General features: G+C 34.5%; 91 protein-coding genes and 1 tRNA gene (2 of these 92 running past the window's edge). 50 read left to right on the forward strand and 42 right to left on the reverse strand.

Features of this window, described 5'->3' with window-relative positions; all coding sequences use genetic code 11:
- The 4 genes from ABEB18_RS05350 to ABEB18_RS05365 all read left to right on the forward strand — a co-directional run.
- A protein-coding gene (locus ABEB18_RS05350; protein ID WP_348798110.1) for a ribulokinase crosses the window boundary here: on the forward strand, positions 1-761 show its 3' portion. Its footprint begins 928 nt before the window's first position; 761 of the gene's 1,689 nt are visible here — the last part of the coding sequence; the start codon falls outside the window, past its left edge; its stop codon occupies positions 759-761.
- Complete coding sequence (locus tag ABEB18_RS05355) at positions 748-1,446, forward strand: L-ribulose-5-phosphate 4-epimerase (RefSeq protein WP_348798111.1); 699 nt, start codon at positions 748-750, stop codon at positions 1,444-1,446. Before ABEB18_RS05350 ends, ABEB18_RS05355 begins: the two co-directional genes overlap by 14 nt.
- A gap of 93 nt (positions 1,447-1,539) precedes the next feature.
- Positions 1,540-3,048, forward strand: a complete 1,509-nt coding sequence (gene araA / locus ABEB18_RS05360) for an L-arabinose isomerase (protein WP_348798112.1) — start codon at positions 1,540-1,542, stop codon at positions 3,046-3,048.
- 300 nt (positions 3,049-3,348) lie between these two features.
- The gene (locus ABEB18_RS05365) at positions 3,349-4,536 is read left to right on the forward strand and encodes an aldose epimerase family protein (RefSeq protein ID WP_348798113.1); all 1,188 of its coding nucleotides are present in this window, start codon (positions 3,349-3,351) and stop codon (positions 4,534-4,536) included.
- 196 nt (positions 4,537-4,732) lie between these two features.
- Here the strand turns inward: ABEB18_RS05365 and ABEB18_RS05370 are convergent.
- A tRNA-Leu gene (locus ABEB18_RS05370) sits at positions 4,733-4,812 on the reverse strand.
- Positions 4,813-5,028: 216 nt separating this feature from the next.
- Between ABEB18_RS05370 and ABEB18_RS05375 the strand changes: the two genes are divergently transcribed.
- The 3 genes from ABEB18_RS05375 to pth all read left to right on the forward strand — a co-directional run bounded on the left by ABEB18_RS05375 (position 5,029) and on the right by pth (position 7,600).
- Positions 5,029-5,970: a ribose-phosphate pyrophosphokinase gene (locus tag ABEB18_RS05375; protein ID WP_348798114.1), complete on the forward strand. Its 942-nt coding sequence runs from the start codon at positions 5,029-5,031 to the stop codon at positions 5,968-5,970.
- A 97-nt stretch (positions 5,971-6,067) separates the two neighbouring features.
- Entirely contained in the window at positions 6,068-6,673 is a 606-nt protein-coding gene (locus tag ABEB18_RS05380) for a 50S ribosomal protein L25/general stress protein Ctc (RefSeq protein WP_348798116.1), read from the forward strand.
- Between the two features lie 300 nt (positions 6,674-6,973).
- A complete protein-coding gene (gene pth, locus ABEB18_RS05385) occupies positions 6,974-7,600 on the forward strand; it encodes an aminoacyl-tRNA hydrolase (protein ID WP_348798117.1) in 627 nt (208 codons plus the stop codon).
- A gap of 65 nt (positions 7,601-7,665) precedes the next feature.
- Here pth and ABEB18_RS05390 read toward each other — a convergent pair whose 3' ends face one another.
- Complete coding sequence (locus tag ABEB18_RS05390; RefSeq protein WP_348798118.1) at positions 7,666-10,359, reverse strand: reprolysin-like metallopeptidase; 2,694 nt, start codon at positions 10,357-10,359, stop codon at positions 7,666-7,668.
- Between the two features lie 265 nt (positions 10,360-10,624).
- Between ABEB18_RS05390 and ABEB18_RS05395 the strand changes: the two genes are divergently transcribed.
- The 3 genes from ABEB18_RS05395 to bioB all read left to right on the forward strand — a co-directional run bounded on the left by ABEB18_RS05395 (position 10,625) and on the right by bioB (position 13,537).
- On the forward strand, positions 10,625-11,569 hold the full coding sequence (locus ABEB18_RS05395; protein ID WP_348798119.1) for a bifunctional riboflavin kinase/FAD synthetase: 945 nt from the start codon (positions 10,625-10,627) through the stop codon (positions 11,567-11,569).
- A gap of 344 nt (positions 11,570-11,913) precedes the next feature.
- Complete coding sequence (locus ABEB18_RS05400) at positions 11,914-12,351, forward strand: hypothetical protein (protein ID WP_348798120.1); 438 nt, start codon at positions 11,914-11,916, stop codon at positions 12,349-12,351.
- Positions 12,352-12,451: 100 nt separating this feature from the next.
- Complete coding sequence (bioB, locus tag ABEB18_RS05405) at positions 12,452-13,537, forward strand: biotin synthase BioB (RefSeq protein WP_348798121.1); 1,086 nt, start codon at positions 12,452-12,454, stop codon at positions 13,535-13,537.
- 96 nt (positions 13,538-13,633) lie between these two features.
- On the opposite strand, the gene ABEB18_RS05410 is transcribed toward bioB, so the two are convergent.
- From ABEB18_RS05410 to ABEB18_RS05420, 3 genes are all read right to left on the reverse strand, one after another.
- Entirely contained in the window at positions 13,634-19,759 is a 6,126-nt protein-coding gene (locus tag ABEB18_RS05410) for a RemA C-terminal-like gliding motility protein (protein ID WP_348798122.1), read from the reverse strand.
- 787 nt (positions 19,760-20,546) lie between these two features.
- The gene (locus ABEB18_RS05415) at positions 20,547-23,756 is read right to left on the reverse strand and encodes a RemA C-terminal-like gliding motility protein (protein ID WP_348798123.1); all 3,210 of its coding nucleotides are present in this window, start codon (positions 23,754-23,756) and stop codon (positions 20,547-20,549) included.
- 233 nt (positions 23,757-23,989) lie between these two features.
- The gene (locus ABEB18_RS05420; protein ID WP_348798125.1) at positions 23,990-27,880 is read right to left on the reverse strand and encodes a RemA C-terminal-like gliding motility protein; all 3,891 of its coding nucleotides are present in this window, start codon (positions 27,878-27,880) and stop codon (positions 23,990-23,992) included.
- 285 nt (positions 27,881-28,165) lie between these two features.
- On the opposite strand from ABEB18_RS05420, the gene ABEB18_RS05425 reads away from it, so the two are divergent.
- The gene (locus ABEB18_RS05425; RefSeq protein WP_348798126.1) at positions 28,166-28,645 is read left to right on the forward strand and encodes a regulatory protein RecX; all 480 of its coding nucleotides are present in this window, start codon (positions 28,166-28,168) and stop codon (positions 28,643-28,645) included.
- Positions 28,646-28,722: 77 nt separating this feature from the next.
- On the opposite strand, the gene ABEB18_RS05430 is transcribed toward ABEB18_RS05425, so the two are convergent.
- The 13 genes from ABEB18_RS05430 to ABEB18_RS05490 form a co-directional block, all read right to left on the reverse strand.
- Entirely contained in the window at positions 28,723-29,877 is a 1,155-nt protein-coding gene (locus tag ABEB18_RS05430; protein WP_348798127.1) for a beta-ketoacyl synthase N-terminal-like domain-containing protein, read from the reverse strand.
- Positions 29,878-30,023: 146 nt separating this feature from the next.
- Positions 30,024-31,325 carry an adenosylmethionine--8-amino-7-oxononanoate transaminase gene (bioA, locus tag ABEB18_RS05435; RefSeq protein WP_348798128.1) on the reverse strand — a complete coding sequence of 434 codons (1,302 nt, stop codon included), beginning with the start codon at positions 31,323-31,325 and terminating at the stop codon, positions 30,024-30,026.
- A 2-nt stretch (positions 31,326-31,327) separates the two neighbouring features.
- Positions 31,328-31,945: a dethiobiotin synthase gene (bioD, locus tag ABEB18_RS05440; RefSeq protein ID WP_348798129.1), complete on the reverse strand. Its 618-nt coding sequence runs from the start codon at positions 31,943-31,945 to the stop codon at positions 31,328-31,330.
- A 105-nt stretch (positions 31,946-32,050) separates the two neighbouring features.
- Positions 32,051-33,190 (reverse strand): aminotransferase class I/II-fold pyridoxal phosphate-dependent enzyme, encoded by a 1,140-nt coding sequence (locus tag ABEB18_RS05445; protein ID WP_348798130.1) that lies wholly within the window; start codon positions 33,188-33,190, stop codon positions 32,051-32,053.
- An 82-nt stretch (positions 33,191-33,272) separates the two neighbouring features.
- On the reverse strand, positions 33,273-34,013 hold the full coding sequence (locus tag ABEB18_RS05450) for a porin family protein (RefSeq protein WP_348798131.1): 741 nt from the start codon (positions 34,011-34,013) through the stop codon (positions 33,273-33,275).
- Positions 34,014-34,041: 28 nt separating this feature from the next.
- Entirely contained in the window at positions 34,042-35,166 is a 1,125-nt protein-coding gene (locus ABEB18_RS05455; protein WP_348798132.1) for a hypothetical protein, read from the reverse strand.
- Between the two features lie 161 nt (positions 35,167-35,327).
- Positions 35,328-35,609, reverse strand: coding sequence for a F0F1 ATP synthase subunit delta/epsilon (locus ABEB18_RS05460; RefSeq protein WP_348798133.1), 282 nt, complete (start codon positions 35,607-35,609; stop codon positions 35,328-35,330).
- Positions 35,610-35,683: 74 nt separating this feature from the next.
- Positions 35,684-37,195, reverse strand: coding sequence for a F0F1 ATP synthase subunit beta (gene atpD, locus ABEB18_RS05465; protein ID WP_348798134.1), 1,512 nt, complete (start codon positions 37,193-37,195; stop codon positions 35,684-35,686).
- Between the two features lie 263 nt (positions 37,196-37,458).
- The gene (locus tag ABEB18_RS05470; RefSeq protein WP_348798135.1) at positions 37,459-38,949 is read right to left on the reverse strand and encodes an SGNH/GDSL hydrolase family protein; all 1,491 of its coding nucleotides are present in this window, start codon (positions 38,947-38,949) and stop codon (positions 37,459-37,461) included.
- 32 nt (positions 38,950-38,981) lie between these two features.
- A complete protein-coding gene (locus ABEB18_RS05475; RefSeq protein WP_348798136.1) occupies positions 38,982-41,819 on the reverse strand; it encodes a carboxypeptidase-like regulatory domain-containing protein in 2,838 nt (945 codons plus the stop codon).
- Positions 41,820-42,126: 307 nt separating this feature from the next.
- Entirely contained in the window at positions 42,127-43,974 is a 1,848-nt protein-coding gene (gene glmS, locus ABEB18_RS05480; protein WP_348798137.1) for a glutamine--fructose-6-phosphate transaminase (isomerizing), read from the reverse strand.
- Positions 43,975-43,994: 20 nt separating this feature from the next.
- Positions 43,995-45,617, reverse strand: coding sequence for a BamH family beta-barrel-assembly machinery protein (gene bamH, locus ABEB18_RS05485; RefSeq protein WP_348798138.1), 1,623 nt, complete (start codon positions 45,615-45,617; stop codon positions 43,995-43,997).
- Between the two features lie 22 nt (positions 45,618-45,639).
- On the reverse strand, positions 45,640-46,446 hold the full coding sequence (locus ABEB18_RS05490; RefSeq protein WP_348798139.1) for a glycogen/starch synthase: 807 nt from the start codon (positions 46,444-46,446) through the stop codon (positions 45,640-45,642).
- 107 nt (positions 46,447-46,553) lie between these two features.
- Between ABEB18_RS05490 and panC the strand changes: the two genes are divergently transcribed.
- The 5 genes from panC (at position 46,554) to ABEB18_RS05515 (ending at position 52,488) form a co-directional block, all read left to right on the forward strand.
- Positions 46,554-47,402 carry a pantoate--beta-alanine ligase gene (gene panC, locus ABEB18_RS05495; protein WP_348798140.1) on the forward strand — a complete coding sequence of 283 codons (849 nt, stop codon included), beginning with the start codon at positions 46,554-46,556 and terminating at the stop codon, positions 47,400-47,402.
- Positions 47,403-47,407: 5 nt separating this feature from the next.
- Positions 47,408-47,758 carry an aspartate 1-decarboxylase gene (gene panD / locus ABEB18_RS05500; RefSeq protein WP_348798141.1) on the forward strand — a complete coding sequence of 117 codons (351 nt, stop codon included), beginning with the start codon at positions 47,408-47,410 and terminating at the stop codon, positions 47,756-47,758.
- Positions 47,759-47,846: 88 nt separating this feature from the next.
- On the forward strand, positions 47,847-49,112 hold the full coding sequence (locus ABEB18_RS05505) for an alpha/beta hydrolase (protein WP_348798142.1): 1,266 nt from the start codon (positions 47,847-47,849) through the stop codon (positions 49,110-49,112).
- 2 nt (positions 49,113-49,114) lie between these two features.
- Positions 49,115-50,479 carry a DNA repair protein RadA gene (gene radA, locus ABEB18_RS05510; RefSeq protein ID WP_348798143.1) on the forward strand — a complete coding sequence of 455 codons (1,365 nt, stop codon included), beginning with the start codon at positions 49,115-49,117 and terminating at the stop codon, positions 50,477-50,479.
- 38 nt (positions 50,480-50,517) lie between these two features.
- Complete coding sequence (locus tag ABEB18_RS05515; protein WP_348798144.1) at positions 50,518-52,488, forward strand: transglycosylase domain-containing protein; 1,971 nt, start codon at positions 50,518-50,520, stop codon at positions 52,486-52,488.
- 113 nt (positions 52,489-52,601) lie between these two features.
- Here the strand turns inward: ABEB18_RS05515 and ABEB18_RS05520 are convergent, their stop codons facing one another.
- Positions 52,602-53,639 carry an NADP(H)-dependent aldo-keto reductase gene (locus tag ABEB18_RS05520; protein ID WP_348798146.1) on the reverse strand — a complete coding sequence of 346 codons (1,038 nt, stop codon included), beginning with the start codon at positions 53,637-53,639 and terminating at the stop codon, positions 52,602-52,604.
- A gap of 250 nt (positions 53,640-53,889) precedes the next feature.
- Between ABEB18_RS05520 and ABEB18_RS05525 the strand changes: the two genes are divergently transcribed.
- The gene (locus tag ABEB18_RS05525; RefSeq protein ID WP_348798148.1) at positions 53,890-54,366 is read left to right on the forward strand and encodes a VOC family protein; all 477 of its coding nucleotides are present in this window, start codon (positions 53,890-53,892) and stop codon (positions 54,364-54,366) included.
- A 269-nt stretch (positions 54,367-54,635) separates the two neighbouring features.
- On the opposite strand, the gene ABEB18_RS05530 is transcribed toward ABEB18_RS05525, so the two are convergent.
- Both ABEB18_RS05530 and ABEB18_RS05535 read right to left on the reverse strand, forming a co-directional pair.
- Positions 54,636-55,574, reverse strand: a complete 939-nt coding sequence (locus ABEB18_RS05530) for an OmpA/MotB family protein (protein WP_348798149.1) — start codon at positions 55,572-55,574, stop codon at positions 54,636-54,638.
- A 99-nt stretch (positions 55,575-55,673) separates the two neighbouring features.
- The gene (locus ABEB18_RS05535) at positions 55,674-56,435 is read right to left on the reverse strand and encodes an exodeoxyribonuclease III (protein ID WP_348798151.1); all 762 of its coding nucleotides are present in this window, start codon (positions 56,433-56,435) and stop codon (positions 55,674-55,676) included.
- Between the two features lie 196 nt (positions 56,436-56,631).
- Here ABEB18_RS05535 and ABEB18_RS05540 point away from each other — a divergent pair, with 196 nt between their 5' ends.
- Positions 56,632-58,434: a GNAT family N-acyltransferase gene (locus tag ABEB18_RS05540; protein WP_348798153.1), complete on the forward strand. Its 1,803-nt coding sequence runs from the start codon at positions 56,632-56,634 to the stop codon at positions 58,432-58,434.
- A 194-nt stretch (positions 58,435-58,628) separates the two neighbouring features.
- Here ABEB18_RS05540 and ABEB18_RS05545 read toward each other — a convergent pair whose 3' ends face one another.
- The 6 genes from ABEB18_RS05545 to ABEB18_RS05570 all read right to left on the reverse strand — a co-directional run bounded on the left by ABEB18_RS05545 (position 58,629) and on the right by ABEB18_RS05570 (position 62,109).
- Entirely contained in the window at positions 58,629-59,432 is an 804-nt protein-coding gene (locus ABEB18_RS05545) for a M48 family metallopeptidase (protein ID WP_348798155.1), read from the reverse strand.
- Positions 59,416-59,865 (reverse strand): hypothetical protein, encoded by a 450-nt coding sequence (locus ABEB18_RS05550; RefSeq protein WP_348798157.1) that lies wholly within the window; start codon positions 59,863-59,865, stop codon positions 59,416-59,418. Before ABEB18_RS05550 ends, ABEB18_RS05545 begins: the two co-directional genes overlap by 17 nt.
- A complete protein-coding gene (locus tag ABEB18_RS05555) occupies positions 59,862-60,272 on the reverse strand; it encodes a DUF2752 domain-containing protein (protein WP_348798159.1) in 411 nt (136 codons plus the stop codon). Before ABEB18_RS05555 ends, ABEB18_RS05550 begins: the two co-directional genes overlap by 4 nt.
- A 3-nt stretch (positions 60,273-60,275) precedes the next feature.
- Entirely contained in the window at positions 60,276-60,614 is a 339-nt protein-coding gene (locus tag ABEB18_RS05560; protein ID WP_348798161.1) for a TM2 domain-containing protein, read from the reverse strand.
- A 173-nt stretch (positions 60,615-60,787) separates the two neighbouring features.
- Positions 60,788-61,066 carry a TM2 domain-containing protein gene (locus tag ABEB18_RS05565; RefSeq protein WP_348798163.1) on the reverse strand — a complete coding sequence of 93 codons (279 nt, stop codon included), beginning with the start codon at positions 61,064-61,066 and terminating at the stop codon, positions 60,788-60,790.
- A 92-nt stretch (positions 61,067-61,158) separates the two neighbouring features.
- A complete protein-coding gene (locus tag ABEB18_RS05570) occupies positions 61,159-62,109 on the reverse strand; it encodes a 2-hydroxyacid dehydrogenase (protein ID WP_348798165.1) in 951 nt (316 codons plus the stop codon).
- Between the two features lie 122 nt (positions 62,110-62,231).
- Between ABEB18_RS05570 and nhaA the strand changes: the two genes are divergently transcribed.
- A complete protein-coding gene (nhaA, locus tag ABEB18_RS05575; RefSeq protein ID WP_348798167.1) occupies positions 62,232-63,389 on the forward strand; it encodes a Na+/H+ antiporter NhaA in 1,158 nt (385 codons plus the stop codon).
- A gap of 201 nt (positions 63,390-63,590) precedes the next feature.
- Positions 63,591-64,106 (forward strand): hypothetical protein, encoded by a 516-nt coding sequence (locus tag ABEB18_RS05580; RefSeq protein ID WP_348798169.1) that lies wholly within the window; start codon positions 63,591-63,593, stop codon positions 64,104-64,106.
- 55 nt (positions 64,107-64,161) lie between these two features.
- Here the strand turns inward: ABEB18_RS05580 and ABEB18_RS05585 are convergent, their stop codons facing one another.
- The 3 genes from ABEB18_RS05585 to ABEB18_RS05595 all read right to left on the reverse strand — a co-directional run bounded on the left by ABEB18_RS05585 (position 64,162) and on the right by ABEB18_RS05595 (position 65,259).
- A complete protein-coding gene (locus tag ABEB18_RS05585; protein ID WP_348798170.1) occupies positions 64,162-64,707 on the reverse strand; it encodes a DMP19 family protein in 546 nt (181 codons plus the stop codon).
- Positions 64,708-64,718: 11 nt separating this feature from the next.
- Positions 64,719-64,886: a hypothetical protein gene (locus ABEB18_RS05590; RefSeq protein WP_348798172.1), complete on the reverse strand. Its 168-nt coding sequence runs from the start codon at positions 64,884-64,886 to the stop codon at positions 64,719-64,721.
- A gap of 145 nt (positions 64,887-65,031) precedes the next feature.
- Entirely contained in the window at positions 65,032-65,259 is a 228-nt protein-coding gene (locus ABEB18_RS05595; protein WP_348798173.1) for a CDGSH iron-sulfur domain-containing protein, read from the reverse strand.
- Positions 65,260-65,529: 270 nt separating this feature from the next.
- Here ABEB18_RS05595 and ABEB18_RS05600 point away from each other — a divergent pair, with 270 nt between their 5' ends.
- The 8 genes from ABEB18_RS05600 (at position 65,530) to ABEB18_RS05635 (ending at position 73,314) form a co-directional block, all read left to right on the forward strand.
- Complete coding sequence (locus ABEB18_RS05600; RefSeq protein WP_348798174.1) at positions 65,530-67,131, forward strand: fumarate hydratase; 1,602 nt, start codon at positions 65,530-65,532, stop codon at positions 67,129-67,131.
- A 194-nt stretch (positions 67,132-67,325) separates the two neighbouring features.
- Complete coding sequence (locus ABEB18_RS05605; protein ID WP_348798175.1) at positions 67,326-68,150, forward strand: NAD-dependent epimerase/dehydratase family protein; 825 nt, start codon at positions 67,326-67,328, stop codon at positions 68,148-68,150.
- Between the two features lies 1 nt (position 68,151).
- Positions 68,152-69,090 (forward strand): DMT family transporter, encoded by a 939-nt coding sequence (locus ABEB18_RS05610; protein WP_348798176.1) that lies wholly within the window; start codon positions 68,152-68,154, stop codon positions 69,088-69,090.
- 369 nt (positions 69,091-69,459) lie between these two features.
- Positions 69,460-70,134, forward strand: a complete 675-nt coding sequence (locus ABEB18_RS05615; protein WP_348798177.1) for an SCO family protein — start codon at positions 69,460-69,462, stop codon at positions 70,132-70,134.
- A 74-nt stretch (positions 70,135-70,208) separates the two neighbouring features.
- On the forward strand, positions 70,209-70,451 hold the full coding sequence (locus ABEB18_RS05620; RefSeq protein ID WP_348798178.1) for a FeoA family protein: 243 nt from the start codon (positions 70,209-70,211) through the stop codon (positions 70,449-70,451).
- A complete protein-coding gene (gene feoB / locus ABEB18_RS05625; RefSeq protein ID WP_348798179.1) occupies positions 70,451-72,550 on the forward strand; it encodes a ferrous iron transport protein B in 2,100 nt (699 codons plus the stop codon). The genes ABEB18_RS05620 and feoB overlap by 1 nt, the downstream gene beginning before the upstream one ends.
- A gap of 6 nt (positions 72,551-72,556) precedes the next feature.
- Positions 72,557-72,679 (forward strand): FeoB-associated Cys-rich membrane protein, encoded by a 123-nt coding sequence (locus ABEB18_RS05630; RefSeq protein WP_348798180.1) that lies wholly within the window; start codon positions 72,557-72,559, stop codon positions 72,677-72,679.
- Positions 72,680-72,831: 152 nt separating this feature from the next.
- Positions 72,832-73,314 (forward strand): YybH family protein, encoded by a 483-nt coding sequence (locus ABEB18_RS05635; RefSeq protein ID WP_348798182.1) that lies wholly within the window; start codon positions 72,832-72,834, stop codon positions 73,312-73,314.
- 346 nt (positions 73,315-73,660) lie between these two features.
- On the opposite strand, the gene ABEB18_RS05640 is transcribed toward ABEB18_RS05635, so the two are convergent.
- The 3 genes from ABEB18_RS05640 to ABEB18_RS05650 all read right to left on the reverse strand — a co-directional run bounded on the left by ABEB18_RS05640 (position 73,661) and on the right by ABEB18_RS05650 (position 77,545).
- Entirely contained in the window at positions 73,661-74,776 is a 1,116-nt protein-coding gene (locus ABEB18_RS05640) for a hypothetical protein (RefSeq protein WP_348798183.1), read from the reverse strand.
- 157 nt (positions 74,777-74,933) lie between these two features.
- The gene (locus ABEB18_RS05645; protein ID WP_348798184.1) at positions 74,934-75,587 is read right to left on the reverse strand and encodes a metal-dependent transcriptional regulator; all 654 of its coding nucleotides are present in this window, start codon (positions 75,585-75,587) and stop codon (positions 74,934-74,936) included.
- An 89-nt stretch (positions 75,588-75,676) separates the two neighbouring features.
- Complete coding sequence (locus tag ABEB18_RS05650) at positions 75,677-77,545, reverse strand: Nramp family divalent metal transporter (protein WP_348798185.1); 1,869 nt, start codon at positions 77,543-77,545, stop codon at positions 75,677-75,679.
- Positions 77,546-77,821: 276 nt separating this feature from the next.
- Between ABEB18_RS05650 and ABEB18_RS05655 the strand changes: the two genes are divergently transcribed.
- The 3 genes from ABEB18_RS05655 to ABEB18_RS05665 all read left to right on the forward strand — a co-directional run bounded on the left by ABEB18_RS05655 (position 77,822) and on the right by ABEB18_RS05665 (position 81,833).
- Positions 77,822-79,903, forward strand: coding sequence for a TonB-dependent receptor plug domain-containing protein (locus ABEB18_RS05655; protein WP_348798186.1), 2,082 nt, complete (start codon positions 77,822-77,824; stop codon positions 79,901-79,903).
- Positions 79,904-80,371, forward strand: a complete 468-nt coding sequence (locus ABEB18_RS05660; RefSeq protein ID WP_348798187.1) for a thioredoxin family protein — start codon at positions 79,904-79,906, stop codon at positions 80,369-80,371.
- Positions 80,372-80,642: 271 nt separating this feature from the next.
- Positions 80,643-81,833, forward strand: a complete 1,191-nt coding sequence (locus ABEB18_RS05665; RefSeq protein WP_348798188.1) for a glycosyltransferase — start codon at positions 80,643-80,645, stop codon at positions 81,831-81,833.
- A gap of 113 nt (positions 81,834-81,946) precedes the next feature.
- On the opposite strand, the gene ABEB18_RS05670 is transcribed toward ABEB18_RS05665, so the two are convergent.
- From ABEB18_RS05670 to ABEB18_RS05680, 3 genes are read right to left on the reverse strand one after another with little or no spacing between them, the layout of a single operon-like run.
- Positions 81,947-83,095 (reverse strand): glycosyltransferase, encoded by a 1,149-nt coding sequence (locus ABEB18_RS05670; protein ID WP_348798189.1) that lies wholly within the window; start codon positions 83,093-83,095, stop codon positions 81,947-81,949.
- A gap of 43 nt (positions 83,096-83,138) precedes the next feature.
- Positions 83,139-84,215: a glycosyltransferase family 4 protein gene (locus ABEB18_RS05675; protein ID WP_348798190.1), complete on the reverse strand. Its 1,077-nt coding sequence runs from the start codon at positions 84,213-84,215 to the stop codon at positions 83,139-83,141.
- A gap of 48 nt (positions 84,216-84,263) precedes the next feature.
- Positions 84,264-85,082 (reverse strand): DUF6492 family protein, encoded by an 819-nt coding sequence (locus ABEB18_RS05680; RefSeq protein WP_348798191.1) that lies wholly within the window; start codon positions 85,080-85,082, stop codon positions 84,264-84,266.
- A 183-nt stretch (positions 85,083-85,265) separates the two neighbouring features.
- On the opposite strand from ABEB18_RS05680, the gene ABEB18_RS05685 reads away from it, so the two are divergent.
- The 7 genes from ABEB18_RS05685 to ABEB18_RS05715 all read left to right on the forward strand — a co-directional run bounded on the left by ABEB18_RS05685 (position 85,266) and on the right by ABEB18_RS05715 (position 90,650).
- A complete protein-coding gene (locus ABEB18_RS05685; protein WP_348798192.1) occupies positions 85,266-85,676 on the forward strand; it encodes a BrxA/BrxB family bacilliredoxin in 411 nt (136 codons plus the stop codon).
- A 247-nt stretch (positions 85,677-85,923) separates the two neighbouring features.
- Complete coding sequence (locus tag ABEB18_RS05690; RefSeq protein ID WP_348798193.1) at positions 85,924-86,343, forward strand: DUF1801 domain-containing protein; 420 nt, start codon at positions 85,924-85,926, stop codon at positions 86,341-86,343.
- Positions 86,344-86,350: 7 nt separating this feature from the next.
- Complete coding sequence (locus ABEB18_RS05695; RefSeq protein ID WP_348798194.1) at positions 86,351-87,454, forward strand: MBL fold metallo-hydrolase; 1,104 nt, start codon at positions 86,351-86,353, stop codon at positions 87,452-87,454.
- An 18-nt stretch (positions 87,455-87,472) separates the two neighbouring features.
- Complete coding sequence (locus ABEB18_RS05700; RefSeq protein ID WP_348798195.1) at positions 87,473-88,597, forward strand: lactonase family protein; 1,125 nt, start codon at positions 87,473-87,475, stop codon at positions 88,595-88,597.
- Positions 88,598-88,604: 7 nt separating this feature from the next.
- A complete protein-coding gene (locus ABEB18_RS05705; protein ID WP_348798197.1) occupies positions 88,605-89,132 on the forward strand; it encodes a GNAT family N-acetyltransferase in 528 nt (175 codons plus the stop codon).
- 2 nt (positions 89,133-89,134) lie between these two features.
- Positions 89,135-89,716, forward strand: a complete 582-nt coding sequence (locus ABEB18_RS05710; protein ID WP_348798198.1) for an LOG family protein — start codon at positions 89,135-89,137, stop codon at positions 89,714-89,716.
- Between the two features lie 130 nt (positions 89,717-89,846).
- The gene (locus ABEB18_RS05715; protein ID WP_348798199.1) at positions 89,847-90,650 is read left to right on the forward strand and encodes a hypothetical protein; all 804 of its coding nucleotides are present in this window, start codon (positions 89,847-89,849) and stop codon (positions 90,648-90,650) included.
- Between the two features lie 62 nt (positions 90,651-90,712).
- Here the strand turns inward: ABEB18_RS05715 and ABEB18_RS05720 are convergent, their stop codons facing one another.
- The 3 genes from ABEB18_RS05720 to ABEB18_RS05730 are packed head-to-tail and all read right to left on the reverse strand — an operon-like array spanning position 90,713 to position 96,404.
- Positions 90,713-92,074, reverse strand: a complete 1,362-nt coding sequence (locus tag ABEB18_RS05720; RefSeq protein WP_348798200.1) for an efflux transporter outer membrane subunit — start codon at positions 92,072-92,074, stop codon at positions 90,713-90,715.
- Positions 92,067-95,237 carry an efflux RND transporter permease subunit gene (locus tag ABEB18_RS05725; protein ID WP_348798201.1) on the reverse strand — a complete coding sequence of 1,057 codons (3,171 nt, stop codon included), beginning with the start codon at positions 95,235-95,237 and terminating at the stop codon, positions 92,067-92,069. The genes ABEB18_RS05720 and ABEB18_RS05725 overlap by 8 nt, the downstream gene beginning before the upstream one ends.
- Positions 95,238-95,249: 12 nt before the next feature.
- Positions 95,250-96,404, reverse strand: a complete 1,155-nt coding sequence (locus ABEB18_RS05730) for an efflux RND transporter periplasmic adaptor subunit (protein ID WP_348798202.1) — start codon at positions 96,402-96,404, stop codon at positions 95,250-95,252.
- Positions 96,405-96,694: 290 nt separating this feature from the next.
- Here ABEB18_RS05730 and ABEB18_RS05735 point away from each other — a divergent pair, with 290 nt between their 5' ends.
- The 10 genes from ABEB18_RS05735 to ABEB18_RS05780 all read left to right on the forward strand — a co-directional run bounded on the left by ABEB18_RS05735 (position 96,695) and on the right by ABEB18_RS05780 (position 110,313).
- On the forward strand, positions 96,695-97,666 hold the full coding sequence (locus ABEB18_RS05735; protein WP_348798203.1) for a polyphosphate kinase 2 family protein: 972 nt from the start codon (positions 96,695-96,697) through the stop codon (positions 97,664-97,666).
- Positions 97,666-99,381, forward strand: coding sequence for a SulP family inorganic anion transporter (locus ABEB18_RS05740; protein WP_348798204.1), 1,716 nt, complete (start codon positions 97,666-97,668; stop codon positions 99,379-99,381). Before ABEB18_RS05735 ends, ABEB18_RS05740 begins: the two co-directional genes overlap by 1 nt.
- 110 nt (positions 99,382-99,491) lie before the next feature.
- Complete coding sequence (locus ABEB18_RS05745) at positions 99,492-101,813, forward strand: HsdM family class I SAM-dependent methyltransferase (RefSeq protein ID WP_348798205.1); 2,322 nt, start codon at positions 99,492-99,494, stop codon at positions 101,811-101,813.
- 3 nt (positions 101,814-101,816) lie between these two features.
- Positions 101,817-102,446, forward strand: a complete 630-nt coding sequence (locus ABEB18_RS05750) for a hypothetical protein (RefSeq protein ID WP_348798206.1) — start codon at positions 101,817-101,819, stop codon at positions 102,444-102,446.
- A 433-nt stretch (positions 102,447-102,879) separates the two neighbouring features.
- The gene (gene trhO / locus ABEB18_RS05755; protein WP_348798207.1) at positions 102,880-104,238 is read left to right on the forward strand and encodes an oxygen-dependent tRNA uridine(34) hydroxylase TrhO; all 1,359 of its coding nucleotides are present in this window, start codon (positions 102,880-102,882) and stop codon (positions 104,236-104,238) included.
- A 175-nt stretch (positions 104,239-104,413) separates the two neighbouring features.
- On the forward strand, positions 104,414-105,655 hold the full coding sequence (locus ABEB18_RS05760) for a peptidase U32 family protein (protein ID WP_348798208.1): 1,242 nt from the start codon (positions 104,414-104,416) through the stop codon (positions 105,653-105,655).
- A complete protein-coding gene (locus ABEB18_RS05765; RefSeq protein WP_348798209.1) occupies positions 105,655-105,885 on the forward strand; it encodes a ferredoxin in 231 nt (76 codons plus the stop codon). Before ABEB18_RS05760 ends, ABEB18_RS05765 begins: the two co-directional genes overlap by 1 nt.
- Positions 105,886-106,128: 243 nt before the next feature.
- Positions 106,129-107,520 carry a PSP1 domain-containing protein gene (locus ABEB18_RS05770; RefSeq protein WP_348798210.1) on the forward strand — a complete coding sequence of 464 codons (1,392 nt, stop codon included), beginning with the start codon at positions 106,129-106,131 and terminating at the stop codon, positions 107,518-107,520.
- The gene (locus tag ABEB18_RS05775) at positions 107,504-107,983 is read left to right on the forward strand and encodes a gliding motility lipoprotein GldH (protein ID WP_348798211.1); all 480 of its coding nucleotides are present in this window, start codon (positions 107,504-107,506) and stop codon (positions 107,981-107,983) included. Before ABEB18_RS05770 ends, ABEB18_RS05775 begins: the two co-directional genes overlap by 17 nt.
- A gap of 11 nt (positions 107,984-107,994) precedes the next feature.
- On the forward strand, positions 107,995-110,313 hold the full coding sequence (locus ABEB18_RS05780; protein WP_348798213.1) for a penicillin-binding protein 1A: 2,319 nt from the start codon (positions 107,995-107,997) through the stop codon (positions 110,311-110,313).
- Between the two features lie 146 nt (positions 110,314-110,459).
- Here ABEB18_RS05780 and ABEB18_RS05785 read toward each other — a convergent pair whose 3' ends face one another.
- The 3 genes from ABEB18_RS05785 to ABEB18_RS05795 all read right to left on the reverse strand — a co-directional run bounded on the left by ABEB18_RS05785 (position 110,460) and on the right by ABEB18_RS05795 (position 112,989).
- A complete protein-coding gene (locus tag ABEB18_RS05785) occupies positions 110,460-111,113 on the reverse strand; it encodes an HD domain-containing protein (RefSeq protein WP_348798215.1) in 654 nt (217 codons plus the stop codon).
- A gap of 140 nt (positions 111,114-111,253) precedes the next feature.
- Positions 111,254-112,240 carry an acyl-ACP desaturase gene (locus ABEB18_RS05790; RefSeq protein ID WP_348798216.1) on the reverse strand — a complete coding sequence of 329 codons (987 nt, stop codon included), beginning with the start codon at positions 112,238-112,240 and terminating at the stop codon, positions 111,254-111,256.
- 14 nt (positions 112,241-112,254) lie between these two features.
- Positions 112,255-112,989 (reverse strand): lysophospholipid acyltransferase family protein, encoded by a 735-nt coding sequence (locus ABEB18_RS05795; protein ID WP_348798217.1) that lies wholly within the window; start codon positions 112,987-112,989, stop codon positions 112,255-112,257.
- A gap of 243 nt (positions 112,990-113,232) precedes the next feature.
- Between ABEB18_RS05795 and rnpA the strand changes: the two genes are divergently transcribed.
- Together rnpA and ABEB18_RS05805 are read left to right on the forward strand one after the other, a co-directional pair.
- On the forward strand, positions 113,233-113,634 hold the full coding sequence (rnpA, locus tag ABEB18_RS05800; RefSeq protein WP_348798218.1) for a ribonuclease P protein component: 402 nt from the start codon (positions 113,233-113,235) through the stop codon (positions 113,632-113,634).
- A gap of 126 nt (positions 113,635-113,760) precedes the next feature.
- Positions 113,761-115,343, forward strand: partial view of a S41 family peptidase gene (locus tag ABEB18_RS05805; RefSeq protein WP_348798219.1) — the 5' portion only. 58 nt of this gene lie beyond the right edge of the window; only the first 1,583 of its 1,641 coding nucleotides appear in the window; its start codon is at positions 113,761-113,763; its stop codon lies beyond the right edge, outside the window.

Below are 115,343 nucleotides of genomic sequence, written 5' to 3' on the forward strand. Positions count from 1 at the left end.
AAACCGTTAAAGGAATTTGCGGACAAGTTGATGGATCTGTAATCCCAGGTTATATTGGTTTAGAAGCAGGACAATCTGCTTTTGGAGATCTTTTGGCTTGGTACAAAGAATTATTGATGTGGCCAACTGAAAATTTACTAACTGCTTCTGCCCTTTTAAACGAAGAACAAAAAGCACAATTGAGAGCAGAAATTAGCGATAATCTTATCAAAGAATTAACTGCTGAAGCTGAGAAAATTCCTTTGAGCGAAAGCATTCCTGTTGCCTTAGACTGGATTAATGGAAGAAGAACTCCAGATGCAAATCAAGAATTGAAAAGCGCTATCTCTAATTTATCATTAGGAACAAAAGCGCCTCACGTATTCAAATCATTGGTAAACGCTATCTGTTTTGGTTCTAAAAAAATCGTTGATCGTTTTGAAGAAGAAGGAGTACGTATCGATACCGTTATCGGAATTGGTGGTGTTGCTCGTAAATCACCATTCATTATGCAAACTTTGGCAAACGTATTGAATAAACCAATCAAAGTGGCTTTATCAGACCAAGCACCAGCTTTGGGAGCTGCCATTTATGCTGCTGTAGCTGCTGGAATTTACCCAAATGTTATCGAGGCGAGCCAAAAAATGGGAAGTCCTTTTGAAAGCGAATATATGCCACAATTGGATAAAGTAGCAGCATACAACAAATTACTTTTAGCATACGACCGATTGAGTGCTTATGCTGATCCATCCATAAAACAACAACAACATGTCGCAATATAAAGATTTAAAACAAGAATGCTACGAGGCAAACATGCAGTTGAACGCATTGAACTTAGTAGTATATACTTTTGGAAATGTAAGTGCCGTTGACCGTGAAAGAGGTGTTTTTGCCATCAAACCAAGCGGTGTTCCTTACGAAGATTTAAAACCTGAAGATATCGTAATTGTAGATTTTGACAACAATGTTGTCGAAGGAAACTTACGTCCATCTTCGGATACCAAAACTCATGCGTATTTATACAAACACTGGCCAAACATTGGTGGTGTAGCCCATACACACGCCACTTATTCAGTAGCATGGGCTCAATCGCAAAGAGATATTCCTATTTTTGGAACCACTCATGCAGATCATTTAACAACAGACATTCCTTGTGCTCCACCAATGGCAGACCACTTGATCGAAGGGAATTACGAGCACAATACTGGAATTCAGATTTTAGATTGTTTCAAAGAAAAAAATCTGAATTACGAAGAAACAGAAATGGTTTTAATTGGAAACCACGGACCATTTGCTTGGGGAAAAAATGCTGCTAAAGCTGTTTACAATTCAAAAGTATTGGAAGTAGTGGCTGAAATGGCGTATTTGACTTTGCAAATAAATCCAAATGCACCGAGATTGAAAGATTCTTTAATCAAAAAGCATTACAATCGTAAACACGGAAAAGATTCGTATTACGGGCAATAAAATTTTGTTAAAGGTTTAAAGTTTCATGTTATCGGAACGTGAAACTTTAAACCTTAAACTTTTAACAAATAAACGATTAAACATATATAAAAAATGATAGATATATCTCAAAAAGAAGTTTGGTTTGTAGTAGGAAGCCAAGAATTATACGGACCAGAAACATTAAAAAAAGTTGCTGAACATGCAGCTATTATGGGAAAAGCTTTTGACGAAGCTTCTCAAATACCCGTAAAAGTAGTTACTAAAGACACTTTGAAATCGCCTAAACAAGTATTGGATTTATGCTTGGAAGCGAATTCAAATAAAAACTGTATTGGTATCATCACTTGGATGCACACTTTTTCGCCAGCAAAAATGTGGATTGGTGGTTTGACTATTTTAAACAAACCATTGTGCCACTTGCATACACAATACAATGCTGAAATTCCATGGGCTTCGATCGATATGGATTTCATGAACTTGAACCAATCCGCTCACGGAGATCGAGAATTTGGATTTATGGTATCTAGATTACGTAAAAAACGTAAAGTAATCGTTGGGCACTGGCAAGAAGAAAGAGTGCTTACAAAATTGGGTAACTGGACAAGAGTTGCTCTTGGATGGAATGAATTGCAAAACTTAAAAGTAGCTCGTATTGGTGACAATATGCGTGAAGTTGCCGTTACTGAAGGTGATAAAGTTGAAGCACAAGTACGTTTCGGAATGTCTGTAAACGGATACGATTCATCCGATGTAACTAAACATATCGAAAAAGTTACTGATAAACAATTGGCTGATTTATTAGCGGTTTATGAGTCTTCTTATAATTTAACTGCTGATTTAAAAGAAGGTGGAGCACAAAGAGATTCTTTAGTTGAAGCGGCAAAAATTGAATTAGGATTAAGAGCTTTCTTAGAAGAAGGAGGTTTTGGAGCATTTACAGATACCTTTGAAAATCTTGGAGCTTGGAAACAACTTCCAGGAATCGCAACACAGCGTTTGATGGCAGACGGTTACGGATTTGGAGGAGAAGGTGACTGGAAAACAGCTGCTATGGTTCGTGCTTTGAAAGTAATGAACATCGGATTGGAAGGTGGAACTTCATTCATGGAAGATTACACTTACCACTTTACTCCTCAAAAATCATACGTATTAGGATCTCATATGTTGGAAATTTGTCCTTCTATTGCTGACGGAAAACCAAATTGCGAAGTACACCCATTAGGAATTGGCGGTAAAGAAGATCCAGCTCGTTTGGTATTCAACTCTCCAGCTGGTGATGCTATCAACGTATCTTTGGTAGATATGGGAACTCGTTTCCGTTTAATCGTTAACGAAGTGACTGCAGTAAAACCAATGGCAGATTTACCAAAATTACCTGTGGCTCGTGTACTTTGGGATTGCAAACCAAACTTAGATATTGCAGCAACAGCATGGATTTTGGCCGGTGGAGCACATCATACTGTTTACAGCCAAGCGGTAACTACCGAATTCATGGAAGATTTCGCAGACATCGCTGGTATCGAATTATTGGTAATTGACCAAAATACAACTATCCGTAATTTCAAAGATACCATCAACGCAAATGAAGCTTATTTTCATTTGTTTCAAACAAGATTGTAATTAAATAATTCATACAACGAGGCTCTCCGAAAAGTCATGTTTTGTCATTCCGAATTTATTTCGGAATCTAAAAAAAACAAATGATAGTCAGACGTCTAAAGAAACTGAACCAAGTTCAGCTTGACAAGATTATGCCTTTTTGAACAGTCCCGTTTTAAGTTTATATTTCCTGCAAGGTCTTTTTTGACCTTGTAGGTTTTGTTTTAAAGGCAGATTATAAAAACGACATAACATTTTTATAAACATAAGTCCTCAAATTAAAGTGCTATCAATTAAAATTAACCCAAAAAATAAATAAATATGAACATAGTAAAACGTTGTATTTTTGGAATTTCCATTTTGAGTTTAGCAAGTATTACAGTCCAGTGTAAAGGAGAAAAAAAAGATAATGCATCCCAAACCACACAAGAGACCACAGTAAATGAACCTGTATCGATTTCAAAATCTGAATATGGTAAAACCGAAAAAGGGATTCAAATTGACCAATATACTTTGAAAAACCAAAATGGTATGGAAGTAAGCATCATTAATTATGGTGGAATTATCACTTCTTTAAAAGTACCTAACAAAGATGGTAAATCTGAGGATGTTGTTATCGGTTTTAACTCATTAGCACAATATGAAAAACCAAATCCATTTTTTGGTGCCTTAATTGGAAGATACGGAAATCGTATTGCAAAAGGGAAATTTACTTTGGATGGAAAAGAATACAAATTAGCCATCAACAACGAACCAAATGCATTACACGGGGGCCCAGAAGGTTTTCACAGAGTAGTTTGGACAACTGAGGAAGCAAAAGGCGGTGATGTAGCTACCCTAAAATTGAAATATGTAGCCAAAGATATGGAAGAAGGTTATCCTGGAAACTTAACAGTTTTTGTAACCTATACTCTAAACAAAGACAATGCATTAGACGTTTCCTATGAAGCTACTACTGATAAGAAAACTGTGGTTAACTTAACACAACATACTTATTTTAACTTATCTGGTGATTTTAGCAAAACCATTTTGGATGACGAAATCACTATCGATGCTGATAAATTAGTTCCTGTAGATGCTACATTAATCCCAACAGGAGAATTAACAGACGTTACCAATACCCCATTCGATTTTAGAAAACCAAAAGTTATCGGAAAAGAAATCAATGCTAGCAATGATCAATTAAAGAAAGGCTTAGGCTACGATCACTGCTGGGCTCTGAACAATCAAAACAAAGGAATGCGTTTTGCAGCTTCAGCCTATAACCCAACAAGCGGAAGATTATTAGAAGTTTATACTGACCAACCTGGAATTCAATTTTACTCTGGAAACTTCTTAGACGGTACATTACCAATGAGAAATGGTGGTACTTATGCACACAGAACAGGACTTTGTCTAGAAACACAACATTATCCTGATTCACCAAATCAAAAGAATTTTCCATCTACAGTTTTAGATAGAAATCAAAAATACTTAACCAAAACTACTTTTAAGTTCTCTGTTAAGTAATAAAAAAACACTAGTTATATATAAAATTTGGTTATTAGTTAGATATCTAGTTTAAAAATCGACCTTGGTTGGTTTTGAATTCCTCGGGAGTACTTCTTCCGAGGTTTTTTTTATCCAAATGACTCATTCGGCAATTTGATACATCTTCTCAAAAAGTTGAGCACAAAAAAAACCTCTTCTTTTCAGAAGAGGTTTGTACCCGGAGCCGGAGTCGAACCGGCACGGTTTCCCACAGGTGTTTGAGACCAGCGCGTCTACCAATTCCGCCATCCGGGCTTAGCAGACATAAAATGACAACAGCCATTTAAACGCAATAAAGAGACAATTTTTATTAACAATTATCTTTTCCTTTAACACGGTGCAAATGTATAAAAAAATTTTAAACATTCTAATAAAAATACTTTATTTTTTTCTTTCAGACTGGAATTTATTTTATAAATTTGCACCTCGTTAAAAACGATACACACAACTAACTACATAACAACAATTTAAATGTCACACCTAGAACCTGAAGCTAAAATTTTTGCTTGTTCAAAAAGTGAATATCTTGCAGAGAAAATTGCAAAAGAATATGGCATACCCTTGGGTAAAGTCACAATGTCAACCTATAGTGATGGTGAATTCCAACCTTCTTACGAAGAGTCTATCAGAGGTTTACGTGTATTCATTGTTTGCTCTACATTCCCAACTGCAGATAATTTGATGGAATTATTGCTAATGATCGATGCGGCAAAAAGAGCTTCTGCAAGACACATTACAGCGGTTATTCCTTACTTTGGCTGGGCAAGACAAGACCGAAAAGACAAACCAAGAGTTCCAATTGGAGCAAAATTGGTAGCCAATTTATTAAATGCAGCTGGAGCAACTAGAGTTATGACAATGGACCTGCATGCAGATCAAATACAAGGATTTTTTGAAAAACCGGTAGATCACCTTTTTGCTTCTACAATCTTTTTACCATACGTAGAAAGTCTAGGTCTAGAAAATTTAATGATTGCTTCACCAGATATGGGAGGATCTAAAAGAGCATATGCTTATTCTAAATTCTTAAATTCTGAGGTAGTAATCTGTTACAAACAAAGAAAAGCAGCCAATGTTATCGAAACAATGGAGCTTATCGGTGAAGTAAAAGGAAAAAATGTAATCCTAGTAGATGACATGATTGATACTGGAGGAACTTTGGCAAAAGCCGCCGATTTAATGATCGAAAAAGGAGCCCTAAGCGTAAGAGCTATTTGTACACATGCCATTTTATCTGGAAACGCATACGAAAGAATAGAGAATTCTAAATTATTGGAACTAATCGTAACCGATTCAATCCCATTAAAAAAGCATTCAGATAAAATAAGAGTAGTGAGTTGCGCTCCTCTCTTTGCAGAAGTAATGCACATGGTGCATCACAACAATTCAATCAGTAGTAAATTCTTAATGTAGAATTTCTTTGTCCAAGCGATGATTAGTCATTAGTGATTAGTCAACATTAAGGACTAAAAAAAAAGAGTTTAATTAATAACTATTATAAATTTTTAAAATGAAATCGATTACAATTAAAGGATCAGAAAGAGAAAGCGTGGGTAAAGTTTCGACTAAAGCCTTACGTAATGCTGGAGCGGTTCCTTGCGTGTTATACGGAGGAAATCAAGCAGTTCATTTCTCAGCAGAAGAAAAAGCATTCAAGAACTTGGTTTACACTCCAAACGCGCACACTGTTGTGATTGAGTTAGGTGGTACATCATACAATGCCATTTTACAAGACATTCAAGTACACCCTGTATCTGACAAAATTTTACACATTGACTTCTTCCAAATTCATGATGACAAAGAAATCACTATGGAAGTGCCTGTAAAAATCGTTGGTAACTCTAAAGGAGTAATGGCAGGTGGAGATTTACGTTTGAACAACCGTAAATTAAAAGTAAAAGCTTTACCAAAAAATCTTCCAGATTTTGTTGAAGCTGATATCACGCCTCTTGACATGGGTAACAAATTATACGTTACTAAAGTGCCAACTCCAAACTTCAAAATCATGCACCCAGACAATACTGTAATTTGTCAAGTGAAGATTTCTCGTGCGGCGATGAAAGCGGCTCAAGAAGCAGCAAAAGCAGCAAAAGCTCCTGCAAAAAAGAAAAAATAATATTTTTTCAATCCATACAAAAAGCATCAGTTACACAACTGGTGCTTTTTTTTTGAATGGAAGCGAAAGATATGGCCTTTCAGTAAACAGGGTTTCCCGTCATCCGTTTCAATCTTGTTTTATGGCCCCGATAGCTATCGGGGTCATGAAACAAGGATTTACACTCCTACCGGGGCTAATTGAGTCACAAATTCTTGTACCAGCTAACAAAGACATTAATGCTTATTGCTATAAGATTCTAGGCTTTACAAAACCTTAAACTTTAAACCTTGAATCTCAAAAAAAAACTATTTTTGCAGCATGATAAAATGGATACAAAAACTGTTTTTATCACCAAAAACAGAACCGAATACACAGGATATGAAAAAATATTTAATCGTAGGACTCGGCAATATCGGAGCCGAATACGTGAACACAAGACACAACATCGGATTCAAAGTCCTAGATTTTATTGCACAAAAAGAAGCAATCTCATTTGAGACAGTTAAATTAGGCGCATTGGCAGAATACAAATTCAAAGGAAGAACCTTTCTGCTCCTAAAGCCCAATACTTACATGAATTTGAGCGGAAAAGCAGTAAAATTCTGGATGGACAAAGAAAACATCCCACAGGAAAACATCCTTATCATCACCGACGATTTGAACCTTCCCTTTGGAGCCATCCGCATCCGAAAAAAAGGAAGTGATGGCGGTCATAACGGACTGAAAAACATAAATCAAATCTTGAACTCACAAGAATATCCTCGTTTTAGATTTGGCATCAGTGACGAGTTCAAAAAAGGACAACAAGTAAATTACGTTCTTGGCGAATGGGACGACACCGAAAAAGCAAAACTCCCAGAAAGACTTGAACTTGCTTCCGAAATTATAAAATCATTTGGCACAGCTGGTCTCGAAAACACGATGACCTCTTTTAACGGAAAATAAAAAAAGGTTCGCAAAACTTTATAATACTTTTGCGAACCTTGTTATTTTACTACTATTACGAATGATTACTGAATGATAATTTTGGCGTTCTCTTTTCGATCACCATCCACAATAGTTACAATATAAGTTCCTGTTGCGGTATTTAACAGCTCTACTACTTCATTAATTTGACCCGTATTTTTCACACTCCTTTGATACACTCTACGCCCAGATAAATCAGTAACATAAATCAACACCTCATTTGCACTCATACTGTTGAATAACACTGTAAATTTACCCTTATTCGGGTTGGGTGACAGCAAAAAACGTGTAGCTTGATTATCCTGAACACTCAAAGTGGTATAAATACTTGAACAAATTTCGATAGAAGCAGCATCAATGGTTCCTGAATCCCCAACCCCGATATCTCGATAACGCAATTTCCAAGTGCCTTGCGGATTTTCGCCATTAAAAGCAGACAAAACAGTCGCTGGTACAACAACTTGTTTGGTCGTTACCCCACAACCCAATGACGTCCCCAAATCATCATAGGTCAAAATCATACTACCACTATTGTTACTACACGAATTATCAAATAACTTGACAGTAGTTCCACTTGGACTAACCACTTCAATTTGAACATCCGAAATATACTCGTGTGTAAAAGTGACATTAAAATTAACATCAGACATCTCAGAAGATGTTGCTGTAGCCGGAATTACGATTGTACTCTCGGCATACGTTAGCGATTCCGGTATTGTATATGGCGTTGAGAATTCATAAGTATTACAATTTGTTTCAACACTATAACCTATAGCAAAATTAGAACTGTTTACAGCATAAAAAACATTAGCTGTAGGTTCTATAAGGATTCTACAATTTTTTGCAGCTGTAAGCGGAGTTGTTACAACTTCTGACCCATCATTAAGAGTATTTGTTGCCAAATAAGTTGGAAAAGTCACACCTCCATCTGTTGACAATCTAATATTGACATAAGAAGCACCAGATAAAGTATTGGTATTATTCACGTTCCAAGTAATGGTTTGCAAAGAACCTAAAATCCAATTTTCGCTAGAGCTATTTTGAGAAGTTACTTCAAAAGGTCCTTTTGAACTATCTACAGTAATAACCATACCATCGGAACTCGTTTGAGCCAATCCTGAAGCAGCATTATCTCTAGCAGTAAACACAAAATTAAGATTTCTGCTTACATTAGAGACCGATTCCCAGCTAGCACTCAATTGTCCAACCAAAACTCGTTCAAGAGCAGGGAAATAACGATTAGTTACGCTATTTGGCATAAAAGATCTAAAAAGTGGGCCATTTGGCTTAGACGCATAAGCAAGACTATTGTCCTGAGTCTGTAAATAAGTAGCCGAATCATTTTGCTCCCAACAATAGGTCATCGTATCACCATTGGGATCATTAGCTGTTCCTTTTAACACAAAAGCTGTTCCTTTTGGAATCGTATAATCGTTACCCGCACTTGCGCTTGGTGTTTGAGAAGTCATTGAAGTACTTACCGGACAACTTTTGGTGGCTAGGTTATCCTGAATCTGCTTGATACTGGCATACGCAAAATAATCATCCGAACTATTCTGAACATTATAATCTGTGATACCCGCATACCCCATAATGGTAGAACCACTCCCAGGCTCCACACTTACACCAGTTCCTTCAACATCGAATGAGAAAGTATGATTAGCTCCTAATTGATGTGCCATTTCGTGTGCCACAAAATCAATATCAAATGCATCGCCTTCGGGTACGTCGTTTGATGGTGATGTAAAAGCACTTCCTTTACCGTTTGGAACTGAAGTCGTAGGATTAACACAAACACAACCTATACAACCTGCATCGCCACCACCTCCAGAAGCACCAAATAAATGCCCGATATCATAATTCCCATTTCCAATTACTGAAGTAAGCGTAGTTTGTAATTCTGAATTCCATGTCCCTCCATACTCATCACCTACACCTTCTTCTGCATCTGAATAAGGATCGGCTGCTGGGTTAGTATAGATAATAGCCGATTGATTGGCAATGAGTATTAATTTCACAGCCAAATCTCTATTAAAAACACCATTAACCCTGGTCATTGTAGCATTCATTCCAGCCAAAGCCAATTCTTTGGTACCTCCAAAATACTGGGCATATTCCCCTGTACAGGACAAAGCCAAACGCAGGGTTTTGAATACAGCATTACTCGCTTTTGTTTGACCCACTTTTTGAGTCAACTCTTTATTTACAGCAAAATCAACAGTTTTACAATTAAGCCCCAACTCTCCTTTCTTTCGAGTCTTGGATCTTGAAACTACATAGATTGATTTATCTACAGACAATGGATCGATAAACTCAGAGCCACTATCACCTCTCAAGACCATCGTTTTCATTCCTTGTGGTGAAGTGCTAAAATGAATCACAGCATTAGCATCGGTAATTCCGACACCACTATATGCTCTAATAGCTGGAAATTGGGCTTGCAATGTTGCATCAAAATTAGAAGATTCTACAACAGTAAATTGCTCAATAATTCCTTGAGTATTCGGAATTTCAATCAAAACAGAATTTGCATTATTAGACTGCAAATTTTGGAGCAACTCGTTAAGTCGCTCAAAATTTAACGAATACAATCGCTCGGATTGAGAATTAGAAGTATCATTTTTGGAATCAGAAAGATTTTTTTGGGTAACCGAAACCTCTTTCCACAGAGAATTCGATTGAGAAAATACAGCAAAGTTTACGACAAAAAAACACAAACAAAAAAACAATTTATTCATATGCAGCAAGTTGTAAATTTGGAATTAGTGAATGTTTTGTTAGCTAACAAAACCTAAACAACAAACAAAATTAATCCATTTGTAACGGAATGCGTTAGTTTTCAGAAAAAATTACTGTTAACAAAGCAAATCAAAAAGCCATAAAACACCATAAGCACATAAAAAAATCCAACCATTTAATGCTCATTATTTATAAAAATAGAAAGTTCAAATACCGCTTTTTAAAATAGATACTCTAAATTTGCAAAAAATTAAAATTCTAGCTTTGAAGATTTTTCATTCCATAAATGATTTCCAGCTAACAACAGGAAAACCAATACAAAAAACAATTCTTACATTAGGAACTTTTGATGGTGTTCATTTTGGACATAAAAAAATTCTGGAAAAAGTAACGCAAAATACACAAAACGGAAAATTTGAAAGTGTTGTACTTACTTTTTTTCCACATCCAAGAATGGTACTGCAAGAAGGATCAGATATCAAAATGCTTAATACAATTGACGAAAAAATAGCATTATTTGATAAAATTGGAATTCAAAACTTAATCATACATCCTTTTGACTCCAATTTTTCGAGATTAACTGCGGAGGAATTTGTAAAAAATATACTTGTCGATCAATTTCACATTCACAAAATAATCATTGGACACGACCATCGTTTTGGTCGTAATCGAACTGCCAACATCGATAATTTAAAAACGTTTGGCCAACAATACGACTTTGAAGTTGAAGAAATTACAGCTCAAGAAATAAAAGAAGTTTCAGTTAGTTCTACAAAAATCCGAAATGCATTAGCAGATGGCAATATAACCTTGGCCAATGAATACTTAGGCTATAATTATTCACTTACCGGTGTTATCGTCAAAGGAAAACAACTAGGCAGAACCATTGGATTCCCGACAGCCAACCTAAAAATAGCTGAAAATTTTAAATTAATTCCTCCAAATGGAGTTTACATTGTAAAGAGCATTATAGAATCGGTTACGGTTTTTGGAATGATGAATATTGGTTTTAACCCTACAGTAGGAGGCACAAACCAAACCATCGAAATCAATTATTTTAATTTTGATGCAGACTTATACGACCAAAAAATTACGGTCGAAATCATGCAAAGAATTAGAGATGAACAAAAATTCGATTCGATAGACCAACTAAAACTGCAATTAGAGAAAGACAGAAATACTGCTCTAACTTATTTTACAAATCGTTAAAAATTATTTTTTTTAAGAAATTGTTTAATAATATTTTTGAATTAAAAATAAACTTCACTTCTTTCGACTCTTTTTTTACAATAAATTGTTGTAAATAAGTTATTTAAATTGAAATGTGTTGTAAAAAAACAAAAATTACGTCTTTCCAAAACCCAAAAATCAACAACTTACCGTTCAAGTCCCGAATCTTCAAGACAAGATTCTTTATTGAGTTTTTTTTATAAAAATTAACTCACAAAACATTAATTTTCAAACGATTGCGTATTATGTTTTATTTTTTTGTAAATTTAGGTTAGCCTACATTGTTATAACTTAAGAATACTAACATTTTAAAATTGTTTGTCATGAAAGTAAAAAAAGAAATTAAAAATGGGTATTTCATTTTTATATCAATAGGGACTTATTTTCTATTGATGGAACTATTAGGTTTATCTCATCTGTTCTATTTGAGACTATTCAATACAGTATTTGTTGTTTATGCTGTTTCCGATACCATACAATCTAGAATTGCCAAAGGAGACATCAATTTTATGACCAATATCAAGGCCGCATTAACTACCTCATTAGTTGGAGTATTCCTGTCTGTAGCAGGTCTAATGGCCTACAGCTATATGAAGGGTGGTGATACCTACATCAATACTTTATCAGAATCATTCTTATTTGGCGGACATCCCTCTATAAATGAATATTGTTTTTCCTTATTCTTTGAAGGTGTAGCCTCATCGGTAGTAGTTACCATGTTCTTAATGTTGTATTACAACAATAAATTTGTGACTGACTAACCTACATCTCAAGCAAGCAATGACATAAGGCATTTTAAGACTAGTTCGTTGCTTGTTTATAACAATTTGTTTACTTTTGACCCATCAAAATATAGGATCAATGAGTATCACAAAACACGACTGGACAAAGGAAGAAATTATTTCTATTTATAATAAACCTCTAATGGATTTGCTTTTCGAAGCAGCCACTATACATAGAGAACATCATGATCCTAACGTAGTTCAGGTATCGACTTTGGTATCAATAAAAACAGGTGGATGTTCAGAAGATTGTGGGTATTGCCCCCAAGCGGCTAGATACAACACAGGTGTTGAAGGAAATGATTTGATGTCTGTAAGCCAAGTAAAAGCGCAAGCGCTTAGAGCTAAATCAGGTGGTTCGTCTCGTGTTTGTATGGGAGCTGCATGGCGAAATGTAAAAGACGGACAAGAATTTGATCAGGTTTTAGAAATGGTCCGTACCATCAATAAAATGGATATGGAAGTTTGTTGTACCCTTGGTATGCTTACCGAAAACCAGGCACAACGTCTTGCCGAAGCAGGTCTATATGCATACAACCACAACTTAGACAGTTCTGAAGATTATTATAAAGAAGTCATTTCTACTCGAGCATTTGAAGATCGTTTGCAAACTATCGAAAACGTTCGTAAAACGAATGTTACAGTTTGTAGTGGTGGTATTATCGGAATGGGAGAAAGTATCGAAGATAGAGCTGGAATGCTTGTTGCTCTTGCTACCTTAAACCCACAACCAGAATCGGTGCCTATCAATGCCCTAGTCGCTGTTGAAGGTACCCCGATGCAAGACGAAAAACCAGTAGAAATTTGGGAAATGATCCGAATGGTAGCTACTACTAGAATCGTAATGCCACACACACAAGTTCGTTTATCTGCCGGAAGAACCAATATGAGCCGTGAAGGTCAAGCTATGTGTTTCTTTGCTGGTGCCAATTCTATTTTTGCAGGAGACAAATTGCTGACAACTCCTAATCCTGATGTAAACGAAGACATGAAAATGTTTGATTTACTGGGTTTAAAACCTCAAAAACCATTTAAAAAAGCACCTCAAAGAGCTAGTGTTGAAGCTGCAGATTCTCAATTTGAATCTTTAGGAGAAAAACCTAAATGGACACGTCCAAATCATACTATCGAAAAAAATATCGAACTTTCAATAAAAGGAAAATAAAAAGTTAAACTTTTATAAATAGTAAAGCCCGTATTCTAAATATGAAACGGGCTTTTTAATTGGGGTTTAAAGGGTATTTATTTTTTTGAAAATTTACTAATGAAAAATTATCTCTTTACTAGACCATTTGCCATTTTCTAATTGTACCATCACAATCATTACTTGGTCTGCAGCATTTAAATGTTCGATGGTGTATTCGTTGGTATCGATTTTATTCTTTTCGTACAACAAACTGCCTTTTAGGTCATACACTTTTACAGCTGTTGCTAATTGATCAAATGAATTAATCTTAATCGTATGGTTTTTTACCGATACAAATAATCCTTTCTCACTTGTTTGGTTGTCATCTGTTCCCAATGAGGTTTTAGAATCGGTGTATTTCAACACAAAACGATCGGTAAAGGTTCCGATGGCTGTGGTAAACGAATACGAACCATTCTTCAAATTATGAGTCGTATTGGTGGTTTTATCTTCTAGATACACATCTTGGTTCTTTAGAGCGCCATCCACTTCATCGATACTGATTTGAAAAGTTCCCTCGATAGTGGTTTTGTAACCCAATGGTACAATATCTTCTGTATTAAACGGTAAACCACGACCCTGAACCGTATAATTCTTAGCATTGCCAATACTATAAAAATCAACATAGGTATTTCCGTTAAGCGTAACTCCATCATACAAATTATCATCACCATTGGTAGCTCCTTCTACATAACCAACCAATAATTGTTTGAAAGCACCTTGAGCATTACTCAAATTCAGCCAAACTCTATTCGCCTCTACTACGGCTGTTTTCTTGGTTTTGGTTTGCTTGTAGAAAGTAGTATTGCTTCCTGAATCGCTAACTCGCAACGCATTATTGAAAACAAAATCTCCCGTACCTGTACTTCTTACCATAAAAGATTGACCCGCAGCAATAATTCCATCAGGTTTCGCTCCTCCTGATTTGGCCGTAGTCCCTCCTGTTGCATTATAAGAAGCATAATCACTGGATGAATACACAAAAACATCCCCTGCACCAACAGCTGTCTTAGGCGTGTTATGAGTCCAGAAATTCAATGAACCTCCAATTATTGACTGGTTATCTATCAAAAACTGCAACGCATCAATAGCCGATGGATACGGATTACCAATCAAGTTATTTTTATTAATCCCTTGTGAAGCGATCTTTTGCTCTCCATTATTAGGTTCTCCTGCAAATGTTACATCTTGTTTTGTGCCATTTACCGTAGTTGTTGGAACACGAACAATATACCCTTTGGCCGGCTTCATAACCGTTGTGTTACTTGCCGTAGCCCAATTACTTACATACCAACTATAATATTTGCCGCTATCAGAAAGAGAGCCTAATTGTTGATCTGCAACTGGTGAACTCCAGTAGATATAATCTTCTTGATTTACTTCCGAACTAGTACGTTTGTAAGTAATAGTTCCTGAGTTTACGGCATTGTCATTTACCTGAACCAAACTAGCACCATTCTCGAAAGTTAATGTTCCTAATACTGTTAACTCATTTTGAAGTTTGAATACTTTGTCCGAAGCAATAGTTATTGTTTTTCCAGCTTTAACTTCACATGAACAACCTTCAACATCTACTGATACTGTTCCATCTCCATCTAAAATAATTTTCTTGTTTGGCGTTATCGCTGTTCCATCAGACCACGCAGAACCATCCCAAGTATTAGTCCCTAATGCCGTAATTGTTATAGAGTTTGGTAGCGAAACACATCCTGCTCCTACTTGTGAACTAAGGATATAATCTCCCGCTTCAAGATTTACAAACGCTCCTGTTGTATTTGTATCTGTATAACTTGCCACTGGTGCGCTACTTCCTGTAAGGGTGTAAGTTGTTCCTGCAACTGGAGTCGTAACAGTTACCTCTCCTTTGGCTGTACAAGTTGGGTTTACTTGTGAAGATGCTGGTGTATTTGGAGTAACTAAATCTAAAGTAACCATCAAATTACTCGGACAAAACGAATCACCCGTTACCGAAACCGTTCCGTTTTCAGCACTACTTCCTGTAATTACTGTTAATTCAGGTTCTGTTGTCACAACTGGAGCTGTAATGGCAACTCCGCTTTCTGTTTTCCATCCACTTGGAACTACCCAAGTGTAACTCGATACTCCAAGAATATCCGGAATTGTAAAAATGGCTTTATTTGATGGACAATAACTAACTACTTCTCCCGAAGGTGTCGAACCGTTTAACGAAATTACTCCTGAATTGGGGTTTACAGTAATCGTTACACCACCACTTAAAATAGTAACACCACTATTTTTACCTACAACCGTTAGATTCCCTGTAACCGCTGTGGAAGAATAATCAACAGTAATGGATTTTGTATTAGCTCCCGACACAATGGTAGCTCCCGAAGGCACTGTCCATTCATAAGTCTCAACATCATCAGAAATAGAATACACAACACCTTTTTCGCCTTGACAAACATGTAAACTACCTCCTACTGATGGAGATGAAGCTATCGGGTTATCAACCGTTATAGCCAACACAGCAACTGCACCATCGCCACAGGCATTTACTCCTTTTACCGCCAAATCTCCTGAAGTGGCTCCGTATGAAAACGAAAGCGTAGGCGAATTTGTTGTGCCGTTTGTAATCGTTACACCAGATCCTGAATATGTCCAAACATACGATGTAGCATTGGCTATAACTGGAACCGAATAAGAAACATTTGAATCGCCCTTATAAACTGTTGAAGATCCCGAAATTGCTCCTGCTGCTGATGGGAAGGAGTTTACGGTAATATTTTTAACAACCGAAACAGCATTACAAGCCCCACCTGTAGTGGTTAAAGTTAATTCTATTATACCTGATTCATTCGTACCCGCTGTATAAGTTGCTGTATCTGGGTTATTAGCGTTAATCCATGTCCCCGTTCCACCAGACCATGTTCCGCCAGTTGCAGTTCCTCCAACTGATCCCCCCATTTGAGCTGAAGTTTCACCAGTACAAATTGCTGCTAAAGCATTACCAGCATTAGCAGTAACAGTTGGTTGACTATCAATAATAAAATTTGTTCCAGTAGAATTGCCACAACTAGTTGCCGAAGCTGTAATTGTATAATTACCTGCTGGAGCTGTAACCGTTGCACCAGATTGAGTTACACCTATTGACGGATTTATGGTATAAGTATAGGAAGCGTTATAATTGGTAATCGTAAAACTTCCCGTTGCTGTTGAACAAGTTGGTTGGGTTATACTACTGATAGTTGGCGCTTGGATTGAACCTATAGTGATTAAGACAGGTGTTGAATACGTAACACATCCTATAGATGTTATTTCTACTCTTGCTCTAAAATAAGTGTTCGATGTTAGGTTTCCAATTTTAGAAGAAGATAATACATTAGATGTTTCTGTAATTTGCACGACATTAGATGTAAAAGCAGCATCACTTGCTTTCTCCCACCTAGTAATTTCTGATCCCGCTGTTGTATTTCCTGATAAAGTCAAAGCTACAGGTGAAGTCCCTGAACATATAGTTTGTGCAGATGAAATTGTACCTCCTAATGGTGCTGTTGTACTAAACGAAACAAAATTAGAATTCCCTGTAGTTACACAATTATTTGTTGCTCGAACTCTATAATACAGAGTGCCCGAAGGTAAAGGCTCTGCCCAGGTATGACCATTATTTCCAGAAACATAAAAATTATTATAGTTCGGAACAAAATTTGTAAACATATCATCCGTAGCAATATCAACATAATAACCTGTTGCATTAACCACAGTATTCCAATTTAATTGCAAACCATAACATTGTCTGTTACTAACAGTTGTAGCTACTGGAACTCCTGATGGTACTGGAGAAGTAGAAAAATTCATTCTATTTGAATTAGTACTCGTTCCACAATTATTATAAGCTCGAACTCTATAATAATAAGTAGATGCAGGATTTAACCCAGTTACTGTATATTGCAAATTATTACCAACATCTAAGTTATTTATTACATAAGAAGAAAAAACATCACTAGTTGATACATCTAAAAAATACTTTGTAGCATTAGCAGTATAAGACCATTTAGCGACGAAACTAGTACATGTTGGCGTATCTGGAGTAGCTGTACCTGGAGCTGATGGAACTGAGTTTATTACTACCCACTTATAACCATTTCCTTCTCCAGTTGCATAAGTCGTTCCACATCCATTAACCGCATTTACTTGAATATTTCCGGTTTGGGCAGATGCCCCTGTTGAAACTGTAATACTTGTAGTACCTTGCCCTGACGTAATAGTCCATCCTGTTGGTACTGTCCAGGTATAACTTGTTGCTCCGCTTACTGCTGCAATAGAATATACTTGACCCGTAACCGAAGAACATTGTGGATTAGCTCCCGAGATAGTTCCTGGAACTGAAGGAGCTACATTTACAGTTACACTAGCACTAATTACTGAACAACCATTATTATAACTTTGACTTCCTTTTACAATTCTCCTGTAATAGGTAGTAGCTGTTAAATTGGATGTAATGGTATAATCTTCAGCAGTTGCAGAAGCAATATCTGACCAAGTTGAATTATCTGTTGACACTTGCCATTGAAATGTCAAGTAAGGATTTGTCACTCCTCTTACCAAATAAGAAGACCCATCCAACAACAAATTATTATTGTTTAACTTACAACTACTTGAGGCAGTAATAGTGTTAGTAGAGGAATTAAAAGGCGTCATTGAAAACCCAACCACATTATGTCCCCCATTCTCATAATACTCTAAGGTTAAATCATCATCACCATCTAGATTAACCAATACATTACTATAGATAGAATTACTTTGTTCTACCCAACGATCAAAAATAGTTACTCCGTTTAATTTTAAGAGTACACCATCGTCTCCATTTATAGTAATCAAATGACAACCATTTTTATTGGTTTTCATTTTGTAAATAACAGCAAATCCTTCGGTATAGATACTTGCACGTTGCACTCCATTTGACAAGACTGGAAAACAAGCATCATTTCCACCAAAACCTTCAGATATAGTTTCTGAATTTATCGTATAATACCCTACATAGTTAGCCGTATTTATTGTTGGTGTTGCATTACCGGCATTATAAACATGACCTACCCATGTGTTTGTCCCATAAGCAGCCTGACTATCCAGATTATTACCAATTGCTGTTTGTGTCACTGTTATTCCTGAGTAACCGCCTGTTCCGTTGTTGCTAGAACATCCTCCTGCAGACAAAACAACTTTAATCTGACCCGAAAGAGAAGAACTCCAATCGGTTATTGTTGCACCACTCGCTCCCGTTGCTGAAGTAGCAGGAGATACACTAGCATTATTTGAAGCATCTAAAATGGTTATATTTTCGCTGAAACCAGAAAAGGCATTGCCTACAGAAAAAGTATATTTAAACCCTTTAACTACATTAACCAAAACATACTGTCCTGCATTTGCATTTCCAGAAGTAAATGTAGTTCCATTATCAGTACAAAATGTTTGGGTACCAATTTGAGTCGTTGGTGTTATTGTTGAGCATGTCCAGCTAATTACTACTTTTCCTTTATAACCATCACCTCCTTTATAATTATTATTATCCCCATTCATACGGGCACCACCACCACCTCCGCCTAATTCTGTTGCGTTTGTACCATTACCTTTACCATTATCTTTCCCTGCTGCCCCAGCTCCACCACCAGTTACAGCAGCTACACCGTTCAACGTACCAGTAGATCCACTTGAAGCTGTACCGGCACTACCTCCGCCACCTCCTGCATTTCCACTAGAAGCATTCTGTCCAGATCCTCCATCATAAGTACCTCCTGTCCCTCCAGCTCCTCCGGAACCGTTATTATTACTTGAATTTCCTTCCTTTCCACCTTTTCCTCCAGTAGCAGTTACCGTTAAAAAAGAAGACGCTGTTCCATCGTTTCCATTACCAAGACCTAAACTTGAATCATTAGAAGTCACCCCTGTACCCCCAGCACCTACCGTAAAAGTAATAACTTGTCCTGGAGTAACACTTACAGCCGTATTCTTAGTATACGCACCGCCTCCGCCACCGCCTCCAGCTCTATTTGTACCGTTGATTCCATTTGCTCCTCCACCAGCTCCACCGCCACCCCAACATTCAACCGTAAGAGAAGTTACCCCAGCTGGAACAGTAAAAGAATTTGTTCCAGAAGTAGTAAATGTTTGCGAACCTTGTCCAAAACCACTTGTTTGTAATAGGATCAATAAAAAAAACGCGTAATATATCTTTAATTTCATAGAATTAATAGTGTTTAAGAAGAAATATGGTTTTGCATTCGAAGAAGTTCATTAAACTCAAAAAAAAACTAGTCCATTTTAAAAAAAACAGATAAGAATTCTCTAAAGTTTAATGATTGTTCTTCTTTCTTCTCACTACTATTCAAAGAAAAAGCAACTGTAGTACGTAATATTTTCACCATACGCTCTCTGGGGGATTAGTATTAAATTTGTTTATCTGATCTAATGAACCTGAAATCAATCAGTTGGTATTGTCATTAAATCATGCAACAAATATACAATTAAAACCAATCGATGTAATAAAAGGCGTAACATTTTTGAATTGCATAAGTTTTTAACAATTTTATTTAAAAAAAACAATTCACATCGACAAAAAACTATTTTATATTAAAAAATGTAATTTTAACAATTATTTAAAAAAGAGGTTTTACAGCTAAAAAATCACCCTCTTTTTTATCAAAAAAACCATTAAACCCTATATTTGAACTACTTATAAAACATTAATCTCTATTTTGAATATAAGATTTATAAGCTGTTGGGTGAAATTATCAAAAAGGGCTATTCGATATTTTGAATAGTGAAATGTAACAAAACTTCTCGATACGTTCCGCATTCGAAGTGACAGGTATCGAGAATCGTTTTTAATTCTAATTTTCTTGTTTTCGATACAAATTATCAGAAAATGCTAACTGTATTTTCTGATAATTCACAAGAACTGACGAAAAAACACAATCAAAAACTCATTTCTGTCAACGGGTTGTATCATTACAATCCTATTTTTAAAATACTAATGGCTGAAAACAATTTCATCACTCATCCACTTACCATTTTCTAATTGTACCATCACAATCATTATTTGGTCGGCTGTATTTAAATGCTCTACCGTAAATTGATTTGTACCAATTTTTTCTTTGTCATAAATCACGGCTCCTTTCAAATCATAAATTTTTACAGCTGTTAATTTTTGGTCAAATGAATTGATTTTGATTTTACTATTTTTCACAGATACAAACAACCCTTTCTTATTTATATGATTATCGTCGGTTCCCAAAGATGAATCCGCGTATTTCAATACGAAACGATCTGTAAAAACTCCTATAGCTGTGGTAAACGAATACGAACCCTCTTTTAAATTATGAACTGTATTGGTCATTTTGTCCTCTAAAAAAATATCCTGATCCATTAAAACCCCATCAACCTCATCGATACTGATTTGAAAAGTTCCCTCGATAGTGGTTCTATAACCCAATGGTACAATATCGGCTGAATCAAAAGGCAAGGCACGTCCCTGAATGACATAATTATTAGAATTTGCTATACTGTAAAAGTCAATAAATTTATTTGCATCAAGTGTTACTGCATCATATAAGTTATCAAATTCATTTGTGGCTCCTGTGACATATCCAATCAGTAATTGTTTGAAAGCACCGCCAGCGTTGGTTAAATTTAACCAAATTCTATTTTTCTCTTCTCCTGTTTTTTTGGTTTTGGTTTGTTTAAAAAACTGACTATTATTACCAGAATCTTTAATTCTCAAAGCATTATTAAATGTAAAATTACCAGCGTAATTACTCTGAACAAAAAAAGATTGTCCGGCTCCTATGTTTCCGTCTGGTGCTGCTCCTCCAGAACCAGCAGCTGTTCCTCCTGTTCCATTAAAAGAAGCATAATCATTTGATGCATATACGAATACATCTCCTGCTCCAACGCCTACCCTCGGCGTGTTGTGTGTCCAAAAATGCAAAGCTCCGCCTATTATAGCTTGATTTGCAATCATAAACTGTTCTGCATTTATAGCTGAAGGATAGGGATTTCCAATTAAATTCTTTTTAGATACACCTTGAGAAGTAATCGTTATTACTCCGTTATTTGGAGTTCCTTCAAACTCTAAATCAATACTAGGCCCTGATGTTGCAGGAGGCACAAGTACAATATAACCTTTTGCAGGTTTCATAACCGTAGTACTATTTGCTGTTGCCCAATTACTAACATACCAGCTATAAAATTTTTCACTACCTGGCGAAAAAGCTCCCAAAGTTTGCCCCACTACTGGCGAACTCCAATACACATAATCTTTGTCTTTGATTCCTGAAACCGTTCGTTTGTAAACTATAGAGCCTGTATTAACGGCATTCTCATCCAACTGAATCAAACTAGCTCCATTCTCAAAAGTTAATGTTCCTCCAGCATTTACTACTATATTTTCTTGAATGGTCATAACTTTTTCTGATGGAATGACAACATCGGCACCCGCATTTACAGTGCAATTACAACCTGAAACATCAACGTTGTCATTATAATCACCGTTAAAAACTAAATTAGAATCATTTTTCGGAGTAATGTCCCAAGATGCCCCATCCCAAATTGCATTTTCAAAACAAATAGAAGCTTCATCGGCACCACGATAAGGTCTTGTTCTAGTATCTCCATCAATATCTGTTGTTACAGATGGAATTATTTCATTACTAATAGCTAACAGAGAGTTGGGATTAACTATTTTTTCTAAATGCAAATCGGTAATCGAAACATAAACTGGATCTACAATATTACTGAAATCGGATTCAGGATCTCCACAAGCCACATTCCAAGTCCCTGTAGTTAAATACTCTATATCCCCTTTTCTAGCTCTAAAATTCCCTCCAACTGTACTTATATAATGTGAATTATAATTCATCCTTGATATCGTTGGAAGGTTAACACCAGGCATTAAAATCGAATAATATGTTGCGCTAACATTAGTAGATCTATTTGTAAAAATATTATTTCGCACGTCTATTGCACTATTGCTATATTCTTCAACATACAAACAAGAATTACGTCCTCCACCAACCATTGTCGAATTAATCAATATAGTATTATTCCAAATGTTTACACCTCCATTATTAGCGACTGGAGCACTATTTGAACCTCTTATTATAATACCATGCCCTTTATTATGAAAATTAAAATTATCGTTATCATCATTTGCTGCATTTGTCACTTCACTAATCATATTATTATAAATAGTGGCACCTCCAGTTCCTCCTCCTGCCGAAAAAACTATAATCCCACCAGAATAGCTTCCGTTGTTATTTAAATTATTTCTAATATCTCTAATAACATTGTTTGATATGGTTCCGTTAGATGAAGTTCCGCGTATCGAAATTCCACAAGCAGTTATTGTATTATTTGTAGTTTTTAAAACATTTGAAATTGAATTATGGTCAATTGTATAATTATTCACATTGAACAGAACCACACCAAAAACTGGCTTTACACCTAAAGGTCCATCATCAGAAATAGTACAATTTGAAATAGCCCAATTGGTGGTTGTACTATCACCATTAACGTAAAACGGGTCTTTAGTATCTAAAAAAATAACATTATTTATAGTTATATTATCTGAATGCGTGGGATCAGTATAAGCTGGTAAAGCACCTGTTATATTTCCTCCAGAATATATTCCTGCTGCAAAATAATAATCAGCTGTACCAATAGTTCTATTGGCAGCTTGTACCGATAGATTTTGAATGGTGCAATGATGTGTACCATCTTTAATCCAAATAACACCAGAATGTGCCCAATCATTTAGATTATAAGAATTATAAATTTTTAAATTATTATTACTTGTACCGTTATTACCATCCAAAGTAACATAAGAGGTATTGGTTAACTCAATAATCCCTTTTACATCTCCTGAATTTTGTGCACCTCCAAAAGCACCTTGTATGACCACCGTCTTTCCGTCATTAGGTTTTATTGTTACAGTATTGGTTGCTGATGCTCCTAAAAAACTACCAATAACAATAGGCACTACAACAAATTGATCCTCATCTATCAAAAAATTCACAGGACCTGACACCCCTAGCGTATTAAGTTCTGCTACTGCATTTTGAATGTTTTGAAAATTAACATCTGGGTTTGTTGAGCTTATTATATAATCTCCATTTAACTGTGCAAATCCGATGGTGTTAATTAAAAAGAAAAAATAAACCGTAGAATGAAATTTCTTTTTCATGACTTTGATATTAATTGTTAAACACTTGACGCTTTTTAATTACTAAAATCAAACCTGTACTTTAAATTTAGTAAAAAAAAATAAGATAATTCACAGTTATACAATTAATTAACATTACCACACACATCTTTTCTCTACAATTGTATTGTAAAACAGCATAGAGTCTGTTAAGAGATAGAAGACATAAAACAGAGATAGATTACGATTAATTGACCAAAAAAATTATCGAAATGTCAATGAAAAACAATTTCTTTGCTCATCCACTTACCATTTTCTAATTGTACCATCACAATCATTATTTGGTCGGCAGCATTTAATTGGTCAATGATAAATTCCTTAGAGTCTAATTTATTTTTGTCGAAAAGTAAACTTCCTTTTAGATCATACACTTTTACAGTTTTTAATGATTGGTCAAAAGAATTGATTTTGATTCTATGGTTTTTTACAGATACTATAGCACCTTTCGCATCTATCTCATTATCATCAGTTCCTAATGATGAATTAGATTCGGTGTATTTCAACACAAATCGATCATTAAAAGTTCCGATGGTTGTGGTAAACGAATACGAACCCTCTTTTAAATTATGAACTGTATTTGTCATTTTGTCCTCTAAATAAACACCTTGATTAACCAAAACACCATCTACTTCGTCGATGCTAATCTGAAATATCCCTTCAATTGTTGTCTTATAACCTAATGGTACTATATCAGAAGTATCAAAAGGTAATCCTCGTCCTTGAATCGTCAGGTTCTTAGAATTATTGATACTATAAAAGTCAACATACGCATTGCCATTGAGTGTTTCACCATCATATAAATTATCAATGCTATTAGTAGCACCTTGTACATAACCAACCAATAATTGCTTAAAAGCCCCTTGATTATTACTAAAATTCAGCCAAACTCTATTCTTCTCTACTTCGGTTGCTACCTTGGTTTTCGTTTGTTTGTAGAATGTAGTATTACTTCCTGAATCGCTAACTCGTAACGCATTATTGAAAACAAAATCTCCTTCTCCAGTACTTTTTACCATAAAAGATTGACCTGCTACAATAGCGCCATCGGGTTTCGCTCCGCCTGATTTAGCTGTTGTTCCTCCAGTTCCATTAAAAGAGGCATAATCGCCTGATGAATATACATAAACATCTCCTGCACCAACGGCTGCCTTAGCAGTATTGTGTGTCCAAAAATTTAAGGTTCCGCCTATCAATGTCTGATTATCTATCATAAATTGTTCTGCATCTATTGCCGATGGATAAGGGTTACCTATTAAATTATTCTTGTTAATTCCTTGTGAAGCTATCTTTTGCTCTCCATTGTTGGGCTCTCCCGTAAATTCTAAATTAATATCAGGACCAGGAGTTTCTGGAGGAACCAGCACAATATATCCTTTGCCTGGTTTCATAATGGTACCACTACTTGCGACAGCCCAATTGCTCACATACCAACTGTAAAATTTTTCACTGTCTGACGAAAAATCACCCAAAGTTTGCCCCACTACTGGCGAACTCCAATACACATAATCTTTGTCTTTGATCCCTGAAACCGTTCGTTTGTAAACTATAGAGCCTGTATTAACGGCATTCTCATCATTTTGTAGCAATGAGGTTCCGCTTTCGAATGTAATAATGCCGTTTAGGGTGGTTGAATTACCATAAAACTCAAATTCCAAACTAAGGTTTTTTTCATTTTCAACACTTAACTTTTTACCTGAACTTACACTACAATTGCAAAAATGAGTATCCGAATTTAACATCAAATTTTCTTCTATTGCTACTTCAAACCTTTTATCTGGAAGCCCTCTTGTCCAACCAGAAGCATTGTAGGTCGAATTATTGACACATCCCAAAATACGAGCAATTCTGTATTTGGCCTTTCCACCAACGGAACTAAAACTTCCTCCAACTAATATTCGCCCTTCAAAATCTATAGCCGATGTGTAACATGCATTATTTAGAGTTGTAGTAAAACTGGAATTGTAACTCCCATCGCCATTCAATCGAACAATTCGTCTTACTGGATATGAAACCCCATCTGTTCCGGTAAAAGTACCGTTGAACAAACCTCCTAAAATAATCCGATCATCGGGTTGCACTGTAATCGTTCTAACATTTGCATTATTAAAACCATTTCCAGAAAGAAAACTGGTGTCAATATGCCCATCATTTGTAATACGGAGAAATCTTCTTTTTGGTGTACCTTCAAAAGTTGTAAAACTTCCGCCAACTAATAACTTCCCATCCGATTGTCTAGCTAATGAATGCACTGTATTATTAGGTCCGTTAGTATTATTATAAGAAGTATCTAACGAACCGTCATTATTTATTCGGACAAGTTTGCTAACAGGAATAGAGTTATAACTAGTAAAATTTCCTCCCAAAACAATTTTATTAGAGGTTGTTTCAAGTGCTATTGCTTGAACAGTATTATCTACATCAGCAAAAAAACCAGTATCAATACTGCCGTCACCATTAAGTCTTATCAATCTATTTTGGGCAACATTATCAACCAATGTAAAACTCCCACCAACTAGTATTTTACCATCAGCATCAACTGCTAGTGCATAAACGCCTCCATCATCAATAACAACAGGATTAAAATTAGAATCAACAGTACCATCAGCTTTAATTTTCAAAATTCTTCGAATCGTTATTCCATTATATGAAGTAAAATTACCTCCTATAACAAAACTACCATCTGTTAATTCGACAGCGGTTCTTATTGTATTTGACACACCTAGACCTCCTATATTAAAAGACGTATCTAAAGATCCATCTTCGTTTAAACGTGCGATTCTATTAACAACAATACCATTAAAACTAGTAAACGAGCCGAAAATCATTGTTTTTCCAGAGGCTAATGGTATCAATTTCAAAACATTTGCATTAGCCCCTACGCCGCCGTTTGATAAAAATTCTGTATCCAGATTTCCGTTTTTGTCAATTTTAGCTAAGCGACCTCTTGCCGTTTTGTCATAAGTTGTAAACGATCCCCCAATATAAATTTGACCATCTACAGCCTTTTCTATCGTATAAAATGTACAACTTGGTAAGCCCGTCGAATTAACAAAATCAGCATTTAAATCTCCATTACTACTCAACAATGTTAAACGATTAAGTCCAGAATCGATTCCGTTATAATTTCCGGTAAACGAACCTGCTACATAAATCCCATCGTTTGTAGATCGTACCACTTGGACAATTCCGTTACTAAATCCACTTTTAGCATTATTAAAGCTAGTATCAATCGTTCCGTCCGCATTTAACCGAGTAATTCTTCCTACTGCTGTCCCGTTAAAAGAGGTAAAAGCACCACCTAATATTAGTTTCCCATCAGACTGCAAATCTAAAGCCAAAATATTATTATCTGCACCAGTTCCCAGATTACTATTGAAAGTTGCATCAACGGTACCATCTGCATTGAGACGAGTTAATCCTCTGGTTGTAGTGCCGTTAAAACTGGTAAATGATCCACAAATCACTATTTTTCCATCAGGCTGGACTATGATTTTACTAATTGCTCCTGCAGCTCCCAATGTGATATTAGCATTAAATGACACATCTAAAATCCCGTTCGCATTAATCTTAAAGACATTATTTACTGCAACTTCATTATAATTTGTTATCGCATCACCTGCAACAAGAATACTGCCGTCAGTAAATTGTGCCATAGCCTGTACTATATTATCAGGGCCAACATTTCCAGAATTAAAACTTAAATCCAATGTCCCATCCAAATTTAATCTAAGCAATCTGCTTTTTGAAATCCCATTATAATTTGTAAACGAACCCCCATAAACCAATTGATTAGTTATAGTTTTAAAACCGCTTGTAACCAGATTGTCAAAACCAGTACCTGAAGAAAAGCTAGAATCTTTATCCCCTGAGACATTTAATTTTAGTATTCGAGTAGCCGATATTCCATTAAAATTCAAAAAATCACCTGCAACAAAACTTGTCCCATCTGTATTTTCGATGATGACCCTAACATTACCATCAAAACCTTCTCCAATTGTTCCGTCATCAAAAGTGTTAAAGGAAGTATCAACTTTCCCTTGTTGTGCTCGCAAAGGTGATAGTACGAAAAATAAACTTATCGTAATAAGTCTTAAAGTTGTATTCATAGATTCAAAAAAATTAAAACTGTTAACCAATCAAATTAATACTTAACAAAATCTATTTCAAAAAGCGTTTTTGTGAATCATTAATTGGAATTTTCAAAATGATTCTCCTTATAATACATAAATAAAATACTACAACATAACAAATATAATCTTTTGATTAAAAAGTGTTTATATTTTTTTAACAAATAAAAACCTTAATTACATATTTATTCAGGAAATAAATTCTTACGCTATAAATCTTGTATTCTTCGCAAAAAAGAAAACAAAATCAAGTATTTTTACAGTATGAAAGAAATCTATTCTATAAAAGAAGCCAAACAGAAAATAGAACATTTTTGTGCCTATCAAGAGCGATGTCACGAAGAAGTTGTCTCTAAATTATGGAGTATGAAATTGACTTCAGCAGAGATTGATGAAGTTGTTGTGCATCTGATACAAGAAAATTTCCTCAACGAATCCCGTTTTGCCTGCAGTTTTGCACGAGGAAAACACCGTATCAAACAATGGGGTAAAATTAGAATTGTTAATGAATTAAAAATGCGCAACATCAATCAAACCTTGATTAATTTGGCATTAAAAGAAATATCATCAGAAGAATATATAGCAACTTTCGAAGCATTATCCGAAAGAAATTGGAACTCCATCACCGAAAAGAACACACTCAAAAAGCGTAAAAAATTCTGTGATTATATGCTTCGCCGTGGTTTTGAAAGTAACTTGATTTACGACAAAGTGAAAGAATTGGAAAACAACAATAGTGAGTAATAAGTTTTTGAGTGTTCGGCAACCACAATAAAAATCTGCTGAATCTGCATGAAAAAATAATTAAAAATCTCCAGAGTTTAAAGACTCAACAAAACACTCACCGCATTTCCGCCAAAACCAACTGCATTGACCAAAACTTTCTTAATAGGTCTGGTTTGTTTTTGCGCTTCTGCAAATGGAACTCCGATAAACTGATTGTGTTGCATCATCAAAATAGCCATTTCCACACTCAGAATCCCAGAAGCACCAAAAGTGTGACCAATTTTCCATTTATTGGTCGTTAGTAAAGGTAGAGTTTCCCCAAAGATTTTTTGAATCGCCTTATACTCAGTTAAATCACCAGCTTTGGTACCAGGTGCGTGCATCACAATAGCATCAACTTCAGAAATAGGAGTGTTTTCCAAAGCCATTTTCATCGATTTTTGAAAACAGATCGCTTCGGCAGAGATAGAAATATTGTGTTCCAAAATTTCAGTAGCATAACCAATGCTTTCTACATAAGCTAGTGCATTTTCTTTTTTCCCCAATTCCAAACAACAAACAGCGGCACCCTCGCCCAAAACCATTCCGTTTTGCGTTTTATTTAAATCGAAAGCTCTGTTAGGATAAGCCTCTCCACTATTCGAATAAATTTTCAATGCTCGCATTTGTCCCACAGTAAAATCGGTTAAAGGCGCTTCGCTACCACCCACCAAAAACTTATTGGCCATACCCGATTTTAACCAAGCAACACCATTCAACAATGCGTGCAGTGCGGTCGAACAAGTAATAGAATGCGAAATTTCTGGCCCTGAACTTTGTAAGTCATGTGCCACCCAAGAAGAAATATTTCCCAAAGTAGTCGTTGGCGAAGCCAAAGTCTGTGCTTTGCCGTTTTCGAGATATTCCTGAAAATGTTTTTCGAATAAATCCGTTGCCCCACGCGAAGAACCAATATTGATTCCGAACACATCATCTGAAGTCCAGCCTGCGTTTTCAATCGCTTTTCGGGAAGCCGCCATCGCATACAAAACCGATTTATCCAACGATTTGTATTTGATATCGGATTGTCGTAAAGAATCAACTATTGCTTCTGAATTTGCGTCCAATAGAGCAACCAAAGTGTCTTTATGATCTAAAAAACGACTCGTAAAACAATGCTCAGTACTTTGATAGTTTTCCCATATGTTTTTAGGCTCGTTACCTAATGGCGAAATCGATGCTAATGCTGTTATGGAGATAATTTGTGACAAGACTTTTTATTTTTACGCAAAGGTCGCAAAGTTTTTTATTAAACGAAACAGATTTTTTAAACCATATAAGACATAGAAGGCCATATGAGTGACTTACAATAAAATATTAGTGGAAATCCGTTTAATCCGTCAAATCTGTGGCCAAATTAAACTATTTCTAATGCTCGTTCAACCACATCATAAACTTTTTGCAATTGCTCATCGGTAATGATATAAGGCGGTAAAACATACACAATATTCCCAACTGGACGCAAAATTACTCCGTTTTCGATAAAGAAATTATAGAGCTTTTGACGAATGCTCCCATAATAGCTAGTATCACTATTGGTTTTTATTTCTAAGGCAAAAATAGTTCCCAAAACACGGGTTGTGGTTACTTTTGGATGTAATGCAATGTGTTTTTGAAATTCTAAATGTCTTCTATTTACTCGAATGATATTCTCCTGCATGGCCTCGGTTTGCAATAATTCTAAACTGGCTAGTGAAGCCGCACAACCTGTAGGATTGGCTGTAAAAGTATGACCATGAAACAAAGCTTTATTAATATCCTCATCATAAAAAGCCTCAAAAATATCCTGAGTAAAAGTAGTAATCGCCATCGGAATAGTACCTCCTGTCAATGCTTTAGACAAACACATCATATCGGGTTGTTCCGCACAATAATCACTAGCAAATGTTTTTCCTGTTTTTCCAAAACCAGTCATCACTTCATCGGCAATGGTCAAAACATGGTTTGCTCTGCAAATTTTGATTAGCTCATCTAGTGCTTCTGGTTCATACATCACCATTCCAGCCGCTCCTTGCACCAAAGGCTCATAAATAAATCCTGCGCAATTATTATTTGCAATAACCTCACGCAAAGCATTGTAACTTATATCTTCCTTCCCTTTTACTGGAACCGGAATACGGACCACATCAATAAACATTCCTTGAAAAGCAAGGGTGTAAAAGGAAATACCACTTGCTGCCATTGCAGCAAAAGTATCGCCATGAAACGCATCTTCAAAAGCAATAATCGTTGTTCGCTTTTCGCCTTTATTGAAAAAATACTGCAACGCTACTTTGATCGCTACTTCAACCGAAGTCGAACCGTTATCGGAGAAAAAGATTTTCTGTTGATTAGAAGGCAAAATAGCTTTTAATTTTTCGGCCAAAACAATCGCTGGTTCGTGCGTAAAACCACCGAACAAAACATGTTCCAAGGTTGTCAGCTGTTTGTAAATCGCATCAGCAATAAATTTGTTGGAATGCCCAAAAGGGTTAACCCACCAGGAAGCGATGGCATCAATATATTCTTTATTATTTTCGTCCCAAAGTAAGACTCCTTCGCCTTTTTTGATAGCGATGGGTAGTGCAGCTGTTTTGTGCTGGGTGTAGGGATGCCAGATGTGGTTCTGATCTTTTTCGATAAGCCCCCTAGCCCCCGAAGGGGAATTTAAATTACTCATAATTATATTTTCGATAAGTTTTCCCGAAATAATTCGGCGTATTCCTTGATTACGTTTTGATCAAAATAAGGTTCTTCATTGATTCGACCCAAGTATTTAACACCTGTTTTATGTAAAATAATCGATTCAGTTGAGGGGTTTTCGTCTCCACTGAAAACAATTCCAGCAATCGCTATTTTACGATGATGCAAGGATTCAATTGTAAGTAGTGTATGATTGATACTACCCAAATAATGTCTAGAAACAACTATAACTTTATAATCAGGTTGGATTAAGTCGATCACACAATCGGTATTATTCAACGGAACAAAAACACCTCCTGCGCCTTCGATAACGAGATGGTTTTCGGTTTTTGGTTCTTTAATCTGATTCAAATCAATGGTGATTCCATCTAAATCAGCGGCCAAATGCGGACTTGCAGGCGTATTTAAAGCATACGCATTGGGATAGAATTGTGTTTTGGTATTCGAAATATACCGCATGATTTTATGGCTATCGGAATTGTCTAAATCACCTGCCTGAACAGGTTTCCAATAATCAGCTTCGAGAGCTTCGGTAATAATGGCTGAGGCAATCGTTTTGCCAACATCGGTTGATATGCCTGTTATAAATAATTTCATAATTCTTGTTTCGCAAAGATTCGCAAAGGTAAAAAAGAAGATTCACAAAGTTCTGCAAAATTCTTTGTGTATCTCTATGTCATTTCTTTGTGCATCTCTGTGAAATTAGGCATAAACAAAACTACCCAACAACGTCAGCAATCTTGTTATCTCTTCTTTACTATTATAATTATGCAAACAAAAACGCAGTCTTTCTTGTCCTTCGGGAACAGTTGGAGACAAAATCGCTTTCCCATCAAAACCTTCCTTTTGCAAGGCTGAGGCTATGTTTTTCACTTTTTCGTTCCCTGGAATAATCACACTTTGAATGGCCGATTTACTACGGATGAAAAGCGGACTTAAATGCTGCATTTTTTTCACTTGATTAAAAAAAATGATATTCTCTCGGAGCATCTCCATTGCCGATTTGTCTTTTTCTAAATACTGATAACCAATCAAAATCGTAGCCACCGAATGGGGTGAAAGTCCTGTGGTATAAATAAAACTCCTTGCAAAATTTAATAAATACGTATTCAATTGCTGACTACCAACTACAGCTGCCCCATGACAACCCAAACCTTTACCAAAAGTCATGATTCGAGCAAATACTTTGTCTTGTAAATTCAGATATTGAATTAACCCCTCGCCTTTATCCCCAAAAACGCCTAAAGCATGAGCCTCATCAACCACTAAATAGCAATTGTATTTCTCAGTCAATATTGTTAATTCTTCCATATTTGGACAGTCTCCATCCATTGAAAAAACAGATTCAGTCACTACATATATTAAAACATCCGAATTACGCTGAATCAACAACTCTAAATCTTCAAAATCATTGTGCTTGAATTTATACGATTTGGTATTTGAAAGCTGGATTCCATCACGAATGGAGGCATGACATAACTCATCGTATAAAATAATGTCGCTGCGTTGCGGTACTGAACTAAAAAAACCGACATTGGCATCGTAACCCGAATTAAATAACAAGGCCGATTCTGCTTGATGAAACTGTGCAATATAATTTTCGGTTTCGGTATATAAAGAGTGGTTTCCTGAAATCAACCGCGAACCAGTGGCTCCATTGTTTTTTATGTTTTTATCCAATAAAAATTGATGAGTAGCATCGAAAATTGCTTCCGATTTAGAAAAGCCTATGTAGTCATTCGAAGCAAAATCAGTTAAATCATTAGCTTTTGGGAGAGACCTTAGTGATTGGTTTTGCTTTCGGGTTTCGAGTTTATCGGCCAGTTTTTTGGGAAAATTCATGGAGCAAAGTTATGATTTTTTTAGTCATTAGTGATTAGCCGTTAGTCATTAGCTTTATGAATTTTAAATTTACGGCTAATTACTATTCGCTTTTAGTTTCTTCCAATTTCTTTTTCTCGGCCGCTTTTCTTGCTGCTTTGGCTTTACCTATTGGGAGTCCAGCTGTTAGGTACAAGGAGCGATTGTATTGAGTGGGACTGTCACCCCCTTTGAGAATCGGAACCAATCCATAATAATATTGCAGTCCAATATTCATACCATATTTAGTTTTTATCCGATATCCTGCCCCTATAAGCAAACCAGCATCTATGACATGAATTTTGTCACGTATTTTGTTTTTATATTCTAAATCTTCTCCATTATAGTTTTGACGGAATAAATCATGAGCCGAAGATAGAACTCCCAATTGCGTTCCTCCTTTGACATAAAAATTATTATCAAACTTGTATTTAATCGTCAAAGGAACATTAAAATAATGTATATTTCTTTTAACGGAGCCTTCGGCGAAAATAGCGTCGAGTTTTTCGTCATTCAAACTATATACAGCAATGTCTTTTGCTCCCATTGTCGATTTGACGATTACTCCCGTATTGAACATCCAGGAAGGATTTTTTAAATTAAAGTCGAAATAGAAACCCAAATTGAAATTTCTTTTATAATCTGAATCTAGGTTGGAAATACTTGAAAAATTAAACCCACCGTCCAAGCCAAACTCAATATTAGGTGAATTCAATTTGTCTCCAAATATAAGAGACATTAAAACCTGAGCATGCCCCTGTTGAAAACCAAAACAAAATACAAGTAAAAATAATGTCTTTTTCATTTGAGATAGTGATCAGTTTTGTTGATTATTATAATCCAAATCGATATTGAAGGCTAGTTAAAAACTGGGTTCGACTACCAAGAAAACCACATTCAGCACGTAACATTATATGCTTGTTGTACTGATATTGAGAACCAATTATGAAATTCCAAGCATCTTTTGGTGCTTTTTCAAGTGAATATTGTACAGTAGAAGTTCCAATAGTGCTTATTGCACCATCAATACCAGTCAACAAATTACCAGCTTTCTCCAAAGCATTGTTGGCTGTATTATATTTGGCCTTATTGGTAGGTTTTGCCTGTTCAGCAGCAGTAAGGCCGTTCCACCAAGCATCAACTTGTGCTTGTTTATCATTTACAGCATCCATTGCATTGTCAACTTTGGCTTGAGCTCCATCAACCGAAATGAAATCATTCAATGCCAATGAACCTGAGGTTCCGCTATTTAGATGTACCCTAAAAGCACCTGTCCAAACAGCAATATTCATATCTTCTTTCCCTTCAAATTTAAATGTTTTACCTAATCTTGGCCCGAATATAAATGTACGAGCTGGTTTTTCCAACTCGTCAATATCTGTCCAAGCCACATTCATGTCCAATGCTAACCAACCTCCCCCAACACCTATTGTCGGTGTAAAACCAATTCCGAAAGTTGTTCCAGTAAACTCAGCCTTTGTACCAAAATCAAGTACTTTTGACCAATTATTATCCGCATCTGGCACCCAAATTCCAGCATTTATATTAGTAGATGTATTCGCTTTTCCTAAAATTCCATACACATTTAAAAATGGCAATAACCAAATATCAGGTCTAACATTCAATGCTGATGCAGTAACATACGAATCATTAAAACGCACAACTTCGTCTAAATTATACTTAGTTCCATTATTAAATCCTACTTCAAGATTATGGATGACAATATCAGATTTTTGCCAAAAATAATTCATAGACACTCCCGCAGAATAAGGCAAATTAAATCCTTTTTTGGCTGCTTTTTCACCTAAAATGGGCAACACATAAGGATAAGACTCGTCGATAATACTATCGCGTAAAGCAGTATTACGTTTTCCTACAATCTTATCACTATATACTTGTGAAAAACTTATAGAAGAAATTAATAAAAAAAGAAGAACAATTAGGGGGGTATTTCTCATTTGATTTAATTTTCGTTAGTTAAGACTTTTAAAGCTTAGTATAAATTTATAAAAAAATATTACTAGCCTTCAATTTTTCAAACTTTTATATTTCCATAAAAAAAACCCAACTTAATCAAATCGGGCTTTTGTTTATAATTGAAATTTATAATTGAAATGTCTTAATCAGCTAAAACAATTACTTTATTGTCTTTTAACTCAAGAGTTCCAGAGTTAATTTCCAAAGTGTAATTTTGATCATTAATTTTGGTAAACAAACTTTGGGTTTCCTCGCTTAAATCAAATTTATTTGCTGTAATATTAATTGCTCCTTTTTGTAGCAATGAAACTATCGGTGCGTGATTATTTAACATTTGAAAACGTCCATCTACACCTGGTACAGATACAGAAGTAACTTCTCCTGAAAATAATTTTGCTTCTGGTGATACTATTTCTAAAATCATAATTTATTTAATTACGAATTTAAAATTACGAATTACGAAAATTAACAATTCGTAATTCATAATTCGTAATTCTATTAAGCTTCTGCCAACATTTTTTCTCCAGCTTCAATAGCCTCCTCAATAGTTCCTTTAAGGTTGAAGGCTGATTCTGGAAGATGATCTAGTTCACCATCAATAATCATATTAAATCCTTTGATAGTATCTTTAATATCTACTAAAACACCTTTTAAACCTGTAAATTGCTCAGCAACATGGAAAGGTTGAGATAAGAAACGTTGTACACGTCTAGCTCTTGCTACCGCTAATTTATCATCCTCTGAAAGCTCTTCCATACCAAGAATCGCAATGATATCTTGTAATTGTTTGTATTTTTGAAGAATTTCTTTAACTCTTTGAGCACAGTTATAGTGATCATCTCCAATGATATGTGGCGCTAAGATTCTTGAAGTTGAGTCCAATGGATCAACAGCAGGATAAATACCTAACTCAGCAATTTTACGAGACAATACAGTAGTTGCATCTAAGTGTGCAAATGTTGTAGCTGGTGCTGGGTCAGTTAAGTCATCCGCAGGAACGTAAACCGCTTGTACAGATGTAATAGATCCTTTTGTAGTAGAAGTAATACGCTCTTGCATAGCCCCCATTTCAGTTGCTAATGTTGGTTGGTATCCTACTGCAGATGGCATACGCCCTAAAAGCGCTGATACCTCAGAACCTGCTTGTGTAAAACGGAAGATATTATCAACGAAGAACAATACATCTTTACCTTGATCAGAACCTGCTCCATCACGGAAATACTCAGCAATAGATAATCCAGAAAGTGCAACACGAGCACGAGCTCCAGGTGGCTCATTCATTTGTCCGAAAACGAAAGTAGCTTTCGAATCTCTTAAGCCTTGCAAATCAACTTTAGATAAATCCCATCCTCCATTTTCCATAGAGTGCATGAAATCTTCTCCGTATTTAATAATTCCAGACTCTAACATCTCACGAAGTAAGTCATTCCCTTCACGTGTTCTTTCTCCTACTCCAGCGAATACTGAAAGTCCTCCGTGACCTTTTGCAATATTGTTAATCAACTCCTGAATCAATACTGTTTTACCTACTCCGGCTCCACCGAACAATCCAATTTTACCTCCTTTTGCATAAGGCTCAATCAAATCGATTACTTTGATACCAGTAAATAAAACTTCAGAAGAAGTAGATAAATTTTCAAATTTTGGTGCAGCTTTGTGAATTGGAGTTCCACTCTCACCTGTTTTTGCTAATGCTGGCAAACCATCTATAGCATCTCCAATTACATTAAATAAACGACCGTAAACATCTGCTCCGATTGGCATTTGGATAGGATTTCCTGTTCCAACTACTTCATAACCTCTACTCAAACCATCTGTTGAGTCCATAGAAATGGTACGAACTGTGTTTTCACCAATGTGTGATTGTACTTCAAGTACTAATAATGTACCGTCTTTTTTTGTGATTTCTAATGAATCATAAATTTTTGGAAGTTCAACATCTTTTCCGTTGAAAACTACATCAACTACTGGTCCAATGATTTGGGCAACTTTTCCTATTACTTTTGACATTGCTTATGTATTTATTAAATAGCTATTTAGGTTTATGAAATACAGACCATCGAATCTTATCGAATGGATACTTTTTTCAGAGTGCAAAGGTAATTTTTTAAAATATAAAATCAATATTTTTTTTATAAAATAAGCTAATTTTTTCTCATATTGATTATTAAGCATTTTTAAACTATCAAAACAGCTTATTTTACTTCAAAAAAGCACAAAAACCACCTAGTATAAAACTGGTGGTTTCTAAGAAACTAATTGTAATTTTAAAATTATTGCATAGAGGCTGGAAACAAACTTTGATATTGAGCCAAATCAACATCTTTTACTGTGGCTCCAAATTTTGCATTTATAGCCTTAATAAAAAGATTTGCAATAAAAGCATATCCTCTTGGTGTAGGATGGATACCGTCTAATGAGAAAGCTCCTCCTGTTGCATAAGAAGCTGTCATTTGATAATTACCAAAACGAATACCTGTTAGAGCCAATTGTTCCATTGCTGTTTTTGTATCGGCCACAGCCAATCCTTTAGCTTCAGCAATTGAAGCAATTGTTTTATTATAAGCATCTGTTGCAACCATCACAGATTTCACCTCTTCTTTTGTTAGTATCCATTGATCTGCCAATGGCACCGAAACTCCATTTATTTTTGTTGCATCACCTCCAACTGTTGTCCCTATAAAAGTTCTTGCCGTTAAAACTACTAGATCCTCTTTGGTAACTTGTCTATAAGAGGGCAACTTATAAGCCGACAGATCTGTCAAATAACTATCAACAATAACAACCGCATTATTTCCTGCAGTAAATTTAATAGTTCTTTGAGTGGCTTCTTCGGCTGATAATAATTTGTTCTGAACCATTGCCTGCAAACCTGCATTATACTGCGCATAACCTGCATTTAGTTGATCCGCAGTAGTTGCGTCTAACGGAACTGGATTGTAAGGAACTGTTGTAAAATAGGGAAGAGTAGTGATATAAGGTAAGTTTGCCACAACTCCTTTAGCTCCGTTTGCAGTCAAATTTGTTACCAACGAACTATACACACTTGCAAAAACATTGGGATCTGTTATATCATTTGTTCCATAAGTAGAAGGATCTAAATTCCCTGTTTGATCCACACCAACACCTCCAGATGTCGCATAGGTCAAAACATCATTTCCTCCTATAAATAGAGAAAAAAAAGTTGGAGCTTGCACCAAAGCATCTGCTAAAACTGTAGTAGTGGCCGATGTAGCAAAGCGAGCAAAGTACGGATTCGATTTACCTGACACAACTCCCGCAACACTACCGTAACCCGGAGCTACCAAATGATAACTTTTTGCACCTGGAACACCTAAGTTATTAAATGGCCCTACTTGATGATCTAGAACTTCTGTTGTTGGGACTCCAGAAACAGAACCCACAATTGGCGAACCCGCTACTGACAATCCAAGAATAGCCAACCTAGGACCAGCTATCACATTCCCATTCAATAAAAGCCCACCAATGTTATCCGCCATCATTGGTGTTTTAAAATCACCACCACCAGCCGCTACAAATTGCTGCGCCAATATATTTACATATGAATTTTCCTGACCTGCTTTAAAAAGAGCGCTATCACTATAACCAGCCGCAAACGAATCCCCTAACGCAACATATTTAGTAAAAGAAGCCGACCCTGAAGTTACTGGAACTTCAACTTGATTTGAATCTTCATCATCGTTGTTATCACATGCTACAAAGCTCAAAGAAGCCAATAGTAGCCATTTGAAATTTTTTATCATACTTTATCTTTTAAGTTTTTAAACCTTATTTTTTAGGGATTAATAGTCAATGAAGCAAACCATTGTTGTCCAATTGAACCTGCACCAATTACCTGTATGTAATCTTTTCCTCCAATATTTGTACCTCCTACTTTGAACAATAATTTATATTGCGGAAGCGCATAATTAATTTGAGCGTCAAAAACCGTTGTTGACGGAATCATACCATCTGCAAATGACGATTGCCATAAATATTCCGAATTCCATCTAACATTCGTATTGAATCCAAAATTTTTAAACAATTTTGAATTTCCTAATGTAGCCTTAACTCTATGCTTTGGAGTATTGAATCCAGTTACAAATCCTGGATCTTCAGCTTGATCAAAATCCAATTGAGAATAATTGTAATTAACTCCTAATTCAAAATCTTGGTACACTTTTTTAGAAACTCCAGCACCAAAACCTAAAGAAGAAACATCGGCAGTAGTATTAGTATATACTTGATAAATTCTTCTGTCACTTCTAACCAAAGCATACACTGGACTTAACGGATCCAACAAATCAACAGACGAATTAACATTTCCATAATACACCCCTGCTACTCTTGAAGTATTCAAAAAGTGATTATATTGATTATAATACCCATTAATATCAATTGACAAGTCATTATTTATAACCGATCTATATCCTATTTCATAAGCTTTAACCTCTTCTGGACGAACTAAATTAACATTTGCTACTTGCAATAATGCCGCCGCTCCCGCCACATCTGAAGGATTTGCACTCAATGCAGCACCAAATGCTTGAACAGAAGCTAATGTATATGAATTATCATATGCGTTTCTACCATCCATTGCAACTGTCGCATTTGCACCAACAGCTTGTGCTGCTGCACTCACATTTAAAATTTCTGAGAAACGAGTTAAGTTTTCTGAAGCAGAACCAATTAATGCAAAAGGCCCTAAATCAAGTCCAATATACTGATCTTGTGTAGTTGGATTTCTAAAACCTGTTTGATAAGACGCTCTGAAATTATGATTTTTTTGTTTCCCTGCAGAATACACAAAGGAAACTCTTGGCGAGAAATTACCATCAAAATTCTGACTCTTATCGTAACGAATAGAAGCTGTTAACTTTAATCTATCCTCCATAAAAGTCTTAGTTCCTTGTGTATAAACACCATACTCATTATAACGAATTGGACCATCATAATCGGTAAAAATTGAGCCACTAGAATTCATTTCATATTGACGAGCAGATCCTCCAACTTGGAATTCAGCAAACTTAATTAAATCTCTAAAATTGTAGTTTACATCCGAATGATACAATTTAGATTGATCGGTAAATTTTGCCCCTTCGGTCAATTCAGGATTCGCTTTTACATTATTCAAAGCAGAGATAAATTCTGGTGAACCTGGCTCAAATCGAACACCTCGTGGAGCAGATGGATTTGCAGGATCAATATTTGGAACTAAATTTAACCCTGGAGACACATTGGTATCAGCAAAAGTTCTTGCATAATTAGCAGCTTCATTTGGATTTAACCCTAATACTGCAGAAGACAACTGAAATGACCTTGCATAATCAGTAAACCAGTTAGTATCCGACTTTGCCAATCTCTGAACATTCCAACCTGCAAAACGCATATCATAAGAATCACCTGCATCTTCATTAGTCATATAAGCTCTTACGAAAAAGTTTTTCCCTTTTGCTTCAATTTTAGTTTGACTCATAAAAAAGTCATTCAATGCATACCTGTTAGCCCCTTGGTAAATAGTATTCCCAATACCTAATTTATATTGAAAAATAATTTCCGTATCATTTGCCCAAGGCTTAAAATGCAAAGAAAAATCTGCTTTTACACTATTTACCTTATTATCATTTAAATCTTTTTCACGATAACCAGTTCTACTTACTTGACCGACATTAGTAATGAAGGTTGTAACCTCGTCACCATAAATATTCAAACCATCATAGTTTTGATTACCATTATGACCAATAGCTCCACCTGTCATACTTCTGCGATCATCTGCAATCCATTCGGTAGCACGCATATAATTAAAATTAGCCTTGACTGCAAAATGCTTTGTAAAAGCGGTAGCTGCTCTAATTCCCATATCAAAATAGTCATTAGTTCCAGCAACATCCTGAGACGTTTGCCCATACTTTACATAAGTACTAATTCCTTGATTCAAAAATGGACTTTTACTATTCATAAACAAAATACCATTAAATGCATTGGCACCATACAAAGCAGAAGAAGCTCCTGGCAAGAGCTCAACACTTGCGACATCTAAATCCGAAAGTCCGACAAGATTTCCTAAAACGAAATTCAAAGCTGGAGAAGAATTATCCATTCCGTCCACCAATTGCATAAAACGAGTGTTCCCAACAGCGGCAAATCCTCTAGTATTAACCGTTTTAAAAGAAATACTACTGGTATTAAACTGTACTTCTTTTAAATTTTCTATTCCATCATAAAAAGTTGGAGCGGTAGTAGTTTTCACTTGTTGAATCCCCATTCTTTCTATTGTAACAGGTGATTGCAAGACTCTTTCAGGCGCTCTTGAAGCCGAAACCACAATTTCGTTTAATTTAGTTTCTTCTGCATTTAAATTCACCATAATTTTTTGAGAGTACGATTGAACCTCAATAGTTACCGATGAAAATCCAACAGCAGTAACTTCAATACTAAAAGGAACCGATTGATTGGTTATCAATGTAAATGATCCATCATACTCAGAAATTGTCCCATCCTTGGCACCAACAATTTTGATATTGGCTCCTGGAATAGAATGATTGGCTTGATCCACAACAACTCCTTTGATAGAATTTTGCGCAAAAGATATACCGCAAAAAAACAAAGCTAAAAAAAGTAAATACAATCTCATTTGGTTAATTTTTATGATAGGTTAATGAAGCCAAATTACATATATTTTTTAATTATTGGTAACATTATCAAAAATAATTAAAGAAATTATCATAAAAATAGACATATAAATAACAATACAATATTTTAATAAATCGAATAAATATTCATAAAATATTATATTATTAATACAATTTACTATGCATACATAGCAAATTTGCAATTATATTCAATAAAACACTAAAATTAAATGCATTTGTAAAAAATTTGACACATAAAAAAAAGCGAGAATCACTTCTCGCTTTGTAATAAAAAACCTATGTTTTGTTTTATTCTACAGTAACGGATTTTGCCAAGTTTCTAGGTTGATCGACATTACATCCTCTCAAGACCGCAATATGATAAGATAAAAGCTGTAAAGGAATAGTAGTAATCAATGGAGATAAAGCATCTGATGTTTCAGGAATTTCGATTACATAATCAGCTAATTCACGAACTTGAGTATCACCTTTGGTCACTACAGCTATAATCTTACCGCTTCTCGATTTAATTTCCTGGATATTACTAACTATCTTATCATAATGTCCTTGTTTTGGAGCAATTACAATAACCGGCATTAATTCATCTATTAAAGCAATAGGACCATGTTTCATTTCGGCCGCTGGGTAACCCTCAGCATGTATATATGATATTTCTTTTAGTTTTAAAGCTCCTTCTAATGCTACAGGAAAATTATATCCGCGTCCAAGATACAAGCAATTTGGAGAATCTTTAAATACAGTAGCAATTTCAAGTGCTTTTGAATTTGTTTCAAGAGTTTCTTTTACCTTATCAGGAATAATTTCCAATTCTTGAAGATAAGTACGGAAATCTGTTTGCGAAAGAGTTCCTTTAGCTTTTGCCAAACGCAATGCCAACATGGTCAATACAGTTATTTGTGTTGTAAAAGCTTTTGTCGAGGCAACTCCAATTTCTGGTCCAGCATGCGTATAAGCTCCTGCATGTGATTCTCTTGAAATAGAAGAACCCACAACGTTACAAACCCCAAAAACGAAAGCACCATTATCTTTGGCCAATTTTATAGCCGCCATAGTATCAGCAGTTTCACCTGACTGTGAAATTGCTATTACAACATCTTTACTATTGATTATTGGATTTCTATATCTAAATTCTGAAGCATATTCTACTTCTACAGAAATTCTAGCAAACTCTTCAATAATATACTCCGCTACTAATCCTGCATGCCAAGATGTACCACAAGCAACAATTATAATTCGATCAGCATTCAAAAACTTTTCTAAATTATCTTCGATTCCAGCCATTTGGATTAAACCATCATTTGCATGTAATCGTCCTCGATAAGTATCTCTAATAACGTTAGGCTGCTCATAAATTTCTTTCAACATAAAATGATCGTAACCTCCTTTTTCAATTTGCTCCAAATTCATTTGAAGTTCTTGAATATAAGGATCAACTATCGAATCATCTTTTATTTTACGGACTTTCATAGGCTTATGCAACCTAATGTTTGCCATTTCGCCATCCTCAAGATAAACAGCATTAGTAGTATATTCTATAAAAGGAGAAGCATCTGAAGCAATAAAAAATTCACCTTCTCCGATACCAATTGCCAATGGACTACCTAGTCTTGCAGCAACTATTTCATTTGGGTTTTTTTTATCAAAAACAGCGATTGCATAAGCACCCACTACTTGATTCAAAGCTATCTGAACTGCTTTACCCAACTTCAGTTTTTCATTTTTCTGAACTTCTTCAATTAGATTAATCAAAACTTCAGAATCAGTATCCGATATAAAATTATATCCTCTTTTTTGTAGCTCTTCTTTTAAAGGCGCATAATTTTCGATAATTCCATTATGAATAATCACCAAGTCTCCTGAATTTGAAACATGAGGATGAGAATTCACATCATTTGGTACACCATGCGTCGCCCAACGTGTGTGTCCAATACCAATAGAACCATTCAAACTTATACTATTTTGAGCCTTAACTTCAAGATCTGTAACCTTACCTTTTGTTTTAGCTAATTTTACAGAATCACCATCATACAACATCACCCCAGCACTATCGTACCCTCGGTATTCTAATCGTTTAAGTCCTTTAATTACTATAGGATAGGCCTCTCTATGACCAATATACCCAACAATTCCACACATAGTTTATTTGATTAGTTTGATTAATTAGTTTTTGTATAATAGATATCGAATTTTATTCGTTTATTATAATTATCATCATTAGATGGAATATTATTACCAAAAAGTATCGCTCCCAAAGGATTCATAACAGAAGCAAGAGGCGCCATTAACGGAAAACCAGTAGTATCTCTTAGATAACTGAAGCTATTTATACTAATACTTTCAGTGACCACCAATCCCAAATCCACGTTTTCAGCTTCTATGTCATTTACAAGATTCCTAATATGATCAGTTATCCTAAATTTATAATAATATCCTCCCCCATTAGCATCAGTATCCTTAGCAAGAATACCACCAAAAACGAACTTATTATTTTTCGGATTTACCCCTACAGTGACATCACCATAATCTATTAAAACTTTATTATTTGTAAAATCGTACAAATAAATTCTTTGCGGAACATAGCTAGTTCCCATAGCATCTGAATTCAAATAAAAAGTCAACTCCGCTTGATTAATGAGATAATTATTAGATCTAATAATATCCAATTCATCAGGGACTTCATTTGGAGCACCACTAATTCCATCTGCACCAAATTTATCTTCTCCAAAAAGTTTTATGATAGACATAGACCCCTCACCTCCTTTAAGATACAAAACAGCATCACCATTTACATCATCAATATTACTAGGATTAGTGGCATCAGCATAACCAGAGTCGGTAGTGGTTTGATCTAAAAAACTTACTGTATTTCCAGTCAAATTTATCACTAATGTTTTTTCAGTCTCAACTTCATCAATGGTTTCAGTATAAGTAAGTGTAATAGAACCTCCTTTGAAATTAATCATGGCCATATTACCAGGGGTTGCCCCTATAGTTTCTATATCAAAAAACAAACCTCTGAAATAATCCTTGAATGCAACATCACTTGCCAATACATCTTCAGAAGCTTTTAATATTTTTTCCTCAAAAAAATCTTTATCAAGATTTAATTTCATTGCAGGTGCTGATCTTGTAGTAGTTTCTTTACCATCTGTAGTAGTAGTTACCACATGCTCAGCAGCATCAAAAAAGAAAGCAGAATTTTCAGCTGTATTTGTACTATTGTTTAATAGAACATTTTTCTTTACAGCAGCAAATTCAGAAAATTGATTGGTATAATATCGTTGAGCATTAGTAAACTGATCAGACGGATCCAAGTCTCTCATGTAAAATCCAGACTCATAAACACTCAATTTCATTTTTGCATTAGCTGGACCGTAGATAGAGTCCAACACATATGTACTAGCTCCTGTATCTGAATCTAAAACCGTTTTTGAACTATCATAAAAATAAGGGATTGACAATACTGCACTTTTAATTTTGGCCGATTCATCTATGTCTGGACTATAAAGCGCAAGGGACATTTGTGTAACAAAAGTAGCTTTAGTAGTACCAAAAGATGGATTATTATAAACCCCCAAGGCGTTAATAGCCATATTATTAGACTGAATAGGACCAAGCTTCTGATTATAGGAAACGACAGAAAACTCAGCTTTTTTAATATCAAAAGAATTTTCGCCTATAAGATCTACTCCAGCTACATTAAATTCTTTATCACACGAAATAAAAAGAACAATAAAAAAAGTTAATGAAATTATTTTAAAAAAATTATTTTTTGGCATATTTAACTTGTAATAAATTGATTTACAACAACATATTTTTATAGAATTCAGTATAAGAAACTGAAAATTCATCTTTAAATTTCAAAGGTAGAAAAGGTTTACCTGAAGATTCTATAAATTTTGTTAAACTTGGCGAAACACCATCTGAAGCAATAATCACGGCATCAGAATTGCGGACAGTTGTTTTCATAATGTTTTCATAATTGGGAACTTCCAATTCTGATATTGCATCATTCGGAATACCATCAAACTTTACTTTATCAATCATACTGTTATCCAAAGTACAATCAAAAGATTGACCATAAACCGAAGTCACTATTTTTGTATCCGAAAACAATGCTTCATTTTTGTAGTAATGTTTCATGTACACTGGCAACATTGCTGCCATCCATCCGTGCACATGTATAATATCTGGAACCCAATTTAATTTTTTTACTGTTTCAACAACTCCTTTAGCAAAAAAGATTGCGCGCTCGTCATTATCAGGATACAAAACACCATCTTCATTTGCAAATGTAGCTTTTCTCTTAAAATACTCTTCGTTGTCAATAAAATAAACTTGAATTCTTTCTTTAGGTATAGAAGCAACCTTGATTATAAGAGGCATATCCAAATCATTAACCACTAAATTCATTCCCGAAAGTCTAATCACTTCATGTAATTGATGTCTTCTCTCGTTAATATTTCCATACCTCGGCATAAATATTCTAATTTGCCCTCCCTGATCATTAATCATTTTTGGCACGTCATAAGACATTAATGACACCTCATTTTCAGCGAGATAAGGAACAACTTCAGATGATACGTACAATATCCTCTTATCTTTCATAATATAAATTGATTAATTATTGGCAATTAAAAACAGGCAAAATTACAAAATTTTATGCAGTTATTGACTAAAATATTAAGTTTGCACTTTATTTAAACAAAATGGGCATGCAAATTTTCTATGGAAAAAAGGCTTTAACGGACTATCTAAGTTCAATAAAGACAACAAAATCAACAATAGGTTTTGTCCCAACTATGGGTGCTTTGCACAAGGGTCATCAGTCGTTAATGACCCAATCTACTGCAGAAAACGACATTACTGTTGTAAGTATTTTTGTAAATCCAACACAATTTAACAATCCAGAAGATTTAGAAAAATATCCTCGTACACTTGACCAAGACGTCCTCAAAATTGCCGAAATAAATTCGGACATCATTATTTTTGCTCCAACTGTCGATGAGATGTATGAAGGAAAAACCTTATCCGAAAAATTTGATTTTGATGGATTAGAAAATAAAATGGAAGGCAAATTTAGGCCTGGTCATTTTGATGGAGTGGGCACGATTGTAAAACTTCTTTTCGAAATAGTACAACCTACACGAGCTTATTTTGGAGAAAAGGATTTCCAACAAGTCCAAATAGTAAAAAAAATGGTTACCAAAAATCAATTGCCCGTAACCATCGTAATGTGCCCTATTTTAAGAGAAATCAACAACTTAGCTATGAGTTCTCGAAATGAACGCTTATCTTTGCAGGCTCGAGAAGAATCAAGTTTGATTTATAAAATATTAATAGGCGCTCAAGAAAAATTTAAAAAGCATAGCGCACAACAAACAACTCAATGGGTTCAAAATCAGTTTGAAAAAAATAAAAATTTCACTTTAGAATACTTTGAAATTGCAGACGGGGCAACACTATCTACCTGCATTAAAAAAAATAAAAACAAAACTTATCGAGCATTTATTGCCGTTTTTATCGACAATGTCCGCTTAATAGACACTATTTCATTAAAATAAATACCATGCACATTCAAGTTGTAAAATCAAAAATTCACCGAGTAAAAGTCACTGGAGCCGACTTAAATTACATCGGAAGTATCACAATAGACGAGGCATTATTAGAAGCATCAAATATAATTGAAGGAGAAAAAGTATCAATTGTCAACATCAATAACGGAGAACGTTTTGACACTTATGCAATTGTAGGAGAAAGAAATTCAGGAATAGTTACCTTGAATGGTCCAGCAGCAAGAAAAGTACAAAAAGATGACATTATCATTATCATCTCTTATGCTACTTTAGAATTTGAAGAAGCAAAATCTTTCAAGCCTTGGATAGTCTTCCCTAATGAAAGCGACAATTCTTTGACCTAAAAATTGTTATTCCCTATCTCCCAAACTACAAATAATTGTTTATATTGCTTCCTTCATACGCTATATAAACAACCAACAACTTAACCACATGAAACACTTATTAACAATATTATTTGTATTTTTTTCTATTAGTAATTTCGCTCAAATAAAAAAAATTGCTTTTGATTCTGAAAAACTAAAAGAAAAACGAGAGATATACATCTCATTACCTCAATCTTACGAAAAAAACAAAGACAAACAATATCCCTTAATAGTTTTACTGGACGGAGATTACCTTTTAAATCCTTTTGTTAGCAACTTACAATACGGCTCTTACTGGGATGAATTGCCAGAAGTCATAATTGTAGGGATTAGTCAAAGTAAAAACGACCAACGTTTGATTGATTGTGGTGTAGATCCGGTTACAGGTATGCCCGACGGTAAAAGCATCGATTTTTTTGACTTTATATCATTAGAACTTGTGCCAATGGTTCAAAAAGAATACCGTACCACCAACTTTAAAATCATTGCCGGTCACGATACCACTGCTGCTTTTTCAAATTTCTTTTTATACCAAGACAGATCGTTATTTAATGCCTATATCTCATTAAGTCCAGAATTACCACTTAACATGGAAGATAAACTTCCTGAAATAATAGCATCTTCAAAACTTCCAATTTTTTATTACCTATCGACAGCCGAAGGAGACGAAAGTAAGATGCAACAAAGAATTAAAAAATTGGATTCTGACTTAAGTACCATCAAAAATCTTGACTTTAATTATAAATTTGAAAATTTCAGTGAAACCTCACATTATTCACTTGTATTAAAATCAATACCATCAGCTCTGTATCAGATATTTTCTGCCATACAACCGATATCTGTTCATGAATACAATACAAAAATTGCACCTCTAAAGGAAGGATATGTTGAATATTTAAAAAGAAAATACGATATCATCGAAAATTCATTTGGAATCAAAACACCAATTCGAATCAGTGATTTTAAGGCAATTGAAGCCGCAATCTTAGCCAATAAAGATTATAACGAATTAGACGCTCTTGCCATTCTTGCCGATAAAAGCTACCCTAAAAGTATGTTAGGCGATTATGAATTGGCCATCATGTTTGAGAACAAAGGAGATAATCCGAGAGCCGTTCGTTATTATATGTCAGGATTTAACAAGGAAGAAATTGCCGACTTGACCAAAGACATGATGTATGCAAAAGCAGAAGAATTGAAAAAGACCTATGCCAAAAAACCTAAAATCAAAGGAAAACCAGGTCAAGATGTCTCAACAAATACCGAAACAGTTGCCCCAGCAAATGAAGAACCAACATCGGACAGCCCAGTTTCTGAAGATCCAAAAGAATAATAATGGCTGCTAAGGTAAAAACAACTTTCTTTTGTCAGAATTGCGGAGCTCAATTTGCTAAATGGCAAGGGCAATGCAATTCGTGTAAAGAGTGGAACACAATCGCCGAAGAAATTATTCAAAAGCAAGAAAAAGTTGCCTGGAAAAGTGATGCTTTACCAACAGGAAAAGCACCTAAACCATTACGAATCACCGAAATTGATAGCAGCGAAGAAATTAGACTTGACACCACCGATAATGAACTAAACAGAGTTCTGGGTGGCGGAATTGTTCCTGGTTCTTTGATCCTTTTAGGAGGTGAGCCTGGAATAGGAAAGAGTACACTTTTATTGCAAATTTCTCTTAAATTACCATACAAAACCCTTTACGTTTCGGGCGAGGAAAGTCAGAAGCAAATCAAGATGCGTGCCGAACGAATTACCCCTAATTCCGATAACTGCTACATTCTTACCGAAACCAAAACGCAAAACATATTCAAACAAATCGAATCTATTCAGCCCGAAATTCTCATTATAGATTCAATACAAACTTTACATACCGACTATATCGAATCTACCGCTGGAAGTATCTCTCAAATTAGAGAAACAACAGCCGAGTTGATCAAATTTGCCAAAGAAACCAATATACCAGTAATCTTAATTGGACATATTACCAAAGATGGTACGATAGCGGGGCCCAAAATATTAGAACACATGGTCGATACCGTTTTGCAGTTTGAAGGTGACCGAAACCATGTTTACCGTATTTTGCGTTCGCTAAAAAACCGTTTTGGCTCTACTGCCGAAATTGGGATTTATGAAATGCTTGGAAGCGGATTACGCGAAGTTTCCAATCCATCGGAGATATTGATTTCGCACAAAGACGAAGAGTTGTCAGGAACTGCTATTGCAACAACACTTGAAGGAATGCGCCCATTGATGATTGAAATACAATCTCTGGTAAGCACTGCAGTTTATGGAATGCCACAACGAAGCACTACGGGTTACAATGCCAAAAGGCTCAATATGATTTTGGCTGTTTTAGAAAAAAGAGCAGGTTTTCGATTGGGAGCCAAAGACGTTTTCCTAAATGTAACAGGAGGAATTTCGGTAGATGATCCTGCAATAGACTTAGCAGTTGTTGCCGCTATTTTATCATCCAACGAAGATATTCCTGTCGAAAAAGGGGTTTGTTTTGCTGGAGAAGTGGGACTTTCAGGAGAAATTAGACCAGTAAATCGTGTAGATCAACGCATTCAGGAAGCTGAAAAACTAGGCTTTTCGACTATTTTTGTATCTAAATACAATAAAATAGCACTAAAAAATCCGGGTATAAAAATTCAGTTGGTAGCCAAAATAGAAGATATTGCCAGTCAGTTGTTTGGCTAATTCCTTTAATTAATTACAATATTACTTTCTTTCATAATATGAGAACTAATAAACAAAAATGGCTTCTAGCTTCCAAAATTTTTGGAATTTTTATAGCAGTAATTATAATTGGTTTTCTAGTTTTTAGAGATGAACTTTTGGATCAAGCCATTGACAAAACCACAACCACAATGAAACTTGATTACAATAGCGATTTTATTGTAAAAAAAGCTTCTTTTGATGGTTTGTCAGGAATAGAAATGCAAGAGATTACTCTGGCTCCTCATAAATTGGATACCATTCTAAAAATTCAAAAAATTAGAACTAGCATTAATTTATGGAAATTATTGATTGGCGATGTACAACTGGGTACGCTTGAAATAAAAAATGGTTATGTTCAATTGACCAAAAAAGGCAAGATCAAAAACTTTGCTGCCTTCTTAAAAAAAGACAAAAACGAGCCAAAAAAACCTGATTCTAAAAAAGACTACGCTGAATTTGCCTACCGAATTATATCCAAACTCCTCAATTTGGTTCCAACGGATATGACACTCGAAAATTTAGTTTTTAAAATTAATGATGATGGCAAAAAAACCACAGTAAACATCAAAAAATTAACATTATACGAAACCAAATTAAAAACAGCAATCGAAGTTAAAACCAACACATTTTCACAGAGATGGAGAATAAATGGTATTGCTGATCCGAGAAACAAAAAAGGTGATTTGCGTTTTTTTAATATCGATACTGGCGCTATTAAAATGCCTTATTTTGATGAACGCTACAATTTAAAAATGAGTTTTGACTCTATTCGATTTAATCTTCAAAAAGTCGAAATGAGCGGTGGCGAATTACACTTGGACGGGTACAGCTCTATAGCTAATTTGAATATTAACCATAAAAGAATTGCTAAAAAAAATGTCACTATTAAAAATGCTCGTTTTGATTACCGATTCCTATTAGGTTCTGATTTCATCTCTATTGACAGTAGTTCAACTTTTCAATTCAACAAAATTAAAATACATCCTTATTTATCATATAATACCGAAGAGGATACTGTTTACAAAATGAAAGTTAACATCCCAAAGATGAAAGCTCAGGATTTTATCACTTCGCTTCCTGATGGTTTGTTCACCCATTTTCAAGGCATGGAAGCCACTGGGAATTTTGATTACAAATTGGATTTTATGTACAATAAAAACAAGCCTAAAACCATTGTTTTTAATAGTACTATCAACAAACACAATCTTAGAATAACCAAATACGGCAATGCTAATTTAGCAAAAATGAATGGTGAATTTACCTATAGAGCCATTGATAACGGTGTCCTGCAACGTCCTGTTTTTGTTGGAGCCAGTAATCCGTATTACACACCTTTGGATCAAATTTCACCCTATTTACAAAAATGTGTGTTAACCTCCGAAGATCCCTCTTTTATGTCGCACCGAGGTTTTATCAACGAAGCCTTCAAACAATCAATCCTTAAAAATATTCGAACCAAAAAATTCTCTCGCGGCGCCAGCACTATCAGCATGCAATTGGTTAAAAATGTTTTTCTAACCCGAGAAAAAACGCTATCCAGAAAACTCGAAGAAATTCTTTTGGTTTACATCCTCGAAAACAACCGAATAACTTCTAAACAAAGAATGCTGGAGGTTTATTTCAACATCATAGAATGGGGGCCAAACATATATGGAATAGGTGAAGCAGCCGAATTTTATTTCCAGAAAAAACCCGCCGATTTGAATGTTCGCGAATGTTTATTTTTGGGTTCTATTATCCCCAAACCAAAAAAATTCATGTGGCAATTTGACCAAGAAGGTCTTCAAAAAGCCTATGCAACCAAGCAACAAGACTTTATCCGAAATTTAATGTTCCGTCGTGGTTTATTAGTCCCAGAAGATACTATCGGACTATCTGCGCCAATAACCCTTACAGGACGTGCCCATTCATTATTGAACATCAAGGCAAAAGACACCATTGTAACAGATTCTATTGAAGAAATCGACTATAATGATTTTGAATTATAAATAGAACACCCCCACTCTTCATGGTTCTTATGAAATTCTACTTCTATCCGTTGGAAGTGTAAATGAATAAAATTTCATTTACACTCTTACAGATTTTTTTAGGAGTAAATTATTTACGGAGCTGGATCTGGAATCACAGTATGAATGTTATTAATTTCTTTTAAAATTTCTTCGGTCAAAACCACATCAATTGTATTAATATTCTCTTGAAGTTGTTCTAATGTTGTTGCTCCGATGATAGAACTGGTTACAAAAGGTTGCTGCAACACAAAAGCCTGAGCCATTTCTGTCAGCGTCAACCCGTGTTTTTGAGCAATTCCCAAATATTGTTTGGTTGCTTCAGTAGATTTAGCACTGCTGTATCGTGAATATTGAGGAAACAAACTTAATCTTGAATTAGGGTACTTTTCTCCAGATAAATATTTCCCAGACAAAACGCCAAACGCCAATGGAGAATAAGCCAATAGTCCCACATTTTCGCGAATAGAAACCTCAGCTGAAGCATTTTCAAACAAGCGATTGAGCAACGAATATGGATTTTGAATCGTTTTGATTCTAGGCAAGTTGTTGTATTTACTTTCTTCTAAAAGACGCATAACCCCCCAAGGATTTTCATTCGAAACTCCAACATGTTTAATCTTTCCTGCTTTGATTAGTCCGTCTAAAGTTTCCAATACTTCATGAAAATTATCTTCCCAAGCATCCTCCTGTACTTTGAGCCCTCGTTGCCCGAAACAATTCGTTTTGCGTTCCGGCCAATGCAGTTGATACAAATCCAAATAATCGGTTTGCAAACGTTCTAAGCTCTTATCTAAAGCATAACGGATACTGGCTGGTGAAAAATCCAACTTATCTCGCATATATCCAAAATTAGGATTTGGCCCTGCTATTTTAGAGGCCAAAACTATTTTGTCTCTCTTTCCCGTTTTTTTTAACCAAGAACCAATGATTTTTTCTGTGCTTCCGTAAGTTTCTTGTCTGCTCGGAATAGAATACATCTCGGCAGTATCAAAAAAATTAACTCCCCTTTCGAGCGCATAATCCATTTGAGCATGTCCCTCGGCTTCGGTGTTTTGCTGCCCAAAAGTCATAGTTCCAAGGCATATTTTACTGACTTTGATATTGGTATTGGGTAAAGTAGTGTATTTCATTTTCTTAAAAGTTATTGAGTTACTGAGCGGCTAAGAGCCCAATTTTTTCTGAAAACAAAGATAAAATTACTTATTTGGTTTTGATTCTATATAACTAAAATTTAACCCTCCTTTCAATGTTTGCCGTTGTTTTTGAACCATTAAGTTATTGAATTTCTTAATTTTGAAAGAACTATTAAAAGCAACTAAACACATACAGTTCAGTAAGTTGCGAATATTTAACTTTATTAACCATCAAAAATCCAATAGTATGAACAATCAAAAAATCACTCCTTGTCTTTGGGTTGAAAAAGATGCTAAAGCAGTTGCTGAATATTATCTTTCCATATTTAAAGATGGTAAACTTAAAGATTATCGATTATTTGAAAACATGCCTTCAGAAGACGGCACTGGCAATTCAGGTAGTTTTGAAACTGCTGTACTGGAACTAGCAGGAATTGAATTTTCTATTCTTGCTGCTGGACCAATGTTTAAATTCAACGAAGCCATATCGCTTGTGATCAATTGCAAAGACCAAGAGGAAGTGGATTACTATTGGGACTCCCTTACTACTAACGGTGGCGAAGAAGGAGTTTGTGGTTGGTGCAAAGACAAATATGGTTTGTCATGGCAAGTTGTACCAATTGAATATTTTGAATTAATTCATAGTAGTAATTCAGCAATAAGAGAAAAAGCAATTTTGAACACATTTAAACAAAAGAAATTAATCCTTTCGGAACTTAAATAAAGTTAACCATTTTTGGCTAAAGCCATTCCTACATATTAATTCCTTTTCTCCAGCTAAAGCTTGAGCCAATTCAATTTGGGGAAAATTCAACTCAAAAAATATTAACTAAAGCTTGAGCCAATTCAATTTGGAGAAAATTCAACTCAAAAAATATTAGCTAAAGCTTGAGCCAATTCAATTTGGGGAAAATTCAACAAAAAAGGTTCATACCTACGCAAGAACCTTTTTAAAAATTAGCAACTTAGTTACTCAAACCTAGCAACTTAACATCAAAAATCATTCAACATTTTCGAGATTTCATCCAATTTTGGCGTCAAAATAATTTCGATTCTTCTGTTTTTAGACTTTCCTTCGGAAGTAGTATTACTTGCTACTGGTGCATATTCACTTCTACCTGCCGCAGTGAGATTTTGTTTATTTATTTTACTATTCTCTCCTAAAATAGTTACAATTGCCGTAGCACGTTTGGTCGAAAGATCCCAGTTATCTGCTATTGGTCCAGATCCTGCATATGGATCATTATCGGTATGGCCTTCTATCAAAACTGTGATGTCAGGATTATCACCTAATACTTTACCTACTTCAACAACGGCCTTTTTACCTTCACTTCCGACAGCGTAGCTACCAGAATTGAAAAGCAATTTGTTTTCCATAGAAACATATACTTTCCCATTTTTTTGTTCTACTGTCAAACCTTTACCTTCAAATCCATTTAAAGCATTCGAAAGCGTTTCTTTTAACTTTTTCATACTAGCTTCTTTGGCAGCGATAAGATCCTCCAATTCTTTCAAACGTTGAGCACTTGCATTCAATTTTTCTTGTTCAGCTGCCAATGCCTTGGCTTTAGCATCTAATTCTGCCAATAAATCACGATTTTTTTTCATGTTAGCTTCCAATGCTTCGTTACTGTTTTTTTCCAAAGCAGCATAAGAATCTTGCATTACTTTCATCTTATTCTTGGCTGCTTCATAATCGGCTTGCACTTTGGCAAGATTAGAATTAACGCCATCTAATTTCTTTTGCAATGCATCTTTTTCAGATTCTAGTTGCTTCTTTGAAGCCAATAAGGCAGCATTTTCATCCGAAATGTTTTGATTTTCTTTTTTCAACTTAGCATATTGTGCTTCGAGATCATTGTATATTTTCTTGGAAACACAAGAAGTACTTAATGCGGCTATTAAAAGTCCGATTGAAATTTTTTTAATCATTTTTAATTTGATTTAAATATTTGTATGAATTTGAGATTCGCTCTACAAGATTGAAATTGTCTTATCCTGTTCTAATTGTTTCGAAATAGTAACTTTTATTTACTCTACCTCAACCAAAATCGGACAGTGATCGGAATGCATTGCATCTGGAAGTATAACGGCTCGTTTGAGTTTATCTTTTAAAGAATCACTAACCAAATTGTAATCGATGCGCCACCCTTTATTGTTCCCTCTTGCTCCAGCACGGTAACTCCACCACGAATATTGGTGAGGTTCTTTGTTAAAATGGCGGAAACTATCCACAAAACCAGATTTCATGAATTTGTCTAACCATGCTCTTTCTTCGGGTAGAAAACCAGAAACGTTCTTGTTGCGAATAGGGTCATGAATATCAATAGCTTCGTGGCAAATGTTATAATCACCACAAATAATAAGATTAGGCACTTCTTTTTTTAACTCATCTATGTACTTCTGAAAATCATCCATATACATAAATTTATGACTCAACCGATCAATATTAGTTCCTGAAGGCAAATACAAACTCATTACAGAACAATTATCAAAATCGACACGAAGATTGCGACCTTCAAAATCCATATGTTCAATACCTGTTCCGAAAACGACATTTTTGGGTTCTATTTTAGAAAGAATTGCAACACCACTGTAGCCTTTTTTGGTAGCAGGATAATAATATTGATACGGATAACCAGCAGCTTTTATATCGGAAACTGGAATTTGATCTTCTGTTGCTTTAATTTCTTGCAAACAGATAACATCAGGATTGGCTTGCTGCAGCCATTGTAGAAATCCTTTGGTAATGGCGGCACGAATACCGTTTACATTGTAGGAAATTATCTTCATTTGTTTCAGTTTTTTTCCAAAAACAGTAAATAGCAATCAGCTTCTTCAAAACCAATTTTTTACGAAAATTTTGGAAGATTAATTTTTTGTGGAAACCAAAAATAGTAAAAAGTAAAAAGATTGATTCAAAAAAAAAGAATAAAAAAATGTACTATTTTGCTATCTTTGTCTCTTGCTCAAAAAAGATATATTATAGATGGGTTTAGTTACTGCAAAAGAAGTAGCAAAAGCAATAAAGACTGATAAGTACGGGATTTTAGGTACTTTTTCGGGTTGGTTATTGATGCAAACTTTGAAAATTTCGACTTTAAACAAAATATATGATCGAAACAAGCATTTGAAAGAATTACCTTTCTTGAATGCTATATTGGATGAATTCCAAATTAAATTCGAAATTCCTGAAGAAGATTTTAAACGTTTACCAAAAGACGGCGCCTATATCACCATTTCAAATCATCCACTAGGAGGAATTGACGGAATATTATTATTGAAATTAATGCTCGAAAAAGAACCTAATTTCAAAATCATCGCCAATTTTTTACTCCATCGTATTGACCCGATGAAGCCGTACATCATGCCAGTAAACCCTTTCGAAAACCATAAAGATGTAAAATCTAGCGTAGTTGGGATTAAAGAAACACTTCATCACCTTAGAGACGGTAGGCCATTAGGAATGTTTCCTGCCGGAGAAGTCTCTACTTACAAAGACGGAAAATTTGTGGTAGATAAAGCTTGGGAAGAAGGTGCAATCAAGGTGATTCGTAAAGCTCAAGTTCCTGTTGTCCCAATTTATTTTCATGCCAAAAACAGTCGCTTATTTTATTTGCTATCCAAAATAAGCCCGACTCTTAGAACGGCAAAACTTCCGTCAGAATTACTGACTCAAAAAAATCGTGTGATAAAAGTACGTATCGGAAAACCGATTTCGGTTGCCGAACAGAACGAATACGAATCGATTGAGGAATATACAGAATTTTTAAGAAAGAAAACCTATCTGCTAGCAAACCCTTTTGAGAAAGAGACTCCTTTCTTGAATGCTAACAATTTGAAACCTGCTAAAAGTCCAAAACAAATTGTTACCGCTGCCAGTCAGGAAAAAATCATTAAAGAAATTGAAACTTTAAGAAAAAACAACGACCGTTTTCTACAAAGCAAGAATTACGAAGTCTTTTTCACCAAAGCCAAAGAAATTCCAAATGTATTGCACGAAATTGGGCGTTTAAGAGAAATTACTTTTAGAGAAGTTGGCGAAGGAACTAATGAATCTATAGATATTGACGCTTACGACAAATATTACAATCATATGTTCTTGTGGGACAATGATGCTCAAAAAATAGCTGGAGCATATAGAATGGGACTTGGTTCAGAAATTTATCCTAAATATGGAATCGAAGGTTTTTATCTTACTGATTTGTTCCGTTTTGAACCTGAATTACACGATATGCTACATCATTCTATCGAAATGGGACGCGCTTTTATCGTTAAAGAATACCAACAAAAACCAATGCCTCTTTTCTTGCTTTGGAAAGGTATTATACATACAACACTTCATCATCCAGAACACAAATACCTCATCGGCGGAGTGAGTATTAGCAATCAATTTTCTGATTTCTCTAAATCATTGATGATTGAGTTTATGAAATCTAATTTCTACGATCCGTATATTGCGCAATACATTCACCCTAAAAAGGCTTTCCGAGTAAAACTTAAAGATGCCGACAAGGATTTTATTTTTGATGAAGCCGAAGCTGATTTGAATAAATTTGACAAACTGATAGACGAACTAGAACCTGGTTCTTTACGTTTGCCCGTTTTCTTTAAAAAATACATCAAACAGAATGCTCGTGTTGTTGCATTTAATGTCGATCCTTTATTCAATAATGCGGTCGATGGATTAATGTACATTAGAATCGCTGATCTTCCCGAAAGTACTGTAAGACCCGTGATGGAAGAATTTCAAGCTGAATTGGAACGTAAACTTTCTGAAAAAGAAGATTAAAATCAATAAACTATTTTTTCAAGCATAAAAAAAGAGGCTGTCCTAAAAGTCCTATTTTGTCATTCCGAATTATTTCGGAATCTAAAAAACAAATGATAATCAAGCGTCTAAAGAAGCTGAAACAAGTTCAGCTTGACAAGATTATGTCTTTTTGGACAGTCCCTTACTTTTTTATATTCATCATAAACTCCAGATTACTCTTCATACTCTTTTACAGCTTCCTTAAAAGCCTTCCATTCTGTCTGGTTTAAAAAAGTTTTTTTCTCTACTTTCTGCCCTTTAATGTATTCTAAAATGTACTTGGCTCTTTCCTCAGATTCTGGATGAGTGCTCACCCAAGACAATGCATTGGACAACTCACCACCATCAAAAGACATTTCATATAAAAAATCTGCAAAAGGTGCTGGATCTATTTTGGCTTTCAACATATATTCTACACTGCTAATATCAGCCTCTCTTTCGAGCGAACGGTCGTAAGCCGATGATGATAGCGTTTGCATAATCTCTTTAATTACAGTCGCATTTCCGTTTCCTGTAGTTAAAGACATAATCACCGAAAAACCAATTTCTTTGGATAGTTTTTTCATCACATGTCTTTTTTCTATATGAGCAATCTCATGTCCTAGAACCCCTAACAAAGCTTGTTCGTTTTTCGAAGCCTCGATAAGTCCAGAATAGACTACCAAATGCCCATCTGGTAAGGCAAAAGCATTAATTTCATTTTTCTTAATAACATGAACTTTTAAACTGTCACGCTCAATATCATTCTCTTCGCATAATGGTTTCAATAACTTATCCAGTGTTTTGGTAATACTATCGTTGACAATTACATCTTCCTTTTTTTTCAATTCATTCCAAATCAAATCACCAACACTTTTTTCGGCTACACTCTTTGCGCGATCAATTTTAAAGAAACTAACAAAATCGATTTGAGACAATAATAACCATGTTCCTAAAAAACAAAAAACTAATAGTAACCCTCTAAATAGTGCTTTCATAATTAGTCTTACAGATTAAATTAGTAATATCTGAGAAAAAAAACATTTCGATATGAATACCTTTTCTGGTTTGTGTAGCCATATACAATGTGAAGAAGAACTCGATTAAATTAAAACTAATTACAGTGATGATATAGCCAATATAATAATTAGTCATTTCTCCTTCATTAAATAAAATCGAGATTGTCCACCAAAATCCAATGGTATTACAAAAAAACATACCCAATTGCGCCAAAAGTGCTTGGGTGCAATGCCATTTTACAAAAAGAGTACTATTTCTATTTCCAAAGTAAAAGAAAATAGATGCCAGCAAATTCATTATGGGTAAGGGTAAACCACAAAGCACAACAACGAGTGACATAAGATAGCTATTAGAAGCTCTTTCTAACTCACTGTCATAAGGTTTATAATTAAATCTTTCTATTGCATTCATAAGTGTTTGTATATATTCCAAACCCAATTGATAATGACTAAAACAATCAAGGGTATGGCAATTTGTTTCTTTTTGATGTAGTACTCTACTTTAAGATAAAAATTATAAAAGGATTGTCTATTTGTAATCCAATCCCAAACAATCCAAATTGGCGAAACAATCATAATGGCTGCAACTAATATTCCAAAAGGATTTAGCCACAATGACTTTGAAATTTCTCCATTAAATAAATGCGAAACGGCTCTTGTTGAACCACACGAAGGGCAAGGATAACCAGTTACTCTTTTAAAAACGCATACTGTCATATCCAAATCTGAATGATGTACCACAGATTTAAAAAAAAGTAACCAGCTATAACCCAAAAAACAAGCTGTTAAAATGAGTAAATAAAGCTTGTTTTTTGTCATTTTTTATAGGAATGCATTATTAAAAGCAATTGCATTTTTTTCTCTTGTTGCACCTTGTATCAAAAACCAATCGACAATAGCCCAAATCATAAAACCTCCACAAGTAAGCAATTTTCCAACTCCCATTCCAGTATCCCCGATATAGAAACGATCTATCCCATAGGCACCAGCAAAAATAGAGATTAATAATGCTGTAGTTGGGTCTTTAAATTGAGTTAATTGCAATCGAGTCCATTGATTATCATCTAAACTTAATAATTTCTCTCTGATTTGTGGCAGATGATGTCCTTCAAAATACTTAGCGTTCATCATCATGTACATGTCAACTTTTTGTGAATCCATTATAATAATTTGGTTTTTAGGTTAGGTCCTACTCTTTTTTGGATTTTCGGAAACTCCATGATTTTGCTAATATATGATTTTAATAGAAAAGCCTTATACAATAAATGACTTAATTGTTTTATGGAAGAAATTATAAATACAAAAAAAAATCCCGAAAACTCGGGATTCATTTTTTAAAACCATCCTTTATGACCGACTTGATAAATCTGATAAAATTCTTCATCAGACTTGGTCAGATAAATAATGCCTTCTATAAATGGGATTATGCTTCCAATTCCACAACTAAAGATTGTAATGGCTAATTGTATCAATCCCTCTTTGGTATATCCTAAAATAAATTTATGCACTCCTAAATATCCAAAAATTAAAGCCAAAACACCTGCTAAAATTTTCTTGTTCTCTTGAGGAAGTGGTTGAGGCACATTCCAATGCTCTTGTTTTGAATTTTCCATAGTAGATTGTCAGTTTAATTGTTAAAATAGGATCCTAAATTATAAAAAATATAATTATTCCCTATTTTTTAAACAGTTAAAATCTTACACCACTATTTAAAATCATATAAAGCCTTAATTTTATCAACAATTACTTGTGCTAATCGCTCGTGGCTTTCAAAAGTCCAACCTGCAATATGGGGTGTCAAAATCACTTTTCGATCGTTTAACAAATATTGAAAAGCCTCTGGTGTATTTTTGTCTTTAAAAAGATTTTCAAACGAAAGTTTTTCGTATTCAAGAACATCCAAACCAGCTCCGAGTACTTTACCTGATTCCATAGCCATAACCAAATCAGCAGTCACAATATTTTTTCCTCGCGAAGTATTGATAATCCAGATGTTATTAGCGAAAGCGTTAATAAAATCCAGATTTACCATTTTATCAGTTTCTGGAGTCCATGGGATATGCAGACTCAAAACATCTACTTTTTGTTGAAATTCCTCAAGTGTAACCTGTCTAGCATTGGCATCGCCAACATTTTCTAGAATATCATAGCATAGAACTTCAACATCAAAACCACGAAGTTTTTTGCCAAATGATTTTCCCATATTTCCATAACCGATAATCCCAACGGTTTTTCCATCGAGTTCGTGACCTCGATTTTTTTCACGATTCCATTCTCCAGAACGGATTTCGCTATCGGCAATATTTAATTTATTAAAAAGAGATAAAATCATTCCTAAACTGTGTTCAGCAACTGCATTTCGATTTCCTTCTGGAGCAGCAATAAGAGCTATATTTTTGGATGCTGCATAATCACAATCTATACTTTCTAATCCAGCGCCAACTCTAGCGATAAATTGTAAATGGGTTGCTTTATCCAAAAACGTTTTATCAATTTTAAAACGGCTTCGAATAACAATACCTTGATAATCTTGAATTTTGCTTTCGATTTCTGATTTGGATGAAGTAAAATCGGCATGATTTACAAAACCAGCCTGCTCTAATTGTTCCCAAAGCAAAGGATGATTACTATCGATATGAAGAATTTTTATGTCCATAATTTAGGATATCTATTTTAAAACATCAAAATTAATTAAAATATTCGACTTCAATTTTCAACCCAACTTAATTTACAAATGCTTAAATTAGCGTTTTCAATCAAAAATTTATCTCCCAGCTAATGAAGTTAACAAAAACCTTTTCAGAATTCTTTCAAAATGAAAAAGCGAGTGGAATAGTCTTATTAATCGTGACCATCGTATCGTTACTATTATCGAACTCTTCTATTCAAACAGAATACATAAGTTTTTGGAATACTCCAATTGGCCATCATCCTTTAAGTCATTGGATTAATGATGGTTTGATGACAATTTTCTTTTTATTGATAGGGCTTGAATTAGAACGTGAACTCTACGATGGAGAATTGGCCGATGTAAAAAATGCAATACTTCCTGTTTTTGGAGCCTTAGGTGGAATGTTGGTTCCAGCAGGGATTTTCCTAGCATTAAATTATGGAACTATTACACAAAACGGAGCAGGAATCCCGATGGCTACTGATATTGCATTTGCAGTTGGTGTTTTATCACTTTTAGGAAACCGTGTTCCTGCCTCGTTAAAAGTTTTCCTTACAGCTCTCGCCGTAATTGATGATTTAGGTGCCATACTGGTTATTGCGCTATTTTATACCCAAACCATTTCGTTTTTCAATTTAATAATGGCTTTTGTGGTCATGGGACTGTTGTTTATATTAAACAGACGTCAAGTTCATAATTTAATACCTTACTTAATTGGTGGTGCAATAATGTGGTATTTTATGCTAAATTCGGGTGTGCACGCAACCATTACAGGTGTTTTACTGGCATTTGTAATTCCGTTTGGAGATGGAAGCAAAAAAACCTCTTCGTATAGATTACAACATTTTTTACATAAACCAGTAGCCTTTGTTATCCTTCCTTTATTTGCTATTGCCAATACTTGCATTGCCATTACAGGCGACTGGCATGAAGGCTTAAGTCATGAAAACTCAATTGGTATTATCCTTGGGCTTGTAGTAGGTAAACCAGTCGGAATATTTTTATTTTCATTGTTTGCTGTTGCAATTGGGATTTGCAAACTTCCGAAAGATTTAAAATGGAAAAACATTTTCGGAGTTGGAATGTTGGGCGGAATTGGATTTACAATGTCAATTTTTATCACGTTATTGGCCTTCAAAAATGATGGTGAAGAAGTAATAACGTATTCTAAAATTGCTATTTTACTCGCTTCATTTCTTTCAGGAACATTAGGTTTTATTTGTTTAAAAACGACTTTGAAAGCCTCCAAAAAACGATCAAAATAGATTTTATAAAAAACATCCATCAAAGTACAACAAAAAAACTGCCTTGTAACCAACTGATTTATTTTCTTTTCAAAAGAATAAAAGATTTTTATAGTTGTTTCTTTTGGGATTAAAAAAGAATTTGTAGTCACTTTTTTACTAGAAAATAGTAAAATGGACATAATAAAATTTTATTTTTACGTTGTATTAAAAAAAAATATTATGAAAAAATTTATTCTAATGATTGCATTTGGTTTCATATCAAATGGCTTATTTGCTCAAGCTCCACTAGAAGAAGGTGGTGTACAACTTAATGGAGGAATCGGATTTACAGAATGGGGTTTTGCTCCTTTTTATTTTGGTATCGATTATGGACTTGTAAGAGACGTTACAATTGGAGCACAAGTTTCTTATTTAACAACAAATAATGACGATTATTATTTGGGGGATCACAATTACAACCATAACTCAGCTGTAGGTATTGGAGCAAATGGGAATTATCATTTCAATAGAATATTGGATATTCCAAGTAAATTTGATTTTTATGCAGGTGCTAATGTTACAGGTTATATTTGGAACTATGACAACAAAGACTACCATCGAGACTACGATTCTTTTAATGTTGGACTTCAAGTAGGTGGTCGCGTATTCTTCAATGATAATTTTGGTTTGAATTTAGAATTAAGTGGAGGTAGCACTGTAAGCGGTGCAAAATTTGGAGTTACTTTCAAATTGTAAAATTACTTGACAAACTATTAAATATAAAAAGAGGCTGTTTAGCCTCTTTTTTATTTTATTCATTATCCCTTTTTATTTCATGCCCTACAAATTCCTCTAGAGCTTCAAACATTTCATCTACCGAAAGCACCTCGGTATCGGGATGAGTTTTTAGGAAATCAGCATTAAGCTGAATGAGATTTTCTTCCAACTCAAAAAAAGCATCATTATTCAATAAATCTCTTGTTGAATTAACACCTTCTAGTTTTCCTTTTAAAAATTTATCAATCTTAACACTGCTAAGTAATCGCACTCTTTTGGATTGTGCCTGAAATAATTCTAAATGCTTTTGAGCTCCAATCAATTCTAGACCTTCTTCAATTAGTTCATTTAATTCTTTATTCCATCCCGAATTATAGACAAACTGAGCAAAATTCCCAGTACGATATTGTGAAGCATAATAATCCAAATAATAACTCATCAATGCGTCTTCGTGAATCAAATCATCATCTATTTTTTCCTCACGCATCAGGTTTATTACCGAAATATTGGAGTTGATAACATCTTGAGGATTATCACTACTGGCGGCACTTTCTGAGATTATGATTTTTCCGAATTCCATAACTGTTGCTTTTAAATACTAGATTCGTTATTGTTTTTTTGCTGATTCATTTTAGCCACTAAAGCTTTCAAACGCAAGGCTCTTTCGTTTTTCTCCTCTTGAAGTTTTGCTTTTTTACGATTGAGTAATTTGGTATGCAAAGCTTTATTTTTCGTGTTCTTTTCTGGTCCTTTGGCCATAACACCCTCTTTTAAATTTTTGCAAAGATACTCAAATGAAAGGCACATTCGAATCGAAAATACTTAAGAGTTATTTTCATTTTAAAACACAAAAGCCACATTCGTAAAAATGCAGCTTTTGTGTTTTTGTAATGAAATATAAGGATTACATTTTTTTCATTGGTGGCAATTCAAACGCAACTGGCTCATGCTCAAATTGATTACGATGAGATCCATCGCAAAAAGGTTTATTTGCCGATAATCCACAACGGCAAAGTCCCAAAGCTGTTCTTCCTTGCAAATTGTAAATTTTTCCTTCCGAATCCATTATTTCAAAATCGCCTTCAATCTTTATCGATCCATTTTTATTAATCACTAGTTTAGTCTTACTCATAAAATTGTTATATTTTTTTGGGTAAAGGTTATAAAATATATTGCTAATGATTTTATACCAATCGGGTCTATTTGGGTCAAATACGCTAGTTTAAATTAATTCTATTTTAGACAAAATCAGAAGCTTTTTTAGACAAAAAATCAGTGTTTATAGTGCTTTAAAAGATAAACATCTTGACTTTTTTTTAATAAATTAACAGCGTAACGTGATATAAAACAGCTTACATTCCTTGAACAATTCTTATATTTGGCTCTCAAAAAAAAACAAACTATGGACTTCATATATCAGGATGCCTATCCAATTTTAAAAGACGATACACAATACCGAAAAATTACTTCAGATTACGTAAAAGTAGAAAAACTGGGCGAAAGAGAAATCTTAACTGTTGACCCAAAAGGTTTAGAATTATTGGCTCAAGAAGCGTTGAAAGACGTTTCCTTTATGTTACGTACTTCGCATTTAGAAAAACTAAAAGCGATTCTTGACGATCCCGAAGCTACAGATAACGATCGTTTTGTGGCTTATAATTTATTGCAAAATGCCGTAGTTGCCATAGATGGAGAATTGCCTTCGTGCCAAGATACCGGAACAGCAATTGTAATGGCCAAAAAAGGAGAGAATGTTTATACAGGAGTCGATGATGCAGAGTGGTTATCAAAAGGAATCTTTAATACCTACCAAGAACGCAACTTACGTTATTCTCAAATTGTCCCAATTAGCATGTTTGAAGAGAAAAACTCAGGTTCTAATCTTCCGGCTCAAATTGATATTTATGCTAAAAAAGGATCTACTTACGAATTTTTATTTTTAGCAAAAGGAGGAGGTTCTGCCAACAAAACGTATTTATACCAACAAACAAAATCGTTGTTGAATGAAAAATCATTAGATGCTTTTATTCGTGCCAAAATAATGGATTTAGGAACATCTGCTTGTCCTCCTTATCACTTAGCATTGGTAATTGGAGGAACTTCGGCTGAAGCGAATTTAGCAACCGTAAAGAAAGCATCTGCTGGATATTTTGACAATTTACCAACATCAGGAAATATGGCAGGTCAAGCATTTCGCGATTTGGAATGGGAAAAAAGAGTACAACAAATTTGCCAAGAAAGTGCTATTGGAGCGCAATTTGGCGGTAAATATTTCACTCATGATGTTCGTGTAATCCGTTTGCCACGTCATGCCGCTTCTTGTCCAGTCGGATTAGGCGTTTCTTGTTCTGCTGATAGAAACATCAAAGGAAAAATTACCAAAGACGGAATTTTTGTAGAACAACTGGAAGTAAATCCCAAACGTATGCTACCCGAAACCCCTCCACACTTAGAGGAAGCAATCGAAGTTGATTTGAACCAACCAATGGCTGACATTCTGAAAAAATTGTCACAATACCCAATCAAAACCCGTTTAAAACTAAATGGTACTTTGATTGTAGCGCGTGATATTGCCCATGCCAAAATCAAAGAGTTACTAGATGCTGGAAAACCAATGCCAGAGTATTTTAAAAATCATCCTATCTATTATGCTGGACCAGCAAAAACACCAGACGGAATGCCTTCGGGAAGTTTTGGACCTACAACTGCAGGACGTATGGACGTGTATGTTGAAGAGTTTCAAAAAAATGGAGGAAGTATGATAATGCTTGCCAAAGGTAACAGAACCAAAGCGGTTATGAATGCTTGTAAAACATACGGCGGATTCTATTTGGGTTCTATCGGAGGACCTGCTGCAATTCTGGCAAAAGAAAACATTCTTTCTGTAGAAGTAGTAGATTTTGAAGAATTAGGTATGGAAGCCGTTCGTAAAATTACGATTAAAGATTTCCCAGCGTTTATTATAACCGATGACAAAGGAAATGACTTTTTTGAAAATTTATAGTTAAAAATATTTCATTCCGTAAAGATTCAGTTCGAGAATACTCTTGATTTCGAAAATGAATCTTTACGGATTTTTTTTCTTCCTGTCATCTCAGTAATTGAATTATTCAATCCAAATCAAACTGAGATTCTTTTGCAAAATAGAGTAAATAGCAATGCCTAATTTTGTTTCTTTGCATAATTATTAATTGAGAAATGAAGCAAATAAGTGTTTTAGGATGTGGTTGGTTAGGTTTGCCTTTAGCAAAAGCTTTACTGAACCAAAACTATAGTGTAAAAGGCTCTACAACTTCTCTTACCAAAAAAGAAGCGTTAGAAAATTTAGGTGTTAAGCATTATGTCATTGCACTCGAAACTGAAAAACCAACTGCCAATTTTGATGATTTTCTTGCCAATAGCCATACGTTAATCATTGCAATTCCTCCTCGATTAAAAGGAAAAAAAAAAGATTACACAGATCCACAACAAAATTCTTTTGTCAAAAAAATTGAAAATATAATTCCTCACATTCAAAAGTCGAAAATTGAAAATGTTCTTTTCATTAGTTCTACTGCTGTTTATGGAGATACAAATGATACGATTACAGAAGATTCTATTCCGTTACCTACTACCGAAAGTGGCAAACAATTATTAGAAATCGAAGAATTATTGTTGGAAAACGACGGTTTCAAAACAACTATTTTGCGCTTTGGTGGTTTAATTGGACCTGATAGACATCCTGCCCGATTTTTGGCTGCTAAAGAAAATGTCCCTAATCCTGATGCTCCAATTAATTTGATTGATTTGGAAGATTGCATCGGAATCATTTTGAGCATCTTGAAAAAGAACATTTGGAATGAACGTTTTAATGCGGTAACCCCTTACCATCCTACTCGAGCAACTTATTATACAACAAAAGCTTTGGAACAAAATCTAGTACCTCCTCAATTTAATTATGAAAATCCTTCGACAGGAAAAATCATTTTGAGTGATAAAATCGAAACTATGTTGGGTTATACATTTATCAAAAACAAACTATAAGTTGAAACCTAAGATTCAAAATGCCATTACATCTAAAGTAAACACCATTGGATTGCCTATTTTGGCTTTGTGTTGGGTAAGTTTTTTTTGGGGCACTACATGGATAGCCTCAAAAGAAGGGGTAAGACATATGCCTGCCTTGCAACTTGCTGGTATTCGACAACTCATAGCGGGCTCACTCTATATCGCTTTTTTTCTAAGTATAAAAGAACCTTGGCCAAAGGGGAAACAATGGAAAAGTATTTTTATTTTGAGTCTGCTCAACTTTGCATTAAGCAACGGACTCAGTACTTGGGGTGTAAAATACATCACCAGCGGACTTGGAGCTATCATTGGTGCAATGGTTCCTTTGTGGATCGTATTTATCAGTATTTTTAAAGGAGAGAGAATCACCCGATTGACAGTTTTTGGAATTCTCATTTGTTTTGCTGGAGTTTGCGTCATTTTTTACGAACACCTAGCTGACTTTTTACAACCCGATTTTCAATTTGGAATTGTGCTTTCGGTAACAGCCACAATTACTTGGGCCTTTGGCACTTTATATACCAAAAAGAAAGCGGCTAGTTTTAATCCTTATTTTAGTTTAGGACTTCAAATGTTTATTTCCAGTATATTCATTTTTGCTTTTACAGGAGCAACAGGAATGAGCATTAAACTTTCTGAAATTCCTGCGAGTGCTTGGTGGCCTATTGTATATTTAGTGGTTTTTGGCTCAATACTAACGTTTATTGCTTTTATATATGCATTGCAAAAACTCCCTACGGAACTAAGTAGTCTTTATGCTTATATCAATCCTATAATTGCTGTGCTTCTTGGAGCACTTCTCTTTGATGAGCCTTTAAGCTTTGCTATTATTGTTGGTGGGGGCATTACCTTGACTGGATTATATCTGATCAATTTTGCAATGCGAAGAAAAAAAAGCAGCATTAAATCAAAATAAATTTTATGGTTTAAACGTAATTACCATCTGCCAATATTTATTTGATGTTAAAAAAACAAATAATTTCCTAAATCAGGAAATAAAGCGCTGTTTTGTGCGTTTAATATGTTTTGTGCAAACAAAAAACTAGTATTTATTTTCAATCGTATTATAATTTAATTTCCAAACCCCCACTAATCCTTGTGACCATTCCTAATTTTGGGGATGGTTATTTTTTTGGGGTATAACCGAACTCGATCTTTGATCCTGAAAACCAATTTCTACATTAGCATTTTGTAAAAGTACCGTAACTGTGTTAATTTTAAACAAAAACAAATATTGCCAATTTAAAACAACTTCGCTTTTTGTATTTTTGCCCAAACTATTTCTATGAAATCCTTTTTCTACAAATACAGAATTTTTTTTGGAGTCTTACTGGTATTTTCCATCATTGTGGTTTCGCTTTTCTATACAGCCTTAAAACCTAAAAAAACGCTACCTATTTACAATCCATCTGATGTAAACCCTGAGTTGGTTGACAGCACTGTACAATATGTTAGCAAATACCATACAATAGCTGATTTTTCTTTTACCAATCAAAACGGAAAAATCATTACACAAAAAGATTATGATGGCAAAGTATATGTGGCCGATTTTTTCTTTACTACCTGTGGTTCGATTTGTCCTAAAATGACCACTAATCTTGTCGATGTGCAAAATGCCATAAAAAACAATCCGAAAGTAAAGTTGCTTTCGCTAACCGTATTCCCGGAAACCGATAGTGTTCCAGCTTTGAAAGCTTATGCTCAAAAATATGGTGTCATAGATGCTAAATGGAATTTGGTAACTGGCGACAAAAAAGACATTTACACCATGGCCAGAAAATCGTATTTGGCTGTAAAAATGGGCAAGCCCGAAGAGCTTTTTGATATGGTACATACCGAGAATTTTGTATTGGTCGATCAAAAAAAGAGAGTTCGCGGTTTTTATGACGGAACCAAAAAAGAAGAGATTCAACGATTAATTGAAGATATAAACTGGCTTTGTTTAGACGAAAAAAACTAAGTTAACTTACAATTAACTACCTTGTTTATAAATAAAAATGTATTTTTGCAATCTAAATTGAATCTAAATAAGCTTTGCAAACAACTACATTACATTCTCTCAAGAAAGGACAAAAAGCCATCATACTGGAATTTGATATCGACGCAATACCTCTAAAATTATTAGAAATGGGTTGTTTGCCAGGTAATGAAGTCGAATTACTTCAAATAGCTCCATTGGGAGATCCTTTATATTTAGATATTAATGGTTCGCATGTTGCTATTAGAATTGAAACTGCTCGTCAAATTGAAGTTGAACTAATCAAAACCAATTTGTAATGAGTCTTCAAAATATCAATGTTGCCCTTATCGGAAACCCTAATGTTGGAAAAACTTCAATTTTCAATCAACTTACAGGATTAAATCAACAAGTAGGGAATTACCCTGGAATTACTGTTGAAAAAAAAATAGGTTTTTGTAAATTACCAAATAATGTAAAAGCTAATATTCTAGACCTACCAGGAACTTACAGTCTAAATGCTAGTTCGATGGACGAAAGTGTTGTAATTGAACTTTTATTAAACAAAAACGACAAACTTTTTCCTGATGTTGCAGTAGTGATAACAGATGTCGAAAATCTGAAACGAAATCTACTGATTTATACCCAAATAAAAGACCTGGAAATTCCTACAATTTTAGTTGTTAATATGGCTGATCGTATGGATAACAAAGGGATTAGTCTTGATATTCCATATTTAGAGGAACAATTAAAAACCAAAATTGCTTTGGTTAGTACGCGCAAAGGAACTGGAATCGAAGAGCTAAAACATCTAATTGTTTCGTACAAAACCATTTCGAAAGAACCTTGTTTGAATGCTTCTGTAATAGATAAAGATTATTTTGATAATTTACAAAAAGCGTTTCCAAATCAATTGGTTTATAAATTATGGTTGGTCATAACTCAAGATGTCAATTTTTCGAATTTAGATCGGAATGAAATTCGAAATACGTTTACCAAATCACATTCGGATTTAAAACGTTTACAACAAAAAGAAACTATAAAACGCTATCAATTCATCAATAACACCTTAAAACAAGGAATGCAGATTGATGTTTCGATAGCAAAAGATTTTAGAGCCAAATTAGACCAATTTTTGACCCATAAATTTTGGGGGTATTTCATTTTCTTGTCCATTCTATTCCTTATTTTTCAGTCTATTTTTAATTGGTCAACCATCCCAATGGACTTTATCGACAATACCTTTGCTTCATTGAGCAGTTGGGTTGCCGAAACATTACCAAACGGAATTTTGACTGATTTACTATCGCAAGGAATCATTCCAGGAATTGGCGGAGTTATTATTTTTATTCCACAAATTGCCTTTTTGTTTTTATTCATTTCCGTATTAGAAGAAAGCGGTTATATGAGTCGTGTGGTTTTTTTGATGGATAAAATTATGCGTCGATTTGGGTTATCTGGAAAAAGCGTAGTCCCATTAATCTCAGGGACTGCCTGTGCTATTCCTGCCATTATGGCTACTCGAAACATCGAAAACTGGAAGGAACGATTGATTACCATTTTGGTAACACCTTTTATTACGTGTTCGGCTAGGCTTCCAGTTTATGCAATTATCATCGCTTTAGTCATTCCAAACGAACGTGTTTTCGGTATTTTAAACCTGCAAGGACTAACTTTGATGCTTTTATATCTTTTAGGCTTTGCAACAGCAGTTGTATCGGCATATATTTTGAATAAAATATTAAAACTAGAAAACAAAACCTATTTTGTAGTCGAAATGCCTAGCTATAAAATGCCTCTTTTGAAAAATGTAGGTATTAATGTTGTCGAAAAAACGAAAGCTTTTATTGTAGGTGCAGGAAAGATCATCTTAGCAATATCCATTATTTTATGGTTTTTAGCTTCTTATGGCCCAGGAAAAGATTTTAATGAGGCAGAAGCGATTGTTAAAGAAAGAACTATTAATAACCCTTTAAATGAAACCGAATTTGAAAATGCTGTGGCCTCTCAGAAATTAGAAAATTCATACATTGGTATTATGGGAAGAGCCATCGAACCTGTTATTACACCTTTGGGCTACGATTGGAAAATTGGAATCGCCCTTATTAGTTCCTTTGCCGCTCGTGAAGTATTTGTAGGTACATTGGCCACCATTTATAGTGTTGGTGATAGTGACAATGAAAGTACTATAAAAAACAAAATGCAGGAAGAAATTTACCCAGAAACTGGTAAACCTGTTTTTAATTTTGCTACTGGAATTTCCTTGCTTTTATTTTATGCTTTCGCCATGCAATGTGCTAGTACATTAGCCATTACCAAAAAAGAAACCAACTCTTGGAAATGGCCACTACTACAACTCTCATTTATGAGTCTTTTGGCATATTTTACAGCTCTAATTGCTTATCAAATTTTAAAATAATGTATTATGTTTCAAGAAATTGTCGCATTTGGCATCTTAATAATTGCAGTTGTTTTTTTGGTTCGAAAATATTTTTTCAAAAAAAAATCGGATAAAAACTGTGGCAATGGTGATTGTGGCTGTAGTTAGATAAATAAAAAAGGTTTTAAAAGCTTCTTTTATATGCTTTACAAAAACACTTCGACTCGGAGTAGGTAAAAACCTAATTTTTATCATAAACTCCTTGTATTTCATTTTTTTATCTTAATTTTAGTCTGTTTCTAAACTAAAATTATGTTGTTATGAAAAAAGTATTCATTAAAGGGTTTATCGTATCGAGTGCGTTATTGTTAGTCATTTCTTGTAAAAAAGAAGAACCTGTTACTGCAGCAATAGATGTTAATCAAATTAAAGAAGAAATTCAAGCTAAGGAAAATGAATTTGCCGAAACATACAATTCTGGCATAATGAAAAACATAGGTTATTTTGCAGATGATGCCATCACATTTCCGCAAAACAATCAACCGATAAATGGCAAAGAAGCAATTATAGAATATTTGAAATCTCATATTGACACTGTTGCAAACACAAAAAAAGTATCCTTCACTACAAATGAGGTGTTTGTTTCTAATGATGGAGAACAAGTTGTTGAGCTTGGGAATTATGAAATAAAAGATTCTGCTCAGGCCGTAATAAATTCAGGCAATTATATGACCTTATTTGTAAAGAAAGATGGAAAATATTATTCGCTAAGAGACATGAGCACCTCTAATTCATACAAATAGAAGAGAGTTCATTATAAACATCACAAAAGGCTGTTGAAACTTATTTCAACAGCCTTTTGGTTTTAAAACGGATTCCCCTCGAAGCAATCTTTGTTACTACAAAATTAAATATAAACTCATAAGTCAATTCTTATATTCAATTTTTTAAGATTTTATTTGCGACTCTGGACTTTGCGAGAAACATCCAAACCCAAGCTCTACTACAGGAAAACTTTGTGAGATCAACAAATTCTACACTTAGTTACGTTTTTAAAAAATTTTACTGGACAACAATAATTCAATTTAGTAAATTCAAAACACAAAAAAACCCCGAAATTCAGGGTTTGATTGAATATCCATTTTATAATTAACGTCTTCTTCCTCCACCGCCTCTAAAACCGCCGCCGCCGCCGCCACTTGAACGGAAACCGCCGCCACTAATGTTTGAATGGGATGTTGCAGGTCGATTTGAAGCTCTATTAGACAATGAACTCCCCGTATTTCTATGAGACGTAGAGGGTCTGCTTGAGGTTCTATTGGATAAAGCTCCACTCTTATTTGAATGAGACGTAGAGGGTCTTTTGTTATCTCTTGTAGAAACAGAATTTCGATTATGGTTACTATTATTACCTATGTTATTGTTACGATTATGGTTGTTGCCAATGTTATTTCGATTATTTCCAATATTGTTTCTGTTTCTATTATTACTATTTATATTATTATGCGAAATTCTGTTTGAAGTATGTCTGCTGTTATTGTTATAGTTATTAAAACTATTATGATTCACATAAACATTTGTATTGTGGTATCCATATCCGCCATGATAATGTCCCCAGTGATTGCTACGATAAATACCAACAGCCATTACTGTTGCAAACCCAAACCAAGGAGGATAAAAACCATAATAGTAAGGAGGATAATAAGGAACATAAGCTGGTGAATACACATATTGCACAATTGGTGCTTGTTCTACTACCACAGTCGTTGTGGTTGCAGGCACATTTACCGTTACAGGGTCATCGCCTGTATAGGCAGGGTTTGCAGTTACTCCCCCACTTCCTTTTGGAGCTGGCTCTACAATATAATCCTTTCCGTACAAATCCTTGTCCCCAACAATTTGCATCGTTACCTTTTTATTTTTGTCTTTTGATACAAATATAACAGCCACATCTTGGGTTTCATCTTTGCTGATAGGATCTCTAAGAATAAACGTAAAGTCGTCTCCCTCTTTTTTAGTTTCTACTTTTATAAAATCAACTTTCTTATCATCATTTAAATCCAAATTATTGATTTTTTTATCATTATCATTCAATGATTTTTCAAAATCCTCTATTGTTTTTGACTTTTGGAAAAGATCCAAAACGGCATAAAGATCTAAATTGTCTCCAGGCAACCCTAGTTCACCAGAATCATTTTGCGAATAAACAGCGGTGCCAAACCAACTCACAGTCATTATTATAGCTAATAAAAAACGTATTTTCATAATATCAGTTTTTAATTTGTTATGTAAATATAGTAAAGAAAACTTAATAATTTATTGTCAAAATTTATAATGAGTTGAGCAACTAATCAAAAAAGGCTACAAGCAACTAAACACAATACATCCAGTTATTATTCAGCAACATATAAACAATAATAATTTAATTTTTTTTCACGAATAGATTACTAGCAATCTTATTAGAAATCACAAAATCGTTATTGTTTACTCTAATTTTGACAGACAAATCGAATGTTTCCTTTGATAAGACTTCAATTTTGGTTCCCAAACCAATTTGTTGTTTATCCAGATATTTAAGAAACTCTGATGAATTGTCTTTTACGCCCACACAAATTCCAACTTGATTAGCGTGTAACTCTGACAGTAATTGTTTTTCGATGGTAATAATACGCCCTTGCGCATCTGGTATTGGATCTCCGTGCGGATCTTCGGTAGGATTCCCTAGGAAATCATCTAATTTATTGATCAGTTTTTCTGATTTGATGTGTTCCAACTGTTCGGCAACATCGTGTACTTCATCCCAAGAAAAATCGAGCTTTTCGACCAAAAAAACCTCCCATAAACGATGTTTACGAATAATCATTTTAGCAGCAAGTTTTCCGTTATCGGTAAGCGAGACGCCTTGGTATTTTTTATAATTTACCAAATCTTTATCGGCCAATTTTTTTAGCATATCTGTAACCGACGAAGCTTTGGTTTCCATCATTTCAGCAATAGCATTGGTGCTTACTTCGCCGTCGAGATTAACCGTTAAGTGATAAATCGATTTCAAATAATTTTCTTCAGAGAAAGTCATATTCTTTTTTAAGTTTCTAAGCTACTGAGCTACCGAGTCACTAAAATTCTAAAACAAAAAGAACCACAGCTCTCAGCATCTAAATACCTTTATTTAACAATCAGTAAAGGTATGGCAATTTTATGTCGCAAGCGATCTACTGTAGTTCCAAAAAGCAAATCTTTAATTCCAGTATGCCCATGTGTTCCCATGATTAATATATCAAAATTACCTTTGTTGACCAATTTAGGAATCACTGTATTGGGCTTCCCAAAACCTAAAACTGTTTTAACTTGAAAGCCTTTTTCTTGAAACATTCGTTTGTATTCTAACAAAAATGTTTCATCTACGGTGGTTTCATGGTCATCTATATGTTTGCCATACATCATTGCTCCTACAGATTCGACAACATGAATTAAAGTGTAATTGGCTTCTTGTCCTCCCATTTTAAAAGCATAATTTATGGCATTCTCATCGGCATAAGTAAAATCTACAGCAATAGCAATATTTTTATTGTCCTGAACCGTTGTTGCCGTGAATTTTAAATTCATTTTATGAGGCGAATGATTTTGAATATTTAATCTGGCTTTGGAGATAAAAGGTTTCAGGATGATGTAAAGCAACAAAAATAAAAAACCTAAAGCCAACGGAACTACAGTTAACCATAAAACAATTGGATTATCAGATGTTTCTAACCATCCTTGTATCTCAGAATACACCAGTTTTGCATTTAATGAAACGATGATAATTGCAATTAACCAAGCTGCTATTTGCGTCCATTTTCCTATATGGTAGCCTTTCATTTTTGATGGGTCACTTACAAAATGAATAAGCGGAATAATGGCGAAACCGAGCTGTAAACTCAAAACAACCTGACTTAAAACCAATAATTTACCCGTAACACTTTCGCCATAAATTAAAATCACGACTACAGCAGGCACAATGGCAATCAATCGGGTTAATATTCTTCGTACCCAAGGTTGGATTCTCAAATTCAAATACCCTTCCATCACGATTTGTCCTGCCAATGTTCCAGTAACTGTCGAACTTTGGCCAGCCGCAATTAAGGCCACCGCAAACAAAATAGGGGCCCATTTCGTCCCTAACAAAGGTTGCAAAAAGCGGTAAGCATCTTGAATTTCGGCCACTTCATGCATTCCATTTTTAAAAAAGGTTGCAGCGGCTAAAATTAAAATTGCAGCATTTACAAAAAATGCCAAGTTTAAGGCAATTGTCGAGTCGATCAAATTGTACTTTATTGCCTGTTTGATGCCTCTATCATCCCGGCTAAATTTTCGAGTTTGTACCAAGGAAGAATGCAGATATAAATTATGTGGCATTACCGTTGCACCAATGATCCCTATAGCGATATATAATGCCGATTCATTGGGCAAAGAAGGGATCAACCCTAAAAGTACCTTATCCATTTCGGGTTGGGCAAAAATCATCTCAAAAATAAAAGAAAACCCAATAATGGCGACCAATGCAATAATAAAAGCCTCCATCTTGCGGATACCTTTATTCATCAAAAAAAGCAATAAAAAAGTATCTAAAACCGTAATCATTACAGCTTCGATTAACGGAATCCCAAAGAGTAAGTTGATCCCGATTGCCATTCCTAAAACCTCAGCCAAATCACAGGCTGCAATAGCAATTTCGGCCAAAAAGTACAAGATATAATTAATCCCTTTCGAATACGTTTCTCTCGAAGCCTGAGCTAAATCGCGCTGGGTAACAATTCCGAGTCTGGCACTTAAACTTTGCAAAAGCAAAGCCATTAAATTACTCATCAATAAAACCCAAAGTAAAGAATACCCAAACTGGCTTCCTCCGGCAATGTCAGTAGCCCAATTCCCAGGATCCATATACCCCACACTTACCAAATAAGCAGGACCTAAAAAGGCTAATATTCTTTTGAAAACGGATTTTTTATTTTGAGTGGCCACCGATTGGTGTACTTCTTCAAGTGATTTTCCCATTGCATATCATGACTAACTGAAGCAAATATATACAAAAATCATATTAATCAAATATTTTTTTTAGTTAAGTCTAAAATTTAAATCCAAATTAAATACAATCTGGACATAAGCCCGATAGCGTAAAATTGACTTGCTTAACCAAATAATTTTTGGGAAAATCGTATTCCTTTTGATTCTATTAAAAACACTTTTAAATCACTAAACTAGTACTTTTTAAAAAATTATTTTGTTTGTAAAATATTATTTTTAGTTTTGTCTAAAAATTAATTTTATAAAATGAAATATTTATTTTTAGTGTTATCGTTGTTTTTGTATTGCAATACTTTTTCACAAAACACAATTCCGAATGTCAAAAAAGACACTCTGGAAAAGAAAAATGATAAAAACGAACTCAACGAAGTAGTCATTACGGGAACTCTAAAACCCGTAAAAAGACTGGAGAGTGCTGTTCCAGTTGAAGTTTATACACCTGTATTTTTCAAAAAAAACCCAACTCCAAGTATCTACGAAGCTTTGCAAAATGTAAATGGCGTACGACCTCAACTCAACTGTGGGGTTTGTAACACGGGCGATATTCACATCAATGGATTAGAAGGGCCTTATACTGCCGTTATGATAGATGGCATGCCCATCGTTAGCAGTTTATCGACCGTTTATGGTTTATCTGGAATTCCGAATTCACTAGTGGAGCGCATTGAAATTGTAAAAGGCCCCGCATCTTCTTTGTACGGAAGTGAAGCGGTTGGTGGACTCATCAACATCATTACCAAAAACCCGAATAATACGCCTAAATTTTCTGCCGATGTTTTTACAACTTCTTGGCTGGAAACCAATGTCGATTTGGGTGGAAAATTCAACATTGGCAAAAAAGCTACTTCGTTACTAGGTTTAAATTATTTCAATTACGGACAAACCATAGACAATGACAACGATGGTTTTACAGATGTTACAGCACAAAACCGAATTTCGGTCTTTAACAAATGGAATTTTGCCCGCAATCAAAACCGACTATTTACTATGGCAGTTCGCGGTTTGTATGAAGATCGCTGGGGTGGCGACATTGATTGGGAGAAAAAATACCGTGGGGGCGATGAAATTTATGGCGAAAGTATTTATACCAAACGAGGAGAGCTTCTAGGAAGTTACCAATTACCCACAACCGAAAAACTGATGCTTTCTTTTTCGGGAACAATGCACTTTCAAGATAGTCGTTACGGAACTACCTCGTACATTGCCAACCAAAAAATTGGTTTTGCGCAACTGATTTGGGACAAAAAAATCAAAAAAAATGATTTATTGGCTGGAATCGCAACTCGTTATACTTATTATGACGATAACACGCCAGCTACGGCAATTTTAAACGAAAACAATCCAGAAAAAACATGGCTTCCGGGGGTTTTTGCTCAGGACGAAATTAGTTTTAATGAAAAACAGAAAGTCCTTTTAGGTATGCGATACGATTACAATTCGATTCACGGGAATATTTTCACACCGAGATTTGCCTATAAATGGAAAATAAACGACAATGACATTCTACGTTTCAATGCTGGAACCGGATTTAGAGTAGTTAATTTATTTACCGAAGATCATGCTGCTCTGACTGGTTCACGCGAAGTAGTAATTGCCGATAATTTGGATCCCGAGAAATCCATCAACGCTAATTTGAATTATATCAAAAAAATATATTTCTCAAATGGCACATTTTTAGGAATCGAAACCACAGCTTTTTACACCCGATTTAGCAATAAAATTGTATCCGATTATGAGACCGATCCTAACAAAATCATCTATACCAACATTAACGGTTATGCTTTGAGTCAAGGAATTAGCTGCAATGCCGATCTTAATTTTACCAACGGTTTAAAATTTATTCTCGGAGCAACCTATATGGATGTTTCTAATGTAGAAAACGGTGTAAAAACCAGACCTTACTTAACCGAAAATTTCACGGCAACTTGGAGCGTTTCGTATAAAATAAATCTTTGGCATTTATCTATTGATTATACTGGAAATCTTTATAGCCCGATGAAACTGCCATTGCTCAACGAATACGATCCCAGAAATCCAAATTCGCCTTGGTACAGTTTGCAAAACATTCAGTTTACCTATTCAGGCTGGAAAAACTTCGAATTGTATGCAGGCATCAAAAACCTGCTTAACTTTACTCCAATGCGTGACAATCCGTTCCTGATTTCGAGAACCGAAGATCCTTTTGATAAAAATGTGCAATATGATGCGAACGGAAAGGTTTTAGTTACTCCCGATAATCCTTATGGTTTGACTTTTGACACTACTTATGTTTATGGGCCGAATCAGGGAATCAGGGGGTTCTTTGGGTTGCGGTATAACTTGTTTTAAATGAAAAAAGCAGTTTACATACTATTGATTTTCTTTTGGACGATTCCTGCTTGTTTTGCCCAACTCAAAACCTATACTTTTGAAGAAGCCGAACAACTATCCAAAGAGAATCCAAAGCCGTTTGTGGTTTTCATTCATACTTCCTGGTGTAAGTACTGTAAAATGATGGAAAATTCGACATTCAAAAATCCTGAAATAATTTCACGATTGAATACCAATTTCTATTTTATCTCTTTAGATGCCGAACACAAAAAGGACATTCGTTTTAACAATTACACTTTTCAGTATAAACCAAATGGTCAAAACACGGGAGCTCATGAATTGGCTATAGCACTTGCCTCTATTGAGTCGCAAATTGTCTTTCCTACAGTTACAATTTTAGCTTCAAATTATACTATCAATATTCAAAAACAATCCTATTGTAATCCTAAAGAATTCCGTATTATTTTGGAAACTATTTTAAATTAAGAAAAGAGTATCTCTTCTACAATAAATCGAGACATAATTTGTTTATAAGTTTACTTAAACCTTCATTAAACTCAAAAAAGATATAAAATCATTAGCATAGACTTAAAAAAACCAACAATAATCAAAAAAAATTTAAATCTAATATTAAAAACAAATTAAGTTTATTTTAATTGGGAGTGTTGCTAAAACTACACTAAGTTTGCAAAATAATTCTTGTAAACCTGATTTGTCCCCTATCCCAGTCTACAAGATTGTCTATCAAATAGTAACAATGAATTTATTAAAAAAAATAAGAGTTTATTTTAAAAAAAAAGATGTAATTAAAAGGCAGTTAGATCAGTCTATTCCAAATTTTCATTTATACAATTCTGAACTTAAAACCATTGTTTTTATTCACACAGATATTCCAAAACCAGATAAAGATTCGGGTTCCAATAGACTTAAGGAGATCATATTAGCCTTTAAAGAGCAAAACTACAATTGCATTGTTTGTGTTGAAAATACTTTTAGAAAAAACAAATATGCAAAGTACTTTTCGGATTTAGGAATTATCGTTTTTGTAGAAACCAATCAGTATCCTAATTATTTGTCTTTTTTGCAAGCTATTCCTAATGTAGATTTTATTTGGTACGGAGGCCCAAATGCTTTAAATGATTTTTTTAAAAAAGTTTCAAAAGCTTTACCAAAAACAAAAACTATTTTTGATATGGTGGATCTCCATTTTTTGCGTTATCAACGAGCCATTAAAATACAACCTACCCGAATTTCGCTCAGAAAAAAGCATCAAAAATTTTTGCATATCGAAACAAAGTTGGCTAAAAATACAGATTATGTCATCACTATTTCGGATATCGAAAAAAAAATCATGGAAGAGTATATCGACCCAACCAAATTGATTACAATTTCGAATATTCATTATCCTAAAATTAAAAAAGAAAATACTTTACCTTTTGAACAACGAAAAGATTTATTATTTATAGGTTCTACTCACGATCCTAACATTGATGCCGTTTATTATCTTTACAAAGAAATAATGCCAATTGTTTGGCAAAAGTTACCAGATATCAAGGTAAATATCATAGGCAACATCAATAAAAAAATCAATTGTATTTTCGATTCAAGATTTGTTTTTAAAGGTTATGTCCCAGATGTCGAATCGTATTTTACTCATTCTAAAATGATGGTAGCTCCTTTGCGTTATGGTGCTGGTGTAAAGGGAAAAATAGGTCAGGCATTCGAATATTATTTACCAACTATCACTACTACTGTAGGAGCCGAAGGAATGCAATTGGTACATCAAAAAAATGCAATAATAGATGATACCAAAGAAGGATTTGCCAATGCAATTATCGAAATATATAACCATAAAGAACTATGGCAAAAATTTCACGACAATTCAGAACAAAGTTTAGAACCTTTTTCTAAAGATAAAATCAAAGAACAAATTGTAAGGTTTAAGTAGTTTGACTTAATTATGTACTAGCAAAAGTACTAGCTATAAATTAAAGTAAAATACTAAGTTACTTAGAACGGTTTTGTATTTTACCTAATTTTAAAATGACAACTTCCAATCTTTCAAGAGTTAAAGATCTTATCTAATACTTTGTAATTTTTTTCAAGAGTATGATTTTCGGTAAAAAAAGAAATCGCTTCAGAACTAACTTTATCATAAAAATCAGAATCTGATAGCAATTGAACAATATGTTTTGCGAACTCATTTTCTTCATAGGCTATCAAACAGCCATTATGAGTTTTATTCAACAAACCATCAACACCTCTTTCATTACAAACCACAGGAAGTCCAAAGGATAAAGCTTCAATAACTTTAATTTTTAGACCAGTTCCACTCAACATGGGGCAAATTGCAACTTTGGTTTGTTGATAAACTGAATCTAAATCTTCAACAAAAAGAATCTTTTCTACATTATCAAAATCCTCAATATAGTTACAAATTTTACCCACCACGGCTATTTTAAAAGACTGGTCGAACAAAGGATAGACTGCACTAAAAAACCATTTGGCTCCTTTTATATTATGGTCGTTATCACTCGCTACGTAAAGCAAATCGTACTTGTCAACTCTTTCAGTCTGCTTTTTTTGAGGCAAAACGTGAGTAAGCAATTCTATTGGTTTATTAACAAACTGAGAAAATAAATATTTTTCTTCAATAGAAATGACCAAAATTTTATCAAATGATTTCAGAATATCAATTTCTTTGGCAAAAAAATCACCTAGGTTAAATTCTTTTTTTAATTGAAATTGTGACGTCATAAAATCATGAGTATCAATCATTAATTTGGCATTTTTCAGATCCTTCTTATTTTTAATCAACTTTGCCCAATAGATATATGAAATCAAAACAATATCATACTCATTATTTTTTAAAATAGTAGTAAAGAAATCTATATGCCCTAAACGAGTTCTATCAAACAATCCTATTTTAGTCCCTATTTTGGCTCCAATTTTATTAGGAAGTGAAAAATAGAAAAAATACTTCAGCTTATTTTTTTTTCGGATAAAACGAGGTAATAAATAGCCTTTTGTAACTAGTTTTTCTTTTTCAAGTTGCTCTATTTCCTTACTGGTAAACTCATCCGTATCCAAACCCACAAAATCCACATCAATCTTTTTGTTTTTAAAATATTCAAGTAAAGACAAGGCTCTTGCATTATTCCCCTGCGTTTTAAGTAATGGATTTTCAGGATAGAAATATAAAATTTTCATAAATTAATTCGTATAGTGTTTTTTTGTACTGTTAATCTTGTGCTTATTGCTTAGAAAAAAATTGTTGGTCCATCTGTTCAAAATAGGATTCACAACTAAACTTTTCCATAGCCGCTTCATGAATTTCTTCAGGAGTAAATCTACTCGCGTCTTTAATACAATCATCAAAAAAATCAAAAATAGATTCCTCTATAATCTTTGGGAGTAAATATGCTCCAGGCTGTTTTTCTGCTACCAATTTAGGCAAAATTCCAACAGCAGTTCCTGCAATTGATCTTCCACAGGCAAGTGATTCAATGGTAACCATTCCAAAGCTTTCAGAATAAGATGGATAGAAAACGATATCTGCTTTAGTGTAAGCAAGCTCATTAATGTTATCAATAGTAAGTCCCACTAAAAGAGTTGAATTCTTTAAATTTTTAAACAATTCGGAATTATTAGAATTATTTGTAGCAATAAGAAGTTTCCAGTTCGTTTGAGCCTCTGTAAGTTTTGCTAATTCTAGCAATTCGGAAATACCCTTACCATATTCTAATCGCCCTATATAAACTACTGTTTTATAATCTGTTCTTTCCTTCTCAATTGGATAAAATTTATTCTTATCAATACAATTGGGCACAATACTGATTTTGTCTTTTTTTATACCATAATATTTGATAAGATGCTCTTTGACATTAGATTCTACTGCAATTATTTTTTTGGCATTTTGACTTGCCTTCATTTGCAATCGAGCCACTCTACTTAATTTATTACCCTTTCTTCCATAATCTAATTCCATTTTATGATAACAGCCATGAGAAATCATATAATCTGTAGGATAAAAAGCTGTAGGCTCACCATTGCTAATCACGATATTATTTGGTCGATAATTTAGCCAAAGAAAAGCTGTCGTGTATCTTGCAATGTACTTATCTCTTCTCTTTTGAAAATGCCTGTAGTTAAATAATTTCCAATACGATTTTCCAAAGAAACTGTTTTTTAAATAATCTTCATCGATAATTTTAGTTGAAACTCCTCTAGCTTGCAAATATTCATCCAAATAATGCACCATCCGTTCGGCTCCACCTGCATTTGATTTCCCATTAAGAAATACCAAAAATACCCTACTCGTTTTTTTCATTTACTCAAATTTTAAAAATCAATCTGTTCATGATTAAGGAATATCCTTTTAGAAAAAAAACCATTTTTTCTTTATTTGCTTCCAATTACTTTGGTAAATCACCCCAAAGTAAATTTTACTTAATTGCTCAATCGATAATTGTTTCCTTTCAATAGAATATTGCTTTTGATAATGATATACTTTAAATAAATTTCCTATTGGGTATAAAGTAATTAGTTTGGTTTTCAATAAATATTCGCCATATATCACACATTCGGAAGGAGAGTAACTCTTTTTGTCAATTTCATTAAAAAAGTCTTCAAAAGTCATATTTAGATCTTTTAAAAAAACCTCGTTAAAATGCCTCCAAACTTTAGAACTCCAAATATATGGTGAAGGCCCATAGTCCCATTCCTTTCCTTTATTCCCAAAAAAAGGACGAGTGTCTCGCAAAGCTCTTTTAAAGAAAACATTATCCGAATCCATTCCAAGTCTTTCATCAATTTCTAATAAATCTTTAGATTCCTGCATGACAGTATAAGGCGTATTATCATCATACATAAAATCGGAAAAATAAAAATCTTTTATAAACATAGAATCCGAGTCTATCGAAAGGTAATTTTCGCAAATATTCAATTTGTACACATTACATTTTATAATCTGCTGGTAGCGCCAACCGTTTGTTATTGATGTTGTCGTAATTTCAGAATCACGAATCACTTTATATTTCTTAAAACAATCTGGCTTCAAAAAATCAAAATGGTCATCATTAACAGAGATTACAACTGGAATATTATCCCGATTAAACTTATCAATTGAGTCCAATAGTTGATAAACGGTTTCAAAATCTGGCTGATATGTTTTAATAAAAATAATGAGTTTGTGCATAAGAAACTTTTTAACATGGCTAATCAAATTCAAATATAATGTTATTTCGTTTGTTATTAAAAGCATTAATGAAGCTATAATTTGAAACCCAACTATAACAAAACTTTATGTTTCAAATAAAATTCATGTAACTAAACTTTGTACCTTTGTAGTTTAAAAATTTAAACGTAAAAACATAAAGATATGTATCCAGAAGAAATGGTAAAACCAATGCAAGCTGAATTGACAGCTGTAGGGTTTCAAGATTTACATAGTGCAGAAGCAGTTGATAATGCAATTAAGGCCGAAGGAACAACCTTAGTAGTTGTGAACTCTGTTTGTGGTTGTGCAGCAAGAAATGCGCGCCCAGGAGCAGCAATGAGTTTAAAAGGGGCTAAAAAACCAGATCATTTAATAACCGTTTTTGCTGGAGTTGACAGAGAGGCTGTAGATGCTGCAAGACAACATATGTTTCCTTTTCCTCCATCATCACCAAGTATGGCATTGTTCAAAAACGGAGAATTGGTTCACATGCTAGAACGTCACCACATCGAAGGTCGTCCTGCTGAAATGATCGCCGAAAACTTACAAGACGCTTTCAACGAATTTTGCTAAATTCGAGTTATCAAAATTGTTAAAATCCTGCTTTTTGCAGGATTTTCTATTTTAGGACTTTCCTATTTTTATAAAACCCCATTTTCTACCTATTTCAAAAAAAAAAAATCAAAATCAAAAAAAATCAATTTTACCAGCCTTTTTGCCTCAAAAGACATTGCTAAATTCCATAACTTAGACTACGTTTTAAAAAAAATCAAAAAACGTTCTGATCTTAGATAGCGTTCCATTTTCAAAAAAGCATAAAATGGTAAAAAATAAAACAACCGAAACCAAAAACAGTGTATCCGATTTTATAAATACTGTTGAAAATGCTACGAAAAGAAACGATTCGTTAGCATTGATTGAAATCATGCAAAACCAAACGGGTTTTGAGCCCAAGATGTGGGGACCAAGTATTATCGGTTTTGGAAGTTATCATTACAAATATGCCAGCGGTCATGAAGGCGATGCTCCACTCGTTGGGTTTTCTCCAAGAAAAGATGCTATTTCCTTATACCTTTATCAATCTTTTGAAAATAAAGAAAAATTACTCTCCGAATTTGGCAAATACAAAGCGGGAAAAGGATGTATTTATATCAAAAAAATGGCGGACATCGATGTTGAAGTTTTAAAAAAGATGATTTCCACATCTGTTGAATATCTAAAAGAATTGTACCCTTCATAATTACAAAATGTTTACACTTTTACTACTTATTATCATTTTAGGAATTTCATTATTTCTTTTTTTACAGCATCCTCAATTCGGAAAAAAACCATCTGGAGAAAGGCTTTTGCAAATACAAAAATCTCCAAACTACAAAAACGGGAAATTCCAAAACGAACATTTTACTCCTGATTTGACCGAAGGTTATACGATGGCTGGTGTTTTGTTTGAATTTTTATTTAAGAAAATAGAAGGCAGAAGTCCTATAGAAAAAATCCCTTCAGTTAAAACAGATTTATTGAATTTGCCAATAGAAAAAGACATACTCGTTTGGTTTGGTCATTCCTCTTATTTTATCCAGATTGAAGGCAAAAAAATATTAGTAGATCCTGTTTTTAGTGGTAATGCTTCTCCAATTCCTGGCACTACAAAATCCTTTGATGGAGCTGATATTTATACCACCGAAGATTTACCCGAAATTGATTATTTATTGATTACTCACGATCATTACGATCATCTAGATTATAAAACTATTTTGAAATTAAAAAACAAAGTCAAAAAAGTGATTTGCGGTCTCGGTGTAGGTTCGCATTTTGACTTTTGGGGATTTCCTATTGAAAATATAATCGAAAAAGATTGGTATGAAACGATAGAATTAGATTCGAATATCATACTTTATACTGCTCCAACTAGGCATTTTTCAGGTAGAGGATTACATCGTTGTAACACTCTTTGGCTCGCTTATATTTTAGAAACCAAAGATTTTAAAATGTATCTTGGCGGAGATAGTGGCTATGACACCCATTTTGCCGAAACTGGGGCAAAACATGGTCCTTTTGATTTGGCACTAATTGACAACGGACAATACGACATCAAATGGAAATACATTCATAACTTGCCCGAAGAAGTCATTCAAGCTGCAAAAGATTTAAAAACCAAAAAACTTTTTCCTATCCATTCCAGTAAATTTAAATTGGCCAATCATGCCTGGAACGAGCCTTTGAAAAAAATAACCGAATTGAATTCTGCCCTAGAGAATCCATTCCCATTAGTGACTCCAAAAATTGGCGAATTGGTAGAACTACAAAATGAAAAACAAGAATTCCAACAATGGTGGAAAAACATAAAATAACTTTTAAACGCTAAAAAAGTGAAACTAAAAACCAATTTATTACTAATCGTTTTACTGGCTTCTTTCCAGTTATTCTCTCAAAACACTTATGTCTTTTTGGGGTCTTATTGCGCTGATCCTTCGAAAGAATCTATCTTAGTGTATCAATTAAATCTTTCAAACGGACAACTAACCAAAGTAGCTTCTGCCAAAGACCTAATCAATCCTTCCTATTTGACGGTTTCTCCAAACGGAAAATATGTCTATGCCTGTACAGATACCAAAACTCCAAAAGCAGGAAGTGTGAGTAGTTTTGAATTTAATCCCGAAAATAAATCACTGGTTTTCTTGAACAAGCAACCAAGTGGTGGCGAAAATCCAGTGTATGTTTCGGTACATAAAAGTGGTAGATGGTTGGTAAATGCTAATTATACAGAAGGAAGCGTTTCCATTCATCACTTATCAAAGAAAGGCCAGATAGATTCGCTCGCTCAAAATTTTCAATACACTGATGGCAGTGTTAATAAAGAGAGACAATCCCGTTCACATGTTCATTCGGCAATCTTTTCGCCAAGATTCGATTATTTATTTCTCCCTGATTTGGGTGCTGATAAAATACGCCGTTATGAGTTTGATGAAGCTTTAAAAAGGCCATTAGTTGAGACCAATACACCCTTTATTAAAACCGATTTAGAAGCTGGGCCTCGTCATATGACTTTTCATCCGAACAATAAATTTGCCTATTGTATTGAAGAAATGTCAGGTTCTGTAAGTGTGTATCAATACAAAAGCGGAACGCTAAATAAAATTCAGCGCATCAATACGCATCCTGATACGATTACCGAAGGTTTTGAAAGCTCAGATGTTCATGTATCACCTGACGGGAAGTTTCTGTATGCTACAAATAGAGGAACAGAAAACAATATTGCAATTTTTTCTATTGATGAAGAAGGGCTTTTAAAAAACATTGGCTATCAATCTACTTTAGGAAATCATCCTAGAGTTTTTGCGATTGATGAATCGGGTAAATTTTTAATTGCATCCAACGTAAAAACAGGAAATGTTGTTGTTTTTAAAAGAAATTTAGTGACTGGATTATTAGAAAATACTAGAACCGAAGTAAAACTAGAAAACGTTTCTTGTGTACAAATCAAAAAAATATAATCAAACAATGAATTTAGGTCTTTTAAATTTGCAACCCGTAGTTTTAGAAAATGAGTTTGTAAAATTGATCCCATTAGAGGAAAATCATTTTGAAGAACTCTATACAATTGCTTCAGATCCTTTACTTTGGGAACAACACCCTATCAAAGACCGCTATAAAATAGAGGTTTTCAAACCTTTCTTTGAAGCAGGAATCAACTCAAAAGGAGCCTTTTTAATTTTGGATAAAAAGAAAAATGAAACTATTGGCACAACTCGTTTCTATGATTACATGCCAGAAAAATCAAGTGTTGCCATTGGTTTTACTTTTATTGGAAGGGAATTTTGGGGCGGAATTTACAATCAATCGACCAAAAAATTATTGATTGATTATGCCTTTCAAAATGTCAATTCAATCCTTTTTCATGTAGGTGCTGAAAATATTCGCTCCCAAAAAGCAGTTTTAAAATTGGGAGCAAGCAAGGTTAGAGAAATGAATTTCCCTCATAATGGAGTCGATATTCTTCATTATGAATATGAATTGAAAAAGGAATAGTTATGAAAAGAATCACCGTTTTTTGTGGTTCCAGCTCCGGGACAGACAAAATTTACACCGAACAAGCAACCTTGCTCGGACAAACATTAGCCAAACAAAATATTGATGTCGTTTATGGCGGTTCAAATGTAGGTTTGATGGGAGCTGTAGCCGATGGCGCATTAAACGAAGGAGGAAAAGTAATTGGTGTTTTGCCTAATTTTTTAAGAGCGAAAGAAATCGCACATCAAGGTCTAACCGAATTAATATTGGTCGAAAGTATGCACGAAAGAAAAACCAAGATGAATGATTTATGCGATGGCGTTATTGCCCTCCCAGGGGGTTTTGGCACACTTGATGAACTTTTTGAGATGCTTACTTGGGCACAATTGGGTTTACACAAAAAACCAATTGCTGTTCTGAATGTAAATGGTTTTTATGATTCTTTATTTGAATTAACTAAAACTATGACGGATAAAGGTCTTTTAAAAAATGTCAATCGTGAGATGCTTTTGGTAAGTGATACTATCGAAGATTTATTAGAAAAAATGAAAAATTATGTCGCTCCGACTGTCGGGAAATGGATTGATCCAAAGCAAACTTAAAAGTGAATAGCTCCAAAAAAACCCAACATTATTATTTGCCTTATTGTTAAAAAGTAATCAAATTCAAATTATTTTAAGAATTTGAAGCAACCTAATCAACATATTTGCATCTAATTAAGAAAATTGAATTATGAAAAAAATATTCCTATTACTAATTGGCTTAACCATTATGAGCTGTGACTCAAATGATACTGTAACCAACACTTCTAGTTATGCAAAATATATGTCGGAAAATTCGATTGCGACAGATATCAATTTCATGCCAGAAGAAATTTATAATGGTTCAACTTCTCCTCAAAATCCATCTTTAAAACTAAAATTAAGTACCGAAGAAAAATTTCCTTGTTTTAACTTCAGTATAAAAACTACTCAATTTGTTAACGGTAATGAATTGATCATAAGAATGGACGGTATTTTAGATCAGGTAATTTGTCTAACAGCCATTGGCCCTGCCATTACTTATGTAGATTTACCAACAAACATCAAAAAACTAACTTTACTCAATGGAAATGTTGTCGATCAATATACTGTAGAAATTAATAACGAAAAGGTTACCATAGAACCTATTCATACTGATTTTACAAATTCATTGTACAATAAAACTTTTAGAATTCCAGAAAACTCATTTGCTTATGTTTGTGGAACCAATACAAACAACACCGCCATTTACGATAACTTTCTAGCTGTTTTAAAGCAAAATACAAGTTTCACAGAGCATGAATTTAAAGGTGAAGGAAGAATTCCGTATCCAACAACTTCTACTGGAAATTGGGTAAATCACCCTTCAAAATTTTTCATTTATTCCAATCCAACCCAATTTGAAAACATCAACAATCAGCTCAATGCTTTTTCGGCTGAGAATATTGAAAAAAATTCTGGAGCAACAATTGCCATTTATGGTTGGAATAACTTAAAGTATTATAGTTGGGATTAAAAAACAAAACCACTCCGTAATTAGAGTGGTTTTTATCATTCATTTAAAAATTTCAGCCAAAACTAATTCCATCCACCTCCCAAAGCTTTATACAATTGAACCATAGAACTCAATTGATTTTCGGAAAGTTGCGCCAAATTTAATCGGGCTTGAAACAAAGCTCTTTCCACATCAAGCACTTCTAAGTAAGAAACATAACCGCTATTATATCTTTCGTAAGATAGTTTATAATTGGTCGTAGCCGCTTGCACTTGTCTATTACGAGCCTCCCATTCTTCTTTATACGTTTTTACATCTTGTATCGATTGTTCGACTTCGGAAACTGCAGAAATATATGATTTTTGATAAGCAAATTTAAACTCTTCGGCTTGTTGTCTTTTTACTTCTACTCGTTGTTTGTTTTTTCCGAATGCGAAAATAGGTCCTGCAATTCCTGCAGCAGCATTTTGCGAATACGAACTTCCTAAAAACATATCCGATAAATTGGCACTAGCAAATCCAGCGATTGCAGCCAAATTAATAGACGGAAAACGCATGGCTTGTGCAACGCCTATTCTTTCATTGGCAGCCATATATCGTAACTCAGCCGCTTTTACATCAGGCCTGTTTTCTAGTAAAGCCGAAGGAATAGATAACGGAATTTCACTCACTATACGCAATTCGGTATTGGATTTTCCTCTAGGGATAACACCATAAAACTGACCCGTCAAAATCGAAATTATACTTTCTTGGTAGGTAATCTCTCTTTTGAGTGCTGGAATTGTAGCCTCGGCTATGGCAACTTGCTGTTCTACTTGCACTTTATCAACTTCAGAAACATAGCCTCCTTGGAATCTAGAATTAATCAAATCGTAAGCTTTTTTTCTACTTTCAAAGGTTTGTTGAGCAATTTCTAACTGATCATCAAAACTTCTTAGTCTAAAATAAGCAATGGCAATGTTGCTTACAATCTCAGAAAGCACCACTTTACGGCCTTCTTCTGAAGCTAGAAGTTCACTTTGTACCGCTCTATTTTCGTGACGAAATTTTCCCCAAAAATCCAATTCCCAAGAAGCACTAACTCCCGCATTCGAAGGAGGAAAAACCTCTTTGTTACTATTGATCGTAGCTCCATAACCAACTTGTGGAAACAAATTAGATTTGGCATAACCCAATTCAGCTCTCATTTGATCAATTCGGGCAACAGCCATTTTTAAATCGTAATTGTTTTCCAATCCTTTTTTTATCAAATCTTTCAGGACATCATCGTTAAACAAATCAAACCATTTCAAATTAACAACAGAAGCCACAGTATCTAAGTTCCTTTCGATCTGAAACGATTCCGCTTTTTGTTCTTCGGGTCTGCTGTATTTTGGCCCTACTAAACAACCTACAGGAAGTACTGCAAGTACAAGAATGATTACTATCCTTTTGAATTTATTCATGATCAGTAGTTTTTGAATCCATATTATTTTCAGTTGCTAGAACCTCATTCTTCTTTTTTCCGATGTTTTCGATCATAACAAATAAACCAGGTACAATCAAAACTCCAAGAACAGTAGCAATTAACATCCCACTAAAAACTGCCATTCCCATTACAATACGTGCTTGCGAACCAGCTCCTGTGGCCGTTAGCAAAGGAACAACTCCAAGTATAAATGCGAATGCAGTCATCAAAATTGGACGAAAACGAAGTTTGGCAGCTACCATAGCAGCTTCAAACAAAGGAGTTCCTTTTTCGTATTCTTCTTTAGCAAACTCTACAATCAAAATAGCATTTTTGGCTACCAGTCCAATAAGCAATACGAGACCAATTTGAGCAAATACATTATTCACATAAGCATCGCTTCCAAAACGCGCTAAAAATAATCCTAAAAAGGCTCCAAACACTGCAAAAGGGGCTCCAAGCAATACACTAAATGGTAATTTCCAGCTTTCATATTGTGCTGCAAGAATTAAAAACACAAATACTAAGGCCATCAAAAACACAGTTGCTCCACCTGGCGAATGTTTTTCTTGATAAGTTAAATTAATATAATCATAACTCATATCGGCTGGTAATGTTTGCTCGGCCACTTCTTCTAATGCTGCTAATGCTTGGGCACTACTGTAACCATCATTTGGACTTCCGCCAATTTCGGCAGATCTGAACAGATTTAAACGATTCGTAAAATCAGGTCCTGTAACCTTAGTTGCTGTAACCAAAGTAGATATAGGCAACATATCTCCGTTATCGTTTCGAACAAAAATACTATTGAGATTTTCTGGTCTTAGCCTATCAACAGCTTCCCCTTGAAGATATACCTTATACTGACGACCAAAACGGTTAAAATCATTCACATAACTTCCTCCCAAAAAAGCTCCTAAGGCTTCTGTCACTTTTGAAACTGGAATTCCTAATTTCATTGCTTTTTGGTTATCAATATCCAATTTTATCTGCGGAGTACCTGCATTAAACGTGGTGTAAATCCTTTTAATTTCAGGACGTTTTTGTGCAGCAGCAATAAAAAGTTGTGTTTGTTCTGCCAGATATTGCGCAGTATTACCTCCACGGTCTTGCAACATCAAACTAAATCCTGCCGAAGCACCCAACCCCTGAATCGCTGGTGGACCAAAAGCGAATGCTGTAGCATTAGTAATTTGAGTTGATAATTTTTTATTCAAACGATCCACTAATTCTTTTGCCGTTTCTGTTCTTTCTTCCCAAGGTTTTAAAGAGATGAAAATAAAAGCATTATTCGGCTGATAAGAGTTCGTTAACATACTAAATCCATTGATGGTAGTATAGGATAATATCGATTCTTCTTCTTTTAAAAAGCTATCTACTTTTTTAGACACTTCATCTGTTCTTTGAAGAGCAGAAGCTGGTGGCAATTGAATATTAACCAAAACATAGCCTTGATCTTCTTCTGGAATAAAGCCTACTGGTATTTTTTTACCTAAAAGTGCCACAGCTACCATAATTATTCCCAATAATAAAACCATTCGGATAGTCTTTTTAGCGAAATAGTTGGCCCCATTTAAATACTTACCCGTAACTTTTTCGAAAATCCTATTAAATCCAGCAAAAAACTTAGCTAACCAGCCTGTTTGTTCTTCAATGGGTTTTGTGGGTTTCAAAAGCATCGCACATAAAGCGGGACTCAAGGACAAGGCACTAAAAGCAGAGAAAGCCACCGAGACAGCTATGGTTATGGCAAATTGTTGGTAAAAACGCCCCGTTATACCTGGTGTCATCGCTACTGGCACAAATACCGCAATCAAAATAAGCGCAATTGCAATTACTGGGCCTGACACTTCTTTCATCGCCTGAATCGTGGCATCTTTAGGGGATTTTCCATGTTCGATATGATGAATTACTGCTTCGACTACCACAATCGCATCATCAACCACGATTCCAATTGCCAATACTAAACCTAAAAGTGAAAGTGTATTGATGGAGAATCCTAACATTGGGAATACCGCAATGGTTCCAATCAATGAAACAGGCACTGTAATCAACGGAATTAAAGTAGCACGCCAGTTTTGAAGAAAGATAAATACCACTAGAATTACCAAAATAACCGCTTCAAAAAGAGTATGAACGATATCATCTACCCCAGCCGTAATGGCTAATGTCGTATCTAATGATTCTTGATATTCGATATCCTGAGGAAATTTCTTTGACATTTCCTTCATAGCATTTTTTGCCGCTTCGGCTACATCAAGCGCATTACTTCCAGGCATTTGGAAAACAGTAATTGCAGCACTCGCAGAACCATTTCGACGAGAATTCGAACTATAATTTTCGGTACCCAATTCGATTCTTGCAATATCACTCATTAAAACACGAGAACCATCTCCTTTACTACGAACAACAATATCTCCAAATTGTTTCTCAGTTACCAATCGATCTTGAAGTGTTACACTATACGTAAAATCAGTTCCTTGAGGAGCAGGCTCTGCACCAAATTTTCCTCCAGGGCTAATCATATTTTGGGCATTCAATGCATTTTTTACATCATCAACTGTAATTCCTAATTTGGTCATCATATCGGCTTTTAACCAAATACGCATCGCATAGTCGCTACCTCCAAAAAGAGCGACCTCTCCAACTCCTTTGATACGAGCCAATTGATCTACAATATTGATATTAGCATAATTGTTTAAAAATTTTGAATCGTATTTTGGATTTTTGGAAGTCAATGTAAATAACATCATCGGAAATGATAATGATTTTTTTACCACCACCCCTTGTTGTTTTACACTCGATGGCATAAAAGGAGCCGATTGTGCCTGACGGTTTTGGGTAAGCATATTGGCATTATCCAAATTAGTTCCTACGTCAAAAGTTACTTCAATCGTACACGCTCCGTCTGATGTATTGATAGATTTCATGTACAACATGTTTTCTACCCCATTTACTTTTTGTTCTATAGGAGTTGTTACTGCTTGTTCAACATTCAATGCATTAGCTCCTGTAAAACTTGTCGTAATTTTTACAACAGGCGGGTTAATATCCGGATATTGCGATATTGGTGTTTTTTGTAATGCCAACAATCCAAGTATTACTGTGATAATACTAATTACAATTGCGACAATTGGTCTTCGGACAAAAAATTCTCCCATAATAACTATAAATTACTTGGTTTGTGGTGTAGTTACATCTGTTTGACCTGGCTGCCAACTGATCATTTTTGGAACAACAGGACTTCCATTTCTTAACAATGAAGTACCTCCAATAGCTATTTTATCACCCGCTTTCAATCCGTCTTCTATAACATAACCATTTTTATAAGCTGGACCAGGAGTAATGATTCTCATTTGTACTTTATTATCTTTATCTAATACATAAACCTGAAAAATCCCTTGTGATTCTATAACCGCTCTTTGAGGAATAACAATTGCATTATCGCGCACATCTCTAACCACACCAACTTTTACATATTGTCCTGGACGAAGTAAACGATCTGGATTTGGGAAAGCAGCCTCAAAAGTCATAGCTCCCGTAGAAGGATCTACCTGTCTATCTGCAAAACTAACTTTCCCAGTTTGCGGATACATCGAACCATCGGATAATTTCAAAGAAATAGATTGCCCAGTTCCTTTCAATTTTGAATTCGGTTTATTTACTTCTCTAAAAAGTCTTAGATATTCCTGCTCACTGATTGTAAATCGAACTCTTACGTCACCCAAATCTGAAATGGTATTTAAAATCGATATAGCACCTGGTCGGACATAATCTCCTACCCTTACTTTGGATATTCCTATCAATCCAGAAATTGGAGCAACAATTCTACAATAGCCTAATTCTATTCTTGCATTTTCCAAAGAAGCTTTAGAGGCTTGTATTTGAGCTAGAGAAGCATCATAAGATGATTTTGCAAAAACCAATTCTCGCTGGCTTACCGCATTTATCTTTGCCAAAGGCGCAACCATATCCAAATCTGACTTGGCTTTTGCCATACTCGCTTGCGAAGTTGCCAAATCTCCTTCGGATTGACTTACTTTTGCTCGGTAAGGTAAAGGATCTATTGTATATAACAGTTGTCCTTTTGTAACTAAACTACCCTCTCTAAAATTAAGACTTTCTATTATCCCATCAACTCTTGGATTGATTTGAATATCCGATTGACCAAAGGTCTCTCCTGTATATTCGGATTCAATTTTTACATCTTGACTAGATATTTCAATTACTGGAATCTCCAAAGGTTTCGCTTCTGCAACTGTTTCTTTTTTGCAAGACGATAGTAAAAGCATTAATGATGTTGCTAACAAAAAATAAGTTTTATTCATATTAATAATTTTTCGATAATACGTTACTATTTTGTTTAAGAATTCGCTGTCAAAACTACAAAATAATTATCACAACTTTAACATTTGTTGCAAGAAAATTAATCATTAAATTTTAAAAAATTTCTTACATAAATAATCTTTTCTAATTCGAACTAAAATTCTAATAAAAAATTAAACTATATTTATTAGTTTAAAATTCAGTATAATAAAACACAGTTTACTTGTATTTATTAAAAACAAGAAATTGACAATAATTCAAATTTTTAACAATTTCAAAAAACACTAAAATCATGTCAAAATCTAAAGAAAAAAAGTTAGAAGAATTTGAAGAAAAAGTGATTGATTTGAATTCATTAAGCAAAAAAGAATTGATTCAAAAAGCTAAAAAATTCTCCAAACAATATTGTGTTGGCGATGGCAAGGGATTCAAATTAAAGGATTACGAAACCAAAGCCAGTTTTGATCTAGGTGACGAAGGAAAACCTTTAGTAAAACAAACTTTAGAAATAGGGGTTGAAGCGCTAGCGACTATGCAGGATGTACTATACGCCCAAGACAAATGGTCCTTGTTACTTGTTTTTCAGGCGATGGACGCTGCTGGAAAAGACGGAGCTATCAAACATGTTATGTCGGGTGTAAATCCACAAGGTTGTCAAGTTTTTTCATTCAAAGCTCCGAGTTCCGAAGATTTGGACCATGATTTTTTATGGAGATGTCAAAAACATTTACCCGAGCGAGGTCGTATAGGTATTTTTAATCGCTCTTATTATGAAGAAGTTCTGGTCGTTCGAGTTCATGAACAAATTCTAAAAAACCAAAAACTTCCAGAAGAATTAATCACCAAAAAGATTTGGGAAGAACGATTTGAAGATATTAGAAACTTTGAAAAATACCTCAACCGAAACGGAACTATCGTAGTGAAATTCTTTTTAAACGTATCCAAAAAAGAACAAAAAGAGCGATTCATCGAACGAGTTGACAATCCTGACAAAAACTGGAAATTCAGTGCCTCCGATGCTAAAGAACGAGGCTATTGGAATGACTATATGCATGCCTATGAAGAATTAATAAAAAATACATCAACCAAAAAATCACCTTGGTATGTGATTCCTGCCGATAATAAATCGTATGCCCGTATCGCCATTGCTTCGGCAATAATTACAGCTTTAGATGAATTGGATTTAGAATATCCAACGGTTAGCGACGAAAAAAGAGCCGAACTACAATCCATTAAAAAAGAGCTACTTGACGAAAAAGACTAATGCAAAACGGAACTTTGATTATGATCTCTAAATTATTTCCAGTTGCAATTTGGATTAAAGCATACAAAAAAGAAAATATAAAAAAAGACTTTATTGCCGGAATAACCTTAGCGGCTTATGGAATTCCTGTATCGATGGCTTATGCTTCTCTTGCAGGATTACCTCCTCAATACGGAATTTACAGCTATCTCATAGGAGGTTTATTCTATGCAATTCTTGGCACAAGCAAACAATTAGCCATTGGACCAACATCGGCAATTTCGTTACTTATCGGAACAACAATTACTAGTATGGCAAATGGGCAACCAGAACGCTGGGCTGAGATTGCGTCACTTTCGGCTTTGGTCTTTGGAGGTATGGCGATTATAGCTTATTTATTGAGATTAAGCAGTATTATCAATTTCATAAGCGAAACCGTTTTGGTAGGTTTCAAAGCGGGTGCAGCTTTGACAATTGGATTAACACAAATACCCAAACTATTTGGTATAAAAGGAGGAGGCGAAAATTTCGTTGATCGCATCATCACAATTTTTGAGCAGCTTCCAGACATGAATATTACTGTTTTTATATTTGGTATTACCGCAATTATCATTTTACTACTTGGTGAAAAAATGGCTCCCGGAAAACCAATCGCAATTTTGATTGTGGTTTTATCCATTATACTCATTTCTACAACCTCATTAGAACATGTTGGGTTTAGTACAGTTGGTAACATACCCAATGGTTTACCCGAATTTTATTTACCATCATTTCGAGTTAGGGATATTGATGGTGTTTTACCTCTTGCCTTGGCCTGTTTCTTATTATCTTATATCGAAAGCGTTTCATCGGCCAGAACATTGGCTCAAAAAAACGGTTATGCCATAGATCCACGCCAAGAACTCTTAGCATTAGGAGTTACCAACGCTGCCATTGCAATGGGACAAGGCTACCCTGTTGCTGGAGGATTATCACAATCTGCAGTAAATGATACAGCAGGTGCCAAAACTCCACTATCATTGGTATTTGCGTCGGGAGCAATTGCAATTTGTCTATTGTTCTTGACAGGATACCTGCAAAATTTACCAACTGTAATTTTAGCCTCGATAGTTTTGGTTGCCATAAGAGGATTATTTGACATAAAAGAACTCAAACATCTGTACAAAATAAACAAACAGGAATTTGGTGTTGCCATGACTGCACTTATCGGGGTACTTATCTGGGGAATATTGACAGGTGTTTTGTTTGCAGCAATTGTAACATTATTGTTGCTCATAAAAGCAGCATCGAAACCCAATGTGGCTTTTTTAGGGAGAATTCCGGGCACCAAACGATATTCTGATTTAGAACGTCATCCCGACAATGAAATCATCAACGGCGTACTGATCATTCGAATAGAATCTGCCATTCTTTACTTCAATGTTGAAAATATTAAAGAACAGATATGGGAAAAAATCAACAACGAAAACAAACCAATCCAAACTGTAATTATGGATTTGAGTTCTTCTCCAAATGTAGATATTGCAGGTGCACGATTTTTAAAACAACTTTTCATCGATTTAAAAACAAAATCAATTACTTTGAAAATTGCCGAAGCCAGATCCGAAGTTCGAGATATTCTCCGTTCTGAAAATTTGGAAGTCCTTTTGGGACATATCAGCCGAACTGTTTCGGTGGATGATTTGGTGGTTACTGCGGTTCAAAGCCAGTCATCTAACAACACAAACAAACACTAATTAACTATATTTTAGAGAGCTTTATACTCAACATACACAAACGAGGTTGTAATTGTATTAATAATCGTACTAAAGATTGTGTAATCCAAAACTAATCCTATTTTTGCAAAGTGAACGATTTAAAAAATATAGAAACTTGGAAGTCCAATTTTGGACTTCTACCAATTAAATTAAATCCTCTTTTTCAAGAGGACAAATTCCTTATGTTGAATGGTGGGCTTGGTGACTTTTGTCTAAAAACATCTTCATTAGGAAATGAAAATTTAGAAAATATTTATCAAGAATCTTGGTCAACTAATACTAAAAATTTTTTATTCATTGACGAAAATTCTATTGAAGTTACAAACTGGCATGATAATAAAGTAGAAAAAATTTCAAGTAATAAAATTGAGTATAATTTAAACCAGTTTTATAAATATTTATCATCCAAGTCATACAAAACCCAAAATGATGTCGTCCCATTTATTCTAGATATTTTTAGACAGCTTAGGAATCTAACATTTGAAAAACAAGATTCTTCTGAAGCAATAAATCTCTTATTTTATTTGCTAATAAGTCTAGAGGAAGATCACACAAAAATAGATACTTATAAATGGCATATATCTCCTTCAAAATTTCCAGATAAATTTGAATACTTTGTTGAATTAATCAATCAAGGGGTTAGAAATATTAAACCAAATTTAGATTTAGTATTAAGACATACAGCTGGCATATTATTTCAAGAAGCTCATCGTGAAGTAATTTATTTTAACCCACAAAGGGATTTATTTGGTGGTGTTTCTAGCAAATTGGAAACAAAAAATGATGCTTATTCAAGTATTCATTATACGCCACAGTATATTGCAAGAACTATTGTTGAAAACGTTTTGAAATCTTTAGATTTCAAAAGTCCAGAAATTAATATACTTGATCCTTCGTGTGGCTCATCTGAATTCTTAATAGAAATCCTGAAACAATTAAAAAATTTAGATTATACTGGAAAAATTACAATCAAGGGATTTGACTCCTCTGATAGTGCAATAATGACATCAAATTTTTTATTAGGATATGAGAACCGCAAACTATGGGATAATTCTCTCGAAATTACGGTAAAAAAAGTGGAAGATTCTTTAGTAGAAGATTGGGGTAGTAATGATATTATACTAATGAATCCTCCCTTTATTTCTTGGGAATTATTGAAAAGCAAAGATAGTCGAGACAATGTGTTATCTATTCTGAACAATGTTGTTAAACTTTCTAGGCCAAACCAAGCAACCGCTTTCTTTTATAAAGCTTGTCAATCTTTAAAAGAAGGAGGAATGATTGGTTGCGTTTTGCCAACCTCTATTTTTTATTCTGAAATATATTCTGATTTACGGACAAAATTAAATCAAGAATTATCATTTAAAGTATTAGCTAAATTAGGGAATTACGTTTTTGAAGATGCGCTAACAGATGTTAGTTTATTTATAGCATCAAATACTAAATCTGCTTTATTGCCCAAATTAATTTGGACTAAAAATGAAAAAGGAATTGTTCAAGATACTTTAAGGGAATTCAGAAGAATGACTGCAAATAATGAGCAATCTATTAATAATAAAAATTTTAGTATTTACACCCCCTCTTACTTTCCAATACTACACGATAGCTGGAAAGTTATTTCTTTGAGTGAGAATGAATTTATTAAAGAGTTAGATATATATTACAAAGCTGGTAAATTATCAGCCATTTCGGATATTTTCAGTATTAATCAAGGTGCATTATTAGGTGTAAAAAATGTTTTTAAAATAACTGATGAAGAATATGAATCATTACCTGATAATGAAAAAAAATATTTCAGACCAATTATAACTAATAATTCTGTAAAAACTGGAAAAATAACAATCTATGAATATGTTTGGTTTCCTTACAATAAAAATGGTTTAATTTTCAAAGAAGAGAACACATTAACTGAATTGAATTTTTACAATACTAAATTACTAGAAAATAAAGAATTACTAAAAAAAAGAAAAGGTATTACTAGTTGGTGGTCATTGACAAGGCCTAGGAATTGGCAGTTTACAAAAGAGCCAAGGCTATATTCTAATAGATTTGGGAATTCAAACTCTTTTGCTTTTGATAAAAAAGGAGACACTGTAATAGAAGAAGGAAATGCTTTTATTCCTAAAAAAGAATTCGAAATATCTGACTATTACTTTTATCTAGCCTGTTTTAGTAGCAACATTTTTGACATCTTATTGTCAATATATTCAAAACCAATAATGTCAGGGTTTGATTTAGGCAAAATTCAGATTAAAAATATTCCTATACCAAACGTTCACAAAAATGAATTAAAACAAAACGATGCTTATTTTAAGTTAGCAGAACTTGGAAAAGAATTAGAAAGTGGAAATTCATTTGTAAAACCAGTCATAGATGATATTTTAAAATCTTATTTCTATCCTAATTATTAGAATATGACTGATTTTTTAGGAATAGTTGAAAGAGTTAACAAAGAGTGTAAGGTCTTATTTGTTGAAAACTTTAAATTAACTCCATTTACAGGACATCATAACATCTTCGTATTTAGAATTGAAGGTAGTTCTTACGCACTAAATAGATATGATTCTGAACCTGTAAAAGTTTTACGTTGGTTTGGGAAATTTTGGTTATTCATAGAGATTAAATTTATAGTAGAGAAATCAAAAATTGGAAATAAATTTATAGAAACCACACATACCAATATTTCTCTATCTGTATATGAAGGAGATGATTATGATGAAAGAAAGATTCAGTTATTTAGAGCTGAATGGGATGATATGAATAATCCCTCTGAGAAACATTCACAACCACATTGGCATATAACCTCAAGCCAAGCAATTGAAAAAACCTTTGAAGAATATTCTAATCATTTTGACAATGGGGATTTTATAACATTATTAGAAGAAGAAAAGTCAAAATTATTTGATGTTAAAAAAATCCATTTCGCAATGAATGGAAATTGGCAAAATGATCAAACCCACGTTCATTGTATTGATAATTCTGAAAAAGTAGCTAAATGGCTAAAAGGATTATTAGCCCACATCAGAATAGAACTGGAAGAATGAAAAACATCCTCCGATTAGTGCTAAGTTTTCGTACTTGTCTACAATGAATAAAATATTCAAGTTTATTTTCATTCACTACCACCTCATCATAATAATCTTAATGGCTCGGATATGACTTACTTGTCCGAATTCAATTATTATTTTATCCTTTTTTGAATTATGGCAAAAAAGCAAAAACCTCTCCCTTTAGCCCCGATTGCAGTGGAAATCCTTTTGTGCCGGGGTTCGGCACAAGAGATTGTAACGGAAAGCGGGACCCATCTTCCTGAAAAAGCCCAATCTTTCTGCTCCAAAAAATTAATCTTATCAATTTTCAAAAGCCCATAAATCATAATATTCCGCTAATAAGCATCAAAAATCATTAAAACTTCCCTATTTTTGCAAACGATTTAAAAAATCACTATACATTTTTCTTACTTAAACCGTTTATAGCATGCAACTGTACAACACCTTAAGCGCAGAAGAAAGAGCCGAACTAATTGATCAAGCGGGTAAACAACGCCTAACGTTGTCTTTCTATGCGTATGCCAAAATTCAAGACCCTCAACAATTTCGTAACGACTTATTTGTAGCCTGGAACACACTCGATGCGCTTGGTCGAATTTATGTTGCTACCGAAGGTATTAATGCTCAAATGAGTATTCCTGCCGAAAATTTGGAGGCTTTTAGAGCTACTCTGGAAGTGTATGATTTTATGAAAGGTATTCGTTTGAATGAAGCCGTAGAGCACGATGATCATTCGTTTTTGAAACTGACTATCAAAGTACGTCACAAAATCGTTGCCGACGGATTGAACGATGATACTTTTGATGTAACCAATAAAGGCGTTCACCTGAAAGCCAAGGAATTCAACGAAATTCTAGATGACCCAAATACTATCGTGGTTGATTTTAGAAATCACTACGAAAGTGAAGTGGGGCATTTTAAAAACGCCATTACTCCCGATGTGGAAACTTTTAGAGAAAGTTTGCCAATTATCAACGATCAGTTGAAAGACCACAAAGAAGATAAAAACCTGGTAATGTATTGTACCGGAGGAATTCGTTGCGAGAAAGCCAGTGCTTATTTTAAACACCAAGGTTTCAAAAATGTTTTTCAATTAGAAGGCGGCATCATTAACTACGCCAAACAAATCAAGGAAGAAGGCCTGGAAAGTAAATTTATCGGGAAAAACTTTGTGTTTGATAATCGCTTGGGCGAAAGAATTACGGATGATATTATTTCGCAATGCCACCAATGCGGAAAACCTTGCGACAACCACACCAACTGCGAAAACGACGGTTGTCATTTGCTTTTTATTCAATGTGATGAATGTAAATCGGCTATGGAAAACTGTTGCTCTACCGAATGTCTTGATATTATTCATATGCCTTTGGTAGATCAGGTTCGTTTGAGAACCGGAAAACAGGTTGGAAACAAAGTTTTCAGAAAAGGAAAATCCGAAAACCTAAAATTCAAACACTCAGGCGAACTACCAAATACTGCTTTAGGCGAAGTTCAAAAAGAAGCAGACATCCGTCAAAAAATAAAAGTTAAAAAAGTACTTCTTGGCAAAGCGGAACATTATTATGTGAAAGCTCAAGTTGGACAGTTTACAATAGAAAATCACGAATTGAACAGTGGTGACAAAATCTTAATCGCTGGGCCTACAACCGGAAACCAGGAATTGGTTTTAGAAAAATTAATCGTTAACGGAGCCGAAACTACAACAGCCAAAGTTGGAGATAAAGTCACTTTTGAAGTGCCTTTCCGAATCAGATTATCGGATAAGATTTATAAAATCATCGAATAAATTAAAACACAGATTTACTTCGCCTATTCGTCCCGATAATTATCGGGACTCGGGTCACAGATTACCACAGATTAATTTTGAAATCTGCTAAATCTGCGTGAAAAAAAATGTCACGCAGAGAGCGCAGATTTACGCAGATTAATTCACAAAATTTCTGTCAAAATAATAGACTTACATGACAACAACAAACAAAATAGAACTCATGGCTCCAGCAGGTGATTTTGAATCCCTACAGGCAGCCTTAGACAATGGTGCCGATTCTATATATTTTGGTGTAGAACAATTAAACATGCGTGCCCGTGCCACGGTAAATTTCACTATAGATGATTTACCAGAAATTACCCGCCGTTGCGAAACCAAGAACGTTCGAAGCTATTTGACTCTAAATACCATTATCTACGATCACGATTTATCGGTCGTAAAAACCTTACTGAACAAAGCCAAAGAAACCAATATTACTGCTGTTATCGCATCTGATCAAGCTGTTATTGCGATGGCAAGAGGAATTGGAATGGAAGTTCATATCTCGACCCAACTGAATATCACCAATATCGAAACCATAAAATTCTACAGCCTTTTTGCCGATACTATGGTTTTAAGCCGTGAGCTAAGTTTGCGTCAGGTAAAAAAAATTACCGATCTAATCGAGAAAGAACAAATCAAAGGACCAAACGGAAATTTGATTGAGATTGAAATATTTGGTCATGGCGCTTTGTGTATGGCGGTTTCGGGAAAATGTTATCTGAGTTTGCATTCTCATAATTCATCGGCCAATCGGGGTGCCTGCAAACAAAACTGCCGTAAAAAATACACCGTAATCGATCAGGAAAGTGGCTTCGAAATCGAATTGGACAACGAATACATGATGTCGCCAAAAGATTTATGCACGCTTGATTTTCTAGATCAAGTAATCGATACGGGAATTAAAGTTTTGAAAATCGAAGGACGAGGGCGTGCACCAGAATATGTGGCCACCGTAACCCGAACATATCGTGAAGCTATAGACAGTTATTACGAAGCTACTTTTACCAAAGAAAAAGTTACTGTTTGGATGGAAGCCTTAAGTACCGTTTACAATCGTGGTTTTTGGTCAGGATATTATCTAGGACAGAAACTAGGAGAATGGAGTGATATTCCAGGATCGATGGCGACCCAGAAAAAAGTCTATGTAGGGAAAGGAACCCATTTTTTCCCAAAAGCCGAAATCGGTCAGTTCAAAATCGAAGCCTACGACATCAAAGTCGGCGATAAAATATTAGTAACTGGACCAAGCACTGGTGCACAAGAAATGGTTATTGAAGAAATGTATGTTAATGATGTTATAGCTGATAAAGCCACCAAAGGTGACGACTGCACTTTCAAACTACCGTTCAGAATCCGCATGTCCGACAAATTATACAAAATAGTTGAAGCCTAATGGTTATCATAACATTACAACGAGACAAATGTATCGGATGCAACTACTGTGTAGAAATGGCGCCCCTACAATTCCAGATGTCTAAAAAAGATGGAAAATCGGTATTGATTAAAAGTGTAAATTCCAAAGGTTTTTACACTTTAAAATCACCCGATCATACTATAACCGAGAGCTGTGAATTGGCAGCCAAAGCCTGTCCGGTAAAGATTATTACGGTAAAAGAAACCTAGGCTCCATTTTTCAAAATCAATCGCTTTATTTCGATTATGCAAGACAAATAAGGATTTTTATGATTGCATGATTATTTTTTTTCAACATTTTTTGGCATTTACTCCAAAAATCTTCTTTAATATAATTTTATGATTTTTTGCTTTTTTTTGGTCTTGTTACTTAAAGCAAAAAAGTAGTATCTTTACCCATTAAACCTAATACGAACTTAAATTGCATTTTTTTGCAATACTACATATAGCATTATGGCATGTACAAGTTGTTCAACCTCAGATGGTGGCGCACCAAAGGGTTGTAAAAATAATGGGACTTGCGGCACCGATAGCTGCAATAAATTAACTGTTTTTGACTGGCTTTCGAATATGAGTTTGCCAAATGGCGAAGCTCCTTTTGATTGTGTGGAAGTCCGTTTTAAAAATGGTAGAAAAGAATTTTATCGCAATACTGAAAATTTAACTTTAAGCATTGGAGACATCGTTGCAACAGTAGCTTCTCCAGGACACGATATTGGAATAGTAACCCTTACAGGGGAATTGGTAAAAATACAAATGAAGAAAAAAGGAGTAAATCCTTCTAGTAACGATATTGCCAAAATATACCGAAAAGCATCCCAAAAAGACATCGATATCTGGACAACTGCCCGAAACCGAGAGGAACCGATGAAAGTTCGCGCCAGAGAATTGGCCATTGCACTACAATTGGAAATGAAAATCTCGGATATCGAATTTCAAGGTGATGGTTCTAAAGCGACTTTTTATTATACCGCCAACGACAGAGTCGATTTTAGACTTTTAATCAAAGATTTTGCCAAAGAATTCGGCACTAGAGTCGAGATGAAACAAGTAGGTTTTCGTCAAGAAGCAGCTCGTTTAGGAGGAATCGGTTCTTGTGGAAGAGAATTATGTTGTTCGACTTGGTTAACCGATTTTAGAAGTGTAAACACCTCGGCGGCACGTTATCAACAATTATCTTTAAACCCACAAAAATTAGCTGGTCAGTGTGGTAAATTGAAATGCTGTTTAAACTACGAACTGGATACTTATTTGGAGGCTTTGAAAGACTTTCCTGAGTTTGAAACCAAATTGATTACCGAAAAAGGGGACGCAGTTTGCCAAAAACAAGATATTTTCAAAGGGCTAATGTGGTTTGCTTACACCAATAATTTTGCGAATTGGCATGTATTAAAAATAGACCAAGTCAAAGAAATTATTGCCGAGAATAAACTAAAAAACAAAGTTTCATCGTTAGAGGACTATGCTTTAGAAGTTGTAACCGAACCAGAGAAAAACTTTAATAATGCTGTAGGACAAGAAAGTTTAACTCGTTTTGATCAACCTAAAAAGAAAAAAAGACCAAACAAAAAACCAAAGCCAGCTGGAGAAAAAGTTGCTACCCCTAACAACAACAAACCTTTGAACCAAAAAAATAATGCATCGAATAATCCAAATGCAAATAACAATAACGCTAGCAAGGACAATCCTGTAAAAGAAGGCACTAACTCCAATAATCCAAACAGGAATCGTAACCGAAACAAGAATCGCAATAAAAACAACAATAACCGTCCTGCTCCAACAGAAAACAAAGCAGATCAACCTAGAAAACCAATAATCAATAAAAAAAATGAAAATAAAGAATAGTCTTTTATTGTTTTTTATGACCATACTTCTTTTTTCATGTGACAAAAAAAGAGTTTTCGATGAGTATAAATCAGTAGGAAGTGCCTGGAACAAAGACAGTATTGTTAGTTTCGACCTACCAGTTTTGGACTCAACCAAAAGATACAATTTGTTTATAAATTTGAGAGACAATAACAATTACAAATACAACAATTTGTTCTTAATTGTTTCTTTAGAAAGTCCAAATGGCTATACCAAAGTGGATACCTTGGAATATCAAATGGCAGCACCAGATGGAACATTACTAGGTGATGGGTTTACAGACATCAAAGAAAGTAAACTGTATTACAAAGAAAATGTGCGTTTTAGAGGGAAATACAAAGTACACATCAAACAAGCGGTTAGAGAAAACGGAAAAGTTCCTGGAGTTACTTTTTTAGATGGAATTACAGAAGTTGGTTTTAGAATTGAAAATAAAGATTAGAACACTAGATTATGGCTATTAAAAAAAATAATTCTCAAGCAAAAAACGTCAATAAAGATGTAAAATATTATTCCAAAAAGTTTTGGAAAATTTTCTTTTACGGATTAGGTACAATTGCTTTATTCTTCTTATTTGCATCGTGGGGTCTTTTTGGATCAATGCCCTCTTTTGAAGATCTAGAAAATCCAGACTCTAATTTAGCTACCGAAGTTATTTCCTCTGACGGAGTTGTTCTTGGGAAATATTTCAAACAAAACCGTTCACAATTAAAATATTCAGATTTACCTCAAAATCTTGTTCAAGCCTTAATAGCCACCGAAGATGCTCGTTTTTACGAACATTCTGGTATAGATGGCAGAGGAACTCTAAGAGCCATAGCCAGTTTAGGAACAAGCGGAGGAGCAAGTACCTTAACACAACAATTAGCCAAACAATTATTTCACGGCGAAGGTTCTAAATTTTTACCTTTCCGTATCGTTCAAAAAATCAAAGAGTGGATTATCGCTATCCGATTGGAAAGACAATATACCAAAAACGAAATCATTGCTATGTATTGCAATGTTTATGATTTTGGTAATTATTCTGTTGGAGTTAGTTCGGCAGCGCAAACCTATTTTTCTAAAGCACCAAAAGATTTAACAATAGACGAGTCGGCCATTTTAGTTGGAATGTTTAAAAACTCTGGACTTTATAATCCTGTTCGAAATCCAGTTGGTGTAAAAAACAGAAGAAATGTAGTACTTCTCCAGATGGAAAAAGCACATTTGATTACTGAAAGTCAAAAAAAACAACTACAAAGCTTACCAATTACCTTACGTTTTAAATTAGAAAGCCACAGAGAAGGAACTGCAACTTACTTCAGAGAATACCTTCGTGAGTACATGAAAAAATGGGTAGAAGACAATAAAAAACCAGATGGTAGTAGCTACGATATTTACAAAGATGGGCTAAAAATTTACACAACTATCGACTCTAGAATGCAAGCTTATGCTGAGGAAGCGGTTGCCGCCCATATGGCCAATATGCAAGAAGAGTTCTTTATTCAATCGAAAGACAACAAAAATGCTCCTTTTGTAAATATTTCTGAAGCAGAAACACAACGTATCATCAATCAAGCGATGAAAACTTCGCATCGTTGGGCAGTGATGAAAGACCAAGATAAGAGTGACGAGGAAATCATTAAATCGTTTGATGTAAAAACCAAAATGACCGTTTTTACCTGGAAAGGGGAAAGAGACACAATTATGACACCGATGGACTCTATTCGCTATTACAAACACTTTTTACAAGCGGGTGTAATGTCTATGGAACCTCATACAGGTAACATCAAAGTTTGGGTTGGTGGAATTAATTATAAATATTTTCAATACGACCACGTAGGACAAGGTGCTAGACAAGTAGGTTCTACTTTTAAACCATTTGTTTATGCTACTGCAATCGAACAATTGAATATGTCGCCTTGCGATTCTATATTAGACGGTCCGTTTATGATTCGTAAAGGTCGCCATCACGTAACAGAAGACTGGGAACCTAGAAACTCTGACAATAATTATCGCGGAATGGTTACTTTAAAACAAGCATTGGCCTATTCAATCAATACGGTTTCGGCAAAATTGATAGACAAAGTTAGCCCAGAAGCTGTAATCGAACTTACCCATAAACTTGGAGTAAAATCAGAAATTATCACACAACCTTCTATTGCCCTTGGAGCTGTAGAAATTACTGTAGAAGATATGGTAGCGGCTTTCAGTACGTTTGCTAATCAAGGAGTTTATACCAAACCACAATTCTTAAGTAAAATAGAAAACAAAAGTGGCGAGGTCATCTATGAACCAATTCCAGAATCTCATGACGTTTTAAATAAAGATATTGCTTTTGCCATCATCAAACTATTAGAAGGTGTTACCGAAAGTGGTTCGGGAGCAAGATTAAGAACACAATCTGGAGGAAATGGTGACAAACGCTGGACAGGATACCCATACATGTTTAAGAATCCGATTGCTGGTAAAACAGGAACTTCACAAAATCAATCAGACGGTTGGTTTATGGGAATGGTTCCTAATCTTGTAACTGGAGTCTGGGTAGGATGCGAAGATCGTTCTGCGCATTTCAAAAGCCTTACTTACGGACAAGGAGCTGCTATGGCTTTACCTATTTGGGGCTATTACATGAATAAATGCTATGATGATAAAAATTTAAATATTTCGAAAGAATCCTTTGAAAGACCTAAAAACCTTTCTATCAAAGTGGACTGCTATACTCCAAGAGCTGCAGTTGTCAAAGACACTACTGCAACTCCTGAACACGACACCGAAGAGTTCTCACTATAACAGTTTAGCTTTTTCAAAAGCATCCTAAAACAAAGAGCCAGAATAGCAAGGTACACGCTATTCTGGCTTCTTAGTTTTAGTACGTCTAAATAATTGAAATGAACTAAAATAGCATCACAAAATATTTCAACTCCTTAATCTGAATACTACTTCTCGCCTTCCCATTCGGCATAAAACTGAGCAAGAAACCCTTGCATGTATTCATGTCTATTTTGAGCGATTTGTTTACCAGTTTTAGTATTCATTTTATCCTTTAACAACAATAACTTTTCGTAGAAATGATTTATAGTTGGAGCTTGGTTATTTTTGTACTCTTCCTTTGTCATGTTCAATTTGGGAGCAATTTCAGGATTGTACATCGCTCTATTTTTGAATCCTCCATAATTGAACGCTCTGGCGATTCCAATGGCTCCAATAGCATCTAAACGATCCGCATCTTGCACGATATCCAATTCGACAGACGAGAATACCTTTTCGTGATTTCCGCCTTTAAAAGAGATATTAGTAATGATTTGAACAACCTGCGTAATTATGTTTTCAGGAACAGCTTCATTTTCTAAAAATTCACGAGCGATTTTAGGCCCAATCGTTTCATCTCCTTCATAAAACTTGCTATCGGCAATATCGTGTAGCAAAGCACCTAATTTGACCACGGTTTCATCACAATTTTCACCATTTGCAATTAAAATAGCATTCTTATATACACGTTGAATATGAAACCAATCGTGTCCTCCTTCTGCATTAGCCAATTTATCTTTTACAAAAAGAATCGTTTTATTTATTAAATCTGGATTATTCATATGTAATTTCGTTTATAAAAAAAGCTGATTTTTAAAGCCTAAACCTCAAAAATCAGCAGTATTAATTTTATTTCAAAAATCAATTTCAAATGGCAATAGAAATAATCTAAAATCTGCCTTTTAAAATCTGCTATCTTAAATTACAATCTCGCTGGCTCTACCCATTTGAACTGATATGATTCTGCAGGAATTACCAAACGCTCAGAAATCCTAGCCATTCTGGCCGGTAATTTCATCAAATAGTCCCTTGCTTTTTCAGCTTCGGCTGTTAAATTCGTAATCTTATCAATTTCCCATTTATCAATTAATTTTTGCATGATATCAACATAATCGTTGGCTGTATAAACACCAATTCGTTGTGCTGAATCAGAGAAAAGCTCAAAAGCCGAACTGATTTTTTGCCCTGATTCTCTCAAGAAATGAGCTGGCATCACGATTTTTTGCTTCATCATGTATTGAAAAGCCAACATCATTTCACTAGGATCTAATTTGAAGATTTCGGTTACAAAATGGCTGTAAGCATGGTGGTGACGCATTTCGTCTCCAGCAACCATTTTACACATTTTAGATAATTTTTTATCCCCATAGCTTTTAGCCAATTGTGATACTCTATTATGTGAAATATAAGTTGCTAATTCCTGAAAACTAGTATAAACAAAGTTTTTATAAGGATCGCGTCCTGTTCCAATATCAAAGCCATCATTGATTAAATGTTGAGTTGTCATTTCGACTTCACGCATATTAACACGCCCTGACAGGTACAAATATTTATTCAATAAATCTCCGTGACGATTTTCTTCACCAGTCCATTCACGAACCCATTTAGACCAACCATTTCTTCCTTCGTTATCAACTCCTTCCAGTTCCATCAACCAATTTTCATATGTTGGCAAAGCTTCTTCGGTAATCATATCCCCAACCATAGCTACCCAAAAGTCATAAGGCAAATCTTTAGAGATTTCTCTTAATTCTTTTACTTCTTCAAGGAAATTATCACTTTCCGAATTAGGTAAAAAGTCAGAAGGTTGCCATATCTTTTCAACAGGAATAAGATACTGCTCCATAAATCCTTCTACTTTATTTTCTAGAAATTGCATTACTTCTAGACGAATGTTTTTTATTGACATTATATATAATTTAATTAAATTTTAATTCCGTTTACGACAGCTGACTCTGTCTTTTGCATAATTTCACTAAACTCAAAATCCTTAACAGCAAATGCTTCGTGCACTACAAAGGTAATATGATTTCCTAAACCATAAGGAAAAGTTCCATATTTTACCAATTTCCATGAATTATTGATACTAATTGGCACTACATAGGCTGATGGAGCATTCTTACATAAAATTTTCAAACCTGTTTGGGCAAACTCTTTTGGCTTACCATTGCGGCTGCGGGTTCCTTCTGGGAAAATTACAGCTGATCTGTTGTATTTTTCTATATATTCTGCAATTTTTTTGATTGCAGGAATTGCTTGTTTTGGGTCTTTTCTATCGATAACTACAGATCCTCCATGTCTCAAATTATAAGAAACACTAGGAATTCCTTTGGCTAATTCTTTCTTACTAACAAATTTCGGATGAAATCTTCTTAAATACCAGATTGACATAATGATGTCGTATAAACTCTGATGATTAGCAACAAAAATGATGGGTACTCCTTTTGGGATACTTTCTCTGTTTTCAAAATGAAATGTTGTCCCAAGTATAATAACAATCTTCAATAAAATGAAGTTCAAATAATCAACACTTTTTTTATGAGCTTGATAACCAAAAACGTTCAAGCATATCCATTGAATTGGATGAAAAATCGACAATGTTAACAATATTAGTACTAAAACTATTAAAGATAAGGGGTACGAAATTAACTTCTGCATGCTATTTAGTTTGGGACAAAAGTAGTAAATATATTTTTAGCACTATTTATAACTATTCCAATTAACAAATTTATATCTATTTAACTACAACACAATAATTTAAACCATATTTTTTTCTACGTTGTTATAAAGTTTAGCAATAAAACAGACTATAAGTTATCCTAAACAAAGTATTAAAAACGAATTATTGTACCGCATTACATTAATTGTACCTTTGTACAAATTACAACGACTGTTTATAAAATGAAATTTACTTATCCTAAAAACGAAAAACTAAAAAGCAAAATTACCATTGGATTACTTTTCACCGAAGGTAAATCTGTTGCCAAATATCCTTTGCGTTTAGTTTATAAAGTTGGCACTTTGGATGAGGATGAAAAAATAAAAATAGGCGTTTCTGTCTCCAAAAAATACTTCAAGAAAGCTGTTGATCGAAATTATTTTAAAAGAGTTTTGAGAGAAACCTATAGACTCAATAAACATTTGCTTATAGACAATCTAGAACAGTCATACACCTTCATGTTTTTTTACCAAACAAAAGATCGTCTGACGTTTGACGAAATCAATACCAAGACCATTCAATTATTTGAAAAATTCATTGGTCACATTAAAAACGAAAACGAAAAACATAATAATGTCCAATAACAATGGAGTCCTATTTCAAAATTTTTAATTATTTTATCTTTTGAATCTGTGGCTCTTTTGCTTTATAGTAAATATCTTTTACATTAAATTCTTATTTTAGTAAACTAAAATCAATTCAAACTGAAGATGAAAACGAAAATTTTCCAAAAAAAAATCATTATACCAATTGTTGCTTCTGCCTTTTTATTCATTGGTGTCAGTTTTAAAGACGACTATTTTGAAATCGCGAAACAATTGGAAATTTTCACGACATTATTCAAGGAATTGAACAAAAACTATGTAGATGAGACCAATCCTGCCGAACTGATGAACAACGGTGTCAAAGGAATGTTGAATTCTCTTGATCCTTACACGGTTTATTTTGACGAACAAGAGGTACTTAAATTTAAAATCAATAATACAGGTGAATATACTGGTATTGGCGCAATGATTACGCGTAAAAAAGACAAGTTAATTCTAAAGGAAGTGTACAAAAATTTTCCTGCCGACAAAGCTGGATTTAAACCTGGAGATGAAATTATACAAATAGGCGATACACCCATTGCTAATTTTCAAGATGATGCCTCACAACTTTTGAAGGGTTCTAAAAACACCAAGATTGACATCAAATACATTAGACAAGGAAAAATCAACACAGCTACAATTGTATTGGATGAAGTTGAAATCAAATCGGTTCCTTACTATGCCAAAATTGACGACAAAACTGGTTACATCGTTCTTGCCCATTTTAACCGAAAAGCCTCATCTGAAACCAGAGAAGCATTGGAACAATTGAAAAAACAAGGTGCCGAAAGAATCGTTCTAGACGTAAGAGGAAATCCAGGTGGATTATTGAATGAAGCTGTAAACATCTGTAATCTTTTTGTGCCTCGAAACGAAATTATTGTAACCACAAAATCAAAGGTTGAAAAATACAACAATGCCTATAAAACTACTCAAGAACCAATAGATACTAATATTCCATTGGTAATTTTAGTTAATGGTCGAAGTGCATCGGCATCGGAGATTGTTTCTGGAGCTTTACAAGATTTGGATCGTGCAGTGATTTTAGGAAGCCGTAGTTTTGGAAAAGGATTGGTACAAAGACCCATAGAATTGACCTACGGGACACAACTAAAAGTTACTATATCTCGCTATTATACTCCTTCTGGAAGATGTATTCAAGCACTAGATTATGCTCATAAAGACAAAAACGGTGCGGCAACCAGAACTGAAGCAAAAAATTACAATGCTTTCAAAACCAAAAAAGGAAGAACTGTTTATGATGGCGGGGGTATTTTGCCAGACATTGAAATGGAGGAAACCAAAACAAGTCCAATTGCCAATGCTTTATTAAAAAACGACGGTATTTTTGATTATGCAACTCACTATTATTATAAAAATCCGAATTTAGGCTCTAAAATCCCTGTTCTTTCAGATGCTGATTATGCCGATTTTAAGCAATTTTTAAAAACTCAAAAATTTACTTTTGATACAGAAACCGAAGTAGCATTGAAGAACACTTTGGCGGTAGCCAAAAAAGAAAAACTAGATGAAGCTATCACAATAGAATATCAACAACTTTTGGTTGCCTTACAAAAATCGGAAAATGCATTATTAGATCGAAACCAAAAAGAAATAAAAGGCTTATTACTAGACGAAATCATCAAACGTTATCAATATCAAGAAGGACTTTATGATTATTATATCAAAAACAATCCTGAGATTAA

The organism is Flavobacterium adhaerens (assembly GCF_040045115.1).
Taxonomy (GTDB): domain Bacteria; phylum Bacteroidota; class Bacteroidia; order Flavobacteriales; family Flavobacteriaceae; genus Flavobacterium; species Flavobacterium adhaerens.

What these genes read in the sequence shown, in the direction of transcription:
- ABEB18_RS05375 (WP_348798114.1), top strand. Translation starts at nt 5,029, where the DNA reads ATGTCACACCTAGAACCTGAAGCTAAAATTTTTGCTTGTTCAAAAAGT.
- ABEB18_RS05540 (WP_348798153.1), top strand. Translation starts at nt 56,632, where the DNA reads ATGGGTTTAGTTACTGCAAAAGAAGTAGCAAAAGCAATAAAGACTGAT.
- ABEB18_RS05490 (WP_348798139.1), bottom strand. Translation starts at nt 46,446, where the DNA reads ATGAAAGATAAGAGGATATTGTACGTATCATCTGAAGTTGTTCCTTAT.
- nhaA (WP_348798167.1), top strand. Translation starts at nt 62,232, where the DNA reads ATGAAGTTAACAAAAACCTTTTCAGAATTCTTTCAAAATGAAAAAGCG.
- ABEB18_RS05590 (WP_348798172.1), bottom strand. Translation starts at nt 64,886, where the DNA reads ATGGCCAAAGGACCAGAAAAGAACACGAAAAATAAAGCTTTGCATACC.
- ABEB18_RS05765 (WP_348798209.1), top strand. Translation starts at nt 105,655, where the DNA reads ATGGTTATCATAACATTACAACGAGACAAATGTATCGGATGCAACTAC.
- ABEB18_RS05455 (WP_348798132.1), bottom strand. Translation starts at nt 35,166, where the DNA reads ATGAGAAATACCCCCCTAATTGTTCTTCTTTTTTTATTAATTTCTTCT.
- ABEB18_RS05390 (WP_348798118.1), bottom strand. Translation starts at nt 10,359, where the DNA reads ATGAATAAATTGTTTTTTTGTTTGTGTTTTTTTGTCGTAAACTTTGCT.
- ABEB18_RS05515 (WP_348798144.1), top strand. Translation starts at nt 50,518, where the DNA reads ATGAGAACTAATAAACAAAAATGGCTTCTAGCTTCCAAAATTTTTGGA.
- ABEB18_RS05775 (WP_348798211.1), top strand. Translation starts at nt 107,504, where the DNA reads ATGAAAATAAAGAATAGTCTTTTATTGTTTTTTATGACCATACTTCTT.
- ABEB18_RS05740 (WP_348798204.1), top strand. Translation starts at nt 97,666, where the DNA reads ATGCAAAACGGAACTTTGATTATGATCTCTAAATTATTTCCAGTTGCA.
- ABEB18_RS05645 (WP_348798184.1), bottom strand. Translation starts at nt 75,587, where the DNA reads ATGACTTTCTCTGAAGAAAATTATTTGAAATCGATTTATCACTTAACG.
- ABEB18_RS05585 (WP_348798170.1), bottom strand. Translation starts at nt 64,707, where the DNA reads ATGGAATTCGGAAAAATCATAATCTCAGAAAGTGCCGCCAGTAGTGAT.
- ABEB18_RS05790 (WP_348798216.1), bottom strand. Translation starts at nt 112,240, where the DNA reads ATGTCAATAAAAAACATTCGTCTAGAAGTAATGCAATTTCTAGAAAAT.
- ABEB18_RS05660 (WP_348798187.1), top strand. Translation starts at nt 79,904, where the DNA reads ATGAAAAAAGCAGTTTACATACTATTGATTTTCTTTTGGACGATTCCT.
- ABEB18_RS05380 (WP_348798116.1), top strand. Translation starts at nt 6,068, where the DNA reads ATGAAATCGATTACAATTAAAGGATCAGAAAGAGAAAGCGTGGGTAAA.
- radA (WP_348798143.1), top strand. Translation starts at nt 49,115, where the DNA reads ATGGCTGCTAAGGTAAAAACAACTTTCTTTTGTCAGAATTGCGGAGCT.
- bioA (WP_348798128.1), bottom strand. Translation starts at nt 31,325, where the DNA reads ATGAGTAATTTAAATTCCCCTTCGGGGGCTAGGGGGCTTATCGAAAAA.
- ABEB18_RS05355 (WP_348798111.1), top strand. Translation starts at nt 748, where the DNA reads ATGTCGCAATATAAAGATTTAAAACAAGAATGCTACGAGGCAAACATG.
- bamH (WP_348798138.1), bottom strand. Translation starts at nt 45,617, where the DNA reads ATGCCAAAAAATAATTTTTTTAAAATAATTTCATTAACTTTTTTTATT.
- ABEB18_RS05365 (WP_348798113.1), top strand. Translation starts at nt 3,349, where the DNA reads ATGAACATAGTAAAACGTTGTATTTTTGGAATTTCCATTTTGAGTTTA.
- ABEB18_RS05530 (WP_348798149.1), bottom strand. Translation starts at nt 55,574, where the DNA reads ATGATTAAAAAAATTTCAATCGGACTTTTAATAGCCGCATTAAGTACT.
- ABEB18_RS05565 (WP_348798163.1), bottom strand. Translation starts at nt 61,066, where the DNA reads ATGGAAAATTCAAAACAAGAGCATTGGAATGTGCCTCAACCACTTCCT.
- ABEB18_RS05410 (WP_348798122.1), bottom strand. Translation starts at nt 19,759, where the DNA reads ATGAAATTAAAGATATATTACGCGTTTTTTTTATTGATCCTATTACAA.
- ABEB18_RS05735 (WP_348798203.1), top strand. Translation starts at nt 96,695, where the DNA reads ATGTCAAAATCTAAAGAAAAAAAGTTAGAAGAATTTGAAGAAAAAGTG.
- ABEB18_RS05600 (WP_348798174.1), top strand. Translation starts at nt 65,530, where the DNA reads ATGGACTTCATATATCAGGATGCCTATCCAATTTTAAAAGACGATACA.
- ABEB18_RS05650 (WP_348798185.1), bottom strand. Translation starts at nt 77,545, where the DNA reads ATGGGAAAATCACTTGAAGAAGTACACCAATCGGTGGCCACTCAAAAT.
- panC (WP_348798140.1), top strand. Translation starts at nt 46,554, where the DNA reads ATGCAAATTTTCTATGGAAAAAAGGCTTTAACGGACTATCTAAGTTCA.
- ABEB18_RS05415 (WP_348798123.1), bottom strand. Translation starts at nt 23,756, where the DNA reads ATGAAAAAGAAATTTCATTCTACGGTTTATTTTTTCTTTTTAATTAAC.
- ABEB18_RS05525 (WP_348798148.1), top strand. Translation starts at nt 53,890, where the DNA reads ATGAACAATCAAAAAATCACTCCTTGTCTTTGGGTTGAAAAAGATGCT.
- ABEB18_RS05655 (WP_348798186.1), top strand. Translation starts at nt 77,822, where the DNA reads ATGAAATATTTATTTTTAGTGTTATCGTTGTTTTTGTATTGCAATACT.
- ABEB18_RS05635 (WP_348798182.1), top strand. Translation starts at nt 72,832, where the DNA reads ATGAAAAAAGTATTCATTAAAGGGTTTATCGTATCGAGTGCGTTATTG.
- ABEB18_RS05580 (WP_348798169.1), top strand. Translation starts at nt 63,591, where the DNA reads ATGAAAAAATTTATTCTAATGATTGCATTTGGTTTCATATCAAATGGC.
- ABEB18_RS05715 (WP_348798199.1), top strand. Translation starts at nt 89,847, where the DNA reads ATGAAAAAAATATTCCTATTACTAATTGGCTTAACCATTATGAGCTGT.
- ABEB18_RS05545 (WP_348798155.1), bottom strand. Translation starts at nt 59,432, where the DNA reads ATGAAAGCACTATTTAGAGGGTTACTATTAGTTTTTTGTTTTTTAGGA.
- ABEB18_RS05535 (WP_348798151.1), bottom strand. Translation starts at nt 56,435, where the DNA reads ATGAAGATAATTTCCTACAATGTAAACGGTATTCGTGCCGCCATTACC.
- ABEB18_RS05470 (WP_348798135.1), bottom strand. Translation starts at nt 38,949, where the DNA reads ATGATAAAAAATTTCAAATGGCTACTATTGGCTTCTTTGAGCTTTGTA.
- ABEB18_RS05675 (WP_348798190.1), bottom strand. Translation starts at nt 84,215, where the DNA reads ATGAAAAAAACGAGTAGGGTATTTTTGGTATTTCTTAATGGGAAATCA.
- feoB (WP_348798179.1), top strand. Translation starts at nt 70,451, where the DNA reads ATGAGTCTTCAAAATATCAATGTTGCCCTTATCGGAAACCCTAATGTT.
- ABEB18_RS05560 (WP_348798161.1), bottom strand. Translation starts at nt 60,614, where the DNA reads ATGGATTCACAAAAAGTTGACATGTACATGATGATGAACGCTAAGTAT.
- ABEB18_RS05705 (WP_348798197.1), top strand. Translation starts at nt 88,605, where the DNA reads ATGAATTTAGGTCTTTTAAATTTGCAACCCGTAGTTTTAGAAAATGAG.
- bioD (WP_348798129.1), bottom strand. Translation starts at nt 31,945, where the DNA reads ATGAAATTATTTATAACAGGCATATCAACCGATGTTGGCAAAACGATT.
- ABEB18_RS05640 (WP_348798183.1), bottom strand. Translation starts at nt 74,776, where the DNA reads ATGAAAATACGTTTTTTATTAGCTATAATAATGACTGTGAGTTGGTTT.
- glmS (WP_348798137.1), bottom strand. Translation starts at nt 43,974, where the DNA reads ATGTGTGGAATTGTTGGGTATATTGGTCATAGAGAGGCCTATCCTATA.
- ABEB18_RS05555 (WP_348798159.1), bottom strand. Translation starts at nt 60,272, where the DNA reads ATGACAAAAAACAAGCTTTATTTACTCATTTTAACAGCTTGTTTTTTG.
- ABEB18_RS05670 (WP_348798189.1), bottom strand. Translation starts at nt 83,095, where the DNA reads ATGAAAATTTTATATTTCTATCCTGAAAATCCATTACTTAAAACGCAG.
- atpD (WP_348798134.1), bottom strand. Translation starts at nt 37,195, where the DNA reads ATGTCAAAAGTAATAGGAAAAGTTGCCCAAATCATTGGACCAGTAGTT.
- ABEB18_RS05450 (WP_348798131.1), bottom strand. Translation starts at nt 34,013, where the DNA reads ATGAAAAAGACATTATTTTTACTTGTATTTTGTTTTGGTTTTCAACAG.
- rnpA (WP_348798218.1), top strand. Translation starts at nt 113,233, where the DNA reads ATGAAATTTACTTATCCTAAAAACGAAAAACTAAAAAGCAAAATTACC.
- ABEB18_RS05795 (WP_348798217.1), bottom strand. Translation starts at nt 112,989, where the DNA reads ATGCAGAAGTTAATTTCGTACCCCTTATCTTTAATAGTTTTAGTACTA.
- ABEB18_RS05550 (WP_348798157.1), bottom strand. Translation starts at nt 59,865, where the DNA reads ATGAATGCAATAGAAAGATTTAATTATAAACCTTATGACAGTGAGTTA.
- ABEB18_RS05615 (WP_348798177.1), top strand. Translation starts at nt 69,460, where the DNA reads ATGAAATCCTTTTTCTACAAATACAGAATTTTTTTTGGAGTCTTACTG.
- ABEB18_RS05730 (WP_348798202.1), bottom strand. Translation starts at nt 96,404, where the DNA reads ATGAATAAAACTTATTTTTTGTTAGCAACATCATTAATGCTTTTACTA.
- ABEB18_RS05475 (WP_348798136.1), bottom strand. Translation starts at nt 41,819, where the DNA reads ATGAGATTGTATTTACTTTTTTTAGCTTTGTTTTTTTGCGGTATATCT.
- ABEB18_RS05780 (WP_348798213.1), top strand. Translation starts at nt 107,995, where the DNA reads ATGGCTATTAAAAAAAATAATTCTCAAGCAAAAAACGTCAATAAAGAT.
- ABEB18_RS05630 (WP_348798180.1), top strand. Translation starts at nt 72,557, where the DNA reads ATGTTTCAAGAAATTGTCGCATTTGGCATCTTAATAATTGCAGTTGTT.
- ABEB18_RS05460 (WP_348798133.1), bottom strand. Translation starts at nt 35,609, where the DNA reads ATGATTTTAGAAATAGTATCACCAGAAGCAAAATTATTTTCAGGAGAA.
- ABEB18_RS05605 (WP_348798175.1), top strand. Translation starts at nt 67,326, where the DNA reads ATGAAGCAAATAAGTGTTTTAGGATGTGGTTGGTTAGGTTTGCCTTTA.
- ABEB18_RS05750 (WP_348798206.1), top strand. Translation starts at nt 101,817, where the DNA reads ATGACTGATTTTTTAGGAATAGTTGAAAGAGTTAACAAAGAGTGTAAG.
- ABEB18_RS05770 (WP_348798210.1), top strand. Translation starts at nt 106,129, where the DNA reads ATGGCATGTACAAGTTGTTCAACCTCAGATGGTGGCGCACCAAAGGGT.
- ABEB18_RS05690 (WP_348798193.1), top strand. Translation starts at nt 85,924, where the DNA reads ATGGTAAAAAATAAAACAACCGAAACCAAAAACAGTGTATCCGATTTT.
- ABEB18_RS05445 (WP_348798130.1), bottom strand. Translation starts at nt 33,190, where the DNA reads ATGAATTTTCCCAAAAAACTGGCCGATAAACTCGAAACCCGAAAGCAA.
- ABEB18_RS05695 (WP_348798194.1), top strand. Translation starts at nt 86,351, where the DNA reads ATGTTTACACTTTTACTACTTATTATCATTTTAGGAATTTCATTATTT.
- bioB (WP_348798121.1), top strand. Translation starts at nt 12,452, where the DNA reads ATGAGTATCACAAAACACGACTGGACAAAGGAAGAAATTATTTCTATT.
- ABEB18_RS05595 (WP_348798173.1), bottom strand. Translation starts at nt 65,259, where the DNA reads ATGAGTAAGACTAAACTAGTGATTAATAAAAATGGATCGATAAAGATT.
- ABEB18_RS05710 (WP_348798198.1), top strand. Translation starts at nt 89,135, where the DNA reads ATGAAAAGAATCACCGTTTTTTGTGGTTCCAGCTCCGGGACAGACAAA.
- ABEB18_RS05760 (WP_348798208.1), top strand. Translation starts at nt 104,414, where the DNA reads ATGACAACAACAAACAAAATAGAACTCATGGCTCCAGCAGGTGATTTT.
- trhO (WP_348798207.1), top strand. Translation starts at nt 102,880, where the DNA reads ATGCAACTGTACAACACCTTAAGCGCAGAAGAAAGAGCCGAACTAATT.
- ABEB18_RS05505 (WP_348798142.1), top strand. Translation starts at nt 47,847, where the DNA reads ATGAAACACTTATTAACAATATTATTTGTATTTTTTTCTATTAGTAAT.
- ABEB18_RS05665 (WP_348798188.1), top strand. Translation starts at nt 80,643, where the DNA reads ATGAATTTATTAAAAAAAATAAGAGTTTATTTTAAAAAAAAAGATGTA.
- ABEB18_RS05680 (WP_348798191.1), bottom strand. Translation starts at nt 85,082, where the DNA reads ATGCACAAACTCATTATTTTTATTAAAACATATCAGCCAGATTTTGAA.
- ABEB18_RS05725 (WP_348798201.1), bottom strand. Translation starts at nt 95,237, where the DNA reads ATGGGAGAATTTTTTGTCCGAAGACCAATTGTCGCAATTGTAATTAGT.
- ABEB18_RS05425 (WP_348798126.1), top strand. Translation starts at nt 28,166, where the DNA reads ATGAAAGAAATCTATTCTATAAAAGAAGCCAAACAGAAAATAGAACAT.
- araA (WP_348798112.1), top strand. Translation starts at nt 1,540, where the DNA reads ATGATAGATATATCTCAAAAAGAAGTTTGGTTTGTAGTAGGAAGCCAA.
- panD (WP_348798141.1), top strand. Translation starts at nt 47,408, where the DNA reads ATGCACATTCAAGTTGTAAAATCAAAAATTCACCGAGTAAAAGTCACT.
- ABEB18_RS05685 (WP_348798192.1), top strand. Translation starts at nt 85,266, where the DNA reads ATGTATCCAGAAGAAATGGTAAAACCAATGCAAGCTGAATTGACAGCT.
- ABEB18_RS05520 (WP_348798146.1), bottom strand. Translation starts at nt 53,639, where the DNA reads ATGAAATACACTACTTTACCCAATACCAATATCAAAGTCAGTAAAATA.
- ABEB18_RS05720 (WP_348798200.1), bottom strand. Translation starts at nt 92,074, where the DNA reads ATGAATAAATTCAAAAGGATAGTAATCATTCTTGTACTTGCAGTACTT.
- ABEB18_RS05400 (WP_348798120.1), top strand. Translation starts at nt 11,914, where the DNA reads ATGAAAGTAAAAAAAGAAATTAAAAATGGGTATTTCATTTTTATATCA.
- ABEB18_RS05570 (WP_348798165.1), bottom strand. Translation starts at nt 62,109, where the DNA reads ATGGACATAAAAATTCTTCATATCGATAGTAATCATCCTTTGCTTTGG.
- ABEB18_RS05785 (WP_348798215.1), bottom strand. Translation starts at nt 111,113, where the DNA reads ATGAATAATCCAGATTTAATAAATAAAACGATTCTTTTTGTAAAAGAT.
- pth (WP_348798117.1), top strand. Translation starts at nt 6,974, where the DNA reads ATGATAAAATGGATACAAAAACTGTTTTTATCACCAAAAACAGAACCG.
- ABEB18_RS05420 (WP_348798125.1), bottom strand. Translation starts at nt 27,880, where the DNA reads ATGAATACAACTTTAAGACTTATTACGATAAGTTTATTTTTCGTACTA.